At 69.1% G+C, this 114,921-nt stretch carries 101 protein-coding genes and 4 pseudogenes (2 of these 105 cut by a window edge); 53 read left to right on the forward strand and 52 right to left on the reverse strand.

Translation table 11 applies throughout. The features are described from left to right. The 3 genes in view from ACIQMV_RS24830 to ACIQMV_RS24840 are tightly spaced (at most 1 nt apart) and all read right to left on the reverse strand, a layout consistent with a single transcriptional unit that may run on beyond the window. Positions 1–2,162, reverse strand: the 5' portion of a protein-coding gene (locus tag ACIQMV_RS24830) for an aerobic carbon-monoxide dehydrogenase large subunit (RefSeq protein WP_402595630.1). Its footprint begins 211 nt before the window's first position; the window shows 2,162 of its 2,373 coding nt (coding positions 1–2,162); its start codon is at positions 2,160–2,162; its stop codon lies beyond the left edge, outside the window. Further along, complete coding sequence (locus ACIQMV_RS24835) at positions 2,159–2,680, reverse strand: (2Fe-2S)-binding protein (RefSeq protein WP_401771821.1); 522 nt, start codon at positions 2,678–2,680, stop codon at positions 2,159–2,161. Before ACIQMV_RS24835 ends, ACIQMV_RS24830 begins: the two co-directional genes overlap by 4 nt. Before the next feature lies 1 nt (position 2,681). Beyond that, positions 2,682–3,554 carry an FAD binding domain-containing protein gene (locus ACIQMV_RS24840; protein ID WP_402595632.1) on the reverse strand — a complete coding sequence of 291 codons (873 nt, stop codon included), beginning with the start codon at positions 3,552–3,554 and terminating at the stop codon, positions 2,682–2,684. Positions 3,555–3,661: 107 nt separating this feature from the next. On the opposite strand from ACIQMV_RS24840, the gene ACIQMV_RS24845 reads away from it, so the two are divergent. From ACIQMV_RS24845 to ACIQMV_RS24880, 8 genes are all read left to right on the forward strand, one after another. Further along, positions 3,662–4,618 carry a LysR family transcriptional regulator gene (locus ACIQMV_RS24845; protein WP_402595634.1) on the forward strand — a complete coding sequence of 319 codons (957 nt, stop codon included), beginning with the start codon at positions 3,662–3,664 and terminating at the stop codon, positions 4,616–4,618. Between the two features lie 594 nt (positions 4,619–5,212). After that, positions 5,213–5,335, forward strand: coding sequence for a hypothetical protein (locus tag ACIQMV_RS24850; protein WP_402595636.1), 123 nt, complete (start codon positions 5,213–5,215; stop codon positions 5,333–5,335). Positions 5,336–5,446: 111 nt separating this feature from the next. Then, the gene (locus ACIQMV_RS24855; RefSeq protein ID WP_402595638.1) at positions 5,447–7,228 is read left to right on the forward strand and encodes an ABC transporter ATP-binding protein; all 1,782 of its coding nucleotides are present in this window, start codon (positions 5,447–5,449) and stop codon (positions 7,226–7,228) included. A gap of 392 nt (positions 7,229–7,620) precedes the next feature. Continuing rightward, a complete protein-coding gene (locus ACIQMV_RS24860; RefSeq protein ID WP_402595640.1) occupies positions 7,621–8,865 on the forward strand; it encodes an MFS transporter in 1,245 nt (414 codons plus the stop codon). 342 nt (positions 8,866–9,207) lie between these two features. Further along, a complete protein-coding gene (locus ACIQMV_RS24865) occupies positions 9,208–9,471 on the forward strand; it encodes a hypothetical protein (protein WP_402595642.1) in 264 nt (87 codons plus the stop codon). A 244-nt stretch (positions 9,472–9,715) separates the two neighbouring features. Then, on the forward strand, positions 9,716–11,281 hold the full coding sequence (locus tag ACIQMV_RS24870; RefSeq protein ID WP_402595644.1) for a protein kinase: 1,566 nt from the start codon (positions 9,716–9,718) through the stop codon (positions 11,279–11,281). A 333-nt stretch (positions 11,282–11,614) separates the two neighbouring features. Next, complete coding sequence (locus ACIQMV_RS24875; protein ID WP_402595646.1) at positions 11,615–14,260, forward strand: SpoIIE family protein phosphatase; 2,646 nt, start codon at positions 11,615–11,617, stop codon at positions 14,258–14,260. Positions 14,261–14,514: 254 nt separating this feature from the next. Further along, positions 14,515–15,732 carry a PP2C family protein-serine/threonine phosphatase gene (locus tag ACIQMV_RS24880; RefSeq protein ID WP_402595647.1) on the forward strand — a complete coding sequence of 406 codons (1,218 nt, stop codon included), beginning with the start codon at positions 14,515–14,517 and terminating at the stop codon, positions 15,730–15,732. A gap of 147 nt (positions 15,733–15,879) precedes the next feature. Here the strand turns inward: ACIQMV_RS24880 and ACIQMV_RS24885 are convergent. Next, a pseudogene (locus tag ACIQMV_RS24885) lies at positions 15,880–16,131 on the reverse strand (dihydrofolate reductase family protein); the annotation flags it as partial. Between the two features lie 157 nt (positions 16,132–16,288). Beyond that, the gene (locus tag ACIQMV_RS24890; RefSeq protein ID WP_401771846.1) at positions 16,289–16,876 is read right to left on the reverse strand and encodes a TetR/AcrR family transcriptional regulator; all 588 of its coding nucleotides are present in this window, start codon (positions 16,874–16,876) and stop codon (positions 16,289–16,291) included. Positions 16,877–16,975: 99 nt separating this feature from the next. Between ACIQMV_RS24890 and ACIQMV_RS24895 the strand changes: the two genes are divergently transcribed. From ACIQMV_RS24895 to ACIQMV_RS24905, 3 genes are all read left to right on the forward strand, one after another. Beyond that, complete coding sequence (locus tag ACIQMV_RS24895) at positions 16,976–17,959, forward strand: aldo/keto reductase (protein ID WP_402595649.1); 984 nt, start codon at positions 16,976–16,978, stop codon at positions 17,957–17,959. Between the two features lie 256 nt (positions 17,960–18,215). Next, entirely contained in the window at positions 18,216–18,911 is a 696-nt protein-coding gene (locus tag ACIQMV_RS24900; RefSeq protein ID WP_402595651.1) for an epimerase, read from the forward strand. Between the two features lie 289 nt (positions 18,912–19,200). Beyond that, positions 19,201–19,668: a nuclear transport factor 2 family protein gene (locus ACIQMV_RS24905; RefSeq protein WP_402595652.1), complete on the forward strand. Its 468-nt coding sequence runs from the start codon at positions 19,201–19,203 to the stop codon at positions 19,666–19,668. A 421-nt stretch (positions 19,669–20,089) separates the two neighbouring features. Here ACIQMV_RS24905 and ACIQMV_RS24910 read toward each other — a convergent pair whose 3' ends face one another. Continuing rightward, complete coding sequence (locus ACIQMV_RS24910; RefSeq protein ID WP_402595653.1) at positions 20,090–20,350, reverse strand: hypothetical protein; 261 nt, start codon at positions 20,348–20,350, stop codon at positions 20,090–20,092. A 648-nt stretch (positions 20,351–20,998) separates the two neighbouring features. Between ACIQMV_RS24910 and ACIQMV_RS24915 the strand changes: the two genes are divergently transcribed. From ACIQMV_RS24915 to ACIQMV_RS24940, 6 genes are all read left to right on the forward strand, one after another. Beyond that, a complete protein-coding gene (locus ACIQMV_RS24915; RefSeq protein WP_402595654.1) occupies positions 20,999–21,718 on the forward strand; it encodes an ABC transporter substrate-binding protein in 720 nt (239 codons plus the stop codon). A gap of 38 nt (positions 21,719–21,756) precedes the next feature. Then, the gene (locus ACIQMV_RS24920; RefSeq protein WP_402595656.1) at positions 21,757–22,827 is read left to right on the forward strand and encodes an amino acid ABC transporter permease; all 1,071 of its coding nucleotides are present in this window, start codon (positions 21,757–21,759) and stop codon (positions 22,825–22,827) included. A 3-nt stretch (positions 22,828–22,830) separates the two neighbouring features. After that, positions 22,831–23,580, forward strand: a complete 750-nt coding sequence (locus tag ACIQMV_RS24925; RefSeq protein ID WP_141367706.1) for an amino acid ABC transporter ATP-binding protein — start codon at positions 22,831–22,833, stop codon at positions 23,578–23,580. A 23-nt stretch (positions 23,581–23,603) separates the two neighbouring features. Then, positions 23,604–24,395 carry an acetoacetate decarboxylase family protein gene (locus ACIQMV_RS24930; RefSeq protein WP_402595658.1) on the forward strand — a complete coding sequence of 264 codons (792 nt, stop codon included), beginning with the start codon at positions 23,604–23,606 and terminating at the stop codon, positions 24,393–24,395. Between the two features lie 73 nt (positions 24,396–24,468). After that, positions 24,469–25,158 (forward strand): GntR family transcriptional regulator, encoded by a 690-nt coding sequence (locus ACIQMV_RS24935; protein WP_172633303.1) that lies wholly within the window; start codon positions 24,469–24,471, stop codon positions 25,156–25,158. Positions 25,159–25,171: 13 nt separating this feature from the next. Beyond that, positions 25,172–25,963 (forward strand): SDR family NAD(P)-dependent oxidoreductase, encoded by a 792-nt coding sequence (locus ACIQMV_RS24940; RefSeq protein ID WP_401771862.1) that lies wholly within the window; start codon positions 25,172–25,174, stop codon positions 25,961–25,963. A 331-nt stretch (positions 25,964–26,294) separates the two neighbouring features. Here ACIQMV_RS24940 and ACIQMV_RS24945 read toward each other — a convergent pair whose 3' ends face one another. After that, positions 26,295–27,284, reverse strand: coding sequence for an NAD(P)-dependent alcohol dehydrogenase (locus tag ACIQMV_RS24945; RefSeq protein ID WP_402595660.1), 990 nt, complete (start codon positions 27,282–27,284; stop codon positions 26,295–26,297). 657 nt (positions 27,285–27,941) lie between these two features. Between ACIQMV_RS24945 and ACIQMV_RS24950 the strand changes: the two genes are divergently transcribed. From ACIQMV_RS24950 to ACIQMV_RS24965, 4 genes are read left to right on the forward strand one after another with little or no spacing between them, the layout of a single operon-like run. Then, on the forward strand, positions 27,942–28,790 hold the full coding sequence (locus tag ACIQMV_RS24950) for a transporter substrate-binding domain-containing protein (protein WP_402595827.1): 849 nt from the start codon (positions 27,942–27,944) through the stop codon (positions 28,788–28,790). After that, positions 28,742–29,659, forward strand: coding sequence for an amino acid ABC transporter permease (locus ACIQMV_RS24955; RefSeq protein WP_402595662.1), 918 nt, complete (start codon positions 28,742–28,744; stop codon positions 29,657–29,659). The genes ACIQMV_RS24950 and ACIQMV_RS24955 overlap by 49 nt, the downstream gene beginning before the upstream one ends. Next, a complete protein-coding gene (locus ACIQMV_RS24960) occupies positions 29,656–30,450 on the forward strand; it encodes an amino acid ABC transporter ATP-binding protein (RefSeq protein ID WP_402595664.1) in 795 nt (264 codons plus the stop codon). The genes ACIQMV_RS24955 and ACIQMV_RS24960 overlap by 4 nt, the downstream gene beginning before the upstream one ends. 21 nt (positions 30,451–30,471) lie before the next feature. Then, positions 30,472–30,633: a hypothetical protein gene (locus ACIQMV_RS24965; RefSeq protein ID WP_401771871.1), complete on the forward strand. Its 162-nt coding sequence runs from the start codon at positions 30,472–30,474 to the stop codon at positions 30,631–30,633. Here ACIQMV_RS24965 and ACIQMV_RS24970 read toward each other — a convergent pair. Then, the gene (locus ACIQMV_RS24970) at positions 30,617–31,813 is read right to left on the reverse strand and encodes an erythromycin esterase family protein (protein WP_402595666.1); all 1,197 of its coding nucleotides are present in this window, start codon (positions 31,811–31,813) and stop codon (positions 30,617–30,619) included. The genes ACIQMV_RS24965 and ACIQMV_RS24970 overlap by 17 nt on opposite strands. Positions 31,814–31,871: 58 nt before the next feature. On the opposite strand from ACIQMV_RS24970, the gene ACIQMV_RS24975 reads away from it, so the two are divergent. Beyond that, on the forward strand, positions 31,872–32,603 hold the full coding sequence (locus tag ACIQMV_RS24975) for a TioE family transcriptional regulator (protein ID WP_141367697.1): 732 nt from the start codon (positions 31,872–31,874) through the stop codon (positions 32,601–32,603). 185 nt (positions 32,604–32,788) lie between these two features. Here ACIQMV_RS24975 and ACIQMV_RS24980 read toward each other — a convergent pair whose 3' ends face one another. Next, on the reverse strand, positions 32,789–33,769 hold the full coding sequence (locus tag ACIQMV_RS24980) for a zinc-dependent alcohol dehydrogenase family protein (RefSeq protein ID WP_402595669.1): 981 nt from the start codon (positions 33,767–33,769) through the stop codon (positions 32,789–32,791). A gap of 100 nt (positions 33,770–33,869) precedes the next feature. Here ACIQMV_RS24980 and ACIQMV_RS24985 point away from each other — a divergent pair, with 100 nt between their 5' ends. Further along, positions 33,870–34,034 (forward strand): hypothetical protein, encoded by a 165-nt coding sequence (locus tag ACIQMV_RS24985; RefSeq protein WP_402595671.1) that lies wholly within the window; start codon positions 33,870–33,872, stop codon positions 34,032–34,034. Between the two features lie 133 nt (positions 34,035–34,167). Here ACIQMV_RS24985 and ACIQMV_RS24990 read toward each other — a convergent pair whose 3' ends face one another. Both ACIQMV_RS24990 and ACIQMV_RS24995 read right to left on the reverse strand, forming a co-directional pair. Beyond that, positions 34,168–34,935, reverse strand: a complete 768-nt coding sequence (locus tag ACIQMV_RS24990; protein WP_402595673.1) for an alpha/beta fold hydrolase — start codon at positions 34,933–34,935, stop codon at positions 34,168–34,170. Positions 34,936–35,081: 146 nt separating this feature from the next. Next, positions 35,082–35,456, reverse strand: coding sequence for a hypothetical protein (locus ACIQMV_RS24995; protein ID WP_402595675.1), 375 nt, complete (start codon positions 35,454–35,456; stop codon positions 35,082–35,084). A gap of 101 nt (positions 35,457–35,557) precedes the next feature. On the opposite strand from ACIQMV_RS24995, the gene sigJ reads away from it, so the two are divergent. Continuing rightward, positions 35,558–36,475 carry an RNA polymerase sigma factor SigJ gene (gene sigJ / locus ACIQMV_RS25000; RefSeq protein ID WP_402595676.1) on the forward strand — a complete coding sequence of 306 codons (918 nt, stop codon included), beginning with the start codon at positions 35,558–35,560 and terminating at the stop codon, positions 36,473–36,475. Between the two features lie 384 nt (positions 36,476–36,859). On the opposite strand, the gene ACIQMV_RS25005 is transcribed toward sigJ, so the two are convergent. Then, the gene (locus tag ACIQMV_RS25005; RefSeq protein ID WP_402595677.1) at positions 36,860–38,065 is read right to left on the reverse strand and encodes an RNA-guided endonuclease InsQ/TnpB family protein; all 1,206 of its coding nucleotides are present in this window, start codon (positions 38,063–38,065) and stop codon (positions 36,860–36,862) included. 218 nt (positions 38,066–38,283) lie between these two features. Between ACIQMV_RS25005 and ACIQMV_RS25010 the strand changes: the two genes are divergently transcribed. The 7 genes from ACIQMV_RS25010 to ACIQMV_RS25040 all read left to right on the forward strand — a co-directional run bounded on the left by ACIQMV_RS25010 (position 38,284) and on the right by ACIQMV_RS25040 (position 46,002). Beyond that, positions 38,284–38,745: a GNAT family N-acetyltransferase gene (locus ACIQMV_RS25010; protein WP_402595828.1), complete on the forward strand. Its 462-nt coding sequence runs from the start codon at positions 38,284–38,286 to the stop codon at positions 38,743–38,745. Positions 38,746–38,972: 227 nt separating this feature from the next. Next, positions 38,973–40,289 carry an acyltransferase gene (locus ACIQMV_RS25015; protein ID WP_402595678.1) on the forward strand — a complete coding sequence of 439 codons (1,317 nt, stop codon included), beginning with the start codon at positions 38,973–38,975 and terminating at the stop codon, positions 40,287–40,289. 668 nt (positions 40,290–40,957) lie between these two features. Continuing rightward, entirely contained in the window at positions 40,958–41,554 is a 597-nt protein-coding gene (locus ACIQMV_RS25020) for a hypothetical protein (protein ID WP_402595680.1), read from the forward strand. Between the two features lie 554 nt (positions 41,555–42,108). Further along, entirely contained in the window at positions 42,109–42,249 is a 141-nt protein-coding gene (locus tag ACIQMV_RS25025) for a hypothetical protein (protein WP_172633302.1), read from the forward strand. Further along, positions 42,246–43,241 carry a BtrH N-terminal domain-containing protein gene (locus ACIQMV_RS25030; RefSeq protein ID WP_402595681.1) on the forward strand — a complete coding sequence of 332 codons (996 nt, stop codon included), beginning with the start codon at positions 42,246–42,248 and terminating at the stop codon, positions 43,239–43,241. Before ACIQMV_RS25025 ends, ACIQMV_RS25030 begins: the two co-directional genes overlap by 4 nt. 1,265 nt (positions 43,242–44,506) lie before the next feature. Next, positions 44,507–45,073, forward strand: a complete 567-nt coding sequence (locus tag ACIQMV_RS25035) for a hypothetical protein (protein ID WP_402595682.1) — start codon at positions 44,507–44,509, stop codon at positions 45,071–45,073. A gap of 446 nt (positions 45,074–45,519) precedes the next feature. Beyond that, complete coding sequence (locus tag ACIQMV_RS25040; RefSeq protein WP_402595684.1) at positions 45,520–46,002, forward strand: hypothetical protein; 483 nt, start codon at positions 45,520–45,522, stop codon at positions 46,000–46,002. 142 nt (positions 46,003–46,144) lie between these two features. Here the strand turns inward: ACIQMV_RS25040 and ACIQMV_RS25045 are convergent, their stop codons facing one another. From ACIQMV_RS25045 to ACIQMV_RS25065, 5 genes are read right to left on the reverse strand one after another with little or no spacing between them, the layout of a single operon-like run. Next, positions 46,145–46,366, reverse strand: coding sequence for a ParA family protein (locus ACIQMV_RS25045; RefSeq protein ID WP_402595685.1), 222 nt, complete (start codon positions 46,364–46,366; stop codon positions 46,145–46,147). A gap of 20 nt (positions 46,367–46,386) precedes the next feature. Next, positions 46,387–47,784: an NAD(P)/FAD-dependent oxidoreductase gene (locus tag ACIQMV_RS25050; protein ID WP_402595687.1), complete on the reverse strand. Its 1,398-nt coding sequence runs from the start codon at positions 47,782–47,784 to the stop codon at positions 46,387–46,389. After that, positions 47,777–48,964, reverse strand: coding sequence for an MAB_1171c family putative transporter (locus tag ACIQMV_RS25055; protein WP_402595689.1), 1,188 nt, complete (start codon positions 48,962–48,964; stop codon positions 47,777–47,779). Before ACIQMV_RS25055 ends, ACIQMV_RS25050 begins: the two co-directional genes overlap by 8 nt. Next, positions 48,964–49,575 carry a toxin gene (locus ACIQMV_RS25060; protein ID WP_402595691.1) on the reverse strand — a complete coding sequence of 204 codons (612 nt, stop codon included), beginning with the start codon at positions 49,573–49,575 and terminating at the stop codon, positions 48,964–48,966. The genes ACIQMV_RS25055 and ACIQMV_RS25060 overlap by 1 nt, the downstream gene beginning before the upstream one ends. Continuing rightward, positions 49,572–50,177, reverse strand: a complete 606-nt coding sequence (locus ACIQMV_RS25065) for a hypothetical protein (RefSeq protein ID WP_402595692.1) — start codon at positions 50,175–50,177, stop codon at positions 49,572–49,574. The genes ACIQMV_RS25060 and ACIQMV_RS25065 overlap by 4 nt, the downstream gene beginning before the upstream one ends. A gap of 401 nt (positions 50,178–50,578) precedes the next feature. On the opposite strand from ACIQMV_RS25065, the gene ACIQMV_RS25070 reads away from it, so the two are divergent. Both ACIQMV_RS25070 and ACIQMV_RS25075 read left to right on the forward strand, forming a co-directional pair. Beyond that, entirely contained in the window at positions 50,579–51,256 is a 678-nt protein-coding gene (locus tag ACIQMV_RS25070) for a class I SAM-dependent methyltransferase (protein ID WP_402595694.1), read from the forward strand. Positions 51,257–51,361: 105 nt separating this feature from the next. After that, positions 51,362–51,778 (forward strand): annotated as a pseudogene (locus ACIQMV_RS25075) (kinase); the annotation flags it as partial. Here ACIQMV_RS25075 and ACIQMV_RS25080 read toward each other — a convergent pair. From ACIQMV_RS25080 to ACIQMV_RS25110, 7 genes are all read right to left on the reverse strand, one after another. Next, positions 51,768–51,917 (reverse strand): hypothetical protein, encoded by a 150-nt coding sequence (locus ACIQMV_RS25080; RefSeq protein WP_402595695.1) that lies wholly within the window; start codon positions 51,915–51,917, stop codon positions 51,768–51,770. The pseudogene ACIQMV_RS25075 and the gene ACIQMV_RS25080 sit on opposite strands and share 11 nt — an antisense overlap. A 22-nt stretch (positions 51,918–51,939) precedes the next feature. Then, complete coding sequence (locus tag ACIQMV_RS25085) at positions 51,940–53,148, reverse strand: Gfo/Idh/MocA family protein (protein ID WP_402595697.1); 1,209 nt, start codon at positions 53,146–53,148, stop codon at positions 51,940–51,942. Between the two features lie 114 nt (positions 53,149–53,262). Further along, the gene (locus ACIQMV_RS25090; protein WP_402595698.1) at positions 53,263–55,485 is read right to left on the reverse strand and encodes a right-handed parallel beta-helix repeat-containing protein; all 2,223 of its coding nucleotides are present in this window, start codon (positions 55,483–55,485) and stop codon (positions 53,263–53,265) included. A 106-nt stretch (positions 55,486–55,591) separates the two neighbouring features. After that, positions 55,592–57,049, reverse strand: a complete 1,458-nt coding sequence (locus ACIQMV_RS25095) for a M1 family metallopeptidase (RefSeq protein ID WP_402595700.1) — start codon at positions 57,047–57,049, stop codon at positions 55,592–55,594. After that, entirely contained in the window at positions 57,046–58,719 is a 1,674-nt protein-coding gene (locus ACIQMV_RS25100) for a hypothetical protein (RefSeq protein WP_402595702.1), read from the reverse strand. Before ACIQMV_RS25100 ends, ACIQMV_RS25095 begins: the two co-directional genes overlap by 4 nt. A gap of 70 nt (positions 58,720–58,789) precedes the next feature. Beyond that, positions 58,790–59,650 (reverse strand): carbohydrate ABC transporter permease, encoded by an 861-nt coding sequence (locus ACIQMV_RS25105; protein ID WP_141367939.1) that lies wholly within the window; start codon positions 59,648–59,650, stop codon positions 58,790–58,792. A gap of 91 nt (positions 59,651–59,741) precedes the next feature. Further along, positions 59,742–60,701, reverse strand: coding sequence for an ABC transporter permease (locus tag ACIQMV_RS25110; protein WP_402595703.1), 960 nt, complete (start codon positions 60,699–60,701; stop codon positions 59,742–59,744). A gap of 258 nt (positions 60,702–60,959) precedes the next feature. Between ACIQMV_RS25110 and ACIQMV_RS25115 the strand changes: the two genes are divergently transcribed. The 6 genes from ACIQMV_RS25115 (at position 60,960) to ACIQMV_RS25140 (ending at position 70,775) form a co-directional block, all read left to right on the forward strand. Then, on the forward strand, positions 60,960–62,030 hold the full coding sequence (locus ACIQMV_RS25115; protein ID WP_402595705.1) for a hydroxyacid dehydrogenase: 1,071 nt from the start codon (positions 60,960–60,962) through the stop codon (positions 62,028–62,030). A 71-nt stretch (positions 62,031–62,101) separates the two neighbouring features. Continuing rightward, on the forward strand, positions 62,102–63,262 hold the full coding sequence (locus tag ACIQMV_RS25120; RefSeq protein WP_402595707.1) for a LacI family DNA-binding transcriptional regulator: 1,161 nt from the start codon (positions 62,102–62,104) through the stop codon (positions 63,260–63,262). 175 nt (positions 63,263–63,437) lie between these two features. Then, complete coding sequence (locus ACIQMV_RS25125; RefSeq protein WP_402595709.1) at positions 63,438–64,841, forward strand: M60 family metallopeptidase; 1,404 nt, start codon at positions 63,438–63,440, stop codon at positions 64,839–64,841. Positions 64,842–65,066: 225 nt separating this feature from the next. After that, positions 65,067–66,395 (forward strand): M60 family metallopeptidase, encoded by a 1,329-nt coding sequence (locus ACIQMV_RS25130; protein WP_402595711.1) that lies wholly within the window; start codon positions 65,067–65,069, stop codon positions 66,393–66,395. Positions 66,396–66,415: 20 nt separating this feature from the next. Beyond that, positions 66,416–68,812, forward strand: a complete 2,397-nt coding sequence (locus ACIQMV_RS25135) for a polysaccharide lyase 8 family protein (protein ID WP_402595713.1) — start codon at positions 66,416–66,418, stop codon at positions 68,810–68,812. Positions 68,813–68,873: 61 nt separating this feature from the next. Next, positions 68,874–70,775 (forward strand): DUF2264 domain-containing protein, encoded by a 1,902-nt coding sequence (locus tag ACIQMV_RS25140; RefSeq protein ID WP_402595715.1) that lies wholly within the window; start codon positions 68,874–68,876, stop codon positions 70,773–70,775. A gap of 15 nt (positions 70,776–70,790) precedes the next feature. Here the strand turns inward: ACIQMV_RS25140 and ACIQMV_RS25145 are convergent, their stop codons facing one another. Both ACIQMV_RS25145 and ACIQMV_RS25150 read right to left on the reverse strand, forming a co-directional pair. Continuing rightward, the gene (locus ACIQMV_RS25145) at positions 70,791–70,865 is read right to left on the reverse strand and encodes a 50S ribosomal protein bL37 (RefSeq protein ID WP_099504217.1); all 75 of its coding nucleotides are present in this window, start codon (positions 70,863–70,865) and stop codon (positions 70,791–70,793) included. Between the two features lie 205 nt (positions 70,866–71,070). Beyond that, positions 71,071–71,985: a GNAT family N-acetyltransferase gene (locus tag ACIQMV_RS25150; RefSeq protein WP_402595716.1), complete on the reverse strand. Its 915-nt coding sequence runs from the start codon at positions 71,983–71,985 to the stop codon at positions 71,071–71,073. 281 nt (positions 71,986–72,266) lie between these two features. Between ACIQMV_RS25150 and ACIQMV_RS25155 the strand changes: the two genes are divergently transcribed. Then, positions 72,267–72,809 carry a GNAT family N-acetyltransferase gene (locus tag ACIQMV_RS25155; RefSeq protein WP_402595718.1) on the forward strand — a complete coding sequence of 181 codons (543 nt, stop codon included), beginning with the start codon at positions 72,267–72,269 and terminating at the stop codon, positions 72,807–72,809. A 221-nt stretch (positions 72,810–73,030) separates the two neighbouring features. On the opposite strand, the gene ACIQMV_RS25160 is transcribed toward ACIQMV_RS25155, so the two are convergent. Then, positions 73,031–74,554 carry an FAD-binding oxidoreductase gene (locus ACIQMV_RS25160; RefSeq protein WP_402595720.1) on the reverse strand — a complete coding sequence of 508 codons (1,524 nt, stop codon included), beginning with the start codon at positions 74,552–74,554 and terminating at the stop codon, positions 73,031–73,033. A gap of 447 nt (positions 74,555–75,001) precedes the next feature. Here ACIQMV_RS25160 and ACIQMV_RS25165 point away from each other — a divergent pair, with 447 nt between their 5' ends. Next, positions 75,002–75,616 carry a DUF1326 domain-containing protein gene (locus ACIQMV_RS25165; RefSeq protein WP_402595830.1) on the forward strand — a complete coding sequence of 205 codons (615 nt, stop codon included), beginning with the start codon at positions 75,002–75,004 and terminating at the stop codon, positions 75,614–75,616. Beyond that, positions 75,613–76,380, forward strand: a complete 768-nt coding sequence (locus ACIQMV_RS25170) for a DUF2182 domain-containing protein (protein ID WP_402595722.1) — start codon at positions 75,613–75,615, stop codon at positions 76,378–76,380. Before ACIQMV_RS25165 ends, ACIQMV_RS25170 begins: the two co-directional genes overlap by 4 nt. 255 nt (positions 76,381–76,635) lie before the next feature. On the opposite strand, the gene ACIQMV_RS25175 is transcribed toward ACIQMV_RS25170, so the two are convergent. Next, a complete protein-coding gene (locus tag ACIQMV_RS25175; RefSeq protein ID WP_402595724.1) occupies positions 76,636–77,370 on the reverse strand; it encodes a carbonic anhydrase in 735 nt (244 codons plus the stop codon). 937 nt (positions 77,371–78,307) lie between these two features. Here ACIQMV_RS25175 and ACIQMV_RS25180 point away from each other — a divergent pair. Both ACIQMV_RS25180 and ACIQMV_RS25185 read left to right on the forward strand, forming a co-directional pair. Continuing rightward, on the forward strand, positions 78,308–78,661 hold the full coding sequence (locus ACIQMV_RS25180; RefSeq protein WP_402595725.1) for a hypothetical protein: 354 nt from the start codon (positions 78,308–78,310) through the stop codon (positions 78,659–78,661). Then, entirely contained in the window at positions 78,658–79,014 is a 357-nt protein-coding gene (locus tag ACIQMV_RS25185) for a hypothetical protein (protein ID WP_402595727.1), read from the forward strand. The genes ACIQMV_RS25180 and ACIQMV_RS25185 overlap by 4 nt, the downstream gene beginning before the upstream one ends. A 165-nt stretch (positions 79,015–79,179) precedes the next feature. Here ACIQMV_RS25185 and ACIQMV_RS25190 read toward each other — a convergent pair whose 3' ends face one another. Beyond that, positions 79,180–79,452, reverse strand: coding sequence for an ATP-binding protein (locus ACIQMV_RS25190; RefSeq protein WP_402595832.1), 273 nt, complete (start codon positions 79,450–79,452; stop codon positions 79,180–79,182). Beyond that, entirely contained in the window at positions 79,452–80,054 is a 603-nt protein-coding gene (locus tag ACIQMV_RS25195) for a transposase family protein (RefSeq protein ID WP_402595729.1), read from the reverse strand. Before ACIQMV_RS25195 ends, ACIQMV_RS25190 begins: the two co-directional genes overlap by 1 nt. A gap of 600 nt (positions 80,055–80,654) precedes the next feature. Between ACIQMV_RS25195 and ACIQMV_RS25200 the strand changes: the two genes are divergently transcribed. From ACIQMV_RS25200 to ACIQMV_RS25210, 3 genes are all read left to right on the forward strand, one after another. Then, positions 80,655–81,500, forward strand: a complete 846-nt coding sequence (locus ACIQMV_RS25200) for a CatB-related O-acetyltransferase (RefSeq protein ID WP_402595731.1) — start codon at positions 80,655–80,657, stop codon at positions 81,498–81,500. A gap of 87 nt (positions 81,501–81,587) precedes the next feature. Continuing rightward, positions 81,588–82,328, forward strand: a complete 741-nt coding sequence (locus ACIQMV_RS25205) for an SDR family oxidoreductase (protein ID WP_402595733.1) — start codon at positions 81,588–81,590, stop codon at positions 82,326–82,328. A 170-nt stretch (positions 82,329–82,498) separates the two neighbouring features. Next, a complete protein-coding gene (locus ACIQMV_RS25210) occupies positions 82,499–83,032 on the forward strand; it encodes a hypothetical protein (protein WP_402595735.1) in 534 nt (177 codons plus the stop codon). 372 nt (positions 83,033–83,404) lie between these two features. Here ACIQMV_RS25210 and ACIQMV_RS25215 read toward each other — a convergent pair whose 3' ends face one another. From ACIQMV_RS25215 to ACIQMV_RS25225, 3 genes are all read right to left on the reverse strand, one after another. Next, positions 83,405–83,593: a helix-turn-helix domain-containing protein gene (locus ACIQMV_RS25215; protein ID WP_402595737.1), complete on the reverse strand. Its 189-nt coding sequence runs from the start codon at positions 83,591–83,593 to the stop codon at positions 83,405–83,407. A gap of 148 nt (positions 83,594–83,741) precedes the next feature. Beyond that, positions 83,742–84,539 (reverse strand): DUF1963 domain-containing protein, encoded by a 798-nt coding sequence (locus tag ACIQMV_RS25220; RefSeq protein WP_402595739.1) that lies wholly within the window; start codon positions 84,537–84,539, stop codon positions 83,742–83,744. Between the two features lie 237 nt (positions 84,540–84,776). Continuing rightward, entirely contained in the window at positions 84,777–85,319 is a 543-nt protein-coding gene (locus ACIQMV_RS25225; protein WP_402595741.1) for a DUF4262 domain-containing protein, read from the reverse strand. 369 nt (positions 85,320–85,688) lie between these two features. Between ACIQMV_RS25225 and ACIQMV_RS25230 the strand changes: the two genes are divergently transcribed. Next, positions 85,689–86,990: an MFS transporter gene (locus ACIQMV_RS25230; RefSeq protein ID WP_402595834.1), complete on the forward strand. Its 1,302-nt coding sequence runs from the start codon at positions 85,689–85,691 to the stop codon at positions 86,988–86,990. Between the two features lie 256 nt (positions 86,991–87,246). Here ACIQMV_RS25230 and ACIQMV_RS25235 read toward each other — a convergent pair whose 3' ends face one another. Together ACIQMV_RS25235 and ACIQMV_RS25240 are read right to left on the reverse strand one after the other, a co-directional pair. Beyond that, positions 87,247–89,106, reverse strand: a complete 1,860-nt coding sequence (locus tag ACIQMV_RS25235) for a CocE/NonD family hydrolase (RefSeq protein WP_402595743.1) — start codon at positions 89,104–89,106, stop codon at positions 87,247–87,249. Positions 89,107–89,566: 460 nt separating this feature from the next. Beyond that, positions 89,567–90,403, reverse strand: coding sequence for a TIGR02452 family protein (locus ACIQMV_RS25240; RefSeq protein WP_402595745.1), 837 nt, complete (start codon positions 90,401–90,403; stop codon positions 89,567–89,569). A gap of 234 nt (positions 90,404–90,637) precedes the next feature. Between ACIQMV_RS25240 and ACIQMV_RS25245 the strand changes: the two are divergent. Next, a pseudogene (locus ACIQMV_RS25245) lies at positions 90,638–90,763 on the forward strand (IS5/IS1182 family transposase); the annotation flags it as partial. Positions 90,764–90,958: 195 nt separating this feature from the next. On the opposite strand, the pseudogene ACIQMV_RS25250 reads toward ACIQMV_RS25245, so the two are convergent. After that, positions 90,959–91,360 (reverse strand): annotated as a pseudogene (locus ACIQMV_RS25250) (cysteine hydrolase family protein); the annotation flags it as partial. A gap of 335 nt (positions 91,361–91,695) precedes the next feature. Between ACIQMV_RS25250 and ACIQMV_RS25255 the strand changes: the two are divergent. Together ACIQMV_RS25255 and ACIQMV_RS25260 are read left to right on the forward strand one after the other, a co-directional pair. Then, the gene (locus ACIQMV_RS25255) at positions 91,696–92,949 is read left to right on the forward strand and encodes a cytochrome P450 (protein ID WP_402595746.1); all 1,254 of its coding nucleotides are present in this window, start codon (positions 91,696–91,698) and stop codon (positions 92,947–92,949) included. 269 nt (positions 92,950–93,218) lie between these two features. Next, positions 93,219–96,434 carry an alpha-L-rhamnosidase gene (locus ACIQMV_RS25260; RefSeq protein ID WP_402595748.1) on the forward strand — a complete coding sequence of 1,072 codons (3,216 nt, stop codon included), beginning with the start codon at positions 93,219–93,221 and terminating at the stop codon, positions 96,432–96,434. Between the two features lie 249 nt (positions 96,435–96,683). Here ACIQMV_RS25260 and ACIQMV_RS25265 read toward each other — a convergent pair whose 3' ends face one another. The 3 genes from ACIQMV_RS25265 to ACIQMV_RS25275 are packed head-to-tail and all read right to left on the reverse strand — an operon-like array spanning position 96,684 to position 100,276. Beyond that, the gene (locus ACIQMV_RS25265; RefSeq protein ID WP_402595749.1) at positions 96,684–97,469 is read right to left on the reverse strand and encodes a 3-oxoacyl-ACP reductase; all 786 of its coding nucleotides are present in this window, start codon (positions 97,467–97,469) and stop codon (positions 96,684–96,686) included. A gap of 6 nt (positions 97,470–97,475) precedes the next feature. Further along, complete coding sequence (locus ACIQMV_RS25270; RefSeq protein WP_402595750.1) at positions 97,476–98,903, reverse strand: aldehyde dehydrogenase family protein; 1,428 nt, start codon at positions 98,901–98,903, stop codon at positions 97,476–97,478. Between the two features lie 8 nt (positions 98,904–98,911). Further along, on the reverse strand, positions 98,912–100,276 hold the full coding sequence (locus ACIQMV_RS25275) for a glutamine synthetase family protein (RefSeq protein ID WP_402595752.1): 1,365 nt from the start codon (positions 100,274–100,276) through the stop codon (positions 98,912–98,914). A gap of 75 nt (positions 100,277–100,351) precedes the next feature. On the opposite strand from ACIQMV_RS25275, the gene ACIQMV_RS25280 reads away from it, so the two are divergent. Together ACIQMV_RS25280 and ACIQMV_RS25285 are read left to right on the forward strand one after the other, a co-directional pair. Continuing rightward, positions 100,352–101,095: a FadR/GntR family transcriptional regulator gene (locus ACIQMV_RS25280; protein WP_402595754.1), complete on the forward strand. Its 744-nt coding sequence runs from the start codon at positions 100,352–100,354 to the stop codon at positions 101,093–101,095. A gap of 135 nt (positions 101,096–101,230) precedes the next feature. Continuing rightward, positions 101,231–101,932, forward strand: a complete 702-nt coding sequence (locus ACIQMV_RS25285) for a gamma-glutamyl-gamma-aminobutyrate hydrolase family protein (RefSeq protein ID WP_402595755.1) — start codon at positions 101,231–101,233, stop codon at positions 101,930–101,932. A 146-nt stretch (positions 101,933–102,078) separates the two neighbouring features. Here ACIQMV_RS25285 and ACIQMV_RS25290 read toward each other — a convergent pair whose 3' ends face one another. The 13 genes from ACIQMV_RS25290 to ACIQMV_RS25350 all read right to left on the reverse strand — a co-directional run. After that, positions 102,079–102,771, reverse strand: a complete 693-nt coding sequence (locus ACIQMV_RS25290) for a FadR/GntR family transcriptional regulator (protein ID WP_253266519.1) — start codon at positions 102,769–102,771, stop codon at positions 102,079–102,081. Between the two features lie 98 nt (positions 102,772–102,869). Next, the gene (locus tag ACIQMV_RS25295; protein ID WP_141367645.1) at positions 102,870–104,111 is read right to left on the reverse strand and encodes an amidohydrolase family protein; all 1,242 of its coding nucleotides are present in this window, start codon (positions 104,109–104,111) and stop codon (positions 102,870–102,872) included. Beyond that, positions 104,112–104,816, reverse strand: coding sequence for an ABC transporter ATP-binding protein (locus tag ACIQMV_RS25300; protein ID WP_402595758.1), 705 nt, complete (start codon positions 104,814–104,816; stop codon positions 104,112–104,114). Further along, positions 104,800–105,546: an ABC transporter ATP-binding protein gene (locus ACIQMV_RS25305; protein ID WP_402595759.1), complete on the reverse strand. Its 747-nt coding sequence runs from the start codon at positions 105,544–105,546 to the stop codon at positions 104,800–104,802. Before ACIQMV_RS25305 ends, ACIQMV_RS25300 begins: the two co-directional genes overlap by 17 nt. Beyond that, positions 105,543–106,664, reverse strand: coding sequence for a branched-chain amino acid ABC transporter permease (locus ACIQMV_RS25310; RefSeq protein WP_402595761.1), 1,122 nt, complete (start codon positions 106,662–106,664; stop codon positions 105,543–105,545). Before ACIQMV_RS25310 ends, ACIQMV_RS25305 begins: the two co-directional genes overlap by 4 nt. 9 nt (positions 106,665–106,673) lie before the next feature. After that, on the reverse strand, positions 106,674–107,579 hold the full coding sequence (locus ACIQMV_RS25315) for a branched-chain amino acid ABC transporter permease (RefSeq protein ID WP_402595763.1): 906 nt from the start codon (positions 107,577–107,579) through the stop codon (positions 106,674–106,676). Between the two features lie 36 nt (positions 107,580–107,615). Next, positions 107,616–108,803: an ABC transporter substrate-binding protein gene (locus ACIQMV_RS25320; protein ID WP_402595765.1), complete on the reverse strand. Its 1,188-nt coding sequence runs from the start codon at positions 108,801–108,803 to the stop codon at positions 107,616–107,618. After that, entirely contained in the window at positions 108,800–109,843 is a 1,044-nt protein-coding gene (locus tag ACIQMV_RS25325) for a sugar phosphate isomerase/epimerase family protein (protein WP_402595767.1), read from the reverse strand. The genes ACIQMV_RS25320 and ACIQMV_RS25325 overlap by 4 nt, the downstream gene beginning before the upstream one ends. Further along, entirely contained in the window at positions 109,843–110,934 is a 1,092-nt protein-coding gene (locus ACIQMV_RS25330; protein ID WP_402595768.1) for a sugar phosphate isomerase/epimerase family protein, read from the reverse strand. Before ACIQMV_RS25330 ends, ACIQMV_RS25325 begins: the two co-directional genes overlap by 1 nt. A 26-nt stretch (positions 110,935–110,960) precedes the next feature. Then, on the reverse strand, positions 110,961–111,512 hold the full coding sequence (locus ACIQMV_RS25335; protein WP_402595769.1) for a 2-oxo-4-hydroxy-4-carboxy-5-ureidoimidazoline decarboxylase: 552 nt from the start codon (positions 111,510–111,512) through the stop codon (positions 110,961–110,963). A gap of 496 nt (positions 111,513–112,008) precedes the next feature. Next, positions 112,009–112,242, reverse strand: a complete 234-nt coding sequence (locus tag ACIQMV_RS25340; protein ID WP_141367629.1) for a EutN/CcmL family microcompartment protein — start codon at positions 112,240–112,242, stop codon at positions 112,009–112,011. A gap of 397 nt (positions 112,243–112,639) precedes the next feature. Further along, positions 112,640–113,437, reverse strand: a complete 798-nt coding sequence (locus ACIQMV_RS25345; protein WP_402595771.1) for a hypothetical protein — start codon at positions 113,435–113,437, stop codon at positions 112,640–112,642. A 175-nt stretch (positions 113,438–113,612) separates the two neighbouring features. After that, positions 113,613–114,921, reverse strand: the end of a protein-coding gene (locus tag ACIQMV_RS25350; protein WP_402595772.1) for a heavy metal translocating P-type ATPase. The gene runs 1,949 nt beyond the window's last position; only the last 1,309 of its 3,258 coding nucleotides appear in the window; the start codon falls outside the window, past its right edge; its stop codon occupies positions 113,613–113,615.

Genomic DNA, 114,921 nt, shown 5'->3' on the forward strand with positions numbered 1-114,921 from the left:
CCGAGCTCCCACGAGGGGCATTCGACCGAGGTGGGCAGGAGGTAGTCCATGAACGACCCGCCGAGGCAGTTGCCGTCCTCGTCGAAGGCGATCACCTGCATGAGCGCCATGCCGAGGCCGTCGGCGAGTCCGCCGTGCACCTGACCTTCGACGATCATGGGGTTGATCCGGTTGCCGCAGTCGTCCACGGCGATGAACCGGCGGACCTTCACCTGGCCGGTGTCCGCGTCCACGTCGACGACGCATATGTATGCGCCGAACGGGAAGGTCAGGTTCGGCGGGTTGTAGACGCAGGTCGCGTCCAGGTGGCCCTCGACACCCTCCGGAAGTTCCAGGGTGGAGTGTGCGGCGAGCGCGATCTCGGCCATGGTCCGTCCTTGGTCGGGGTCGCCCGTGACGTACCAGCGGCCCTTCTCCCATTCCAGGTCGTCCGGGTTCACTTCGAGCATCGCGGAGGCGACGATCTTCGCGCGTTCGCGTACTTTGCGGGCGACCAACGCGGCCGCGGCTCCGGACACCGGGGTCGAGCGGGATCCGTAGGTGCCGAGCCCGAACGGGGTCTGGTCGGTGTCGCCGTGCACCACCTCGACGTCCTCGGGCGGGATGCCCAGTTCCTCGGCGACGATCTGCGCGAACGTCGTCTCGTGGCCCTGCCCCTGGGTCTGCACGGAGATGCGCAGGACGGCCTTGCCGGTCGGGTGGACCCGCAGCTCGGCGCCGTCGGCCATGCCCAGTCCCAGGATGTCCATGTGCTTGCGCGGGCCCGCGCCGACAGCCTCGGTGAAGAAGCTGACCCCGATGCCCATCAGCTCGCCGCGTCGGCGTTTTTCGGCCTGCTCCCGGCGCAGGTCCTCGTAGTGCGCGATGTCCATGGCCAGCCGCAGGGCGCGCGGGTAGTCGCCGGAGTCGTACTCCCATCCCGTCTGCGTCCGGTAGGGGAACTGCCCGGGCCGCAGCAGGTTGCGCATCCGCAGCTCGGCCGGGTCCGTGCCGAGCCGGTCCGCGAGCACGTCGACCATCCGCTCGACCAGGTACACGGCTTCGGTGACGCGGAACGAGCAGGCGTAGGCGACGCCGCCGGGGGCCTTGTTGGTGTAGACGCCGGTCACGGCGCAGTGCGCGGCGGCCAGGTCGTACGAGCCCGTGAAGACGCCGAAGAAGCCGGCCGGGAACTGCGTCGGCTGTGCGGTGGCGTTGAACGCGCCGTGATCGGCGATGACATGGACGCGCAGGCCCAGGATCTTCCCGTCCTTCGTCGCCGCGATCTCGCCGTGCATGTGGTAGTCACGGGCGAAGGAGGTGCTCATCAGGTTCTCCGAGCGGTCCTCCACCCACTTCACCGGCTTGCCGGTGACGATCGAGCCGACGACCGCGCACACGTAACCGGGGTAGATGCCGACCTTGTTGCCGAAGCCGCCCCCGATGTCCGGGGAGATGATCCGGATCTTGTGCTCAGGGATGCCCGCCACCATCGCGTAGATCGTGCGGTGGGCATGTGGGGCCTGGGTGGTGGACCACACCGTCAGCTTCCCGGTGATGGCGTCCATGTCCGCCACGGTGCCGCAGGTCTCCAGCGGCGCCGGGTGCACCCGCGGGTAGAGCATGTCCTCCTCCACCACGACGCCGGCCGCCGCGAAGACCTCGTCAGTTCGCTTCTTGTCGCCCGCCGACCAGTCGAAGATGTGGTTGTCCGTCTGCTGGTCCTTGTCGTCGCGGATCACCGGCGCGTCCGGGTCGAGCGCCCGGCGGGCGTCGACGACCACGGGGAGCGGTTCGTACTCCACGTCGATCAGCTCGAGGGCGTCCCGGGCGGCGTAGCGGTCCTCGGCGACGACGAAGGCGACCTCCTGGCCCTGGAAGCGCACCTTGTCGGTGGCGAGCACCGCCTGCGTGTCGTACGAGAGCGTGGGCATCCAGGCCAGCCCGAGACCGGCCAGGGTCTCCCCCGTGATCACGGCCTTGACCTTCGGATGCGCTTCGGCGGCGCTGGTGTCGACGGACACGATTCGGGCGTGCGCCAGCGGGCTGCGCAGGATCGCGCCGTGCAGCATCCCGGGCAGCCGTACGTCGTCGACGTAGGTCCCGTGGCCGCGGACGAACCGCGCATCCTCCTTGCGGGGCATCCGCCCGAAACCGACCGGCCGTTCCTCGGTGGTCGTCATGCCCGCACCTCCTCGCGGCCGGGCGCCGCCTCGGTGGCCGTGTCCGCGGTCCGCGCCCCGCCTCCGTGCTCGGCAGCCCAGCGGATGGAACGCACGATGTTCTCGTAACCGGTGCAGCGGCACATCTGTCCGGAGATGGCCTCCCGGATGTCCTCCTCGGACGGGTCCGCGTTGTGGTCGAGCAGCCAGCGGGCGGTCATCATCATCCCCGGCGTGCAGAAGCCGCACTGCAGCCCGTGGCAGGCGATGAATCCCTGTTGCACCGGGTCGAGTTCGGTCCCGTGCGCCAGTCCCTCGACGGTCCGCACCTCATGGCCGTCGGCCATCACCGCGAGCACCGTGCAGGACTTGACCGGCGTCCCGTCCAGCCAGACGGCGCACACTCCGCAGTTGGAGGTGTCACAGCCCCAGTGGGTGCCGGTGAGTCCGAGTTCGTCGCGCAGGAAGTGCACGAGCAGCAGCCTGGGCTCCACGTCCCTCGTGTGCTGCTCGCCGTTCACGGTCACGGTGATCCGCATGTCACGCCTCCTGCCCCCGGGCACGTGCGGCGGCGACACGCAGCGCCCGCGTGGTGAGCTCCCCGGCCAGATGCCGCTTGTAGTCGACCGGGCCGCGCTGGTCCGCCGTCGGCCTGCACTCCTGCGCGGCGATCCGGCCCGCCTGCGCGAAGCTCTCGTCGTCCGGCCGTCCGCCGCGCAGGAAGTCCTCGGCCTGCTCGGACACGAACCGGGGGGCACCCACCGCGGTCAGCCCGATCCCGGCCTCGGTGACGACCCCGTCGGTGATCTCCAGCACCGCTCCCGCGGCGACGACCGCCCAGTCGCCGACCCGGCGCTCGACCTTGCGGTAGGCGCTGGCGTGCGAACGGATGGGCACTCGGATCTCCACCAGCAGCTCCGCTTCGGTCAGCGCGGTCTCGTACGGACCGAGGAAGAACTCCCTGATCCCGATGGTGCGCCGGCCGCCGGGGCCCTGAACGACAAGAGCCGCCCGCAGTGCCGAGAACGCCGCGGACAGGTCCTCCGACGGATCCGCCTGGCACAGCGAGCCGCCCACGGTGCCGCGGTTGCGTACGAGCGGATCGGCGATGACCCGTTCCGCGTCCCGCAGGACGGGGAAGTGCTCGCCGACGACCGGCGAGGCGAGCAGCTCCGCGTGGCGGACCATCGCTCCGACGGCCAGGTCGTGCCCGTCCACCCGGATCAGCGCCAGCTCGCCGAGGCCGTTGATGTCGATCAGGGCTTCGGGCTGAGCCAGCCGCAGCTTCATCATCGGCAGCAGGCTGTGTCCGCCCGCCACCACCCGGGCCTCGGGGCCGTAGCGTGTGAGCAGCTCGATCGCGTGCTCAACGCTGGTTGCCGTCTCGTACTGGAAGGCAGCTGGAACCTGCATCGGGCCCTCCTGAAACGCTGTGCCCTTCAGGCTGCGCTCTTCCGCACCGGCCGGGCAATGGGTCGATAAGCATTCACTTATCCGTCCGAACGCAGGAAAATCGGGTAGTGACCGTCACACAGCTCAGCACCTTCGTGCTGGTCGCCCGGCTCGGTTCGGTCGGCGCCGCGGCGCGAGCCCTGGGCGTGAGCGAGTCCGCCGTATCGCAGGCGCTCACCGCGCTGCGCACCCACTACAGCGATCCGCTCATCCGGCGCACCGGCGGCGGTGGGATGCGTCTGACGCCCGCGGGTGCGCGGCTGCTGCCGGTCGCGTCGCAGATGGTCGCGCTGAACGCGGACGCCGAGGCTGCGGTACGGGCGGCACGGGGTGCGCCCGACGAGCTGCGGGTCGTCGCCACGAGCACGCTGGCCGAGTTCGTGCTCCCCTCGCTCGTGGAGGCTTTCGCCGGCCGCTCAGGGCACAGGACGGAGACCTCCTTCGGGGTGGCCGCCGGCAACGAGATACGTGTGCTGGTCGAGAACCGGCTGGTCGACGTCGCGCTCGGGCCGTATCTCGGCGCCGGCCATGGGGGCGAACTGGTCAGCGAGCCGCTGTTCCGCACCCAGCTGGTCGTGGTGATCGGCGCCAGGTCGCCGCGGCCGCCCGGTCCGCCACCGCGGTGGTCGTGGCTGGTCGATTCCTCCGGGACCGATCCGGACGCGGACTCCGGGCGGCTGCTGCGTCGGCTCGGAGTGGCCGAAGGGCACGTGTGGGTGTTCCCCAACCAGGCCGCGACCTGGGCGGCTGCCGCCGAGGGCGCGGGGGTGGCACCGGCGTTGGCCCATCTGGTGTCGCCCCGCATCCGGCGTGACGAGCTGCGCGTGCTGGAGACCCCGGCCACGCCGTCGGACGCCACCTGGCACGCCACCGCCCTGCGGGCCGAGCGTCGTTCCCCGGCCACCGACGCGTTCCTGCACTTCCTGCACACGCCCGCGGCGACCCGCATCATGCGCGCGCCCGGCGTGGGCGTCCCGCCCTCCCGGTTCCGGCCCCCGGTGTACGTCACGCTCTGGGGCGCGTGACAGAACAGGGACCGGGACAGCAGTGCGCCCCGTCCGCCGGCCGGCCATTTCGCCCACCAGTCCTCCGCGGCTCCGACCGACATAAATCTTCTCGGATCAAAAAATTCCCTCGGTAAGTTCCAGGTGAGGCCCATAATAAATTCTGTGTGAGCAGCGCCCCGGTTCCACGAATCTCCTGAAAATTGATTCAGGTGCATTTCATCGAGGTCTCATACGAATTGCCCTTTCCCGGCCCGGGGGTCCCGTAATGTCTTCCATGTCGAAAGCGAACACCGCTTACGGCAGAGGGAATCCACCCGCAGGCAAGTGAGGAGAAGCCCATGAGCTTCCACAAGATCGTCCCGGTCAGGAAGCACCGCAAGCCCGTCCCGGAGCCCAGGAAGCCGGCCCCGAAGAAGCATGCGCGGAAGTGCCCCATCGGCCGCGAGCACCAGCGCTGAGCCACCTGCGCAGGGCGCCCGGCCCGCCGGGTCGAACCTGACCGGGAAAACCGACCGGCGCCGGTGTCATGAATTCAGTTCACACCTGGTGAGCGGTCGGCGAGAAATTCACTCCCGGACACTGTCCGACCATTCACCGAAGAGGGAGAATCCCATGAGCTTCCACAAGATCGCCCCCATCAAGAGGACCGAGAAGCCGGCCCCGAAGAAGCACGCCCCCAAGAAGGACACCCGGAAGAAGCACGAGTGGTGCCGACCGATCGGCCACCAGCGCTGACGACTCGCCACGAGGCGGGGTCACCGGAACACCTCCGGGGCCCCGCCTCGGCCATGTCACCGGCGACCGAATGACGAGAACCCCAAGAGCCGAAGAGGAGCTGATGCCGACATGCGCGACGTCAAGGACGCGTTCGTCCGGTTCTGGCCGCTGACCCGCGGCGACCGCAGATGGCTGGCGCTGATCATCGTGTGCGTGATCGTGTCCGCGCTGGCCGAGACCGCGTCGATCCTGCTCTTCGCCCAGCTCACCGACCACGCCCTGAAGGCGGGTTCGCTCGCCGCCTTCTGGGGGCCGGCCGCGGCTTGGCTGGGTGCTGCCGCGCTGGGCGCGCTCGTCGGCTACCTGGGCAACTCGCTCGCCGTCCGGACGGCGGAGAGATTCGTCCTGCGCCTGCGGGCGAAAGTCTTCCGCCACGTCCAGGACCTGCCGCCGCACTTCTTCCAGCGACACCGCCAGGGCGACCTGCTGGCACGCCTGACCGGCGACGTCGAGGCCATCGAACAGATGGTCGTGTCGGGGCTCGTCGGCACGGTCTCCGCCGGTTTCTCCGCGGTCTTCTACGCGACGGCGGCGTTCTGGCTGCGCTGGGACCTGGCCCTCGCCACGTTCCTCCTGGCGCCGCTGTTCCTCCTCACGGCGCGCCGCTTCTCCGGCCGCATCAAGGAGGCGTCCCAGGACGAGCGGGCCGCCGACGGCGCGATCACCTCGGTCGTCGAGGAGTCCCTCGGCAATGTCGTCCTCACCCAGGCGTACAACCGCAGGCGGGCGGAGGAGGAGCGACTCGAACACGAGGCGCGCGCGTGGATGCGGGCATCCGTCCGAGGCGCGCGGGCGAGCGAGATGTACGCACAGTTCGTCGAGGTCGTCGAGACGCTGTGCGTACTCGCGGTGATCGGGCTCGGGGCGTGGGAGATTTCCCAGAGCCGCATGACGTTGGGCCAGTTGCTGGCCTTCGCCGCCTTCCTCGGCTACCTCTACCCGCCGCTCCGCAGTCTCGGCCAGCTGGGTCTGACCCTGACCGCCGCCACCGCGGGTGCGGAACGCCTGAACGAGATCCTCGACGCCGAGCCGGCGGTGACCGACCCGGCCCGGCCCTTCGCCCCCTGGCCGGTGCGCGGCCGGGTCACCTCCCACGAGGTGACCTTCCGCTACCCGGGTGCGGAGCACGCGTCCCTGCGGGACATCACGTTCGCCGCGAGCCCCGGCGAACTGGTCCTGGTCACGGGCCCGAGCGGCGCGGGCAAGTCCACGCTCTCCACACTCCTCACCCGCTTCTACGACCCCACGGCGGGCGTGATCCGCCTGGACGGCGTCCCGCTGACGGACCTGCCGCTGGAGTTCCTGCGCGAGAACGTGACCCTGCTGCCCCAGCAGACCCTGGTCCTCAGCGGCACGATCCGCGAGAACATCGAGGCCGGGCGCCCCGGTGCGAGCCGCGAGGAGATCGAACGCGCGGCCGGCGACGCGGCGGCGCACGACTTCATCGCCGCGCTCCCCGACAGCTACGACACGCACATCGCGCCGGGCACGGCAGCCCTGTCCGGCGGGCAGCTCCAGCGCATCGCGATCGCCCGCGCGATGCTGCGCTCCGCCCCGGTCCTGATCCTGGACGAACCCACGGCCGGTCTGGACGGCCTGGCCGCACGCCGGGTCGTCCAGCCACTGCGCCGTCTGATGGCAGGCCGTACGACGATCATGATCACGCACGATCTGAGTCTGGCGGCGGACGCGGACCGCATCCTGGTGGTGGAGTCCGGGCGCCTGGTGGAAGCGGGCACGCACACGGAACTCCTGGCCCGTAATGGGACGTACGCGAGGCTGGCGGCGCTGCTGCCGGCGCCGACCGCGGGCGGCCGGACGGACGGCACGCCGGCCCTGCGCGCTGTGTGACCACGGTGGCCTCACACCGTCCGCGGGCCGCACCCGCGACCGCACGATCTTCAAGAGTCCGCACAGCCCCGATGATCACGCGGTGGCCGCACCTGTTCCCGACCGACCCGGCCACTGCTTGCTGGCGGGCGTCTTGTGGGTGACGTGAATGTCGAGCATTCAGGTGAACATCGATGATCGACGGCGTTCAGCCTGCCCCACGAGCCGCGGGCCCGCGTCGGCGGCTACGACGAAGGTCCGGACGGTGCCGAGGACCATGGCGACACCCCATGGTCACAACCGCTGGTTGTGGCTGGGTCGTCCTGTGGTTGTTTGATCCCCGGGCATGGTGCTCGCTTTGATACTTCCGATCGCGGATCGATTGTGCGGGTGAGTGACGAGGGGCGTCGGGCATGAGGAACGGGCACCGGTTGGGCCGACGGTTCGGGTGGCTCTGGGGAGCGTACGGGACCAGCGCGCTCGGCACGTGGCTCGCCTTCGGCGCGTTCCCGCTGATCGCCATCCGGGTGCTGCACGCCGGACCGGCAGAAGTCGCCGCGCTTTCCTCCGTGGGGGCCGCGGTGGGCGCGGCCGTGGCGGTGCCGCTCGGCCCGTGGGTGGAGTTCCGCCGCAAGCGGCCGGTGCTGATCGCGACGGACCTGGTCCGGTTCGCGGCGCTGCTGACGATCCCCACCGCGTTCGTGTTCGACGTGCTCACCTTCCTTCAGCTCCTGCTGGTCTCGGTCGTCGTCGCGGCGGCCGACATCACCTTCCGCGCCGCCTCCGGCGCGTACCTGAAGACGCTGCTGCCGGCCGAGGACCTGCTCATCGCCAACGCCCGATTCGAGTCCACGTCCTGGACGACCACGATCATCGGACCGCCGCTGGGCGGCGCCGCGATCGGGCTCCTCGGCCCGGTGGCGACGGTGGTGGCCGACGCGGTCAGCTACCTGCTCTCGGCCCTGGGCATCCGCGCGATGGGCGGGCACGAGCCGCGGCCCGATCGCCGGGAGACCGCGCGCATGCGGGCCGGGGACCTGCTCGACGGCTGGCGGTACATCCTCGCCGACGCCACGCTGCGCCCGCTGTTCTTCAACACCGCCTTGTTCAACGCCCTGGTGATGGCCGCCCAGCCGCTGCTGGCCGTCCTGATGCTCGGCCGACTCGGGTTCGCACCGTGGCAGTACGGCCTCGCCTTCGCCGCACCCTCGATCGGTGGACTGCTCGGTTCACGGCTGGCCCGACCACTCGTCACCCGGTACGGACAACGCCAAGTCCTGGTCGTGACCGGGACGCTGCGCGCACTCTGGCCCCTCGGCCTGGCCTTCCTGGGGCCGGGCACCGCAGGGCTGCTGCTGGTGATGGGCATCGAACTCGGGCTCATCTTCTGCTGCGGAGTCTTCAACCCGGTCTCCGCCACCTACCGCCTCGAACGCACCACGACCGACCGGGTCACCCGCACACTGACCGCCTGGACGGTAACGACCAAGGCCACAACCGCGCTCCTGACAGCCGCATGGGGTGTGCTGGGCGGCCTCCTCGGCCCGCGCACAGCCATCGGCCTGGCCGGCGTGCTCCTGCTGGCCACCCCGCTGCTGCTCCCCCGCCGCGCGGCGGCGCCTCTCGCCAAGCCGGAACCGGCACCGAGCCGCACCTGACGGGCCGCCACGGCGCTCTCGCTCACGTCCCGATCACACGCTCGACCTGATCAAGCCCCCGGCCCGAGAAAGGTCGCGCCCTGGCCTCCATGACGCGCACGCGAGGGCTCCCTCGGGCATACGGGCGCACGCTGATCGCCCTGAAGTCGGCTCATGACGCGCTACACCTGACACACATATATGAACATTTGAGCCACATGAGAAATCCATTTGCATTTCGTAATAGGCAGTGTTTTTCGGCATTTCGGGGGTGTCGCGAAGTGGAGGATCGATGCGTTCCCGGCCGAAGCGGTCCGGGAAGTGACGGGGCGTCAGCCCCGACTCGTACAGAGAGGCCTGAACATGATCAACGGGTTGAAGAGGGCTGCGGCCCTGGGTGCAGCGGCGGTGGCCCTGGCCGCGGGCGCGGTTGCCGGCACGGTCGGCACCGCGTCGGCCGCGCCGCAACACCACCGGCCGCCGGCGCCATCGCGCCACTGCGTGGAGGCGCCGGGCCACTGGGCACGGCTGTGGCACCCGGGATACCAGGACCGGCACCACCACGCCAGGCACGCCGGCTACTGGACCCGCGTCTGGCAGCCCGCCCACCGGGACTGCCGCCGCTGACCCCGCAACCACCGCCGACGCCCACCGACAGGAGCGACGGCGATCCGACCGGCCTCCGGCACGTCCTTGAAGGGACGTGCCGGAGGCCGGTCCGTTCGGTCACATCCGCTCTCATCAGTCAGGTGCGTGCGGGAGCAGAGCTCCCACACCGCGAACGACCCGGACGATGCCTACTGCCGGACCTCGGCGTGATACCGGGTACAACCGCCTTCCGTAATCTCGCACAGTCCCTAACCTGATGCGCATGGGTGCAGGGGGAGACCTGGTGGACGGACGCTTCCAGCTGATCGAACAGCTGGGCAGCGGCGGAATGGGGACGGTGTGGCGGGCGAGGGACTCGGTGCTGCAGCGGGAGGTCGCGCTCAAGGCCGTGCGGTCGGACGCGGAGGTGTCGGACGTCTCACGTGAGCGCGTGCTGCGCGAAGCGCGGGCGCTGGCCCGGCTCCATCACCCGAACGTCGTGACCATCCATCACATCGTCGATACGGATCCCCACCCGTGGCTCGTGATGGAGCTGGTGCCCGGGCCCTCCCTCCAGGAACGGCTCTCGGCCGGCCCGCTGACGCCCGTGGAGGCGGCCGGCCTGGCACGTCAGGTGCTGTCCGCGTTGCGGGCCGCCCATGCGGTCGGCATCCACCACCGGGACGTCAAACCCGGCAACGTTCTGCTGCGCGCCGACGGAACGGCCGTGCTCACCGACTTCGGCATCGCGGGGATGCGGGGCTCGACCTCGCTGACGGCGACGGACGAACTCGTCGGATCGCCCGAGTACATCGCTCCTGAGCGCATCCGCGGCCGCGACGACGACCCCGCGTCCGACCTGTGGTCGCTCGGCCTGCTGCTGTATGTGAGCGTCGAGGGCGTCAGCCCACTGCGGCGTGCCACGACACTCGCCACCCTCGCCGCGGTGCTCGAGGAACCCGTGCCGCCGCCGGTGCGCTCCGGCGCCCTTGCCCCCGTGCTCCAGGCTCTGCTGGTACGCGACCCGGCGGCCCGCCCGGACGCCGAGCAGCTGGACGCGATGCTCGCGCGGGTGGAGTCCGGCTCGGCCCCTCACTGGGAGCAGCCGACGCTCACCGCGTCGGTGCCGCCGGCCCCGGCGCTTCCTCCCGGGTATCCGCCCACCCAGGTGGACACCCCGAGATCCGCCCTCGCGCCCGGCCTTCCGCGGAACCGGAAGCCGGCCGTCATCGCGGTGGCCGCGGCGGTGCTGGCGTCCGCGGCGGCCGTGACGACCGCGCTGGTGCTGACACTTCGCGGTCCGGGGAACGACGGGGCGAACAGTGCGGTGGGCACCTCGCCGAGCACGGCGTCCACACGGCCGGCGACCACTGCGGCGAGTTCCCCGCCCGAGCGGACTGCCGGGGCATCGCCGGCCCCGACGAAGGACGCGACATCGGGCGCGACGACGGATCCCACGGGACAGCCAACCGCAGAAGCGACGCATTCGGCCGCCCCGGCCGAACAGCCTCCCCTGCCTGACGGCCGCTGGATCGCCCAGCTCTACTCCGATCCCGTCAGCGCGGGCATCGCCGACCGTGACAAACGGCTCGCCACGATTCGGCGGTCGGTGCCCGAAGCGGAGGTGCTCCGCAGCGACGACTATGCGTCATTGCGCCCGGGCTACTGGGTGATCTACGTTCCGGGCCCCTTCACCGACGGACGCTCCGCACTGGCCTTCTGCGCCGCGCGCGGCAGAACCACGGCCAACGCGTGCATCGGCCGCTACCTGAGCACGAGCGCGGCCGACTTCCCCCTCCAGTGCCGCCCACCCGCCGACCGGCCGACCGGCCGCTGTACCCGTTCCTAGTGGATGCGGGAGGCCGTTATGGCGGTGCCATCGAGGCCCCTCACAGCCTGCGCTCCATCGCTGTCGAGCCCTTTTCTCCTGTGCTCCCGGAGCACAGTTCGCCTCTCGGGCCGGAATCCGGGCTCCGGAGCCACGCGATGCTAGAAAAGAAGGGTGGTGGGACTTTCGAGGCTATTGCCGGTCTCATGGTCATGGTCACTGCGCCGACGGCACACGTGTTCCTCAATCCCCGGCCCTGAGCTCGCCCATCACGAGTGCCCCCGGGAATCTCCCCGCCGCGCCCCGTCCTGGTGGTCGCGTGTACGGGGGCTTGGGCGCAGCGTCGCCGGGCAGGTGTTCCTGCTGCAGGCGGCGGTCGTGGCCGCCCTGGTCATTGCCGTGGTCGCGGCCTTGGTGCTCCAGGCCCAGCGCGACAGCCTGCAGGACGCCCGTGCTCGCACACTGGCGGTCGCCCACACGTTCGCGAGCGCACCGGGGACGGCGCGGGCGCTGACCGGTCGCAATCCCACCGCGATCCTGCAGCCGCGTGCCGAGCAGGTACGTAAGCAGACCGGCGTCGCCTTCGTCGTCGTCTTCGACCGCGACGGAATCCGTATCACCCACCCCGATCCCTCCTTGATCGGGAAGCGCGTCATCGGCCCGTATCAGCAGCAAACGGTCCAGGGCCTCACCGTCACGAGAACCTTCACCACCTCCCGCGGCCCGGCCGTGGACTCGGGCGTGCCCGTCATCCGGGCGGACGGGAAGATCGTCGGTGCGGTGTCCGTCGCGATCACCGTCCAGCGCGTGAACGCGGTCGTGAAGCGGCAGGTGCCGGTGGTACTGGGGGCGGCCGCCGTCGCGCTCGCCCTGGGTACGGGCGGATCGGCGCTGGTGAGCCGACGGCTGCGCCGGCAGACTCACGGCCTCGGCCCGGCGGAGGTGACCCGCATGTACGAGCACCACGACGCCGTGCTGCACGCCGTCCGGGAAGGCGTGCTGATCACCGCCGGAGACGGGCGGCTGATGCTGGCCAACGACGAGGCCCGGCGGCTGCTGGATCTGCCCCCGGACGTGGAGCGGCGCCCCATCGCCGCCCTGGGGCTGGATCCGGGCATGGTCGACCTGCTGACGGCGGACCGTCCGGTCACCGACCAGATGCACTTCGCGGGGGAACGGCTGCTGGCCGTGAACGTGAGGCCCACCGCTCCCTACGGCGGACAGGCGGGCTGTGCGGTGACGCTGCGGGACGCCACCGAGCTGCGGGCGCTCGTGGGCAGGGCCGAGCGGGCCCAGCAGCGGCTGCGACTGCTGTACGAGGCGGGCATGCGGATAGGCACCACCCTGGACGTCAAGCGCACCGCGGAGGAGGTCGCCGAGGTCGCGACTTCCCGCTTCGCCGACTACGCCACCGTCGAGCTGCTGGAGCCCGTGCTGCACGGCGCCGAGCCCGGGGACACGGCGGGTTTGCTCCGCATCGCGTGCCGCGGCGTGAGGCAGGGGCCTCCGTTGCCCGCGGCCGGCGAGCGCGTCGTCCGGGACGCGGCCACCCCGATGGCGATGGCCCTGGCCGGCGGGCACGCGGTGCTGGAGCGGGATCTGACCGTCTCCCCCAGTTGGGTCGCGCGGGTACCGGAGCTTGCCCGTCCGGTGCCCGATCTGGGGCTCCGTTCGCTGATCAGCGTGCCGCTCAAGGCCCGCGGCGTGGTGCTGGGCCTGGTCACCTTCTGGCGTTCGGAGCACAGCGGCCTGTTCGAGGAAGAAGATCTCCCGGTCACCGAGGAGCTGGCCGCTCGCGCCGCGGTGTGCATCGACAACGCCCGCCGCTACACGCGCGAACACACCGTGGCCGTCGCCTTGCAGCGCAGCCTGCTCCCCCGCGTTCTGCCCGAGCAGAACGCGCTGGAGGTCGCCCACCGCTACCTGCCCGCCCAGGCCGGGGTGGGCGGCGACTGGTTCGACGTCATCCCCCTGTCCGGAGCCCGCGTGGCCCTGGTGGTCGGTGACGTCGTCGGCCACGGCCTGCACGCCGCCGCCACCATGGGGCGCCTGCGCACCGCGGTGCACAACTTCTCGGCCCTCGACCTGCCCCCCGACGAGCTGCTCGGCAGTCTCGACGAGCTGGTCACCCGGATCGACCAGGACGGGCCAGAGGGTGAGCAGGACGTCACCGGGGCCACGTGCCTCTACGCCATCTACGACCCGGTGGACCAACAGGTCGCCCTGGCCAGGGCCGGCCATCCGGGACCCGCCCTGGTCCTTCCGGACGGCACGGTCGTCCTCCCCGACATACCGGGCTCCCCGCCCCTGGGCCTGGGCGGCAGCCTGCCCGTTGAAACCGTCGAACTGCGGCTGCCGGAAGGGTCCAGCCTGGTGCTGTTCACCAACGGCCTGATCGAGACACGTGAACGGGACATCGACACCGGCCTCGCCCTGCTGCGGCAGGCCCTCACCGAACCCCCGCACACCCCGGCCCGCGATCCGGAGCACACCTGCCAGGCAGTCTTCGACGCCCTGCGACCGGACCACCCCCGCGACGACATCGCCCTGCTGGTAGCCCGCACCCGCCTGCTCCACCCCACCCAGGTCGCGGCCTGGGACGTGCCACGGGACCCCGCGGCCGTCCGCCGTGTCCGCGACGGTGCCGGCCGCCGGCTCGAGGTGTGGGGCCTGGAGGAGATCGCCTTCACCACCGAGCTGATCATCAGCGAACTGATCACCAACGCGATCCGCTACGGAACCGAGCCCATCCGCCTGCGCCTGCTGCGCGACCGCACCCTGATCTGCGAGGTTGCCGACGGCAGCAGCACCTCTCCCCACCTGCGCAGGGCCACCGCCACCGACGAGGGCGGACGCGGCCTGTTCCTCGTGGCCCAATTCGCCCAGCGCTGGGGAACCCGCTACACCCCCCGCGGCAAGATCATCTGGACCGAACAGGCCCTCCCCGGCGCGCCGGACGGCGCCGGCCGCCTCCAGGCCGACGCGGCACCCGTGCAGTGAGACGGGCACGATGCCCGCCCCAGGGCCTGGTCGCGACCGTCTCCACGCGAGGGCGCAGACGGCGGCCGCGGCAGGTTCTCTCCATCGCTGCCGCGACAAGAAGCCCAGCCGGGTGAGGAGCATCCGCCGCCTGCCCAGCAGATCGGCGACGCGGCCGCCGAGCAGGGTGCAACCGGCCGTCCGGGAGCGGTCACCCGGGTCCGTGGGTGCTGCATGCACCTGCGGAGCCGCCCGGGAGGGTGTAAGTAGAAAATATGCGCCTGCGGCAGCGGCTTTCACACCGCCCTCGCTCACGGCAGGCCGGTGACGCTCTGCTGGCGCTTCCGCTGGGCTTGATCGTGGCGATCGTGCTGGTCGACGTACTGGCCCCACATGGTTTGCCGCTGGGCCCGTCGCTACTGATCGTGGCGCCCGCGCTCGCTGCGTCCTTCGCCTCCACCCTCGTCACCGGGGCGATTGCCGCTCTGACTGTGGTGGGCATGCTCGTCATCGGTCTTCAGAGCGGCCACCTGCTGGGTGGCACGATGTCCTTCGGCTCGCAGTTCATCGCCCTGCTGGTGGTGTCGGTGATCGTGACCGTCTTCCGATATCTGCGCGAGCGGCACGCCCGTGAGCTGGCGCTGGTGCGGATGGTGTCGGAGGCCACCCAGCGGGTGGTGCTGCGGCCGCTGCCGCGGCGGATCGGTCCACTGCGGGTGGGATCGGTGTACATGGCGGCGCAGCAGGAGTCCCTGATCGGCGGCGACCTGTACGCGGCCGCCCGCACTCCCACGGGTACCCGGCTGATCATCGGCGATGTGATGGGCAAGGGCCTGACCGCGATCAGCGACGCCGCTTTGCTGCTGGGAGCCTTCCGGGAAGGCGCACACCGTCAGGCCAGCCTCCCCGACCTCGCGTCCTACCTGGACCACAGCGTGTACTGGAACCTGACCGACTCCACCGAGGCGGGGGCGGCCGGGGAGTCGTTCATCACCGCCGCCATCCTCGACATCCCCGACGCGCTGCCCCAGGTGCACATGGTCACCTGCGGGCATCCGCCCCCCGTACTGCTGCACGGCCGGAACGTCTCCACACTGCACGCCACCTGCCCCGCGCCACCGCTGGGACTGGGCGCGCTGACCGGTCACCGCTACCGCGTCGACACCTTCGCGCTCGAACCCGGAGACACGCTGCTGCTGCACACCGACGGGGTGATCGAGGCACGAGATGCCCAGGGCGTCTTCTACCCGCTGGCCGAGCGCGCCGGCTCCTGGGGCCACCACAGCCCCTCCGCGCTGGTCCATCACCTGCGCACCGACTTGCTCGCCCACGCCGGTGGACACCTGGCCGACGACGCGGCCATGGTCGCCGTCCAGCGCAGCCGTCGGCCCGTGTCCACCGAGGAAGCCGACCGCCCACCTGCTCGGCCCGCCAGAGAAGGCGACCAGGCACCCGACTCGGAGACCATCTCCGATCCCGGCATGACACGTTGAGCGGGTCGGTGCGGATCAGCCGGCGATCCATCCGGCACCGCGTGAACGGAGTCGCACATGGTCAGGAGTGAGTGCTGAAACACACGACGAAGGGTGCCCCACCGGGGCGCAGTTGACTACTCGATGTACAGATGGGCAACGCCGTCGTCAGAGGACGTCGTAGGTCAGGTGCGTCGCGGTCGATGTCGAGGTCACGCTTCGCCGCACCAGTGTGCGCGGCGCTCCGCCGGGGAACAGTGGCGTCCCTGCGCCCAGCAGGACGGGCATGAGGTGCAGCGTCAGCACGTCGACCAGGCCGGCGCCGAGCGCCGAGCCGATCGTGGCGCCGCCGCCCATGAGGACGACGTCGAGGTCTGTGTCGCTGTCCGACGACGCCCCCTCGGCGCGCTCGCGGGCCGCATGCGTGCGGCTGACCGTCGAGGCCCGCGCGGCGCTGCTCGGCCGACGGCTGCTGCGTCACGGACCCGGCGTCCGCCCCGGACAGCCGGGACAGCAACCCGGCGAACCTTCCCGGCTGGAGCACTGGGTGACGTTGCCGGCGAACGACCGGATCGTGTTACGAGCCCTCAGCAGTTCTCTGACTGATCCGGCGGGCGGCCTCGACGACTGCCGAGCGGTGCAGGGCCAGTCGCTCCGGCGACCAGGACCGGCTGACCTGTCCGGGGTCGACGTCCTCGGCGGCCCAGAACCATGCCTGGGCCATGGCGAGGACCATGGTCAGGAGATCGTCCGGCTGTATCTCCGGGGCGAGATCGCCACGCTGCTGCGCGTCGGCCACTTCCGCGGTTTTGCGTCGGAAAGCATGCGGTTCGAGTCCGGCGACGGAGGGGCGTTCCAGTAGCCTCCACAGTCGCAGGCGCATCAGGTCCGGCCGGGCGACGAGGTGGTCGAAGATCGCGCCGGCGTATCCGGGCAGGTCCTCGACGTCGAACGGGACCGACTCGGCGCCCTCTGTCATCGCCCGTTGCAGCACCTCGTCGAACAACTGTTCCTTGTTGCCGAAGTAGACGTAGATCAGCCGCTTGTTCGCACCCGCCGCCTCGGCGATCCGGTCCACTCGGGCGCCGGCGATGCCGTAGGCGGCGAATTCGGTGAAGGCGGCGTCGAGCAGCCGGGCCTTGGTGGCACTGGAGTTCCGTGGCATGTTCGCCACCCTAGCAAGTAACTATCTAGTTATTGACACCCGCGGGCAGTCGCTCTACGGTATGTATCTATCCAGTTAGATACCTGGGGAGGAACTCTTATGGAACACCGCGCACTGGGCCGCCTGGGACTGACCGTCGGCATGCAGGGCCTCGGCTGTATGGGGATGAGCGTGTTCTACGGCGCCATCGACGAGACCGAGGCGCTGGCCACGATCGACCGCGCGCTGGAGCTGGGCGTCACCCTGCTGGACACCGCCGAGAGCTACGGCCCCTTCGCCAACGAGCGGCTCCTCGGCAAGGCGCTGGCCGGGCGCCGGGATGCGGCCGTCCTCGCCACCAAGACCGGCGTGGAGATCACCGATGAAGGCAACGTGCTCGACCTGAACGGCCGGCCCGAGTACGTGCGCCGGGCACTCGATCGTTCGCTGCGGCACCTGGGCATGGACCACGTCGACCTGTACTACCTGCACCGCATCGACCCCAAGGTGCCCATCGAGGAGACCGTCGGCACGCTGGCCGAGCTGGTTGCCGAGGGCAAGGTCCGCCACATCGGCGTGTGCGAGGCGTCCGCCCAGACGATCCGGCGTGCCCACGCCGTGCACCCGCTCACCGCTGTCCAGACCGAGTACTCGCTCTTCGAACGCGACATCGAACACAACGGCGTGCTCGACACCCTGCGCGAACTGGAGATCGGGCTGGTCGCCTACTCCCCGCTGGGGCGTGGCTTCCTCTCCGGCGCCATCACCAGCCCCGACGACTTCGCCGAGAACGACTGGCGCCGGACGGACCCCCGCTTCCAGGGCGAGAACTTCGAGCGCAACCTCGACGTCGTCCGCGAGGTGCGCCGCATCGCCTCCGCCAAGGACGTCACGCCCTCCCAACTGGCCCTCGCCTGGGTCCAGCATCAGGGCGCGGTCGCCATCCCGGGCACCAAGCGCCGCCGCTATCTGGAGGAGAACATCGCCGCGACCGATGTGACCCTCTCCGCCGAGGACCTCTCCGCGATCGAGACGGTGGCCCCGCACGGCGTGGTCATCGGCGACCGCTACGCGCCCGAGTTCATGGGCACGCTCAACGGCTGAGACCCGACCAGCGCCCCGCTGAACTGAACGACGCGCCGTGGCTTCCTGGCGGGCGGGCGGATCGAGACGACCTCGCCTCCGATGCGCTGCCCGCTGGGGAACTGCGTGACCTCCTGCCCGTGCTTGCCCTGAGCAGCACCCCGCTCACGCCCGCCATGGGCGCCGGATTCGACCGTGAGCACCGGCGCGCCACCGTCGTCGACCGCCACCGCGGTATCGCGGACCTGAACCCTCACCCTCTACCTGGAGTCTGCCCGTGAAAGTCGTCATCTTCGGCGCGTCCGGCATGATCGGACAGGGCGTACTGCGCGCCTGTCTCCTCGACCCCGCCGTCACACGTGTGCTGGTGGTGGTCCGCAGCCCGCTGGGCATCAGCCATCCCAAACTGCGGGAAGTCATCCACCAGGACTTCACCGATCTGTCCGCCATCTCCGGACAACTGGCCGGTCACGACGCCTGCTTCTACTGTCTCGGCATCTCCTCCGCCGGCCGCAGCGAGGCCGAGTACACCCGCATCACCTACGACTGCACCCTCGCCGCCGCACGTGCCGTCTCCGCGTCCAACCCCGGACTGACCTTCACCTACGTCTCAGGAGAGGGCACCGACAGCAGCGAACGCGGCCGGACCATGTGGGCCCGCGTCAAGGGCCGCACCGAGAACGCCCTACTGGCCATGCCGATGGACACGTACATGTTCCGCCCCGGCTATATCAGCCCCCTCCACGGGGCAGTCTCCAAGACGCCGGCGTACCGAGTCCTCTACGCCCTCACCTCCTGGCTCTACCCGCTGCTGCGCCGCCTCTCTCCCGGGCACACCACAACCACCGAACACATCGGCCGCGCCATGCTCGCCGTCACCCGGCCCGGAGCAGTCGAGCAGCGGATCCTGTACAGCCCGGAGATCAACCGATTGGGCGGCGAGAGCGCAGCCACAGCGACGAAGACGGGGTGATCGACCGCCACTTCACTGGTGCCGCAAACCCATGATCCGGCGGATCCTGCCCGCCGAACGCGCCGGCCTCCGGACGCCGATCCTCACGTCCACGGAGCCGCTGACGCTGCCCCGCAAGACGGCTGGGACGCCGCGAGTTCCGCGATCAACGGCTCACGGCGCCAGGGGTGTTCACGTGATCCACGGGAAGGGTGTGGCCGCGCGGACACACCCTTCCCGATGCCCAGAACATCGCACCGACGCGACTTTTGTTACCCATTCGTCAAGTATTTACCCGAGGGAGAACGACATGGCTTCCCATTCCGCTCTATCACCCCAGGAGGCCGCCGACCGGCTGGCCATCCGTGAACTGATCGACGCCTATGCCCACTGTGCGGACCGCCGCGACGCGAAGGGGCAGCTGGCGCTCTTCACAGACGACACCCGGTTCCTCGCTTTCATGGACGCCACGGCTGCTGAGCCGACTCAGGAGCTGCACGGCCGCGACTCTCTGGCCCCGGTCTTCGACAATCTGAACACGTACGAAACCACCACTCACTTCAACGGGCAGAGCACGATTTCGCTGGACGGAGACCGGGCAACGGCTGAAAGCTATTGCCTGGCTTATCACTTGTCGGTGGATGGGGACGGGCAGCGTACGCTGATGATCGCCTCCATCCGCTATCTCGACGAACTCGTCAAGCAGGACGACGAGTGGCTGTTCGCCGAACGCAGACTGCTGGTCGACTGGACGGAGACGCGCCCCTCCGTCGCCTGACCCGGCCGAGCTTTCTCACCACAGCTTCGAACTGGCCAGAACAGGCAGGGACCGGCCGTCGAGCTGATCGAGGACACGCTCACGGGCAGGGGTACGCAGCCTGGAGGCGCTTCAGCCCGTCCGGTCAGCGAGGCCACCCGGCGGGCCCTCCAGGCGAAGGCGAACTCGGCCGGCTCGTCGGCCGGCAGCGCCTGGCCCCATGCGTCGTGTCGCCCAGAACGGCTCGCCGCCGGAACTCACCATGGAAGCCGCGAGGCGCTGTAGACGTACGCGGTGTCGGCCGGCCAGCGCGCCTTCATACCCCCGGGTGCCGGGGGCGTGTGGCGCAGCCGACTGGCCGCTCGCGGGCGGACGACGCTGACCGGGGCCGCTGAACATGGGCGCAGCAGGCGGGAATCGCCCCCGTTCAGGGACGAGGATGTCAATGATCGACCGTGAAGATCGCCGCCCGGTCGTTCTGCGCTGCCGTGCGGTGGAAGTTCTTCAGTCCAGGCAGGAATGTCCGGGTGTAGGCGATGTCCTGCGCGTGGCCGGTGCCGTGGTCAGCGTCGAACGTGAGCGTGGCGAAGCAGTCGCGCAGGCACCGCCCGTCACGTGGTTCCGAGGCTGCCGCGACCTCGCTGACCTGCTCCGCAGAGTGACGTAGCAGCCGAATGTAGTTGTCGCCTTCGTGCAGCGGCACCCCGCCGAGGATGACGTGCGCGACCAGGGGAAGTCACCGTCGCGCCAGGAGCCGCAGGCCCGTCCACATCACGCTGCGGTCGGCCCGGTCCACGTCGGCGGCGAGCGGTCCGACGCTCTCACGGACGACGGCCTCGAGCTCGTCGGACCAGGGGTACGGGGATCCTGCCCTGCTCGCCTGCGTATTGACGCACCTCGATACGAGTAGTCACCAAACGCCCCGCGCTGCCCTGGAGTCAAGCACTCCGCCCGGCGCGACGAGAGCAGCACGCGCCGCCACCGCGTGAAAGAGACGAAGCACGTCGGAGCCACCACCGGTGTGATCGAAGTACCCGCTCCAGGCAAAAAGTCTCCCTTCGGGTCTGGTCAGGCTGGCGTGATGTTCGGTAGCGTCACGCCCACATCACTGACATGTCAGTGAAATTCCACTGACGTCGGGGGCTTGGCGTCGGTTGCTCCGATGTCGCCGGAAACGGCCCCACGAGACGAGGTTCTAGTGAAGAAGTCGCTTTGGCGCGGCAGCGCCGTCGCGGTGGCCGCGGGGCTGTTCGCCCTCACCGGCTGCTCGAGCACACAGGGTTCGGGGAGCGCGCAGGGGGGACGTCCCTTCGGGGACTGCGCGGTCACGAAGAATCCGACGGTGCACAGGATGGAGACCCGTGAAAGCGGTGCGCTGACCGTGGCCGCCTCGCTCCCCTACCCGGCCGGCTACCGCGGGAACACGCTCGACTCCGTCAACGGCGGCTACATGTACTGCCTGGACGCGGAGATCGCCAACCGGGCCGGACTCAAGAAGATCAAGCTCGTCAACGCCTCCTTCGAAGCGCTGGTGACTGCCAAGACGTCCAACTTCGATTTCGCCCTCTGGGACATCTACGACACCCCCGAGCGGCGCCGGGCGGTGGATTTCTCCACCCCGTACAACACCTATGAGACGGGCGTCCTGGTCAAGAAGGGCTCCGCTCTCACCCAGTCCTCGATCAAGAACGCGACGGTCGGGGTGCTCGCCGGGTCGGTGCAGCTGAACTACGTGAACAGCACCCTCAAGCCCAAGCAGGTGCGGGTGTTCAACTCCAACGACGACCTCTTCAACGCCGTGCTGGCGGGCCAGGTCGACGCGGCGCTGAACGACACCGCCACCGTCATGCCGAGGGCCGCGAACTCGGGCGGCAAGCTCGAAGTGATCGGCAAGTACCCGGTCGGCGGCAATGTGGCGGCGCTCTTCTCCAAGGGCTCGCCCAATGTGAAGGTCGTGGACCAGATCCTCGCCGACATGAAGAAGGACGGCACCCTCGACGCGATCATGAAGAAGTGGCTCAACCCGATCCTCGGCGGCGACCCCCACGGGCTGCCGGACTGGAGCGCGTGATCATGGCCACCAGAGCACCCGGCGCAAAAGCCGGGGCCATGAGATCGCAGACCGCCGCCGCGGAGCCCACGCCCGCCGCCCCGCTGGCCACCTCCGGTTATCTGGGCGCCGCCGGGGTCCTCGCCCTGCTGGCGACCGTGCTGTGCTACCAGTTCACGGGCACCGCGGTCACCCGCTCCCAGCCGCTGCACCTGTTGCTCGGCGTCGTACTCCCGGTGCTGGTGCTGGGCGGGCCCTTCCTCCTCTCCTACAGCCGCAGCAAGCAGTCGGAGCGGGAGTGGGAGGAGGGACGGTACGCCGAGGCGCGGGTCGCCGCCTCCCGGTCGCGGGACGCGTCGGTCTCCTCGCTGGGACTGACCGGGTTCGTCGCCGTCGCCGCCCTGGTGGGGCTTCTGGTCTTCACCAACGACGGCGCCGTGCAGAAGACCTTCTTCAACGTCTCCTACATGACCAAGAGCCTCGGCGACATCTTCGGGGCGCTGGTCGTCAACATCGAGATCGCGGTCGGCGCCCAGCTGCTCGCCATGCTCTTCGGACTGCTGCTGGCCGTCGGACGGCTGCTTCCCGGAAAGGGGTTCTGGCCGGTCCGCGCGCTGTGCATCGCCTATATCGACGTCTTCCGCGGTATCCCCTCGGTCGTGCTGATCTACCTGGTCTGCTTCGGCCTCCCGCTCACCGATGTGCCGGTGCTCAGCAAGGGCGACCCGATCGTCTACGCGATCGTCGCGCTGGCCATGACGTACAGCGCGTACAACGCCGAGCTGTACCGGGCCGGCATCGAGTCCATCAACAAGGGGCAGACCTCCGCGGCGCTGTCCATGGGGCTCTCCCAGCCCGACGTCTACCGGTTCGTGATCTTGCCGCAGATGGCCAGGAACATCGCCGCGCCGATGCTGAGCCAGTTCATCGGCCTGCAGAAGGACACCGCCCTGGTGATCGTCGTCGGGATCATCGACGCGTTCAGCCAGGCCAAGATCTACTCGGCGAACGACTTCAACCTCTCCGCGGTGACCGCGGTGTGCTTCGTCTTCGTGCTCATCACCATCCCGCAGACCCGCTTCGTCGACTACCTGCTGGCACGCTCCGGCACAAAGCTGAAGAGAGTCTGAGCCATGACAGAACCCTTTGTCCTGCTGGACCGCGTCACCAAGAGATACGGTGACCACACCGTGCTCGACGAGGTGGACCTCGCCGTCGCCCGGCACGACGTGGTCACCCTCATCGGGGCCTCGGGCTCCGGCAAGTCCACCCTGCTGCGCTGCGTCAACGGCCTCGAACCGATCCAGGGCGGACGCATCTCGCTCGCCGGGGACGTCATCTCGGGCGAGGGTGTGGACCTGGTCGGGCTGCGCCGCCGGGTGGGCATCGTCTTCCAGAGCTACAACCTCTTCCCGCACATGACGGTCCTGCGCAACTGCACCCTCACCCCCGTCAGGGCCGGCATCGCCTCCAAGGAGCGTGCGGAGGCCGACGCCCGGGTGATGCTGGAGCGGGTCGGGCTCCGGGAGAAGGCCGACGCCTACCCCGACCAGCTCTCGGGCGGCCAGCAGCAGCGGGTGGCCATCGCCCGCGCCATGCTGATGCGTCCCGAGGTACTGCTGCTGGACGAGATCACCTCCGCGCTCGACCCGGAGCTGGTGATCGAGGTGCTGAACCTGGTCCGCGAACTGGCCGGTGACGGCATCACCATGATGATGACCACCCACGAGATGTCCTTCGCCCGGGAGATCTCCTCCAAGATCTGCTTCCTCCACCAGGGATCGATCCTGGAGGAGGGACGCCCGGAGCAGATCTTCGACCAGCCCGCCACCCCGGAGTTGAAGACGTTCCTCCGCCGGATCCATGAAGCCGGCCGGGACTGACCTTTTTTCTAATGGAGTTGACGATGAAGCAGAACTACGACGTCCGGGACTTCTTCACCTACCTCGGATACCCCAGCGGCGATCAGCCCTACTGGTCGGAGAACCTGCGCAGCCTCTCGGTGTACTGCAAGGGCGACGCCGACAACCTCCGGGAACTGCTGGAGCCGACCCCCTTCGAACTGGCCGACGACCGGTTCGTGGTGCAGATCGCGGACTTCGCCAACGCGACTCCGGGTTCCTTCTACGACTCCGGGGTCGTCATCCCGGTCCGCTACCGGGACCACGTCGGGGTGAACTACTACTTCGAGTACGAGGACCAGCCCTGGAGCGTGGCCTTCGGCCGGGAGGTGTGGGGCTACCCCAAGCATTACGGGGAGATCCAACTCACCGACTCCGCAAGCCGGGTGGCCGGAACCGTACAGCGCGCGGGCGAGCAGATCTTCGGCATCTCGATGGTGCCCCAGGACGGATACTCGAACAAGGCGTGGGCCGACATGGCGCTCTACCCGCACCTCCAGGTGCACGCCCTTCCGGAGGCCAACGGCCCGGGCTTCAGGACCTTCGAGATCGTCTCCCGCGACACCTCCAAGGACTTCGTCCTGCGGAGCAAGTGCTTCGGTCCGGCGGAGCTCGAACTGGGATCCGCGCTCAGCGTCAACGGTGTGCAACTCAAGGTCGTCGAGGTGCTCGGCGGCGAGTACTCCGTCGGCGACTACGCCTGCACCGTGGAGAACGGCATTTCGACAGTGATCGACGACCTGCTGGCGGACGGTCCGGAAGCGCGGCCGCAGCGGGCCTCCACCGTCGCCGAATAGCCTTTCCCCGTCATCCATTTGGTGGCGCCGACGGCCTGTCCCGCGGCGCCGCCCACAGAGAGGGTTGGACACAGTGCGTCCTGCGTACGTCCCTGGCAAGCATGCGGCCAAAGCCGAGGCCGGATCAGCGAACCTGCTCAGTGAGTCGGCCCACGCGGCCCTGCGCTCACGGCTGGTCAGGTGCGAGATCATGCCCGGCGAGCGGCTCAGCGAGGCGGAACTGCGCAGCAGCCTCCAGCTCGGCGCCTCGCCGGTACGGGAGGCGATCCGGCGACTGGAGTTCGAGCAGCTTGTCGTGATCTTCCCGCGCAGCGGAACGTTCGCCACCGAGATCGCGCTGAAGGACTCCCGCTCCGTGATGGAACTGAGGCTGCAACTCGAGGGCCTGGCCGCCACCCTGGCCTGCACCCGCGGTTCCAAGGCCGAGAAGGACGACCTGGTCGCCCTCGCCGAGCGGCAGTTCGGCACCACCGATCTCCAGGAATGCATCGACCTGGACGCGGAGTTCCACCGCAGCGTCTACCGGATGACGCGGAACGACTACCTGATCACCACCGCCGAGATCCATTTCAACCTCGCACTGCGCCAGTGGTACTTCTGCTCCAAGGTGGTGCAGACCCCCGACTGGACCGGCGTCGACCACCGCCCGCTCGCCGCGGCCATCGCCGAGGGCGACGCCGCCACCGCCGACGCGCACATCCGCGAGCACGTACTGCACGACTCCCAGCAGGTCGTCACCATCCTCACCGACTACGGACTCTAGGAAGGACCCGCCCATGCGGGGCAGCGACGCCACCGTGCACTCCCTCTTCTCCCTCACCGGCCAGACCGCCCTGGTCACCGGGGCGGCCGGCGGCCTGGGCCTGGCCCAGGCATTGGCACTCGGCCGGGCCGGAGCCAGGCTGATCACCTCGGACGTCAGCCATGAGGCCGCCAAGACCGCCTGCGACCGCCTGCAAGAACACGCAGTGGACTGCATCCCCCTAGCACTCGACGTCACCTCCAAGGCGAGCATCGACGCCGCCTTCGACACACTGGAGGCCAACGGCTACAGCCCGGACATCCTCGTCAACAACGCGGGCGTCTCACTGCGCAACAGCGCGCTGGAGGCCACCCTGGAGGAGTTCGACACCACCCTCTCGATCAACCTCCGCGGCACCTACTTCACCGCGCAGCGCGCCGCCCGGGCCATGCGCCGCCGTGGCCACGGACGCATCATCAACCTCGCCTCCATCGGCGGTCTGGTGGTGGACGGTGAGCGCTCCTCGGTATACGACGCCTCCAAGGCAGCCGTCGTCCACGTCACCAGGAACATGGCATACGAATGGGGCCCGCACGGCATCCGCGTCAACTCCATCGCCCCCGGCTACATGCGCACCAACATGACCTCCGACCTACTCCCCACTCCCGAAGCAGAAGAGCGGATCGTTCGCGACCACATCCCACTCGGCAGGGTCGGCGAGCCGAGCGACCTCAGCGGCGCAGTCGTCTTCCTGGCCTCCCAGGCGTCCTCCTACGTCACCGGCCACACCCTGACGGTCGACGGCGGCTGGACCGCGGCGCTGTAGCAATCACCCCCACCCGCGACCGCCCCCAAGACCCGCCACCCCCTCGGCCGGTACGGCTGCCACGGGACGGGGCGGGGACAGGGTCGGCTGCACGGGGGGGCGGGCCGGGTGATCCCGCCCTGAGCCACCGGGCCGGCGAGCTGCTCCGGGCCCCTCAGCGGGAGCCCCTCGGTGTCCTGGCAGCGGAAGCCGCGACCGTTGTGGGCACGGGTGAGCGATTCCGTATACGGACCACCGCATTGTCGGCAGCGCGCCTGCTGTCGCTGGGCGAGGACCTCCTGCGCTCGGTCGCAGGGCTGCGGGGAGCCGTGCAGGACCGGCAGCCCGTGCGTCAGCGCACAGTGATCACGGTCTTGCCGCGGGAGTGGCCCTCCTCCACATGGCGCATGGCCTCGGCCGTATCGGCCAGGGAGTAGGTCCGGCCGACCACGGGAGTGACCTGACCGGCCTCGATGAGCGCGGTCACCGCGAGCAGGTCCTCGTGGGCCGGACCGCCCGGGGTCGCCGGGATGATCGGGCGCAGGCTGTGCCGGGTGACCGCGTTGACCGCGGCCAGTTTCAGCATGGAGCCGATCGCCCCGAACACCCGGCCGGGTGAGCCGCCGCCGTTGGCCACCAGGACTCCGGTCGGGGTGAGCGCCCGACGCAGTCGGCCCGGCGGAAGGTTGCCCACGTTGTCCAGGATCACGTCGTAGCGGGCGCGTCCGTCGGTGAAGTCCTCGCGGGCGTAGTCGATGACGTGCGCGGCGCCCAGTGAGCGCACCAGTTCGGTGCTGCCAGCGCTGCACACGCCGGTGACCTCCGCGTCCAGGCCGGCCGCGATCTGAACGGCGAAGGTGCCCACGCCGCCACCCGCCCCGTTGACCAGCACCCGGTGCCCGGCCCGGACCCGGCCCACCGTGCGGATGCCGCGCAGTGCGGTCACCGCCCCCATCGGCACGGCCGCAGCCTGCTCGAATGACAGACGCTCGGGCTTGGGCACCACCAACTCCGCCGTGGCGCACGCGTATTCGGCGAACGCCCCCGCGCAGAAGCCCAGTACCGGAGTGCCGGGCCGGAGCCCTCCTACGCCGGCGCCGACAGCCTCCACCACTCCGGCCGCGTCGATGCCGGCCACCCGGTACTTCGGACGGCTCAGTCCCATGCCTCCCATCAGCCGCGCCGCGTAGGGGTCGCCGCGCATCATGTGCCAGTCGTAGGGGTTGAGCGCGGCGGCGTGCACACGAACCAGCACCTGGCCGGCCCCGGCCGGGGGCCGGTCGACCTCCTGCAGCCGCAGGATGTCCGGCGGCCCGAACCGCTCCTGGAGCACTGCCTTCATCGCCCTGCCCCCCATCTCCTCGGGACCCGTCACGACCGACACATGACCGCCGCGCGGGTGAGGGCACGGTAGGCGTACGCGGTACAGCCGTCAATGGCCGTCGACCGGCGGGACGGGGCGCTCGGCCCACGGGGAGCCGTACCGACAGGGATCACCCTGCGGCCGTAACTCCCCGGCTGCCACGCCGTGTCCGGGTCGCCGCCCACCGCGGCGTCACCCGATCGAGCGCATGGGAGGAGCCGCGGTCCACCGCCCACCAACTGTCCGTGCGCGGCCTGTTGTCGCGGGAGACCGCCCAGCGCGTCGGTCGCCGCCTCCGCGTGCACGGCGACATGAAGTCGGTCTCCGGGTGTTCGGCGAGGGCGGCGCGCACCCGCTCCGCCGTGACCGCCGTGCGGAACAGCACCGCCAGGCCGTGCACCGCAGTTCCGCAGTCCCGCCGCCCCGCCGCCCCGCCGCCAGTCGCCAGTCGCCAGCCGCCAGTCGGCGAAGCACGGACGGAGTCGAGGGTAACCAGCAGGACCCTTTCCTCATCCGGCCGTTGACGTCCCGGAGGGCGATACGCGCCCGGAATCACCTATGTCTCAGGTTCTTTTTGAGAGGGTCAAAGATCTCCTTATAATCTGCATGCGCATGTCCCCCATAGAGAGGTCCCCCGTGAACACGCTCCTCGGACGCCGGGTCCGCATCCTGGCCGCCATCACCGCGACGGCCGGGGCGGTGCTCGTGGCAGGCTGCACGTCGAGCGGCAGCGGCGGCACGGGCAAGTCGGCCGACGGCGGGGTCGACCTCGTCAAGGCGGGCCGGCTCACGACCTGCACGCATCTGCCCTACCCGCCCTTCCAGTCGGAGATCGACGGCAAGGTCCAGGGCTTCGACGTCTCCCTGATCGACCTGGTCGCCAAGGACCTCGGGGTGAAGCAGCACATCCTCGACACGCCCTTCGAGAACTTCAAGACCGGCGCGTTCCTCAACTCCGGCGAGTGCGATCTGGCCGCCGCGGGCATGACCATCACCGCCGAACGCAAGAAGAACGTCGACTTCTCCGACCCGTACTTCGACGCGACCCAGGCCGTCCTGGTCGACAAGAAGAGCGGCATCACGTCCCTGGCCGATGTGAAGGCCAAGGGCAGGAAGCTCGGTGCCCAGGCGCAGACCACCGGGGAGGACTATGTGCGGGGACAGGGCTTCGACCCTGTCTCCTTCGAGTCCTCCGACGCCGTCCTCAACGGCCTGCGCACCGGACAGGTCCAGGCGGTCGTCATCGACTACCCGGTGGTCCAGGGCTGGCTCAAGGACAAGGCCAACGCCGACGCCTTCAAGGTGGTCGGCAACCTCGACACCGGTGAGCAGTACGGCTTCACGGTGAAGAAGGGCAACTCCCAACTCCTCGCCGCGGTCAACAAGGCGATCAAGGACGCGAAGGCCGACGGCACCTACAAGAAGCTGTACGAGCAGTGGATCGGCCCGTACACCCCGTCCGCCGCCTCGCCGTCCGCCTCATGAGCGACACCACCGGCACCGCCGACACCACCGGCACCGCCGGCACCGCCGGCGCCGAGGTCCGACCCCGCAGAAGACGTCTGACCCGGAGCCGACGGCGCACGCTCTCGCGCGGCGTCCAGTACGCCGTCTTCGTCGCCGCCGTGATCGCCTTCGCGGCCGCGGCCGACTGGGGCCGACTGCAAAACCAGTTCGCGCAGGCGGACATCGCACGGCGGATGTTCCCGGACGTCATCACCCTGGCGCTGAAGAACACCGTGCTGTTCACCCTGACCGGCTTCGTCGTCGGCCTGGTCCTCGGCATGGTCATCGCGCTGATGCGGCTGTCGTCCGTGGGCCCCTACCGCTGGGTCGCCGGGGTCTACATCGAGATCTTCCGCGGTCTGCCCGCCCTGCTGATCTTCATCTTCGTCGGTGTGGCCGTGCCACTGGCCTTCCCCGGCACGGAGATCATCGGGGGAACGTACGGCAAGGTGGCCCTCGCGCTCGGACTGGTCTCGGCCGCCTATATGGCGGAGACGATCCGCGCGGGCATCCAGGCCGTGCCCAAGGGACAGATGGAGGCGGCCCGTTCACTGGGCTTCTCGCCGGCCCGGGCGATGATCTCCATCATCGTTCCGCAGGCGTTCCGGATCATCCTCCCGCCGCTCACCAACGAACTGGTCCTGCTCTTCAAGGACTCCTCGCTGGTGCTGTTCCTCGGCGTCACGCTGGAGGAGCGCGAACTGTCCAAGTTCGGCCGGGATCTGGCCAGCCAGACCGCCAACTCCACACCGATCCTGGTCGCGGGCCTGTGCTATCTGCTGGTCACGATCCCGCTCGGATTCGTGGTGCGCCGCATGGAGGCCAAGGCCCAGGGAGCCGTCAAGTGAGCATTGCCCCCGAGATACTCGTCCGCGGCCTGCACAAGTCCTTCGGGGACAACGAGGTGCTGCGCGGCATCGACCTGGAGATCGGCCAGGGTGAGGTGGTCTGTGTCATCGGCCCCTCCGGCTCCGGCAAGTCGACTTTGCTGCGCTGTGTGAACCTCCTGGAGGAACCCACCGAGGGCCAGGTCTTCGTCGGCGGCACCGAGGTGACCGACCCCGATGTGGACATCGACGCCGTACGCCGCCGTATCGGCATGGTGTTCCAGCAGTTCAACCTCTTCCCGCACCTCACGGTGACCGAGAACCTCACACTGCCGCAGCGCCGGGTCCTCGGTCGGGGCAAGGCGCGGGCCGCGGAGATCGCCGCCGAGAACCTGGAGCGCGTGGGCCTGTCAGAAAAGGCGGACGCCTATCCCTCCTCCCTCTCCGGCGGTCAGCAGCAGCGCGTCGCCATCGCCCGCGCGCTCGCCATGGGCCCCGAGGTGATGCTCTTCGACGAGCCCACCTCCGCGCTCGACCCCGAGCTGGTGGGCGACGTCCTCGCCGTGATGCGCATGCTCGCCGACGAGGGCATGACGATGATGGTCGTCACCCATGAGATGAGCTTCGCGCGGGAGGTCGCCGACCGGATCGTCTTCATGGACGGCGGGGTGATCGTCGAGGACGGCACACCGGATCGGGTCATCGGGAACCCCGCTCACGAACGCACCCGGCACTTTCTGTCCCGGCTCCTGGACCCCGCGAAGGCACAGGTCGAGGAGGAGAAAGCGGGCCGGGCGGGTGAGAGCGGGTAGCACCGAATCAAGGTGCGGTACATGAGTGATCGCGCGGTGCCGCACGTGAAGGGACGGATGCTCGTCTCACCGCAGCAGGTCCGCGACGAGCCGCGGGTGGTCGGCGGCCGGATCTCGTACGACCGGCCCGTCGGCGCCCGTGCCATCCGTAGCCGTAGCGCTCTGTCTACGGGACGTCCCTGACGAACACGATCGCGTCGCTGTCCGCCAGTTGGGCCGGGTCGAGTGGGGAGTAGCCGAACCAGGGGGATACGCGGGGCGCGGGCGGGGTGTCGCCGAGGACGGTGGCCAGCCGCGGGGCGTCGATGACGCAGCGGTGCTCCGGGAGCGCGTACAGAAGCCCTTCGACGGTGTCCGCGGACGGGGCGTCCACGCCCTGGTGTCGGATGGTGCCGAGAGCCGTGGCCACGAAGGCGTACTCCTCACCGAGTTGGGCGCTGACCAGCGCACCGGCGCTCCACCACTCCACCGGCCCCTGCCACATCCGCATCGTGCTCTTCTCCCGTTGGAGGTGGGAGTTGTGGGCGTGGACGAGTGCCGGGCCGCGAGCGGCTACGGCAAGGAGGTTGTGGGCCATCATCACATCCCGCAGCGCGCACAGCCGCGTCATGCGGGCCGGTGAGGTGTCGGCCATCCAGTGGTGGTAGCGCAGCAGACCGGTGGCGGTGCGCCCGTAAAGGCGTGCCCGGTCCCAGTCGTCGTGCGAGGTCGCGGCGAGCAGGTGGGGTGTCTGCGCGTCGAACAGCGCCACAAGATCGTCGGCGAGCAGCCGTAGCTGCTTGGCCTCGGCCGACTGCCCCACGGAGTGGGCCGGTTCCATCATCGCGGCGGGATTGGTCCACCGGTCGTCGGCGCCGAGCAGGCGGTCGAGTGTTTCCGCGGCGCAGGGGAGCAGGTCCGCGTCCACCCGAACCGAGAGGTAGGTGTGGAGTGCGGTGAGGGCCTGCCGGGGGCTCGCGGCGCCGGTGATTTCCAGCGGGCCGTCGAAACCGGCGAAGCGGAGCCGTTCGGACGCGGGCCGGCCGTCGTTGTAGGCGCGCATCCAGCGCACCAGCTCGCGGTTGGCCTCAAAGGTGCCCCAGCCGTGGCTGAATCCGCGTTCCATGGCCTCGTCGAGGGTGCCCGTTCCCGTGGTGACGTGGCCGTCAACGACCAGACCCTTCAGGCAGTCGCTCTCGATCGCGATCGTCCGGTACCCCTCCTGCTCGACGAGTTCCTGGAAGAGCTCGTTGCGCAGGGTGAGCAGAGCGTCCTCGCCGTGGGTGGGCTCGCCCAGGGCGAGCAGCCGCGGCCGGGCCGGGAGCAGCCTCATGACGGCCGCCGCCTCGACGGCATGGGCGGTGTCCTTGATGTCGGTAGCCATGCCTTCAACGGTATCGTTGAACTCTCGGTTGAAACTTTTCCTCGATATCGTCGGCTCCATGGGGAGAAACTCTCAAAACGGCGAGCGGCTCAGGCCGGTTGATCTGGCACGCGGGCACGGTCTGTCCACGCAGGCGATCAGGAACTACGAGGAAGCCGGCATCCTCCCGGCCGCCGGTCGCACACCCCACGGCTACCGCACCTATACCTCGCTGCACGCGGGGGCCCTGCGCGCGTTTGTCGCCCTGGTGCCCGGCCACGGCCACCGGACGGCGACGTCGATCATGCGGGCGGTGAACGAGGGCGCGGCCGACGAGGCGTTCCGTCTCATCGACGAGAGCCACGCACAGCTCCTCGACGACCGGCGGACCCTCCGAGCCGTGGAGAACGCCCTCCGCGACCTGGAGCCCACCACGGCGTCCGAGCAGGCCACGGTGTCCGGGCCCGGCGGCACGTTCATCGGACCGCTGGCGGAAAAGCTCGGCATCCGGCCCGCGACGCTGCGCGCTTGGGAACGTGCCGGGCTGGTGCGCCCACGCCGCGACCCGCGGACCGGATACCGCGTCTACGACGAGGCCGACGTACGGGACGCCCGGCTGGCCCACCAACTCCGGCGCGGCGGCTACCTGCTGGAGCAGATCGCCCCGCTGATCGCCCAGGTGCGGGCGGCCGGCGGGCTGGAGCCACTGGAGGCCGCACTGAGCGACTGGCACGGCCGGCTGTCCGCCCGCGGGCGGGCGATGCTGACCGGGGCCGCCGAGCTGGAGGCGTACCTGCGCAAGCACGGATGAGACTACGGCCGTCAGGTGAAGAGAGACTCCCAGGGCAGACGTACTCTGGCGTGCGACGTTGCGGGGACGGTCTTGGCCATGTCGTCCATCCCCGCACTGAGGAGGTCAAGTCCACCCAGGCTCTCGTGCGTTGCACGCCTGGGTGCTTCCGCCAGGAACGGCGCCGACCGGGAATGCCCCGGTTGTCACCTCTGCGGCTCGATAAGGATCTTCCCTGCGGGTCCGGCTGCCGGGTCTTTGAGGTGGCCGGCGAGTTCGCTGAGCCCGATGCGTTTCCCGACGGCCGTGCGCAGGCGTCCGCGGCGCAGGTTCTCGAAGACCGGCGCGAAGAGCCCGGACAGGTGCTGCCCGCCGTCCTTCTGAACGGTGTCGCGCAGACGGAAGAGTTCCACGCGTACGTCCCTGCGGCCGTTGAGGCACTCCACCGAGAGCGGCGTTCCCGACAGCAGGCCGTAGTGGACGAACACGCCACCGCCGGCCGTCAGCGTGAACACCTCTTCGCCCACGCCGCCACCGACGCAGTCGAAGGCCACATCGACGCCGTGGGGGCCGATCGCCGACCGCAGCTGTTCGCGCCACCCGGGCTCGTTCGTCCGGATCACGGCCCGCCACCGGGACGGCTCGGCCACAGTCCGCCCCGGCGTTCCCCGCACGACCCCGACCGGTGTGACACCGCGATCGGTCAGGAGTTCCGCCAGGTGTCGCCCGATGGCCGATGTCGCCGCTGTGACCACCACATTCCGCACGCCCGGCCGACAGAACCGCTCGACCATCATGACGGCGGTCAGGGGGTTGATGTAGGCGAAGCAGGCGACCTCATCGGGAAGATCGTCCGGCACAGGAACACACCAGGAATGGTCGAGTCGCTTGTACTGCTGCCAGGCCCCAGCAGACCCCAGCGGCAGGACACGCCGGCCCACCGCCGCAGCGGGCACCCCCGGACCGGCAGCGTCGATCACACCCACGCCCTCGAACCCCGGGACCATGGGAAACGAAGTCCGCGAACCGTAGGCACCCGAGACAGTGATCTCGTCCGAGGGGTTGACGGTCGACGCGACCACGCGCACCACGACCTCCCCCGTGCCAGGAGCCGCAGGCCCGTCCACGTCACGCAGCGTCAGGACCTCGGCGAGCGGTCCGGGCGAACCGGCAACGGCAGCCAGCACCAACAGCCTCCCTACCGTGTGCACCCGTCAGAACACCTCATCCTACGAACGAACCTCGACGGCACGAACTCAACCGTTCGGGGTGCGCATGCTCGTCCTGGTGTCGAGCATTCCCGGAGAGGGACCCGAGAGCTACCGCGCGGGCGATCCGCCCTACAGCGAGAGCCCTTCCGGGGCCGCCCGCGACGCCCTCGGGGAAGGACGCCAGAGCGTCGAGCGGGCGCTGCCGCGAGCCCGGGGCCCCGAGTGCAGCGGCGCCGGATGACCGCGCACAGCGTGAAGGGCGGGCCGTACCGGACCCGCGACCGCGCCGCGTATTCGTCGTCACACACGGGGAGCCCGTGCGGCCCTGTTCACGTCACGCTCTGCCCCCGCGGACGGCCTGCCTATTGCTGGTGTCAGTCCGCCAGCGCCGCCGCAGTGGCGCGGGCGAAGCCTTCCGGATTGTCCAGCATGATGTTGTGCCCGCAGTCCGGGATCGGGACCACGGCCACCCCGGCTTCGATGAGCGCGCCAGTACCCGGGAGCGGGCCGTCGGCCTCGGGCAGCAGGTAGGTGCGGGGAATCTTCAGGTCCAGCAGGAGCTCGCGCATGGTGGGGACGGTGCCACGGGTGAGGTGGACCGCGCTGCGATGCAGTGCCTCCCGGCCGGCCAGGCGCATCGTGGACCACCAGTGGGAACCGGCCCGGTCACGGATGTCTTCCCAGCCGCCCGCCAGGAACTCCTGCTCGGAATACGCGGCGATGCCGCTGCTGCCCGCGGAGGTGGGGCTGGGCGGGATCGGGTCGAGGTTGGCGTCGACCAGGACCAGGCGGGAGACCAGCTGGGGGTGCCGGGTGGCCAGGACGATGGCCACCGAGCCGCCCATGCTGTGCGCGATCACCTCGGCGCCGGCAACACCGGCGGAGGTCAGGGCCGCGGCGAGGGCATCGGCGTGCGATTCCAGGGTGTAGTCGAAGCCCGTGGGCCGGTCGCTGATGCCGTGCCCGAGCAAGTCGATCAGCAGTGAACGGCGGCCGGCCAGCAGAGCATGGACCGCGACCTCCGTGAAGTAGGCCGGCGCCGTGGCACCCAGGCCATGGACGTAGACGCGTGACGGTTCCTGCCCCGGCAGCTCGACCCAGCGGATCCGGTCCCCCTCGGGCGTCACGGCGGCGTTGCGCACAGTCTGCTCCCTCCACTCCGGACCGACGGAGAGACGAGAGTAGCCACCGGAGCTCGACGCATAACCACCGCCCCCAGCGCAGGATCCTGCGCGAGCACCGGAAGTCTCAGGCATCGGTCGTGACGCCTCACCCGATTTCGTTCACATCACCGTTGGCGCCGGGCCAGCGCCAGCACGCTCAGACCGAACATCAAGACACCCAGGGGGAGATGGACCGACGGGACGTGCGCGATGCCGAGGACGACCTGGACCGAGGCGAGTACGAGGAAACCTGACGCGTGCCAGATCGGCCGGGGCGAGCCGCCGCCCGGCTTCCAGGCCAGCACCGCCGCGAGCACGTACAGCATCGACGCCCCGTACATCACACGGGCTCCGACACTGTGGAGCGTCTCTCCGTAGGACGAGGTCAGCAGCAGTCCGGCGGAGACCGCCTGAAGGAAGATGGTCAGGGTCTGCAGGGCGATCGCGATCTGCAGGAACGAGGGGCTGCGCTGTGCGTTCGCCGTCACCTGAGTGGCCATGTCGCAGTTCTCTTTTCCGCCCTCGGGCAGTAGATCGATAAGGTCTCACCAGGCCGACGACAGGGGCCTGCGAAAGGTAAGGCGAGGGGGCGGCCGAAAGCATGGGGACTGTCGGGACCAGCACAAATGACATAGCCGGTGAACGACGCCAACTGATCAATGTCGCTTACCGGTTGCTCGGTTCGGTGACCGAGGCCGAGGACGCAGTACAGGATGCCTACGCACGCTGGTACGGACTGCCACGAAGCCGGCAGGAGGAGATCCTGTCCCCCGGCGCCTGGCTGACGACGGTGACCAGCCGCATCTGCTTGGACGTGCTCGGCTCGGCGCGTGCCCGCCGTGAACGCTACGTCGGCGCGTGGCTGCCCGAGCCGCTGCCCGACCGCACCGAGTGGGACCACGCGGGCGGCGCCGACCCCACCGGCCCGGCAGACCCCGCCGACCAGATCGTCCTGGACGAGTCGGTGACCATGGCCTTCCTCGTCGTCCTGGAGTCGATGACGCCCGCCGAGCGGGTGGCGTTCGTCCTGCACGACGTCTTCCGGTACCCGTTCGCCGAAATCGCCGACGTTCTCGGCCGGACCCCCGCGGCCTGCAAGCAGTTGGCGGCCTCCGCCAGGCGACGGGTGAGCATCGCACGCGCTCCGGTGACGACGACCGGCCAGGCCGACGTGGTGAGGCACGTCAAAGAGGCATGGGAGACCAAGGACATCGCAGCCCTCGTCGGTCTCCTCAACCCGGCCGCCGTGATGACCGCCGACGGCGGCGGCTTGGCCGGCACCGTCCTGCGCCCGGTCGAGGGCGGGGCGCGCATCGCCCAGTACATGGTCGCCATTGCCGAGAAGGCTCCGGGACTCGAACTCCTGGAGCGGTCGGTCAACGGCGCGCCGGGCCTGGTGGCCCAGCGTGCCGGCGTCGTCTTGACCGTAGCCTCGTTCGACGTCTTCGACGGGCGCGTCACCCGGATCTGGGCAGTCCGCAACCCGGAGAAGCTGCGGCCGTGGGCGCGGGAAGGCTAGGGGACGTCTTGCCGATCACTGGTGGAGCGAAGGTGCCCCCGCCGCGCCCTGGTCTTTTCGTATTCGATCTCGACGGAGCGATGATCGGCGTGATCACGCTCGATCGGCGCGACGCAGAGCGTCCGGGTCACGTCCGGCATGGTACTGGCGACGAGGTCGGCAGCGGCAACTGCATCAGCGTTCCCACGCACGGCTCCTGCCATCGGTGTCTCCGACGGAGGCAGCATTCCAGTCGCCGCTGACATCGGTCATGGGGCGTGGAGGACTCGAGGGCTCGCCTGCGAAGCAGCGTGCGCGTATCGAAAGTGGTTGGTTGTGGCTCTGCGACCTGTGCTTCCATACCGAATTGACTACTCCCCCGCCTGAAGGCGCGGGATTCCTGGCTCAGGCAGCCCCCTGGAGCAGCGCTCCAGACAGTCTTACGCCCTCAGCACCAGCCGGGGTCAGACCAGCCCGGACGAGCATCACGGATGCGGAGTTCTTGTCTCTCGGCGAGACGGCTCCGCACCCGGTGCACGTGTAGGTACGTTCCGAAAGGAGGAGTGCGTGCTTGGCTCTCGCACCGCACCGTGCGCAGTCCCTCGTGGTGTGCGCGGGGTTGACCAGGTACACGGCACGACCGTGCTTGCGGCCCATCTCGACCAGGGCCTTCTTCGTGGCGCCGATCGCCGCGTCAGCCGCCTTGCGAGCCATCGAGGACTTGGCGAGGAACTTCGGACGGAAATCCTCCACCGCGATGGCATCGTGGTCGCGGACCACTGCCTTGGCCCACTTGCGGCCGGTGTGATGCCGCTGCCGGGCGACCTTCTGGTGCAGCTTCGCGGCCTGCCGCCGCGCCCTGTGGTAACCCTTCGAGGCGGCCCGTCCCCTGTGCGGCTTCCGGCGGGACATCATCCGCTGGTAGCGGGCCAGCTTCCCCGCGGCCTTCCTCCCGTGCTGCGGATGCGGAAGATCGTGGGCATCGGACGTGGTGGTCGCGAGCTCCTTCACACCCCAGTCGATGCCGATCACCGCGCCGCTGAGCGGGAGCGGCTGCACCTCGGTCGGGAGGACAAAGCTTGCGTACCAGTGGCCGAGGCTGTCGCGGTACACGCGCACCGACGAAGGGTCGGCCGGAAGCTGCCGCGACCACACCACCGTCAGGCTGATGCCGCCCGCCAGGTGCAGCCGCCCGTCCTTGAGCCGGAAGCCGCGCCGCGTGTAGTTCAGGCTCGGCCGGGAGTCCTTGAGCTTCTTATGTCCGGGCATTCCGGCTCGCCCGCGCATCGGCAGCCCCGCCTTGATGTCCTTCAGCGCCTTGGCGCGGGACCTGCCGAAGTCCCGGATGATCTGCTGCTGCGGAACCGAGGAGCCCTCGCGCAGCCAGGCGTTGCCGGCGCGGGCCTCGGTCAGCATCTTGTCCAGCCGCGCCGGGCCGCACATCTCGCCGTCGGCGAACGCCTTCTTGGACCGGGCGACACACTCGTTCCAGATCCAGCGGCAGCGGCCCCACTCGCCCGTCAGCTGCTTCTCGGCGGTGGCGGACACGCGCAGCCGGTAGCCGTACCGGGCACACCCGGCGTCTGCCGTCACCTGCTGCTGCGTCGTCACAAGCGCCAACCTATCGGCACGGTACGACAGTCGATGCCGGTTCGCCTGTCGGAGAAACGGCTTTCCCTGTCCCGCTCCGCGGGCGACCGAATTCCTCCCCGGCCTGAAGGCCGGGGCATCCTTCGGAGGTTTTGGTGAACATCGAGAGCCCCGGGGCTGGTGTGGAACGGTCAGATCTCCGGATCCGGCCGAGGGCTGACAGCGCTGTCGAGATGTGTGTGCGGGTTCTCGAGGAAGTCCATCAAGGTGATGGTTACCCGGTGAACTGGCCCGACCAGCCTGATGAGTGGCTGTCGCAGGCTTCCCTGCTGGAGGCCTGGGTCGCTGAACTTGGCGGCCGTCTCGTTGGCCACGTCAGCTTGTCCCGCAGCAGTGAAGGCGATCTGGCCCCCGGCTTGTGGAGCGAGCGGAACGGGACGAACAAGGCCCTGACCGCAGTGGTCAGCCGGCTGTTCGTCGCCCCGCAGGCCAGGGGGTACGGCATCGGTGCGCTGCTGGTCGGCCAAGCCGTGGAGGGGGCACGACGTCGTGGCCTCCATCCGGTGCTCGACGTCGTGGCATCCGATACCGCCGCAGCAGCCCTGTACGAGCGACTGGGCTGGGAACTGATGGCCACGGTCGAGCAACGATGGGGCCCGTCTCAACTGGTGACCATTCACTGTTATGCGGCGGCATCGTGAAGTGGCCGGACACAGCCACTCGTTGACGCACTCGACCGCGTGCCGAGCCTCGCTCCCCCGGGGCGACCTTCGACGGACGGCCACCACGGGAGGCCGGGGTTCGAGAGATGGCCACGGTGTGTGCCGAGCCGCCGTTCGGTGGTGGAGTGTGTCGTATCGGGCACGGAATGGTTGCGGCGCGGAGTTCTCGCGGCGTGGAGGTCGGGCTTCGGGCAGCATGACGAAGCATGGGCAGAGACCGTTACGTCGACTTCTTGCGCGCGTGGGCGATCGTCCTGGTGGTGCTCGGCCACTGGCTGATCACCGGCCTGATCAGGGAGAGCGACGGACGGATCACCGCGCCTGAGCTGTTGGCGACAGTTCCTTGGACCCAGTGGCTGACTCTGGGCTTTCAGATCATGCCGCTGTTTTTCCTGGCCGGCGGCCACGCCGCGGGGGGCTCCTGGTCGCGGGCCCGCGCGGCGGGTGGTTCCGCGACTGGCTGGGTGGGGCAGCGTGCCTTGCGGCTGTTGCTTCCGACGGGCGCCTACAGCGGTCTTGTGCTGCTCGCCGTCGGCATCTGTGCGGCGGTCGGTGTGGACCCGGGCACGCTTGCACTCGTGGGCTGGGCGATGGCCATGCAGTTCTGGTTCCTTCCGGTGTACCTGTTGCTCAGCGCCCTGACGCCGCTGCTGCACGCGGCGCACCGGCGATGGGGTCTGCGCGTTGCCGTCGTCATGGGCGCGGTAGCCGCGGCCGTTGACGCGATGGTGGTGACGGTGCACGCTCCGTATGTCGGGCTGGCTGACTACGTGCTCGTGTGGGGTGTGGCCTATCAGTTGGGCTTTTGCTGGAGGGACGGCCTGCTGACTCGTCGTCGGCTGTTGCCGGCCGCGATGGCGGTGGGCGGTGGGGCGGCTTTCGCGGCGCTGATCGCTCTCGGGCCGTTCCCGGTCAGTCTGATCTTTGTGACTGGGCAGGCGCCCAGCAATACCGACCCACCGTCGGTGGCGATGCTGGCATGGGTAGTGGCCCAGACCGGCGTGTGTCTTCTCGTCGCGCCGGCTGTGCGGAGGCTTCTGGACCGCGAGTGGGTGTGGCGTCTGGTGCAGCCGGTCGGTGGTGCGAGCATGACGCTGTATCTGTGGCACATGCTGCCGGTGCTGGTCGTGGCCGCCGCGTTCTACCTGACCGCCCTCGCACCTGAGCCCGTCTTCGGGTCCGCTGGATGGTGGGCGCTGCGGGTGCCGTGGCTGCTGGTGCTCGGGCTCGTTCTCGCCGGCTCGGTGGCGGCGCTGCGACCGCTGGAGCGGAAACTGGCCGCACTGTACGAACGGACGCGTCCGGACGCCGACCGGCGCCGCTCCTGGATACCATGGCTCGGCCTCGCCGCGAGCGTCGCCGCCCTGTCCCGCTTCGCCGTGCGGGGTTTCGCGTACGACGGGCGGTTCCCGTTCCTGCCCTCGCTGGGCCTGGCCCTGGGCATCGGTCTGTTGCTGCTGCCTGGCCGGACAGCACCGGATCATCCCGCGCAGCACGAGGACGCCCTGGAGGAGGCTGCCTGAGCCGGGGCACGGGGACCCCCTGTATCCGGGGTCTCAGCCGGTGGTTGCCCCGAGGTTCGTCGACGACGGCGAGTGGGAGGCGGCCACGGACGCCGTGACGTCCTCCCGAGCCAGGGCCTGCGGGGCACCCTGCCGACCGCGCACCGCCGCCGGATCGGCAGCTGGGTGGCGATGCGACCTGCGCCGATACCGCGGGCTGGACGGATCGCGCGAGCACGCCCCGACCGGGTGAGGGGGCGTCATGGGGGCCCGGGCTTTGGGGCTCTCACCCTCTGGGGACGGTGGCCCGGTCCACACCGGATGACGGCCGGATTGGGCGTAAGGCCCTGACAAGGCGGGGTTGCCGTGATCCGGTACGTGGCCCGCTTGTCCCGAGATCTGATGTCGTCCGCGGCAGCATATCCAGGCGACCCGCTGCCGCATGGGTGAGCAGGCGTCAGAGATCACCTTGAAGGCCTAATGCCTCATCAATCTTCCTGATATTTAAAGAAAACTGACGTCTCATCAGCAATCCGGGAGCCGGGTCTGGGGCTTCTCCGAGTACCCCGTTCGGCTCCCCCACGCCAGCCCTTCCGATGCGCCCGAAATGACAGCTTTGGGGGTGGTCATTAACTTCAATCACACGTCGGCTTTCACAGCCGGCCCCTCAGAGAGAGGAGCAAGACATCATGATCATGACCCGTTCCACCGCCGTCACGGCGGCCATCTCCGCCGCTTCCGCAATCGCCGCGACCGGCATCACCTACGCCGCCGCCACCCCCGCATCGGTTCCCCAGACGGTCCCGGCCGTCGCCCAGCAGGCACCCGCCCCGGACTACGCCCCGATGGGCGGCGAGGGCGGACAGGGCAAGGGCAACGAGGGCGGCGGCCGCGGCGGCGAAGGCGGCGAGCGCGGCGAGCACGGCGAGGGTGGTGAGCGCGGCGAGCACGGCAAGCGTCGCCACCACGAGATCGGCAGGATCTTCATCAACGAGCGGACGTACTCCGCCGCCCCGGACGGCTGCATCACCGTGGTCAGCGGCCTGGGCTCCAAGAGCCTCAACGTCCGCAACGAGAGCAAGCGGACCGTCGAGGTCTTCCGCGGCGCGACCTGCGACAACGGCGCGCCCCTCGCGACCGTCGGCCCCCGCAGCGAAGCCAACGGCGTCAAGGTGCACCACACCAAGGGCGTCCACGTCAAGGACGGAATCGTGGCCAGCATCCGAGTGGTCGGTCACCACAAGGGCGACTTCGACTTCGACGACTTCGGCTTCGACGAGTTCTAAACCCAACCGCATCAAGCGAACCATCTAGAATCCCGGCCCGCCGCAATCGGGCCGGGATTCTGGTCTCCGTCCCCCGGGCACCGGCACGTGGCGCCCACACCCGACCGCTGCTTCACGGTCCACGCGCCTTTCACGCCATACTAAAACCGGCCCGAAGGCACTGCGAGGCTGCCCGCGCCGGCCACCTCCCGCCTCATCGGTGCACCTCCAAGCAGACTCCCGCTGGGACACACCCAGTTGGCGGTGTTCTCCCATAGCTCCACCGCTCTCCCCCGCGGCGCCCGGGTGAGCCCGAACGGGTGACGAAAGGCGAAAGCCGCACACCCTGTACCCCTCCCCCGACCCCCGCATGTCGCTGCCGACCGGGGAGCCGGCCTGGGCCGGTCATGATCGAACGGACCACGCGGCAGTGACCGCCCGGCGGGCTGGGCTTCAGACAGCGGCCCGGCCAGGGCATGCGTCCGCCGCGCGATCCGGACGCTCCAAGCGATGACGACGGCGAAGAGACGTAGGAGGCCTGGGGGGCAATGAATACGGCGTTGGACTCTCCCACCGTGGGAGAGTCCACCATGATGGCGTGCAAGACGAACGACGAACTGCCCGTACTTGAGGCCTATCTCGTCGGGCCGGCAGAGGCACCACAAGAAGAACTGATGGCCCGGCTGATCATCTCCATCCAGGAAAGCATGGCATGACCACGGTGATAGACATGGATGCCCGCGGTACGCAGCACTGTGAGACGACAGCTCTGGGGGTACTGCTGCGACACCAGGGGCTCGATCTGACCGAGCCCATGCTCTTCGGCCTCGGTTCCGGTCTGTCCTTCATCTACTGGGACAGCAAGAACATGGGCTTCCCCTTCCTCGGGGGACGGGTCAGGCCTTTCGACCTCACCAGAAACCTGGCCACCAGACTCGGGCTGGAGCTCCTGGTCCAGGAGACCACCTCCCCTCGCAGGGCTTGGGAGAACGTGGTGGCCCCCATCGACGCCGGCCACCCCGTCGGACTGCAGCTCGACAGCTACCACCTGGACTACTTCACCTCGAAGGTGCACTTCGGCGGCCATGTTGTCGCCATGTACGGCTACGACGACCGCGACGCCTACCTGGTGGACACCGACCAGCAAGGCGGAACGGTATCCACCAGCCTGACCAGCCTCGCCCAGGCCAGGGCCGCACGCGGCCCGATGACCGCCAAGCACCGGTCATTCACCCTCACCGCTCCGGGGAACCTGCCCTCCCCACAGGGCCAGATCATTCCCGCCATCACCGCCTGCGCCGACGCCTTCCTCAACCCGCCCATCGCCAACCTCGGCCACCGAGGCATCGAAAAGGCCGGCGAGCGGGTACGTACATGGCTCCAGCGGACCGACAACCCGCAGCGGGACCTACCGCAGGCCGCCCTCCTGATGGAGAAGGCCGGCACCGGTGGCGCCCTGTTCCGTAACCTCTACCGCGACTTCCTGGCCGAATGCACCGAACAGTTCGACAGCAGCCACCTGCGCACCGGCCACGGGCTGTACGCCGAGGCAGCCACCCTGTGGACGGAAGTCGCAGCACTGATGACAAAAGCCGGCGAATCAGGCAATGCGCAGTTCCTGGCACGGGCAGGCATCATCCTCCGCGAACTTTCACGCATGGAGCACGAGGCCATGCAGGCGCTGAGCTGTCTGGGAGGCGGCCCCTGAGCCGCCAGGCCATCTTCGTCGGCGGCGGCAGCAACGGCTCCAGCCGCTCCTCCTGGTCGTCTGTCAGATCCCCACGAGCCACCTTGAGATCACTCCACGACTCTGATCAACATCTGGAACAGACCCTCCGTTCAGTAATGACGAGTTGGCCGGAGGCGCCCGAGACAGACACCGTCCGTCACCGCATCAGCGACCCGTCCTCGCCGCCTCCGGCAGGCGGATGCTGTGTCCGTGGCCACCGCGCCGGCCCACCGGGGCCGCCAGCCCCCTGAAAGGGGCAGGATCTGGCCGGGCGGGTGCGCCATCTGTAGGTTCAGGCTTTGCACAGCGGCAGCACGGTTCTCATTCTGCGGCTCCTCCACCTACAAGCTCCACGCCCTTGCAGGGAGGCGATGCGGGAGCTTTTGACCTCCTGGCAGATGTGGCATCCCATCAGCCCCGGCCGCCCCGACGTGGCCCTGGCCGACACTCGCGGACATCGCCCCGCACACCGTGGTGTGGCTGAACGAAGCCGCCCTCGCTCCTCGACCCGGACCCGCACCCGCACCCGCGAAGAGGGATGCGGCAGGCCTGCCAAGCCCGCCCCGCGACCCGAACCCTGGTGCTGGTGCCGGCCGCCGTGCGGCCCAAGCACTGGCGGACCCTGACGGCCCGTGGCCCCTGATTGGCATGCTCACGCCCGCCCGACCGCCGCACAGTCATGAGATCGACATGCCGGACGCGTTCACCGACGGGCGCCGACCTTGCCGCGCTCACCGGCACCGCCGACGCCGACGCCCCCCGGGTGAGGGGTCGTCATCGGCCCGGCCTTCGGGTCCTTCGGACCCTCACCCCCTTGACCACAGCATGATGGCCCAGCCCCCACCGGACGGCGGACGGCGGACGGCGGACGGCGGACGGCGGACGGCACGAGCACAAGGCTCTGACGGGGCAGGACCTACTTGATCCGGCCTGTGACCTGTCCTCCCCGAAATCCGGTGAGTCTTTCGGGCCGGTAATTCCAGGCGACCCGCTGCCGCACGGGTGATCAGGCATCAGAGATCACCTTGAAGGCCTAATCCCTCATCAATCTGCCCAGGATTTGCGATGGATTGACGTGCCGTCAGCAGTGGAAGAAACGGGCCTCCGGGTGCTCTGGGTACCCCGTTCGGCTCTCTCCCACCAGCCGTACCGATATGCCCGAAATGACAGCTCTGGCGGCGATCAGTACGTTCATTCACACACCGGCTTCCAAAGCCGGCCTCTCTCAGAAGGAGCAAGACACCATGATCATGACCCGTTCCAAGGTCGTTACCGCGGCCGTCGCCGCCGCGGCAGCACTCGCCGTGACCGGCATCACCTACGCCACGGCCGCCCCCGCTCCCGAGACGGCTCCGGCCGTCGTCCAGCAGGCCCCCGCCCCGGCCTACGCCCCGTTGGGCGGCGAGTCCGGACAGGGCAAGGGCAACGAGGGCGGCGGCCGCGGCGGCGAAGGCGGCGAGCGCGGCGAGGGTGGCGAGCGCGGCGAGCGCGGCGAGGGTGGCAAGCGCCACCACGAGATCGGCAGGATCTTCATCAACGAGCGGTCGTTCTCCGCCCACCCCGACGGCTGCATCACCGTGGTGAGCGGCCTGGGCTCCAAGAGCTTCAACATCCGCAACGACAGCAAGCGGACCGTCGAGTTCTTCCGCGGCGCGACCTGCGACAACGGCGCCCCCGTCGCCACCGTCGGCCCCCACAGCGAAGCCAACGGCGTCAAGGTGCACCACACCGAGGGCATCCACGTCAAGGACGGAGTGGTGGGCAGCTTCCGGGTGGTCAAGCGCCACCACGGTGAAGACTTCGACTACTAAACCCAACCGCACCATGAGCACCATATAGAACCCCGGCCCGCCGTAATCGGGCCGGGGTTCTGGCCTCATACCCCCAGGGCACCCGGTACGCGGCGCCCACCTGCCCTTTGCCCAACGGTCCACGCACCTTGCACGCGCCCCAAAACCCGCCAGAAAGCGCTGCGAGGCCGCCCACTCCGACGTCCTCCCCCACACCGGTTCACCCCCAAGGGGATTCCCGCTGGAACACACTCGAGTCGGCGGCGTTCCCCAGCAGCGGCCGCCGGCCCCCGCCGCGGCAGCCGGGTGAGCCCGAACGAGTGACGAAAGCACGGAACCCGCACATCCAGTACGACTCCCGCCACCTGGCCCATGATCGAAAGCCAAGCACATCACGCCAGGGCAAAGCGGCAAGCAACGCGACCACAGGGCACATTCCGCACCCAAGACACCACGGGGTGACTCCTATGAACAACCGCCTGGTGGAGGACTCGAGCGACGACAGCTACGTCATGGACATCCTCGACATCACATGCACCCCGGCACTGCCACGCCTCGGACACCAAGTCCGCTGGGACATGGAGTGCCACCTCAAAGAGACGGTCGACCTGACCCAGGTCACCTGCCGGGTCATCATGAAGATCGGCCCCATGAAAATACTGGACAAAAGCTACAAGCTGCCCGACCTGCTGACAAGCATGGGCACCAGCCTGTCGGGGGACGCCCAACCACCCGCCGGACCGTGGAAACAGACCTGGAACCTCCACATCCCCCAGACCGTGCCCGTCGCCAGACACCGACTCCACCTACGCGCCCACACAGCGGACGGCAAGAACTTCCTCGCCCTCGACATCCCCGTCGCCTTCAGCCACAGATGGACCACCACCAACGACAACATCGGCTCACCCAGCCACCACGAATTCGACAGAGACCTCAGCCGGGCAGTGTGACCCAAGCCCCCGCACCCCCTGCACACACCACCCACAACAGCACGGCCCGCACCCTCACGAAACCCGTCTGCGTCATCCCGATCGCGGAGGCAAGCAACATGGCCGCCGGTGGCCAAGCGGACTCGCCGCGCTGCACTGCAGGTCAGTTCACCGGCTCGCACGGAGTGAGCCGCGGGAGTCGGCGCCGGCGTACATGCATGGGCTGCCCGTACGCGGCGAGCGTTCCGGCGAGGTTCGTGATCGTCGTCCTCTTGCCGACGCCGCCCTTCTGGTTGCACATCACGATGGTGCGGGTCACCGTGCCCGGCTGAAGGAACGGGAGGGCCCCGTACGTCACTCGTACGGGGCCCAGTGGCTCGCCCAATTGGGCGAAATTGATCTCGGTCAGGGGTTGGCGGCGGACCGCTCGTCGTCGGTGAGGGGCGGCTTGGACAGGAGCGGCCGCTTCGGTCCGAGCAGCATCGGGACGAGCATGTCCGGGGAGAACAGGCGGGTTGCCGGTTTCTCCATGCTCATGACGTCCAGGAGGGCGCCGAGCGCGCGTCGGTTGCGGGCGCCGGTGGCCACTGCCCGGTCGACGAACGCAGCGAGGTAGCGCTCCACGGCGGTGGGCGGGGTGGCGCTGGCGCCGGGGTAGAACGCGTCTTGGCCGACGGCCAGGTCCCAGGCGGCGGCGACGGGCCGGGCCGCGACACGCTGGAGGCGGCGCGCGAGCCCAGAAGCCGTGACCGGGGTGGTGCGCAGGACGTCGCGGACGGAGAGGGCGCCCTGAGCGGCGACGGTGAGGCCGTGGCCATAGACGGGGTTGTATCCGGCGATGGCGTCGCCGAGGACGGTGAACCCGTCGGGCCAGTGAGCGAGTTTCTCGTAGTAGCGGCGGTGGTTGGCGGTGCTGCGTGTGGTGGCGACGTCGCCAAGCGGCTCGGCGGTCTTGAGCAGCTCCCCGATGACAGGGTCGCCCAGGCCGAGCGCGAAGTCGACGAACGCATCCGGGTCGCTGGTGGGCTCGCCGCCGCGAGTGCCGGAGAGCGTGACAACCCAACGGCCGCCCTCCACGGGCAGGATGATTCCGCCCTGGCCGGGAGCCTTCGCCGGGTTCGCCTGGACGTTGACGAGGGGGAAGTCCGTGTCGGCGGTGGTGCCCGGAGCGCGGTAGATGCGGGTGGCGTAGGCGACTCCGGCGTTGACTTCTCGCTCGGTGACGCGGGGCAGGCCGAGGTCTTCGAGCCACTGGGGGGCGCGGGACCCGCGGCCGGAGGCGTCGATGACGAGGTCGGCGGTGAGGACGGACGTGTCGTCGCCCGTACGGACCTGGACGCCGGTGACGCGGTCGGCGTCGCCCACGAGGGCGAGCGCGGTGGTGTCCTGACGGAGGGTGATCCGCTCGTCGGCGAGGACGTGCCGGCGCAGCACGGCGTCGAGAAGGTCGCGGGAGCTGACGAGGTTGCGGTGGTGCGTCGACGTGAAACGGCGGAACCACACCTCGTTGGGGGCTCGGGAGACCATGTCGCCCATGATGTGGACCAGGCGGCCGCCCTCGGCGACGACGCTGTCCACGACGCCGGGCACGAGGTCGTTGAAAGCGCGTACGCCGCCGCTCCACACCAGGTGAGCATGCCGGGCTTGAGGAACGCCGCGGCGGGGCTCGGGGCCTTCGGGCAGGGTGTCCCGCTCGAGGAGGGTGACGTCGGCGTGTTCGGTGAGGGCCGCGGCGGCGAAAAGACCCGCGGCGCTGGCGCCGATGACGATGGCGGTAGGTCTGCCGGTGGCTGTGTCAGGCATGTGCGGTCACGCTCTCTGTGCTGGTCACCCGCTGGCGGATGCTGCCGATGAGGCGGGGGCGGTACAGGGCCCGGGAGACGGCGTCGATGTGGTCGGCGATGTCGGTTGCGGCCTGCGGGGGTTGGCCGCTGCTGGTGGGGGTCTCGTTGCGGTACGCGTCGGTCGCGGCCTGGATGGCGACGGCCCCGGCGATCCCGTGGGCCTCGTCGGCGCGGTGGGCGGCCGCGGCCGCCTCGTACGCCTGCCGGTAGAGGACCTGGTCGAGGTAGGGGGCGAGCAGGCGCAGCGCGTCATGGATGCGCTGCCGGCGCTGCATCAGCCGCAGATCGAGCGGGGCCCAGAAGCGGAGCCGGACGGCGACCGCGGCGGGTTTGACGACGCGGACCACGCGCCACAGGGACCGAAGCCGCCAGTAGTCACGCTGGTCCCGGCTCCACCGTTGCAGGACAGGCCCGGCCTGCGGGGCGATGAACCCGAGGGCGACCAGGATGGCCTCGATCAGCGCGAAGGGGGGCGCGGCCTTGGTGCTGAGAACGTCGAGGTCGACGCCGAACCAGCGGGCGCCCACCGCGATCAGCTTGGTGACGTCGAAGAGCAGCCCGGAGGCGAACCCGAGCTGTAGGAAGATCACGCCGGTCTTCAGCCACCGGTTGGTGACTTCGGGCAGCCATCGCCACAGCATGTAGGTGGCGACCAGGGACGACACCATGTGCGCGAGCAGGTACAGCAGGATGTGCTCGCGCATCCATGGCGTGCCGGCGTAGTAGGTGTCGAGGTCGTAGATACGGGGTTCGGGGGCGTCGGCCAGGAGGAACGTCGCCCAGAGGCCGACGCCGACGGCCGCGTAGATCCAGTAGATGCGGATCATCCGCCGCCGCCGGCCTTCGGAGGGTGCTTCGCGCCACCGGATGATCATGGTCAGGCCGGTCGCGTTGAACGCGGTGAGGAACGAGTACGCCCATGGCGCCGCGATGTTCGGGACGCCGGTCAGCACGTTGAGCCGGTGAATGTTGATCGGGGTGATCACGATGAGCACGGCCGTGGCCCAGGTCAGGAGCAGGGTGGTTGCCCTGACGTCGGGGTCGCGCCAGGCCCGGAAGAAGGTCGGGGCCTTGAAGGCGAGCGCGATGGCGAGCAGAACGGTGGGGAGAAGGTACGGGACGTGGAAGTGAGGGCTCATCAGAGAAGGCGTCCACCCCGGTTCAGCAGCGACAGGTTCAGGCGGCCCTCCACGGTGGTCGCGCTGACCGGGCTCTCCGCGTACCGGCCGGTCACCCACGTGCGGACCTCACGGCCGAAGAGCAGGCCGAAGGTCTCGGCGTCCACTTCGTGGCTGTCGACCGAGTCGGATCGGGCTGCGACGGTCAGGAGGGCATCCCGTGGGACTTCCTCCGTGGTGAGGATCTGCTCGACCGCTCGCTGCACGGCTTCGGGCGCCTCGCTGGTGGTGGCGCGGGCCGCCGCGTTCATGCCGGCGACGTGGTGGCCGCAGTCGCCGTTCTCCTCGTGCCACAGCTCGTGCCCGAGGATGACGAGCTGGGCCTCGGGGTGCATGCTCTGCTCGACCACGATGACGGAGCGCTCACCGAAGTCGATCCTCATGCCGGAGACCGGGACGGGCAGGTCTGCGGGGAACGCACGGAAGGCCAGTTGGATGGGGCGGCCCGTGCGCGCGCTCATGGCCTGGCAGAACGCGTTCATGACGGCCCTCGGTTCGTCCGGCCGCTGGATGGCCTTGGAGGCTTCCCTGCCGAGGGCGGTGAGCAGAGACTTCATGGCGCGGGTACTCATCGGCCGTTGTCCTCCTGTGGGGGCATGACGGACTTGATGACGCCGGCGAGGAGCGTCTCGGGCTGCTCGGCGGTCGGGCTTCCGTGGTGGCGCATGTCTGTGGCGACGACGCCGTACTTCTTCAGCAGGGCCTGGACGGGGTCGTGTTCGGGGTGTTCGTACTTGGCCAGGGTCGGCAGGAGTGCCCGGTTGAGGGCGCCGGGGGCCTCGTCGGTGAAGAACGCTTCTCTCGCGTCCCTGAGGTCGAAGAACTTCACCAGGCCGTGGCGGAGTTCGACGGAGGGAACCTTCTTGCCGTCGATGATCTGTCGGGCCCGGGCCCCGGAGATGCCGCACCGCCGGTGCACGGCGGCGACCAGCTCGGGCTTTCGTCCCCCGGTCCTGGCCAGGTGGGCGTCGGCGAGAGTTCTCCCACGTGCGCAGACCCGTTCATCCACCTCTTCTTGGGGTGGTGTTCCGCCGGCGAGGAGCGTGCGGACGGTGCTTTCCGGCAGAGCCGTCTTCTCTGCCGGCCGGCGCGGGTCGAGGAGTGCCGCACGGCTCAGCTGCTGATCTTCGATGAGCGCGTCTAATCGCTGAAGCGTCTCGGGGAGGGATGACATGGGCTTCACCGATGCTCTCCCGGTTCTCATCAGTTGTGGTGTGGCGTGCAGCCTATGCGGACGATGCCCGTCGTACAAACGATCGTTTCAGCGCGGATAACGATCGTTGGCTGCTGACGCGGGAGCCTTGTAACCGGCTCTTGATCCAGTCGGCCGTGATCGTGACGAGGTCCGCTCCGATCTCGGTCTGCCGAAGCGACTGCTGCCTGCCAGAGCACTACCTTCAACCGGCGTCGCAATCGTCCGGGGGACCTTGCCCAGCACGAGACCGGTATCGCGGTCAACGCCAAGCCGTTGATCACGGCCCGGCTCCGCTGCCCGGTCCAGCCGCGTCTCGCACTGGGCTGCTGTTGTGGCACGCATTGGGCTGCTGTTGTGGCACGCATTGGGCGGGTGCGACGATGCAGGCCGGCGAGCGAAGGGACACCGACGTGAGGCACGAAGACCAACGGCCGTCTGCCGCTGTGCTGTTCGACGCGCTGGGCCCCGCCTACGAGAAGGCGTTCGCCCATGCCCCCGCGCACCTGTCCGCGCTGGAGTGGCTGATCGAGCGGCTGCCGTCCGCTGCGCGGACACTGGACGTGGGCAGCGGCACCGGGCGTCCCACCGCGGCCGCGCTCATCGCGGCAGGGCACTCGGTGCTGGGCGTCGATGTCTCTCCCGTCATGGTCGAACTCGCCGCCCGTCAGGTCCCCGAGGCCGAGTTCCGGTGCGGCGACATCCGTGATCTCCCGATCGAGGCGGACTCGTTCGACGGCGTGTGTGTGTTCTTCTCGCTGCTGCAGATGACCCGCGCCGAACAGTCGGCCCTGATCCGGCGGCTGGCCCTGGTCCTGAGGCCCGGCGGGCATCTGGTGCTGGCCACCGTGCCGGCGGACGTGGAGGACGTCGAGGTGGTCTTCATGGGCCGGCCGGTCCGCGCGACGAGTTTCGCGGAGGAGGACGTCACCGGCATGGTGGAGGCGGCGGGGCTGACGGTGCTGTCCCGGCACAGCATCGTCTTCACCCCGGACCACCCCGGCGCCGGGCCCGAGCCCCACCTCTACCTGTACTGCCGCCGCGACGAGACCGGGCGCTGACGCTCAGGGGTTTCCACCAGAAGGTCACCGCTCTCTGCCTGCTGGATCCGGCCCGCAGCAAGCCACGTGACCGCACTGGCCTGCCGATCTCGGTGGGCATGCACCCTGCGCCGCGTCGTGCTGCGCGAACGGGACCGGCCCGGCGCGGCCAACATCGGCCTGATCGGCATGACAGCTCGCTACGCGCTGGACGCCGGATTCCACACGGTCGTCGAGGGAATCCTGTATGCCGACCGTTGCGGCGCGATGCTTGAGGACCTCGTTCGCGACCACCGGGGCACCTCTCGCTGCTACTACCTGGACGTGCCGCTCCAGGAGACGCTTGTTCGGCATGCAACGAAGCCGGACCCGGCATACCTGGTCCAGGTCACCGACCAGCACCTGCGTGATGGGTACCGCGAGCGGGACCTGCTGCGCAGCGGGACCGTGACCCTCATCGACTCCAGCAGCACCCTCAGCGAGACCGTGGAGCGGATCACGCGCGAGACCGGCCTGGACCGGGTGCCGGCCATCAAGCGCTGAAGAACTTCTCGACCGGGCCGGCTTCGCCCACGGCCCAGGACCCCAGGAAGATCACCGCGAGAAGGGGCACGGCGACCAGTTCGAGGTACACGACGTAGACATCGCCCGGCGGCAGGAGACCGTGATCAAGGGCGCGCACTTGGCGTCGCCGCACCTTTCCTTCAGGCCTGCGCCGGACGGGTCTGCCCGCGCTCGAAGTACGCGATCAGCTCGGGGGCGAGCTCCGGGATCTCGCGGGGCGTTCCACCGGCGCGCAGCGACTCGGTGGCCCGCACGCCGGCCGCGACGGCCATGCGCGCGGCGACCGGCGAGGTGTCCGTGACGCCGCCCTCGCGCGCGAACCGCACGAACTCGTCGATCAGGAGCGGGTCGGCGCCGCCGTGTCCGGCGTTGTCCACGGCGTCCGGGACGGCGTACTCGGCATCGGCCTCGGCCCGGTGGGTGGAGCGGCGGGAGTTCCACACCCTGACCACTCCCCCGGGCCCGTCTCCGAAGTTCTCCAGCCGGCCCGCGTCCCCGATGACGGTGTAGTTGCGCCAGTAGTCCGGCGTGAAGTGGCACTGCTGGTAGGCCGCGAGCACCCCGTTGTCGAAGCGCATGTTCACGAGCGACACGTCCTCGACGTCGATGACGGGGTTGAGAGCCCGTTGCGTGTGCGGCGGCCAGTGACCGTCCTTCGTGTACCAGTCCTCGTGCTTGGGCTCGCCGGGTGCGCGCCGGTGCGGATTGTCGCCGTAGACCATGAGGTCTCCGAGGGCCTGGACCTGCCGGGTGTAGCCGCTCGCGAGCCAGTGCAGCACGTCGATGTCGTGGGCGGCCTTCTGCAGCAACAGACCGGTGGTGTACTGCCGTTCAGCGTGCCAGTCCTTGAAGTACCAGTCGCCGCCGTAGCCGACGAAGTGCCGCACCCACACGGTCTTGACCTCGCCGATCTCGCCGCGCGCGATGATGTCGCGCATCAGCCGGACGACGGGCATGTGGCGCATGTTGTGGCCGACGTAGAGGCGGACGCCGGTCTCGTAGGCGGTGCGCAGGAGCTCGTCGCAGCGCTCGATCGCGATGTCGAGCGGCTTCTCGACGAAGACCGGTTTGCCCGCCTCGAGCGCCTCTCGGGCGATGTCGGCGTGCGTGTGGTCGGGGGTGAGGACGAGGATCGCGTCGACGTCCGGGTCCTCGATCACCTTCTTGTGGTCGTTGGACATCACCGCGCCGGGGAACGCCAGGGCCGCCTCCTCCCGCGCGGCGGCGTCGTGGTCCGCGAGGGCGGTGACCCGGGAGCCGGCTCCCGGCCGGTGCGCGGTGCGCGCGAGGGAGCCGCGCAGTCCGTAACCGATGACGCCGAGGCGCAGGTCGCGGGGGGCGTCGGTCATGGCATAACCGCCTTTCTCTTACGTGATGTTGGTGCGGCCCGCAGAGGCATGGCGAAGCACGGGGCGGCCGCGGACCCGCTGACTGGTCCGCGGCGCGCCCTCCGGTGCTCCGGGCTACGGGTGCACCAGTACGTGGGCGAGGGCCACCCGCCCGGTGCCGGTGACCCGGATGCGGATGTAGCGGGCCTCGGTGTCGGTGTCGAGGAGGGTGGGGCGCAGTGCCTTGCCGGTGACGTGCGCGGTGGTGGCGTCGGAGAAGTCGGCCGAGGCGGCGAGCTGCACGTCGAAGTCCGCGGTCGTCATGGAGGTGTCGTTCCAGACCTCGACCTGTCCGACGTGGTGGGCGGCACCGAGGTCCACCTGCCACCAGGCGCCCGCCTCGGAGAGGGTGCGGGTGTCGGTGGAGGTGTCGCCGTCGATGGCGTTGGCCGCCGTGGCCGTGCCGTCCGTGGAGGACTGGCTCACGGTGCCGGTGCGGGCCAGGTCGGGACGGAGCTGTTCGACGCTGCCGCGGCCGTTCGCGCCGGCGGCTGCGGCGACCTCGACGGCCTCGACCGGGAGCCGGTCCAGCTTCGTGTGGTTGCCGGCCATGGTCGAGCCGGTGCCCGCGAGGGCCGGGGCATCGGTGTCGGTCCAGTTGCCGGTGGCGTGGTTGTCGATGCCGTAGTCGGCCCAGTTGGAGACCCACTTGTAGCCGATGCGCGTGATGACGTTGTGGGTGACGGCGATGTGGCTGGACTGTTCGTCGAGGTAGATGCCGTTGCCGTCGCGTTCGGTGTTCCCGTACGCGCTGCGGTTGATGTAGTTGCCGGAGATCACGGTGCCGGGCTGGGCGCCCTGGGTGTAGATGGCGGCGCCGTCGTGCTGCTCGTGCTCGACCCGCATGACGTCGGTGATCCGGTTGTTCGTGATGCGGTTGTCGCGGAGCACGGACTGCCGGGCCTCGGGCTGGTCCCAGCCCCAGCCGACGGAGATGCCGGAGTACGGCAGGTCGTCGAGGGTGTTGTGGTCGATGACGGTTCCGGCCTCGTAGCCCGCCCAGATGCCGACGGCGTCCGTGTATTCCACACCCGTATGGCGGATGGTGTTGTACGAGACCGTATTGCGGGCTCCTACGAGTTCGGGGGCCGGCATGGGTTCCGTGTCGCCGATGTACGCGGCGCCGGAGGAGAGGTCGGTGAAGCGGCAACGGGTGAGCGTGGAGTCCTGGGTGCCCTGTTCGAAGATCGCGCCCGCGCCGCCGAGGTGGGTGAAGGTGCTGTGGTCGACCACCACGTGGCGGCCGCCGCGGACGGTGAGGGCGGCGGCAGGCTTGGTGTAGTAGCGGCCCGCGTGGTCGACGGGGCCGGTGGCGCCGGTCAGGGTCAGGCCGGCCTGCGTGCCCGCGTAGCCCTCGTCCGTGTTCGGCTGCTGGTAGGCGGCGTAGGCGAAGCCGATTCCGGTGACGCGGACGTCGTGGGCGCCGTCGAGCACGAGCAGCCCTTCCGAGGCCGGGGTGACGGCCTTGGAACGGCGCGGGTTCTCGCCCTCGCGGGGCAGGTACGTGACGGTGCGTGCGGCCGACTCCCAGACGAACTCGCCTGGTTTGTCGAGGAGTTCGCGGGCATTTTCGAAGAAGGCGACCTTGGAGTAGCGGGACGAGTCGACGGTCGTCGTGTCCCAGGCGGGCCCTGTGCGGTCGGTCCCGGAGGCCGAGTTGGTCCAGCAAGGCTGGGCGAAGGTCATGACGTCGCCGGTGACGGCGGCGATCCGGCAATGGTAGTTGCGCCAGCGGACGCTGATGACGGCCTCGGCGTCGGTGGGGCGGGTCCAGTCGGCGATGCCGGTCTTCTCGGCGCCGGTCATGCCGGTCTTGGTGGCGTCGCACACGGCGGCGGCGCAGGGCCCGCCCCGGGCGCGCACGGCCCGTTGTCCGTCGACGAACAGCTGGCGCGGGGTGACGCCCTCGGGCACCTTGGCGGTCCAGGTTCCGTCGCCGTTCACGGTCCAGCCGGTCAGGGCCCGGCCGCCGGAGAGCACGGGCCGTGCGCCTCGGGCCGCGGCCCAGGTGACTCCGGAGTCCTCCGCGCCGAGCTTCAATGGGGTGCTCAACTCGTATGTTCCGTCGATGAGTTCGACGCGCACGTCGCGTCCGGTGACGGCTCGGGCGGCGTCCCGCGCGCCCTCCAGGGAGCAGGGACGCCCGAGGGTGCAGTGGGACCCGGAGCCGTGCGGCGCGGCGTAAAGGACCTTGGGGGCCGAGGCCGCCTCGGCGGCGGGCAGCGGGCTGAGGAGCAGCGCCGCGCCGACGAGGAACGCGGATCCGGCGGTGCGAGTTGTGCGGGTGCGCGGTCTCATGCGATGACCTTCCGCTCGAACGGCCCGCCGCTCGGGGCGGGCCGGGGAATGGGGGTGCGGCTCAAGGGCTGATGTGTGCGGCCGACCGTGGTCCGGCCGCCCCTGATCAAGCCGTGGCAGTCCAGTCCGGGTGGCCCGGCATCGGCGGGTTCTTCGCGCCGAACAGCCAGTCCCGCAGGAACGGGTCCAGTGAGCGGTCGCCCGCCACGCTGACGGCGTGGGCGATGAAGTCCTCGCTGGTGACCGTGCGGTCCTTGAAGCGGCGCGGCCACAGACTCATGATCCGATCGAACGTGCGCTGTCCCGTGTGGAGTTGGAGCGCGTAGAGCACCAGCGCGCCGCCGTCGTAGATGTTGGTGCCGCCGAGGGCCTTGGGCAGCCCGGGCGGCCCGTCGGTCGCGCGGATCGCGTCGAGCTCGGCGTACGTCGCCTTCATCTTGTCGGCCATGACGGACCAGCCGCGCTCCTCGCTGTAGAGCGCGGAGTAGTACACGGCGGGGCCCTCGTTGAGCCATGCCTGCTGCCAGTCGTTCGGCGTGACGCTGTCGCCGAACCACTGGTGGGTCAGCTCGTGCACCATGGTGTTCTCGTACGTCGGGTTTCCGTCGGCCCTGGGCTTGAACCAGTTGGTGCCCATCAGGGTGAGCGTCGTGTTCTCGAGGGCGTCGGTGTACCCGTCGTAGATGTGGAGGCCGTACACGGAGAACGGGTAGCGGCCGAACTTCGCTTCCAGCCAGGCGAGATGGTCGGGAGTTCGCGCGACGATCGGGGCGTACTTGTCCTCCTGGCCCCGCGGGACGATGTGTCGCAGCGGCAGCCCGGTGTGCGAAGTTCCGTACAGATAGGTGCCGTTGACGACGGCGATGCCGAGCAGTTCCGTCGGCATGCGCTCGCGCAGCGCGAAGTGCCAGACGGTCGAGCCGTCGGCTCGCTTGTCCTTGCCGGTCAACTCGCCGTTGGCAGTGGCGACATAGCCTTCGGGCGCGGAGATGTGGAAGGTCCAGGTGGCCTTGTCGGACGGCGTGTCGTTGCACGGCAGGAACGTGTCGGCCCGTGACGACTGCACGGCGGAGGCGAAGCCGCCGTCCGAGCCGAACCTCCAGCCGGTCAGTCCCGCCCGCGGCGCCTTGCCGTTGCCGCGGTAGGCGACGGTGACGTCGAACGGGGCGCCCTTGTGGAGCGGCGCCTCCGGGGTGACGGTCAGCTCCTGGCCGGACTGGCCCAGGGACAGGGCGCAGGACGCGGCGCGGCCGTTGACCGTGATCGAGTCGATGGTGTGGCCGTCGGTGTCCAGGTTGAACGCCGAAAGGTCCTGCGTGGCCCGCGCGTTCAGCTTCACCACAGCCGTGAAGTCGTACGTCACCGGTGTGAAGTCGAAGGTCAGGTCGTAGTGGACGACCTGGTAGCCGCCGTTGCCGAGGGTCGGGAACAGCGGGTCGCCGACCCCGTCGGAGCCGGGGCGCGGGTCGAACCCCGCGGCGCCGGCGGGCGAGCCCAGGACCGGTACGGTGATCGCGGCGGCGACCGCCGCCTTCGTGAGGAACGCGCGTCGGCTGGTGGTCACTTCTTCCCCTTCTGCGAGGCCTGCTCGAACTCGGCGCGGCACTTGTCGCCCCCGGCGTTGCGCCACTGCTTGACGATCGAGTCGTACGCGGACAGCGGCTTGCGCCCGGTGACCAGGTCCTTCAGACCGTCGAGGTGGATGGTGTAGAGGCTGCCGAGCCCCTTGGAGTCCCAGGTCGGCGAGGAGTAGCTGAGGGTCGGGTCCTCGATGAGCTTCGGGATCAGTACGGAGTACGCCTCGTGCACGTAGCGGGCGGCCTCCGGGTGCGTGGCGCTGAAGAACGCGGGTGTCGCGGAGGCGAGCTTGCCCCACGGCACGGTCACGTCCTGGGTGCCCTGTTTGGTGAGGACGGGCGTGCCGTTCTCGTCCCGCTGGTAGTCGACGTTCTCGACGCCGTAGTTGACGAGCGTGTATTCGAGCGACCCGAAGGGCGAGGCGGCGAAGTCGGCGAGCCGCAGCAGTTCCTTGACCCGCTGCTCGCTCGCCCTGCGGATGTAGCAGTTCTGCAACGAGACGTTGTCGGTCCAGGTCACCGCGTCCTTGCCGACCGGGACCATGGGCCGCACGTCGAACGACTTGTCGATGGCCGCCATGGCGTCGACGTAGCCGGTGGCCGTGGTCAGGTACGCCGGCATGCCGTCGAAGACGTAGGCGGCCTTGCCGTTCTTGAAGAGGTCCGTGTACTGGGCCTTCTGGGCTCCGGACATCTGCACGGTGCCCGGGTAGTAGCAGCCCGCCTTGTAGAGCTTGGCGGCGGTCTCGACCGCGTACAGGTACTTGTCGTCCTCCAGCTGGTACGTCCACTTGCCGGACTCGCGGTCGAACTTCCAGAAGTGCTGAGCCCCGGCCGACATGGCGAGCAGGGTGGTGCCGCCGCCGGAGAAGAAGTACTGCTTGTTCCTGGCGTCCGTGAGGTCCTTGGCGAGCTCGACGAGCCGCTCGATGCTGTCGATCTGGTCGAGGCTGGTGACGCCCGCCTGCTGGAACAGGTCGGCCCGGTAGAAGCCGGCGCCGGCGCTGCCCGAGCGGGCGATCGGGACGCCGTAGAGCTTGCCGCCCTTGATGGCGTCACGCCAGGCGTACTGGGGGATGGCCGCGAGGTTGGGGTAGTCCTTGACCTTGTCACCGGAGAGGTGGGGGCCCAACTCGGCGCACTTGGCGGCGAGGAACGAGCCCATGTTGTCGACACCTCCCGTCTCCGGGTACATGAAGATGTCGGGCAACTGGTCACCGGCGACCATCGTCGAGAACTTCGCCGGGTAGTCGTCCGCGGGCACGGCCGTGAAGTCGACCTGGGTGCCGAGCAGCTTCTCGATCTCCCGCCAGGCGGCGTTCTTGCCCCGGCCGGGCGGCAGCGGCGCGAACGTCTCGGTGACCGCGGTGATCCTCTTGGCGCCCTTGAGGGGGGTGCCTTCGGTGGCTCGGGCCAGTACGCGCGGGTACTTCAGGAAGGCGTTCGGGACGCCCGCCGCGGTGCCGGGCAGGTCGGCCTTGATGCCGATGTTGCGCACGGTGGTGGTCGGCAGCAGCTTGGCGTTCTTGGCCTCGGCCTTGGCGGCGGTGCCGCCGTCGCCGCACGCGGCGAGCAGCGGCGCCGCGGCGACGGCGAGACCGGCGCCCGCACCCCAGCGGAGCAGGGTGCGTCGGTTGACGGATGTGGTGCCGGACATGGGGGACTCCTCAATACGAGGGGAAACGGGGAGAGGTGGGGGGTGCGGGTGCGGCAGATCGGAGCGCGCGTCAGCCCTTGACGGCGCCGGTGAGGACGCCCTTGGTGAAGAACCGCTGGAGGAAGGGGTAGACGAGCAGGATCGGCACGACGGCGATGACGAGGACGGCCATCTGCACGGCCTGCTGCGGGGCGACCACCTCGCCGGCTGCCGCGGTGTCGAGGCTCTGGCCCTGGAGGATGAAAGTGCGCAGGACCATGGGCAGCGGCCACTTGTCGTTGTCGCCGAGGTAGAGCAGGGCGTTGAAGTAGGCGTTCCAGTACGCGACGGCGTAGAAGAGGCCGACGACGGCGATGACCGCCTTGGACAGCGGCAGTACGACCCGGATCAGGGTCCGGAAGTCGCCCGCGCCGTCCACCTTCGCAGCGTCGTACAGCTCCTCCGGCAGGTTCATGAAGAAGGCCCGCATCACGACGAGGTTGAAGGCGCTGACCATGGTGGGCAGGACGAGCGCGGCGAAGGTGTTGTAGAGGCCCAGCTCCTTCACCAGGAGGAAGTTGGGGATGACGCCCGCGTTGAAGAGCATCGTGAACAGGGAGGTCATGAGGATGAACCGGCCGCCGACGATGCCGCGCCGCGACAGCCCGTACGCCATGCCGATGGTGGCGAGGAGGCTGCAGGCGGTGCCGATGGCGGTGACGCCGATGCTCACGAACAGGGCGCGGGTGACGCGCCCGCCGGTGAACGCGGTGCGATAGGCGTCGAGGCTGGGGTGGTCGGGCCACAGGACGAGCCCGTTGGACTTGATGATGTCGGTCTGCGAGGCGAAGCTCGTGCCGATCACACCGATCAGCGGGTACGCCACCAGGCCCACGACGATCACGAGGGCGAGCCCCTTGAGCACGAGGCCGAGCAGGGTGGGTTTCTCCATCCACGGGGGCCGGGCGCCGGAGGGGCGCAGTTCTCCCGCCGCGGGCACGGGGCGGGTGGCGCTCCCGCGGCGCGTCTTCACAGCGGACGTCTCAACGGTCAGCACCGCGGTACACCCCTTCATGTCCGAGCCGGTGGGCGAACTTGTTGGCGCCGATGACGAGGACGGTGCCGATCACCGCCTTCACCAGGCCCACGGCGGCCGCCGTGCCCCACTGGTTGTCCTTGATGCCGTGGAAGTAGACGTATGTGTCGAGGACTTCACCGGCGTCGGGGCCGACGGCGTCGCGCTGGAGCAGGATCTGCTCGAAGCCGACGGTGAGGATGTTGCCGAGGTTGAGGATCAGCAGCAGGACGAGCACCGGTGACAGACCGGGCAGGGTGACGTGCCAGAAGCGGCGCCACCTGGCCGCGCCGTCCATGGCCGCCGCCTCGTACAGGCCGCGGTCGATGGAGAGCAGTGCGGCGAGGATGATGATGGTGCCCCAGCCGGCGTCCTTCCACATGACCTGGAGCGCGAGCAGCCAGGGGAAGGCGTTCGGGTCGGTCGTCATGTCGTAGCGGGGCAGACCGAGGGATGCGAGCAGGTCGGGCACGACGCCGGCGCCGCCCAGGATCTGCTGGAAGATCGAGACGATGATGACCCAGCCGATGAAGTGCGGCAGGTAGACCACGCTCTGTACGAAGCGGCGCAGCTTGTCGCTGACGATGCTGTTGAGCAGCAGTGCGAGCGCGATCGGCACGGGGAAGAACAGGACGAGCTGGACGAGCGCGATCTCCAGTGTGTTGCCGGTCGCCGACCAGAAGTCGGGGTCGGCGAAGGCCGTCGTGAAGTTGGTGAAGGCGGTCCAGGCGCTGTGCATGTAGCCCAGGTAGGGCTGGTAGTCCTGGAAGGCCACCATGTAGCCCAACAGCGGCACGTAGTGGAACACCACGAAGTACAGGAGGCCGGGCAGGCACAGCAGCAGCATCACTCTGTCGCGCTTGAGACGCTGCCAAAGGGTCTTGCGGGGAACGCGGTCGACGGCGTTCGGTGGTGCGGAGACAGTCATGGAACGGTCCTGTTCGGCCGGTTGGCGCAGGAACTGAGGTTCTGCGGCGGCAAGTTAGTAAGCGGTTAACCCCATCGTCAATAGATCCGGAGATTTGACCGAGCAAAGAAGGGCTGCGAACCGGCCACTTCAGCTCATCATTTCCGGCTGTACCAGGGCAACTTGACCGCCATACGTTCTCTGTGACCTTGACGGTCGAGCAACGTGCTCCCTAGCGTTCGGTACCGCCATAGAACACGTTTACTGTCCGGAGGCAGGGTGCGTACCACTGACGAGGCGCCGGTCGAGGCCAAGGCCACCGACGCCACACCGCCCCCGCGGCGGCCCCGTACGGTCCTCGCGATGGACTCCTCGGTCGTGGACGACGTCTTCCCGCCCGCGGTGCGGGCGCGCCTGGAGGAGATCGCGGACATCCGTCCTCCGCGTGTCGTACGGGAGTTCACCAGCCCGCAGGCGCAGGCGGCCCTCGCCGAGTGCGAGGTCCTGCTCACCGGCTGGGGCTGCCCACCCGTCGACAGGGCCGCGCTCGACCGGGCGCCCCGGCTGCGCGCGGTGATCCACGCGGCCGGCACCGTGAAGACGTTCCTGAGCCGGGAGGCCTACGAACGCGGCATCGCGGTCTCCTCGGCGGCCGCGGCCAACGCCGTGCCGGTCGCCGAGTTCACACTCGCCGCGATCATCCTGGGTACCAAGCGGGCCTTCCCGCTCGCCCATCTCTTCCGCAGCCGGCGCACCCACCGCACCGAAGCCGATCTGGAGCGCCACCACTGGCTCGGCACCCGCGGCATCACCGTCGGTGTGGTCGGCGCCTCGCGCATCGGCCGTCGCGTCGCGGAACTGCTGCGCACCCTCGACGCCGAGGTGCTCCTGTACGACCCCTACGTCGGCGACGCCGAGGCGGAGCTGCTCGGCGCCACCCGCACCGACCTGGACACCCTGGTGGCGACCAGCGATGTGGTGACCCTGCACGCGCCGGACACCGCGGAGACCCAGCATCTGCTCGATGCCCGCCGACTCGGCCTGATGCGCCCGGGCGCACTCCTGGTGAACACCGCCCGCGGTCCACTCGTGGACACGGAAGCCCTCACGGAACACCTGGTCAGCGGCCGTATCGACGCCGTGCTCGATGTCACGGACCCGGAACCGCTGCCCCCGGGACACCCGCTGTGGGACCTGCCCAACGTCTTCATCACCCCGCACATGGCGGGCGCCCAGGGCAACGAGGTGGGCAGGCTCGGCGCGCTCGCCGTCGACGAGCTGGCCCGGTACGCGCGCGGGGTGCCGCTGGCCCACGCCGTACTCCTGGAGGACCTGGAGCGGATCGCGTGACCAAAGCACCGCCGCACGCCATAGGCTCTGGGGCGGACCGACCACAGGCAGACCAGCACGACCATCAGGGGGTGGGCCGGATGTCCCAGCAGAGTTCCACGGCACCCGGGCCGGATGGGCACGGCGAACGACAGGGCGACCGGAGCGGGCAGCGCCGCGCGACGGTCGTCGACGTCGCGAAGCGCGCCGGGGTGTCCACGGCGACCGTCTCCCGCGTGATGAACCGCAACTATCCGGTCTCCGCCGCCACACGCGAGCGCGTCGAGGCGGCCATGCGTGAACTCGGTTATGTGGTCAACGCCCATGCCCGAGCGCTGGCCGGCGCCTCCGGCCGCACCGTCGGCATCATCGTCAGCGAGCTGATCGATCCGTTCTACGCGTACATCGCGCGCGGCGTCGAACGCGAGGCCACCGACGGCGACCGGCTCTGCCTGGTGTGCTGCACCCAGGGCGATCCGCAGCGCGAGCTCGCCTTCATTGAGTTGATGCACGAGCGGCGAGCGGACGCCGTGGTGCTGGTCGGCGGCAGTGTCGAGGACCGCGCCTACAAGGCCGAACTGGCGCGCCGGGCCCGGGAGCTGGACGCGGGCGGTTCGAAGCTCGTGCTGTGCGGACGGCCCTCGCTCGGCGACGACGTACCGACGGTCGGGGTCGAGTACGACAACGAGGGCGGCGCCTTCGCGCTCACCGACCACCTGATCAGGCAGGGCCATGAGCGGATCCTCTACCTGGGCGGGCCGCCCGGCCTCTCCACGGCGCGGGACCGGCTCGCCGGGCACCGGCGGGCACTTGAGCTGCGCGGCATCGCGCGGGATCCGGAGCTGGAACAGCCCGGTGCCTTCAGCCGTGCCTTCGGGTATCGGCGTATGGCCGAACTGCTGCGTGGCGGACCCCAGTTCACCGCTGTTTTCGCCGCGAACGACATCGTGGCGGCGGGTGCGGCGCAGGCTCTGGAAGAGGCCGGGGTGCGCATCCCGCAGGACGTGTCGCTGGTCGGGTACGACGACATCCCGGTGGCCCAGGAGCTGCGGCCCCGGCTGACGACCGTGCGGATCCCGCTGGAGGAGATGGGCCGGCAGGCGGTGCGGGTCGCGCTCAACGGCGGCGACGAGGACGACTGGCGCGCCCCGACGACCGGCACGCTGCGCCTCGGCACGCACATCGTCGTGCGGGAGTCGGTGGCGGCGCCGATGAACACCCCCTCGGGGAACGGCAAGCCGCGCCGGAGCTGACGCCGGACGAGGTGTGCTTGATTCTGCTCGCAAGAGGCCCGATCCGCATAGTAACGAACAGAAACTCGCCGAACCCTCTTGCGGTCGGGTAGCAACCGCTTACATGCTGGCGCGCAGCCCCACCGCTCGTCCCGCCCATCGCTCCGACGTCGTTCGTCTCCATGGGAGTCCCTGGATGCGCCCTGCCCACAAGCCTCTCCATGTCCCCGCCGAGCCGTCCGGCCCCGGCCGCCGCACCGTGCTCGCCGCACTGGCAGGTGCCGGTGCGGCCGTCGCCCTCGGCACCGGAACCGCGACCGCCTCCGCCGCGTCGCCCGGCGCCGCGAGCGGCGACACGCTGTTCGTCAAGGCGTTCCCGGACGCCGAGACGGAGCGGCTGCGGCTCGACCGGTCGCTGCGGGCCAGCGACTTCATCCCCACCGGGCGCTACGCTGCGCCGGGCACGCCCGTCACCGTCCGGGTGCGGTCGGCCCACGGGGTGCTCCCGGTTCTGCACATCGGCACCTTCGACGACTACCGGACGAACACCGACCTGAAGGCGCCGCGGACGTTCCGGCTCCGGCCGGGCCTGAACAAGGTCGCGGACCTCTACGGCGGCCCCATGTACCTGAGTTTCGCCGGCCACGGTCAGCGTGCCGCCGTCACCTTCGCCTCCGGCGCCGAGCGGATGGCGGTGTTCGAGCTCGGCCGGACGAGCGAGGCCGAGTTCCAGCGGCGGCTCGACACCCTCACCGGCGTCCCCTGGGTCGAACTCGTCACGGACCGGGCCATCCTGACGCTGACCCGCGAGGGTGCGCTGCTGTACCGCGGCGAGGACCACGCCGCCCTGATGGCGCTGTTCGACAGCGTCATCGACTCGCACGACCGGATCAGCGGCCTCGACAGCGGCCGGCCCCTCGACCGGCCCAAGGCGGGCCGCTACCACTTCATCGAGGTCAGCACCGTCCCCAAGGGCGTCACCGCGTACGCGTGGCACGGTTTCAACGGCTTCCCCCGCGCCTACATGGACCGGCTGTGCACGGTCGACGGCCTCACCACCCGCGGCTGGGGTCTGTACCACGAACTGGGCCACCTCAACCAGCAGGCCGCCTACCAGGCCGGCAGCCTCACCGAAGTCACGGTGAACATCTACTCGCTGGCGGCACAGCGCACTCTGGGCCGCCCCTCGAACCTCCTCACGGTCGACGCGAGGACGGGCCTCAACTGGTTCCAGTCAGCCCGGGCCAAGCTCGGCACCCCCGGTCTCTCCTACGTCGACGACTTCGGCGCCTACGAACAGCTCGTCCCCCTGAGGCAGCTGGAACTCGCCTTCGGTGACGACTTCTGGCCCCGCCTGCACCGGCTGGTCCGCGCGGAACACCAGCACGACGCCCCGGTGGAGGACTACGACCACCCGCCGGAGGTCGAAGCGCGCCAGTACCGCGCTCTCGGCACCTACGCCTCGCGCACGGCGGGCCGCGATCTGACGGAGTTCTTCGTCGACAGGTGGGCGATGCCGATCGACGCGCGGGGCGTCGCGGAGATCGCCGCCCTGAACCTCCCGAAGCCGAACACGGACCCGAGCACGCTCATGGACTGACGGCGCGAGCCGCACCGTCGGGCCTCCGGCCCTCGTGCTGCCCCGGGCGGTGGCGGCCGCCCACGGCACGTTGACGGCCGGCCGAGGCCCGCGCCCCGCCGGCACCGGCCGCACCGGCGGCTCGCGCCGCCGCACGCACACGACAGCACTCGTCCTCGGCCGACCCCGCTCGCTCGGCCGCAGCCCCCCCTCACCGTACGGACCGCCAAAAGGAGACGACGCCTCATGCGCACCCCCGCATCCCCGTCCCGCCGTACCGTCCTCGCCACCGCCGCGGCCACGGGCGCCGCGCTCGCCGTCGGCGGCCTCGGCGCCGGCACCGCTCGGGCCGCCGGCGACCTCACCGTGCCGCTCGTCGCCCGCCCCTCCGCCGAGGCGGAACGGCTCCGCCTCGGCCAGGCCCTGCGCGGCTCCGAGTTCCAGACGACCGGCCGCTACGTCCCGCCGGCCACCCCCCTCCGCTTCGACGTGCTGCCCTACGACGGCGTGGTGCCAACCCTCTGGATCGGGCAGTGGGACTACTACGGCACCGTCACCGAACCGCGCAGCCATCAGTTGAAACCGGGCGCGAACACCGTGACCGATCCGTACGGCGGACCCGTCTACTTCACCCTGGAGGGCCTCGGGCAGCGCGCCGCGGTCCGGTTCAAGAGCGGCTCCGTACCCATGCCGGTCTTCACGCTCGGGCGCACCACCGAGGCCGACTACCAGGGCCAGTTGGACACGTACACCGATGTCCCGGTCGTCGAGCTGCACGGGCCGCGCTCCATCGTGACGCTCACCCGGGACGGCGCGCTGCTGTACCAGGACGAGGACCACTCCGCGCTGCTGCGCCTGCTGGAGCAGATCATCGAGGCCGAGTCCGACATCAGCGGCCTGGACGGCTCGAAGCCGGTGCACCGGCCCAAGGCCGGCGGCTACCACTTCACCGAGGTGTCGGTGGTGCCGTCCGGCGTCGGCGCGTACGCGACGCACGGCTACAACGGATTCCCGCGCGCCTATCTCGACCGGGCCACCACGGTGGAGGGCCTGCGCACCCGCGGCTGGGGGCTGTACCACGAACTCGGCCATCTCCACCAGCAGATGGCGTACAAGCCGTCGGGGCTGACCGAGGTCACGGTGAACATCTACTCGCTGGCCGTGCAGCGCGCCCTCGGCCAGCCCTCCAACCTGCTGACCGTCGACCCGAAGACGGGCCTCAACTACTTCCAGTCCGCCCGGGCCAAGTTCGGCACAGCGGGGCTGACGTACGAGAAGTCCTTCAGCGCGTACGAGCAGCTCGTGCCGCTGCGGCAGCTGGAGCTGGCCTTCGGCGCCGACTTCTGGCCCAGGATGCACAAGCTGGTGCGCGAGGAGAACCCTCAGTCGGACTACACCGAGACGGCCAAGCGGTACCGGGCACTGGCCACGTACGCGAGCCGTGTCGCGGAGCGCGACCTCACCGATTTCTTCGTCACCACCTGGGCCTTCCCCATCGACGCCGAGGGACGGGCCGAACTGGCCGCGCTCCATCTGCCGAAGCCGACGGCCGACCCGGCCACGCTGACCGACTGACCTGGAGGACGAGACCCACCATGGACCTGAGCAGACGCCGGACCCTCGCGCTCGCCGGAGCGGGCGCGGTCGCCACCCTCATCGCCCGCCCGGGAGGCGCGAGCGCCGCCACCGGCGACGCCGACGATCCGTACGAGCCCCTGCTCGCCCGCGCCGCACAGCAGTTGACCGGCGGCGCCTTCGACCCCAAGGACCCGGACTTCGCCGCCGCGCTCACCGCCCTGGACACACAGGCCTCCACGTGGTGGCGGCAGATCGACACCTCCGCGGGCCGCAAGGCGCTGTGGGCCGATCTGTCCCCGGCCTCCGATCCCGGCATGTTCGGCCAGAGCTATCCGCGACTGCGCACGCTCGCAACCGCGTGGGCCACCCCCGGCACCTCGCTCACCGGGCAGGCGACCGTGCGCGACGGGATCCTCGACGCGCTGCGCTTCCTGCACACCGTCGGCTACAACGCCTCCCGTTCCGAGACCGGCAACTGGTGGTTCTGGGAGATCGGCGCGCCGCGCGCGCTGATGGACATCTGCGTGCTGCTGCGCGCCGATCTCCCCGCGGAGGACCGCGATGCCTATGTGAAGACGGTGGCCAGGTTCGTCCCCGACGCGGATCGCCGCACCAACTCCCCGACTCTCGCCGAGACCGGCGCCAACCGCTCCGACAAGGCCGTCATCCTCGCTCTGCGAGGACTGCTCGCACGCGACCCCGCCGCGCTCGTCCTGGCCCGCGACGGCCTGTCCGACGTCCGCGACAACGGGAAGAACAGCCTGTTCCAGTACGTCACTTCGGGTGATGGGTTCTACCGGGACGGCTCGTTCGTGCAGCACTCCGACGTCGCGTACACGGGCACGTACGGCAGCGTCCTGCTGGGCGGCGCCGCCCAGCTGATCGCGCTGCTCGCCGGCTCCGACTGGGCCGTCACCGACCCCTCGGTCGAGGTGCTGTACGAGGCTGTCGAGCGGAGCTTCGAGCCCTTCCTGTTCGACGGTCTGATGATGGACGCGGTGCGTGGCCGTGCCATCTCCCGCGAGTTGGCCCGCGACCACGACGACGGCGCGTCCGCGGTCTCGCACATCCTCCAACTCGCCGACGGCGCACCACAGGCGTACGCGGACGGCTGGCTCGCGGCGGCCAAGGGCTGGATCCTGCGCAACACGAGGACGCCGTACAAGGAACTCGTCGGAATCCCTGCCCTGGCCCGCGCGAAGGCCCTCCTCGACGAACCGGCGGTGCGGCCCGCGGACCGCCTCACCGGGCACTACGTCCTCGCAGACATGGACCGCGTCGTACATCGGCGGCCGTCCTGGGCATGCGCGCTGTCGCTGTCGTCGAAGCGCATCGCCGCCTACGAGATGGGCAACGGTGAGAACCTGCACGGCTGGTACACCGGCGACGGCATGACCTACCTGTACGGCGGCGACGACCCGGACGCCTTCGGTGACTCCTTCTGGCCGACCGTCGACCCGTACCGGCTGCCGGGCACGACGGTGGACACCCGCGCGCGGGCCGATCTCGGGACCGGCAGCGGGACCGGCACCGTCCGCCCGAAGAACGCGGTCGCGGGCGGCGCCGTGCTCGACGCCCGGTTCGGTGCCGCCGCGATGGAGCTGATCGCGGACGGGTCGACGCTGCGGGCCAGGAAGGCGTGGTTCTTCCTGGACAACGCGGTCCTCGCGCTCGGCGCCGGGATCACGGCGAGCGACGGCAGGACGATCGAGACGGTGGTGGAGAACCGGAACCTGCACGCCGAAGGGGCGCCGCTGCTCACCGTCGACGGGCGTCGGCAGCCCACGGAGCAGGGGTGGTCGGCCGAACTGGACGACGCACGCTGGGCCCACCTGGAGGGCACGGGCGGTTATGTCTTCCCCTCCGGCGGACCGCTGCGCGCCCTGCGCGAGGAGCGGACCGGCACGTGGGGCGCCCTCAACACCGGCGCGGACACGGCCGGCAGCACCACCCCGGTCAGCCGCCGCTACGCCACCCTCTGGTTCGACCACGGCCCCTCCCCCACGTCCGCCTCCTACGCCTACGTCCTGCTGCCGGGCGCGACCGCTGCCGCGACCCTGGCCTGGTCCCGCTCCCTCCCGGCGCGCGTACTCGCCAACAACGCCACCGTCCAGGCGGTCGCCTCACCCCGTCTCGGCCTGCTCGCGGCACACTTCTGGGCGGCGGGCTCGGTCGACGGGCTGAGCGCGGACGGCCCCGGCACCGTCCTGGTGTGCCGCCACGGCGAGGCCATATCGGTGGCGGTGGCGGATCCGGGCCGTACGACGGCGACCCTGACCGTCCGGCTCCCCTTCCCCGTGAGCAGGGTGGTGAGCGCCGACGACACGGTGTCCGTCACACCGGGCCGACAGCCCGTGCTCACCGTGCGCGTGGGCGGCTCACGGGGGCACACGCACACCGCCCGGCTGCGCTGAGCCCGTAGCCACCGACCCACCCGTACCGCCCGCCGCCCGACGAAGGAGCCAGCGAACCGCCATGCCCGCCCCGCACTTCCCCCTGCCGCCCACCGACCGCGTCCGCTCCCCCCTGACCGGCTGGACCCGGGCACACTGGGAGGCCCTGGCCGACCGGCAGCTGTCGGCCCTGCTGCCCTACGCCACACCGGGTCTCGCGCAGTACCGGCTGCCGGGGCGGGCCAGCTGGTCCGGGGTCGTCTCGGACGGGCTCGAAGGGTTCGCTCGGACATTTCTGCTGGCCTCCTTCCGGATCGCGGGCGCGGGCGGCAGCGACGGAACGGATTCCGCAGCCGTTTCCCACCTGATCGAAAGGTACACACAGGGTCTGACAACGGGCACGGACCGTGACAGCACCGAGGCCTGGCCCGAACTCACCGACTGCTCCCAGCAGATGGTCGAGGCCGCCTCCATCGCGCTCGGCCTGCACGAGACCCGCCCCTGGATCTGGGACCGGCTCGACACCCGGGTCCAGGAGCGGGTCGTCGACTGGTTCTCCGGGTTCGTCGGCGCGACGACCTGGGACAACAACTGGCGCCTGTTCCAAGTGGTGTCGGAGCAGTTCCTCGCCTCGGTCGGCGCTCCGTACAACCAGGGCGACATCGATGCGGGCCTCGACCGGATCGAGGACTGGTACGTCGGCGACGGCTGGTACACGGACGGCGACGGCCGCAACTTCGACTACTACATCGGCTGGGCCATGCACCTGTACCCGCTGCTGTGGGCCCGCATGGCGGGGCCGGACGGGGACGGCGGGCGCGGCGCCGTCTACCGGGAGCGGCTGGCCCGGTTCCTCACCACGTACCCGCAGTTCTTCGGCGCGGACGGCGCGCCGGTGCACCAGGGCCGGTCGCTGACGTACCGCATCGCGGCGACGGCTCCGGTGTGGCTGGGCGCGCTCGCCGACTGCACCCCTCTCGCGCCGGGCCTGACCCGGCGCCTCGCCTCCGGCGCGGCCCGGCACTTCGCCGAGCGCGGGGTGCCGGACGAGCGGGGGCTGCTGCCGCTGGGCTGGTACGACACGTTCCTGCCCGCGACACAGCCGTACTCGGGGCCCGCGTCGCCTTACTGGGCGAGCAAGGGGTTCCTCGGTCTGCTGCTTCCCGCCGACCATCCGGTGTGGACGGACCGGGAACTCCCGCTGCCCGTCGAGCAGTCCACGCAGTACACGGCGCTGCCCGCGCCCGGCTGGCTACTGCACGGCACCCCGCACGACGGTGTCGTCCGCCTGGTCAACCACGGCAGCGACCACAACCCGCCGGACGGCCCGGCGAGCGACGACCCGCACTACGCCAAGTTCGCCTACTCCACGGCCACCGCCCCGGAGTCCGCACCGCACGCCTGGGCCCGCGCGGTCGACAACCACATCGCGCTGCTCACCGCCGACGGCACCCCGTCGCGCCGCCGCCGCATCCACCCCCTCATCTGCCAGGGGCGCCGCGCGTCGTCCCGTCACGACGTACAACTCCCGGGCATGGAGGACGCGTTCCCGATCGAGTCGACGAGCGTACTGCACGGGCCGTGGGAGCTGCGCGTGCACCGGGTGCGGGCCCCTGAGGGCGTGACGGTCCGCGAGGGCGGGTACGCGGTCGCCGACGTGGTGCGCCCGCACTTGAAGCAGGGGCCCGGCTGGGCGCTGACCCGTACGGAGTCGGGGCTGACCAGCGCCGTGGCCGCGCTGTACGGATGGGACGAGGCGGGCGTCGCGCGCGAGGTCGAGGCGAACGCCTACGGCCCGCACTCGGCGACCCCGTACCTGCGAGCCGTGCGCCATCCGGGCGGGGAGAGTGTCCACGTCACCTTGGTGGTGCTCACCCGCGACGTGGTCCACCCCTGGGCCCTGCGCGAGTCGATCACGTGCACGCGCGAGGACGACGGGCGGGTGACGGTCACGTTCCCGGACAGCGAGGCGGTAACGGTTTGACAGGGGCAGGTCGGCTCAGGCGTTGGGACGCTTGCCGTGATTGGCCTTCTTCTTCTTACGGCCGCGTCGCTTGTTCCCTCGTTTGGCCATGGTGCACCTCTCCCTAATCCAGGACATTCCATGCCTCGCTCAGTCTAGATTCGGCCCGGAGTGTCCGCATCAGCGGTACCGCGGGCGCAGCGCTCATTGCCCGCTCGGTGAACTTCCCCATCGCCCACGCACCGGCCATCCGCGCCCAGGAAGAACTGAGCGGCGTTCCGGCAGTACCGAGCCCACAGCAATCTGCGGAGCGGTCCTATGCGCCGAGGTCCTTGCGGAAAACTGTGGAGCTGTGCCGAACTGTCATGCCGACCCGTAGATAGAGGTCGAGTGCGCCGGTGTCCGAGTGGGTCCACAAGGTGCAGGAGCAACGGCCCGCGCGGTGGAAGGCGCGGAAGGTATGGCGCAGCAGGAGTCGGGCTATGCCGCGGCCGCGGTGGTCACGGCGTACGGCGACCTGTTCGAGGTAGCCCTCGTTCGTGCCCGGCACGTCCAGCGCCAGGGCGGCGCCCACCAGATGATCACCGGCGAAGGCCAGGGCCGACCGCTGAGGGGCGAACGTGGGCCGCTCCACGGTGTGGGCGGCCCACTCCTCGTACGACTGCCGCCGCTCCTGCCACTCGTCGAACGCGTCCTGGACGAGGACGTGCGTGGCGGGCCCGTCGCCGGTGTGGAAGGGCCGCACGGTGATGCCCGCCGGGGGCTCGGGCACCGCGGGCTCGGCCGGCATGGCGAACTCCAGCAGCCAGGCCGTCACCAGCGGCTCGTACCCGTGCGCGCACAGTAGCGTCACGGCGCCCGTGTCCGCGTCCGGCACGGTCTGCACGACGCGGGCGGCGCCGGCCTGCCGTGCCCGCGCCAGCGTCCAGCCGAGGAGTGCGGCGCCCAGGCCCCGGCCTCGGTGCTCCGGATGCACGTCCACCTCGGAGCGCCGGTCCACCCAGGCGCGGGCGGCGAGTCGTCCAGCCGGGTCGAGGACGAGGACGGTGTCCGCATCCGGCACCAGGCCCGGCCGCGCGAGATCGGCGGCTACGGCCCCGGCGTCGCTCTGCCCCCGCCCGTACACCTCCCGTTCGCAGGCCGTGACCAGCGCGTGAATCGCCGGGACGTCGTCGGTGGTCGAGGGCCGCGAACGATAGCCGGGCGGCAGGGACGGGACCAGGAAGGGCACCGGCGGAGGGTAGCCGTGCGCCGGATCTTCCCACAAGAGGGCGAACGCTGCCCGAGATGGCACCAGGTCGCTTCGCGCGGGCGTGGAGTCGTGTTCAGGCGGGTGATCAGCCCACGGTTGGCGGCGCGAGCCGCGTCGAGTTCTTGCCGGCGTTCTTCGAGCTGGTGCGTGAGGTCCACGGCATCCGTCGAACGCAGCTGGTCCCTGGAAAATACCGGTGAGTCTCTGCCTGTGCCCAGTTATCCTGCCTTGTCCTGAACAGGCCAGGGAGGTCCCCCACCATGAGCAGCGCCACGTCGTCGTTTCCCGAGCGGATCGAGATCTCGAGGGAGGGTCTCGTCCTCCGCGACTGGACGGAGGCGGACCTGCCCGCGATGCCGGAGCTGTTCGACCACCCCGACATCGCGTACTGGACACCGATCGTGTCCCCCTTCGACGAAGCGGCCGCCCACGCACGCCTGGACCGGGCCCGGCAGCTGCGGGCGGAGGGCACGACCATCCTGCTCGCCATCACCGTCGACGGCGGCGCACCGCTCGGCGAGGTGATGCTGCGGCGTGCGCCCGAGGGCACGGAACTCGGCTACGCCGTCGGCCCGGCGCACCGTGGCCAGGGGCTGGCGGCGCGTGCGGTGCGGGTGATGGCCGCATACGCCTTCGAGCAGTTGAGCGCGGGGCAGGTGATCCTGGAACTGGAGGCCGAGAACGCCGCGAGCGTCGCCGTGGCCACCAAGGCGGGCTTCGGACTGCTCGACGTGCCGCTGATCAGAGGTGAGGAGAAAGGACGGCCCTACGCCCTGCAGACGTGGGGTCTGAACCGCCCTTGATCCTCAGCCTCCACCACGAGCACCCGATCGCACGCCCACCCCATGCCCATGACCGCCGGCGACCGGTCCAACCAACCTCAATGCGATCTGTTCCGACGTGAGGGCGGCGCCCGGCGCACCCGCCGCATGTCACCGTCACTGGTCCAGACGCCTTGGTATGGAACACGTATCTCTCCCAGGAGGTGGACCCGACGGCTGATTACGGAACAGGCCGTGCTCGATCAGCGGGACGCGGGCGGGATGCTCTGGTCGTACTGGAAGACGTTGTGCGGGTCGTACTTCGCCTTGATCTTTCGCAGTCGACCGAAGTTGGATCCCCAGTAGGCGGTCTCCCAATCCTGCATGCCGACGTTCGGCACGTTGACGTAGGCGCCGTCCACGTAGGGGCGCAGTGCCTGGCTGAATTCGGCGATCCAAGTCTGGGCCTGGGGGGTGAGCGGGTCACCGATGCCCGGCTGGTTGGAACGGGTTCCCCAGCCGACGCCGGGCTCGGAGTAGAAGAGCGCGTCGCGGTGCGGGAACGCCGTGCCGCCGCGGGGGCTCCTCCTGACCGCCCCGCCGAACGCCTGGGTGAAGAAGTTGCTCTCGTCCGTGGGCGCGTCCTTCATGAACGAGGAGATCACGTCGATCGCCTTGCTCGGGAAAGGCTTCCTGGTGAACTGCGAGTAGAACTTCCAGTTCGCGGGTTCGACCTCGATCGGGGTCTGGAATCCCGAATACACCTCGCCCCAGTTTCCCACCTGCACCGACACCTTGGGGCTGTCGATCGACAGGACGGGGGCCAGCAGCTTCTTCGCTTCCGCAGGTGTTCCTTCCGCGAGAACCGCGAACAGCAGGATCTGGTTCCGGTGAACTTCGAGCTGGGTGCCGAGGCGGTTGTCGGCGTACGGCGCAGTGCGCTGCCAGGCGTCGAAGACCCTGCGCACGTCGCTGATTCCGTCCCATGTGGCCTGCACATACGTGACGCTCTTCAGCGGGGCCACTTTGTAGGTGAGTGAGGTGACGATCCCGAAGTTGCCGTTGCCCGCTCCGCGCAGCGCCCAGAGCAGGTCCGAGTTGTGGTTCAGATCGGCCTTGATCACCTTGGCGCACTCGTCGCCTTCCGCGACGACGACCTCGGCTCCGACCAGGCTGTCGCAGGCCATGCCGAGCCAGCGGGTGAGGAAGCCGAAGCCGCCGCCGAGCGTGGCGCCGGCGAGGCCCACGCTGCCTTCGGTCCCAGTCGTCACCGCGAAGTTCCGCTTCGCGAGCGTGGTCACCGCTTCCAGCTGGTTGAGTCCGGAGCCGACCCTCGCGACACGGGCGGCGTCATCGATGTGGACCGACTTCAGCTCGCTGATGTCGATCACGAGGCCGCTGTCGACGTTCGACCGGCCCTCAAGGCTGTGGCGGCCGCTCCGGATCCTCAGCGCGACGTCGTTCTGCCGTGCCCAAGTCAGGGCGTTGACTACGTCCTGAGTGTTCTGAGCGAAGACGATCACCAGCGGATGGTGAGAGAAGAGCTGGTCCCAGCCGAGGCGCGCGTCCGTGTACCCGGGGTCGTTGGGGCGGACGATGCGGCCGGTCAGCTTCGCCGGCGGGCACTTCCCCCCGTGCGTATCGCCCATGGAAGCCTCGGTCATGGAAGCCTCGGCCACGGCACTCGCACCGGGGGCTTCGGTGGCCGCGACGCCGGGTACGACGATCGCGCCGGCACCGCCGACGGCCGTCGCCTTGAGCAGCCTGCGACGGGAAAAGTCGTTCATGGTCCGTGTCCTCTCGACCATCAGCGGGTGCGAATCGGTCTTTTATGGACTATTTATGCGAAGCGGACGTTAGCAAGGGTGACCACGGTGGCTGTCTCGACACGCTCGCAACCACGACCGAAGGCACCTGGCGCCGTAGATCCGGCACGGCCTGTCCACCCCTCGGTCTCCGGAAGCCGTGGAGGCAGGCGTGACGGTCGTGGTGTGCTGGTGCGAGTGCGGGACTAGCCTGGGAAGTATTCGGGCGGCCGTTCGAGCCAAGGAGCTTTCCTGGTGTCGATCTTTGTGGCCAAGCGGGCGCGCGGCACGCGTCCAGGGCCCCGTGTTCCTCATGAGGTCGAGGCGCCACTCAAGGTCGGCGCCTCACCAGCTCTTTCACTCTGTCGGCCGAGCCCCACTTCGCATCGCCGACAGGCGCGTGACCCAGCCGCCGGCAGGAGTACAGAGATGGCTTGGAATCTGAACGGTACATACCTTGAGAGCTGCAACTGCGACACCGTGTGCCCGTGCACCACCTCAGGTATGACCGCGCCCGCCGACAACGAGCGCTGCCAGGTGACTCTCGCGTTCCACGTCGCACGGGGTGAGATCGACGGCGTGGATGTGTCGGACCACAGCGTCGTTGTCTTCGCCGACGCGCCCCGTGTGATGGCCGACGGCGGCTGGCAGGTCGCGCTGTACGTCGACGCTTCGGCCGACGACAGCCAGGCGGACGCGCTGGGCAAGGTCTTCTCCGGGCAGGTGGGCGGACCAATGGCGGCGCTCGTCCCCCTCATCGGCGAGGTCCTCGGCGTCGAACGCGTTTCCATCGACTTCCACGACGACGGTCGCCGCCACACGGTGCAGGTGGCGGACGCCATCGACATCGAGATCGAGGACCAGGTGGCCCCACAGTTCGGCGAGGACGGTCCTGTGATGGGGCTGACCGGCATGTTCCACCCGGCGAACAGCACGTTGACGATCGCCCGATCGACGCGGGCCATCGGCACTGGCGTACACGGCCGTTCATGGGACTTCACCGGCCGCAACGCACACTCGGCGCCCTTCTCATGGTCGGCGTGATCAGGCCAACGATCACAGTCCCGCACAGCGCGCGCTACTCCGGGCTGGTGCTGCTCACGGCGGCCGCGGCCTGGACATGGGCGGTACTGCGCTGGGGGGACATGGGCTTGCGGACCATGGCCGGGAATCTGCCCGCCTTCATGGGCATGTGGACGATCATGATGACCGCGATGATGCTGCCGGCCACGGCACCCGTCGCCTCGTTGTACGCGCGGACGGTCCCCACGCACCGGGCGCCGCGCATGGTCGCGTTCACCGCCGGCTACGTGCTGGTCTGGGCCGCCGCAGGACTGCCGGCATACGCCTTAGCCGTCGTAGCGACGCACGTCGCAACCACACATCCCACGACAGGGACGGCGGCAGCCGCCGCCGTTTTCACCGTCAACGGTGTCTATCAGCTCACCGCCCTCAAGGATTTCTGCCTCACCAAGTGCCGCTCACCGATCGGCCTGTTGCTGCGCTACGCGTCGTACCGCGGCCCCTCCCGCCATCTACGTGCCGGAGCGCACCACGGCGCGTTCTGCCTGGGATGCTGCTGGTCCTTGATGCTGCTGCTCATGGCGTTCGGTGTGATGAATCTTTGGGCCATGGCGGGTCTGGCCGCCCTCGTCACCGCAGAGAAACGCTTGCCGCGGGGTCGTCTTGTCGCCCGCGTCGTCGGCCTCGCCTCGCTCGCGCTCGCGATCACCGTCTTCTGGGTGCCCCTGCTGGCCCCCAACCTCACGGGAGGCGGCATGACCGAGATGGGCCTCCGTCACCTGTGACGTGCGCCGTACAGCCGCACGCGCCGTACAGCCGCAAGAGGTACCAGACCCGTGCCGGATCGTGCGGGGAACCAGAAGGACCACCGGGGAGCGAAGTCCACAGCCATCGGCACGGGCACCGCCACCGTTTCTACGCAGGTCACCAAGATCCCCGGCGTGACTCAGGGCAAGAAGAAGCAGGCCTGCGCGATCAACCGTCTCGACCAGGCTGATCATCAACGGCCTGGCACATACACGTGTGGCTCAGTCGACCGGTCAGGACGGCGCACCCGCCAGGACTTCTACCTTTCCGGTGTCGAGGGAGTAGTACGCGCCGACCACGGCAAGACTGCCCTTTCTCACGAGTGGGGCCAGGTCCTGGTTGGAGCGCAGGTCGGCTGCGGTCAGCTTGGCCTGCGCGCGGGCCATGGTCTCGACCGGATCGGCACCGCCTTCCTTGACTGCCTGGTCGTACGCCGGACGCAGAGCCTTGGCGATCGCATCGAGATTGCCCGGCAGCGGCTTGCCGCCATGGAGAGACTTGTACGCCGCCTCGATGGCTCCGCACCGCTGATGCCCGAGGACCACGATGAGCGGAGTGCCACTCGTCATGGGCCCGTACTCCACAGAACCCGTGACCACCGGCTCGACCGCCTCTCCTCCGGTGCGCATCACGTACAGGTCACCCAGCCCGGTGTCGAAGAGAAGTTCAGGCGGCACCCGGGAGTCGATACAGGCGAGGATCGCCCCGAACGGCTTCTGCCCCTGGGCCACGAACTGGCGCCGGTTCGGATCCCGGTCGGGGTGTTGAAGGTCTCCGCTCACCCACCGCTTGTTGCCGTCCATCAGCCTCGCGAATGCTGCGGCGGGTGTTGTCGGGCCCACTTCCGGCGAAGCACCGGTCGCCAGTGGGGTGGCACTCGTCGACGAGCACCCCGCAAGCGCGGCCGTGGAGACTGCGAGTCCACCAGCGAGCAGAGCCCTGCGATTCGGGTGTTCCGCTGCGACCATCGGTCGTTCCCCTCACTCCGCCGAGACGCGTGAATAAGCCATGACCAGGCGATTGTTCAGCGCGGTGAGGAAGCCGGACCGCAGGCACACGCAGGCGAGGACCGCTTTCCCGCAGACGGCCCACAGAGCCGACAGCCGTCGTTGCCGACCGTCCCTTCAGGAGCGGTGAGGTTCGCTCGCCGTCGGGAGGTGACCGCGGCTGATCGCTACGCGGAGTACGTCTCGCAGAGCCCCTTTCAGCTTGTCCGCCAGGAGGCACACGCCCTCGGGGGCTGAGGCCTCATCGCCGAGTGACCGGGGACGGCCCGTGGAGACGGGGGACATCGTGGTGCCCGCCGCGCACTGCGAGATCGTCCATGAGATCGAACTCCTACAGCGGGTGTCCCTTACCCTCATGGCTCGGCAGGCATAGATGGGGCGGCCCCCTCCACAACGGCTCGGCACTGGGGAAACAGCCACCGACCGACGTGAGTCGCGTCAGTCGTAGCCGCGTTCTGCCGCGGCTGTTGGCTCGCCAAGTAGGCTGCCGCGCATGACCACTTCTCCCGATCACATCAGCAACAGAGAGGGGCACGCGCCCTGCACGCGGCGGCCATGTACAAGTAGGCCGGCGCAGCACAGTTGAGTTGTTCAATGAGTGTCTGACTGCGTGACAACGCCGACGGAGAACGGGGGACGAGAGCGGACGTCTGCTGGCCTCGTTCACTTCGAGCAGCAGCGTTTGTCAGGCGGTTGGGTAGCAGTTGGTGATCTTGACACCCTTGAATGTTCATGAGAAGTGACGTCAGGGTGCCCACATTGCCGGGTGTCGGAAAGCAGTCGGGCAGGTCGTCTGCCGTGCCCGGCAGGTGAGGGGCCGCGACCGGGCCGTCATCATGATCAGTCGGAGGCCTGGCGTGGTGGGGTCTGTCGAAGGTAAGAGAGGAACGCGAGGGGGATGGGGACCGTGACAGAGGTGTTCGACAGGGGCATGGACGTGCTCACCGTGGCCTTGGGGCTGTGCTGCGTGGGGTTGGGATGGTGGGCCCTGCTCCGGCCGCGTCGGCCACCAGAGCCGATAAAGGGCCCGGTGTGGGTGGTCCGCATCTGGGGGCTCGGCTATGTACTGCTGGGGATCTCCCTCACCATCGAGTCGGTGACCCTGATGGCCGGCGGGGAGCCGGGCCGGCCGGCGGACCTGACCCGCTGGGTTGCCGGACCGCTCGTGGTCGGCTCGCTCCTGGCGGCGTTCCTGTCCCGGCGGTGGGAGCGCCGTCGGGCCCGGGCTACGAACGAGGGGCGGCAGGCGTGAAGTGCGCCGTCCCCTGGAGTGAGGCAGCGCTCGTGGCCGTTGCCTGCTGGGCGGTCAGCGGTCTGGGATACGGCGTGCTCGCCGCCCTCGACGAGCCGCACCTGCCCGTTGCGCCCCTCATCGGCATGGGGCTCGTCCAGTGGTTCTGGGCGCGCCACCGCTTTTGGCCGGCCTCGGTCGCGGCGGGCCTCGCGGGGGCTGCCGTGCTGTTCGCTCTCGTCGACGTCCTGCGCCCGGGTCTGGGCCGGTACGTTGCGGACGCGCTGGCCACGGGGGCCGCGGCGACGGTCGCCCTGGCCGTCTTCACCCTGGTCGGCCGCGGAGCGGGACGCCATCGTGACGCAGCACACTGACCCGCTCGTGGGCCACCGCCTCTGGAGGCCTGTCCGGTGCCGGAGTTGTTGCTCTGACGTCCAACGTTGACATCAACAACCAGGGACAGCGGTGACAATCAGCAGCCAGATGCGGTACCCGTGCGCGCGGTGGACCGCGGCCACGCCGGGGTGGGATCGAACTCCTCAAGCGGGTGTCGCAGGTTCGAATCCTGCCGGGGGCACCATGCCTGACCAGGTGCGATGCACCAGGAAGGCATCTCGGAAGTGATCTCCGAGGGGCTTTTTGGCCTTGCATGGGAACGAATGGGAGTGCGCCATCAGGCAGGCGCGGACAGCGAGCCCCGTGGCGAGGTGTGTCTTGCCGGTGCCCGGCGGGCCGAGGAAAACAGCGTTCTCCTTCGCCGCTATGGCGCCCTGGGCGCTGATCTGCTCGGCGTGATCGGTCTGCGTGAGCATCACGTCGGCGGTGATGACGTGTCCCGCAGGTCGAGCCATTCCAGCAGCGGGGCGAAGGCGGGGATCTCGTTGCTCTTCGCGGCAATCTGCCGCTGTGAGATCACCGTCTGGTTCTCATGCAGGACGGCGGCGAGCAGGTGGATGGCGCTCTTGCCGCCGTCGCGGCTGCCGCGCACGGCTTTGCCGTCGACGGCCAGTCCCACCAGTTCGGGCGAACCGGTTTCGACGGGGTCACGGGAGTGCCGGGCAAGCCAGGCGCCCACGGCATCATCAAGGGCGTCGCCGTCGACGCGGGAGAGAAGGCGGCCCAGGGTGGTGGCACGCGGAAGACGGTCCAGCCCGATCCGTTTGCGCACCTCAGGGGTGGAGTCGATGGCGAACCGTGCGATGCCGGCCAGTGTGGTGGCCCCGCCGAGGACCGCGAGCAAGCACAGGGCAAGCAAATAACCCAGCCGGTAGCGGCGGCCTCTTACGCGCCGCGGATCGGAAAGCCGGTCCAGGACCGTCGACAACGAGGTCAGGTCGGACAGTTCGGCGGGTGAGCAGGACAAGTCGACGTCCTCGCGGTGGCGTTGCAGGACACCGATCAGGGAGGATGACACGCAAGCGCGACCCCTTTTCGTGATCAAAGGCTTCGACAACCTTGATCATCGGGGGTCGCGTTCGTCGCCTCCAGCCCGGACACCTCGGACCGCCTCAGTACGCACGCGCCTGATCAGTCCATCTCGCCAAGCGGGAGCCATCAGTCCTGGTGACGCACCCACCAGCCATCGTCACGTGCCCGCGATCAGCACGTCTATAAAGATCAACCCGACTGTGCAATCGCTCTGTCAGCGGGGGAACTTCATTTTCGGGCTGCAGAGTTGGCGGTGGTGACCTCGGGTTTCACGGGGTGAGCCGTTTGGCGATCTTCAGGAGTTCGGCCGTGGTGCTCACGATGAATGTGTAGGTGCCGTTCGTCCATGTCGCGGTGTTATTGGAGTGACGAACATCGCCGCCGCCACCGACCACTACCGATCACCGACCGACCACGCACTCCAACCACTCGATCTTGAAACTTGAGAACACATCAGCTCTGTCCAGGCACGTGCCTCTCATCAGCGGAAACGTCTACGCGCAGGACTTTGCGGCAGCCCCGGGACATCAACACCCCCGTAGAACTTGATTGCTCCCTTAGGGTGAAAAGAGGAGGAGATGGAGAGGTGCGCAAGAGATCCGGGTACTCATGTCTACCAGCAGCTAATATTCAAGGAATCCACCTCAGGCAGGGAAACCCTCCTGTGTATTATTGCCCTTATGTGAATTACCGCTTCGTCGGAAATCAGGGATCCTATCCACTTCTAGCCGAGAGCAGCATCGCTATGCCTGATGGTTATCACTGGTCGAGGCCGCAGTACCTCCATGAGGCCGTAACCAACCCCAACATCCACGTGACAGGAACCCGCAGTTACTACAGCCACGCCTGGTCCGGCGACTTCGAGGGGTCCGTGGTGCGTTACCTCCACGGAGATGCCTACAGTCGAGCGAACCGGAACTGGACGCCACCCTGGCCCATCGACCAACTATATATCGGCGACTACGTGTGCATTGGAGCCGAAGCCGTAATCCTCATGGGCGGCAACCATCTTCATCGCGCAGACTGGTTCAGTCTCTATCCTTTCCGTGACGTTCGCGCCGACGCTTACCAGGGAAAGGGAGACACTGTGATCAAGGACGGTGCCTGGATTGGCATGCGTGCCATGATCATGCCTGGCGTAACTCTAGGCGAAGGCGCCGTAGTCGCCGCTCAAAGTGTAGTCACCCGCGATGTGCCGCCCTACACCCTTGTGGCCGGCAGTCCTGCACGGGAAGTCCGGAAGCGCTTCGCTCCGGAGGTCATCGACCGGCTCCTCGCACTGGACATCTACAAGTGGAGCGACGAGAAATTCGACTCTCTGCGTCCGGTTATCTGCGGATCAAGCATCGACGCCCTTGAGGAGATGTCCCAGGCGTGGGATGTCTCAAGCTCAACAGTTCATAGAAATGTAGCCGCTGCCCCTGTGGCATAACCCAACCAGTAAATGCATGCAGCCGGAATCGGAATCGCCGAGTGCGGGTCTCTTCAAGGCCCCGTATTGCGTTAAGGAGGAACGGGAATGTTCCAGAGTCCTTACTCCCGTGTCGCCCTCGTCACTGGCGGGTCCGGCGGGATCGGCCGCGCCATCGTCAGACGGCTGGCGGAAGACAAGTTCTGTCTAGGCGTTCACTATGCAGAAAACAAGGAAACGGCCTACAGCCTGGTGGAGGAGATCACGTCGAGTGGCGGTCGGGCGATCGCAGTCGGCGGAGACGTCGCTGATGAGGACGCGATGGCCGCAGCCTTCGATGAAGTCGAAGTTGAATTCGGGGGAATCGACGTCCTCGTGCACACCGCCGGTGTCATGCGGCCTGGACCAATCGCGACCCTGGACCTGACTGAGCTCGACCAGATCCACCGCACCAACATCCGCGGCACGTTCGTCGTCGACCGGCAGGCGGCCCGGAAACTACGCGCCGGCGGAGCAATCATCAACTTCTCCACCTCCATGACCCGCACACAATACCCCGCCTACGGTGCATACGTCTCGAGCAAGGCGGCTGTCGAGGCAATGACCCTGGTGCTCGCCCGCGAGCTGCGCGGCAAGGACATCACGGTCAATGCTGTCGCCCCCGGCCCCACCGCCACCTCGATGCTTTTCGGTGACAAGAACGAGACAACCATCGGCAACCTCGCCAAGGCCGCACCGCTCGAGCGTCTGGGACGCCCCGAGGACATGGCCGAGATCGTGGCCTTTCTCGCAGGGCCGGGACGCTGGGTAAACGGCCAAGTAGTGTTCGGCAACGGCGGTCTTGCCTGAACTGAATCCTTCCCGATCACACAGCAATCACAAGATCGCTGGTCAGGCGTCTCTGATCAAACCTCAGAGGATCTGCACCCTTTTCGGATTACAGGAAAGCAGCATCCCACGTTCAGTTGATCGGGAAACTCGAATGCAAGCCCCTCAAAGAAGGGTTAGGGAATCAGAAAGTGAACAAAACGAGAACCATTAGCGTGGTCGCCAGTGCGGCATTCGCTTTGATGGGCGTGCCGGCCACCGCCTCGCCAGGAACAGCTGCTACCAGGGATGTCGGTACAGAGAAGCTATACCTGACGGTCAGTGGAACCACGCAGTACGGGTATCCGTTTACATCAAAGAAGGCGGGGGACGAATTCGGCGGCAGCGGGAAAGTTAGTGAGAGGAACACCAGAGTAGGCGACGGAAAATTCTCGTACTACTGCAAAATCACTGCTGTCGGTACCGCTCCCAACACGCTCACCAGCATCTGTCACGCCGCGCTGGACCTGCCAAAAAAGGGTCAGATCATGCTGGAGGCACTGGTCATCCAAAAGGCTGGCACTTCGGGTTTCCGGATGGCGGTCACGGGTGGAACAAACGACTACGAATTTGTAAGGGGTCATGCTGACTTCACTGAAAAACCAGCACCCGCGAGAATCGTCGTCTCCCTGGTCCATCCAATGAAGACGCCGGTGGTAGCGCCCGGCGTGGCAGCACCTCGCTGACCGGCACTGTCAGAGGCCGTTCTCTATCCGAACCTCGTGTGCGGCTTCTGCTGGTCGGACATGAGATCGCAGCTGTCGAGGAAGTCTCAGGCCGTTACTGGCCGAGATGTCGTAGGGGTGGCAGATGCCGTCGATGCGGGCGGTTTTGGAAGCGCGGCAGAAGCTGGTGGCCGAGTTGCACGACCGGCTGCGCGGAGCCGTCCGTGGCGCCGAGGGCCGTGAGGAGGAGGCGAGTGCGGCGGTCGTGGACTCGCAGTCGGTGAAGGCGGACGCGACCGTCGCCCACGCCTCGCGGGGTTTCGACGCCGGGAGTCCTCGACCGGGTCGGCCGCGTGGCGGGCGAGCCAGACACCGATGGCGTCGTCGAGGGCGTCACCGTCGATGCGGGACAGCAGACGGCCCAGGGTGGTGGCGCGCGGGAGGCCGCACGCTGACCCGCAGTGCGGCAGCGATCTCCCTGTTCTTCTGCCCGTCTTCGGAGCGTTCCACGGCCTGCAGCCGGACCCGCTCCCTCGCGGCCCTCCCGGCGTCGGTCAACCCGCCACCCTGCGCGTATCTCACGGTCCAGGGCTACCGGAGCGGACCAGCCGCCGTCATGCTGCACAGACCGCAGAGCCGCCCCCGTGCCGGACCGTGCGAAGAACCAGGGGAACACGAGGCATTGGGACGACGGTGATGCGGCTCCGGCAACGATCTTCCGCTGTGCGGATCAACAGCAGAGGACCTGTGCCACTGCCTTGCTGAAGTCGCCGGTCGCGAGTGCCTCGATCGGGATCGTGAAGTACAACGTTCCGGCGTCCCCCCACCCCCATCCAAGTTCGGTGTCCTCGGCAAGCTGGAGCAGATGGACTGCGGGGCCGTCGGCGCCGCGGGACGACACCTTGATGGTGTACGAGGTGTCCGGCCAGCCAAAGGCGCAGTGACTGCCGGCGGTGTTCCCGTCGAGATCTCCCATCTCGCCGAGAATGAGCGATGCCGCTCCCCAGTGCTGGTCCCTGTCGAACTCCACCTCCTCGTCCTCGACGTCCCAGCAGTCCGGGAGCATGGTCACCTCAGCCGCGTGGACGGGCATCGCCGGGTAGCTTCTCGCTGGTTCGGGCGCCGTCGTCTCGACTGCCCGTGCCGGGTCGGCGGGAATGACGCGGCATACCTCAGATTCGAACATGTCCAGTTCGCAGTACTCTTCGTACGGCAGGTCTGGATCGAGGTAGAAGAAGTTGAGCAGGCCAGGCCGTATGGGCAGTTCATTGCCGAGCCATGCAGCGAGGGCATCGGTGTCCAGTACGGCGTGCAGGGACAGCGGCACCCCACCCTGTTCGGGCCAGCGGGTCGCCGGTTCGAGGAGAGCAGGCCCACCGAGTCGGCATTGACCAGTGGCCTGGGTACTTCCCGTTGAGCGGACCAGCCGAAAGCCGCGGCGGGCCATGGCAGCAAACTGCCGGCCAGCCTTCTCACCGAGCCGTTCTGTGCATACGCGGCTCAAGCCGACAGGGTCGTCAAACTGCATGCCAGGATCTTCTCAACCTCCGTTCGGGCTCGGCCACCTTGAGTCCGAGACACGCCACTTGCCCGCCGACGGAGCCTGACACCAACGACTGGCATCAACGGCGCCGGACACGGGTGTACACGAGCACTCCCGTCTGGCCGCGGTAATGCCAGGCCTCCCCGCCAGGGGCAGCCTCGGATCGAACTCCTGAAGCGGGGCTCATCACCAGGCCATGTCGCCCAGGACCGAGGGTCGGCCTCAGTCGAGATCGGCCCACGGTCCGCTGGTTTCCTCCTTTGAGATCCACAGAAGAGGCTGGCTCGCGCGGCAGTAGTCTTCCACCTGGTCGTCCCAGGGGAAGCGGCCTTCCTTGTCCGGCCAGAACAGTTGCATGACCGGAAGCGGAGGAGCCTGGTAGTAGTCGATCCCGGCACCGAAGAAGTCCTGGTACCAGCTCGGGTGGACCGGCCGGACGGTCACCGCGTAGCCGTTCAGGACGTCGTCACGCACCTGGTCGGCTTCCAGTGGGTGACCGTTACGGATCTCTCCGCCGGCAACGTTGAGGATGGGCATCATCGTCTCGACCCGCAGGCCGAAGATGCAGACCTCAGGGCTGCGCAGGGTGTGCCACAAGCCGATCGAGTAGGCCCAGTCCGCCGGCGCATCGCCCCCGGCGCCGACACCCATCACGTGCCAGCCGAACTCGGAAACGCTTGCGGCTATGCGGCCATCACGTTCCTCCCAGGCCGGGCCGTCCGGAGGAGGGGCGCACAGGAGGCAGAAGCAGGAGGAGTCGTCCACCCGAGCAGGTTACGACCCCTGCGATCACGGCTGACGCCGGGCCCGTCCCCCACCACCGTGCCTTGCCCACTCCGTCTCTGAACCGTAGCTGACCTGCACGAACACGCCCCACCGGACCAGACGGGGCGTCACTTCTGCCCAGGGCTCTCACTGCCAAACACAACGTGATACAGATCACATCACCCTGCCTTTTTTGCGCACCCCCGCGCTTGATACAAATTGCCTCGCGTTCCTGTCCGTCGACGGTCGCCCATCCCCCCTTCTTTCTCCACCCTCCCCCTGTCGCTTTCGCATGCCCTGGGAACGCCCGTGTCCTCCCCCGCGCCCGCGCTCTCGCGCGGTTCCTCCTGGCCCCTCGTCGCCCTTTTCATGGCGGGATACCTCGCGCCCTATTTGCTGCCCACCGTCGTCGGCCGCCTCGGTGACCGGCTGGGCCTCGGGCCCGCGCAGGCAGGGCTCGTCGGCAGTGCGCTGCTGCTGAGTTCGGCCACGGCGGGCTTCACGCTCGCGGCGCGCGTCGAGCGGTTCGGGCCACGGCGTCTGGCCCGCTCCGGGCTGCTGCTCGCGGCGTTCGGCTACGGCTGTGCGGCCCTGTCGGACAGTGTGCCGGTGGTGGTCGCCGGGGCAATTGCGGGCGGCTTCGGCTCGGGCACGGCGACGACGGTCGCCGCGTCGGGCATCGCGGCCCAGCGCGACCCACACCGCACCTCGACCTTCGGGCTGCTGAGCGTCTCCGGGCTCGCCGGCACCGTGTATCTGACGATCCCCCACCTCGGGTCCGGACACGGACTGCCGTTCGCTGCGATCGCGCTGACCGCGCTGCTGGTGTGGCCCGCGACGGGCCGACTCGCCGGTGCCGTGGCGCCCGGTCACACGGCGGCGCCGCGTGGCCCGCTCCCCTACCGCCGCGCGGGACTCGTCCTCGCCGGCTCGATGCTGTTCTGGTCCATGGCGCAGAACTCGCTGTGGGGTGTGAGCGGCCGCATCGGCCTGGATCAGGCAGGGCTGAGTGAGGTCACCGTCGGCGCGGTCTTCGCCACGGCCCTGGGCGCCGGGCTGCTCGGCGTCATCGGCGCGAGCGCGCTCGGCGCGCGGCTCGGGCGGGCACTGCCGATCGGAGCGGGCACCGCACTGATCGCCTGCTGCATCGCGGTCAGTGCCTCGGCGGACGACCTGCCGTCGTTCGCGACCGGCGAGATCGCCTGGAACACCGTCTACCCGATCGTCCTCTCCTACCTCATCGGACTGGCGGCCTCACTCGACCCGCGCGGCCGCTGGGCGGTGCTGGCCGGATCCGCGTCCTCCCTGGGCACCGCGTGCGGCCCGCTCGTCGGAAGCCTGCTGTCCGCGAGCGCCGGCTACCCGGCGATGGGCCTGGTGCTGGGCGCCGGGCTGCTCCTGCTTGCGCTGCCCTTGACGGCGGTCGCCCTGCACGCCGGCGGCCGGCCGCTCGTCTCCGGTGCGGTCCGGCGCCGGGGCGGCGCCCCGGCCGCGGTGGTCGCGGCCACGACAGGCACCGCGTCCGGCACGGTGCCCCAGGTGGGTGCCCCGGAACAGCCGGTCGTCGAGATCGAGGTGCCGGTCGCCGGACCGGCGCCGGACCGGCAGGCGTTCGGCACCGCGGGCCCTCGCGGACTCGCCCCCGTGGAGGCGGGCCCGGGCACCCGCTGAGGAGCGGGAGCGCTACTCCGCCCCGGCCGTCTCGAAGACGTGGCCTCGACCTCGGCGAGACGACGCGCACGACGCGCCTCGTCGTCGTCAAGGAAGGGCGCCTCGAAGGAGTCGCGGGCCAGGGCGCGCAGCCGAGCCGCTGTCATGCGAGAGAGCGGGCTCCCTCCGAAGCGTTCGCCCCAGGACTGGGCCGCCGGCCGACCGAGTCGACACGCTGCCCGGCACCCGCACAGTCGGGTGCCGGGCAGCCGCTGGGTCATCCGTTCTTCGAGGTGCCCAATGGGAAGGTGGGGGTGCCGACGTTGTTCAGCGTGGTGGTGTTCGCCCTCACATACGTGTCCAGGTACGGCGAGCGGTCACCCTGGGTCGGCGAGTCGAACCGCGGGTCCTGCACCTGAAGGGCGAGCCGCGCGTCGGAGACCGTGATCGTCTCACCCGAGGGAACGCTCCGCCAGCCGTTTGAGGTGATGGTTCCGATCTGGACCCCCAGCCGGTGTCCTTGCTCGAAGGTCCAGTCCGTCGCCTTCAGGGCGAAAAAGGTTGATCCGCTGCTTTCCAGCAGTGCGACGTTCTCGTTGAACATCGTCGCCGTGCCGTCCGGCGCGACGTCCCACAGCCGGGCCCAGACGTTGCCCTGACCCCTGGTCTTCAGCGTGATCTGCGGGCTGCCCGTGATCCGCACCTGCTCAGCGGCGGGCGTGGACCAGGTCCAGTAACTGTTGGCGGGTGCGTCGGCGCTGAGCGCACTCGTCTGCTCAGTCGTCAGCGAGCCGGCCTGAGTCGCGTCCTCGATGTCCGCACCCTGAGACTCCGGCGCCGTCATCGACAGGGCGGCCTTCTGCGCCTTGCCGCCGTCGTCGACGTACCGCCCGGGCGCCAGCCGCACCTTGTACGAGTCGTTGGTCACCGGCCAGGTCGGCTGGGCGCGCCAGTGGCCGAGGCTGTCCTCGAGGGAGAACGCCGGGTCGGTCACCGACGGTTCGATGCCGCGCAGGTACTGGTCGTAGAACCGCATCACCTCGTCGAACCAGCCCGCCCGTCCCATCTTGAGCTGGCCCTTGGCATTGGTCTCGTTACCGCGAACGTGTTCCCATTGGCCGAGCCAACCGCGTTGCGGACCCTGGTGGTTGGCCAGGTACTTCTGCATCTCCTCGGGCTTGGTGTTGTCCTCGATGAAGCCCGACGTGACGAACAGCGGCGTCTGGGATCCGGCGGCGCGGGAGGCGAAATCGCGGGCCCGCCAGAACGGCGACTTCGGGTCGGGGTTCTGGGTGTTGGTGAGGTTGTCAGTCTCGCACTCGGGGTGGTTCTTCTCGTACCCCGCGTTCGCCTTGTAGTGGTCGCTGTCGTCGGCCAGCGGCGCCATCGTCGCGATCGAGTAGTAACTCCGCGGGGTGCTGGTCACGTTGGACCGCGGCACCCCGTTGCTGTACAGGTAGTTGTACCTGTTCCACGTCGGTTCTTGGGAGACGATCGCCCGCAGCGGCTTGAGCTTGAGGGTATTGGCCGCCAACCCGGTGTTGGCGTCGTACGACTTGCCGTACATGCCGACCTTGCCGGTCGACCACGGCCGGCTCGCTGCCCACTCGACGGCCGCCTTGATGTCGGCCTGCTCCCCCGGGCCGAGAAAGTCCAGACACCCGGTGCTGCCACCGAAGCCGCGCAGGTCCACCATCACGAAGGTGTATCCACGCTCCATGAGCCGCGCGCCGTCGATGAAATCCTGAAAGCGCGCCGATGGCCCGACCCGGTCCCACCCCGCGGGAGCACTCTCCCCCGCGTGGGAGAAGTACGGGCCCACCGACAGGATCACCGGCGTCTTCGCGTCCGCCGGCAGGCCCGCCGGCCGCAGCACGTCGGCGTGCAGTTCGACCCCGCTGCCGTCCGAGGAAGGGAAGTAGTGCTGCGTCCAGAGAGAGCCCTCCGGGACGCGGTCGTTCTCCTCATGCGTGACGGGGTCGGTCGCGGTCGCCACCTCCGACCGGTCCTGCCCCGCGGTGGAGGACCCGGATGTGGTGTCGGGTGCCGCGGTGGCGGGTCCGGCGAGTGTGCCGGTCATTGCGAGGGTGGTGATGGCTGCTGAGGCGGCCCAGGCGGCCGCACGACGTCTTCTCACTTGCTGCTCCCGGAGTCGTCGGTACGGGGCGGTGCAGGTGGTGCTGTCGAGCAGCGGCCCCGGACCCGCCGTCGACGGGTCGACAAGGGGCGGCCGCGCGCAGACGGACGGAATCCGGATTCCGGGTGCGCGCCGGAGCCGACGGCGAGGGAGCCTATGATCATCATTGACACGCGTCAACAGGGCGGTGTGAGCGACGTGTTGCTGGTGTGGCCGCAGATGCCCCGACCGGGGCAGCTCACGGCGGCTCACGGGAGCGCGTAATGCGCTGGAGTCCGGGCGTGCCAGAGGGCAGGGTCGTGAGGGCAGGGTCGTCGCATGTGGTCGGTGTCCCAATGGCGTTCGGCCGTCGGGCGTGCCCTCCCCCGCAGCACGGCCGGCGCCTGCCCGGCACGGCACTCGTAGCAGCGGACGCGGGACCGGCCTGTGCGGCCGCGGGCACAGCGCCCGCGGCGGCCGGCTATCCGCCGAACCGGGCGGCGAAGGCGGCCCGGTTCGGCGACTGCGGCGTGCGGTCCCACACCGCGAAGACGACCTTCGCGAACACGTCCCGGTACGCGCCCGTGTCGGCCGCCAGGTGCGCGTGGAAGGCGTCGGCGACCTGTTCCGGGTCGTTGCGGAACACGCCGCATCCCCACGCACCCAGCACCAACTCGCTCACCCCGTGGTGGGCGGCGACCGCGAGTACCAGCCCGGCGCGCTCGCTCAGCGCCCGGGCGATCCCCTCGCCCGCGCCCGGGTCGCGCCGCAGTACCTGCCCGGCGTTGGGTGCCGGGCAGGTCAAGAACGACACGGGGTAGGGCTCGGTCAGCAACTCACCGCGATCGCCCCGGTGCACCGGGACCGCGGGCGACCAGATCACGCGGTGGCTGTAGAGCAGGTCCGTGGACGCGCGGTGTGCCTCGTAGTAGTCGGGAGCCTCAAGCAGGCACGGATACAGCAGAGAGGTGCGGCACAGATCCTCCTCCTGCGCACGTGCGCCGCCGAGGTAACCGCCGCCGGGGTTGCGGGCGGAGGCGAAGTTGAGGACCGCGATGTGTCCGGACCCGGCCAGATGCAGTCGGCGTGCCGCCTGCAGGCTGCTCTCCGCTGTGACCGTGAAGGCGGTACGGTGCGTCAGCGGAAACCGCTCGGCGGCGAGCTGCCGCAAGGCGGCGGGGGTGTAGCTGACGGTCCCCGAACGGGCCGCGGCGAGCGTCTCACGCACCTCGACCCTGCGACCGTCCTCCAGCCGGTAGGAACCTTCTTCGGCGATGCGGGCGTTGCGCGCCGCGATCTCACGGAGTCTGCTGCTCACAGCCACGGACGGTAGTGGACACACGAGGCGTCCGTCGACCGCGTTTCCACACGCGGCCGCCTGGGACGCGAACCCACTCCTGCTGGCCTCGACGGCCTGCACCGGATGTCCAGCGTGCCCGTATGTCCAGCGTGTCCGTCGCGCATGCCGTCCGGAGGGGCGAAGGGCTGCGGGTCGTCGTCTCGCGCCGTGCCCGGATCGCGCGGAGACGTGCCGCGCACGCGCACTCGGCACCGCTTGCGAGACCGGACCGAAGCCGGGGTCTGGTCGCGCACGCGCGAGACCCTACTCGCCGAACTACGCGGGGCGGGCCTGCTGGAGGTGGACGACTGCGCGTATGACGGCTTCCACGTCCGGGCGGCCGTCGCCTGCCGCAGCGAAGTCCACTTCGGACATGGGCAGTACACGAATACTCCGCCCGGGAAAGTCGATGTGCCGGTAGATCTCGTTGTGGTGCGCGATCGACTGCTTCGGCGAGACGTACTCGCCCGCACCGGTCCGGTCGGACGTGGTGTGCCCGTCGGCGACCAGTACCAGGTCGTACCCGTGACTCAGCGCCTGCCGCGCCGTGGTGTCCACGCAGATCTCGGTCGCGAACCCGGTGACGACGACCTCGGTCACACCCAACGCTTTCAGCGTCTTGTCGAGATCGGTGTCCAGGAAGCCGTCCGCACTGGTCTTGTGGACGACCGCCTCGTCGGCGGCGGGCGCGAGTTCGGACACGATGCGCCAGCCCTCGCTCCCGGCCTCCATCTCGGGGCCTTGGTGCTGGACCGTCACGATCGGTACGCCCGCGGCTCTGGCGCGTTCGCGGAGCCCGGCGATGGCGGCGACGGTCTCGGCGGCCCGGTACGCGATGGCCACCAGGACGTTCTGCATGTCGATGACGAGGAGCGCGGAGGCGTGGGGCATGGGCCCACGGTAGCGCTCCCTTCTATGGGTGTGATCCCGGCACATGGCCCGGCGTCGGCCAGCCGATCCACGGCACCGGTGCGGTTGGCCGGCGGTGACGGTGAACCAGTCGCGCACCACTGCCGTCGTACAAGTCAGCGGTTAAGGGTCAGGACAGTGACCCCATTCCGGCCCGGGCCACTAGCGGGGCGAGACCCATTCCGGCGGGCCCGCCGCCCACCACACAGCACGTGGTCCACCCCATCAGGCCCTTTCAGCGCGCATCACGGAGTCGCCATACTGGGACATATGCACTGAAGGTCTGCTGAATCCGCCGCGCAGTCCGCGGCGAACCCAGACGTTCCGTGAAGCAGCACTTCGACGTACTTCGGGAGACGACGATGAGCGAGCAGCCGCTCCTGCTTCCCTATGCCGATCCGGCCTTCGCGGCAAACCCGTTCCCGTTCTACCGACAGCTGTGCGAGGAGGGCCCGGTGCGGCGCGCGGTCATCGTCGGCGGCCTGGAGGCCTGGCTGGTCACGCGCTACGAGGACGGCCTCGCCGCGCTGCGCGACCCACGCCTGAGCAGCGACGTCCGCGACGCTTCGGACCCCCGGCTTCTGCGACAGCTGCCCGCGACGGAGCGTGAGTCCATGCTGAGCACCATGCTCCGGGCGGACCCGCCCGACCACGCCCGCCTGCGTCGCCTGGTCTCGAAGGCGTTCACCGCGCGCCGGGTGGCCGAGCTGCGGCCCCGTGTCCAGACCATCACCGACGGGCTGCTCGACGCGATCGTGCGGGCCGGCTGCGCGGATCTCGTCGCCGACCTCGCGCTGCCGCTACCGGTCGCCGTGATCAGCGAGCTGCTCGGGGTGCCCACGATGGACCGGTACGACTTCCAGCGGTGGACCGACGACATGATCCTCCGGGGTCCCGAGCTGCCCGACCCGGCCGTGGTCGACGGCGCCTGGCAGCACATGCGCGCGTACCTGATCAAGCTTCTGGAAGCCAAGCGAGCCAACGCCGGAGACGACCTGCTCAGCGCTTTGATCATCGCTCGGGACGAGGAGAAGCGGCTGGACGAGGACGAGCTGATCGCCATGGCGTTCCTGCTGCTGGTGGCCGGATACATCACCACGGTCAATCTGATCAGCGGCGGCATCGCCGCGCTGCTCGCCCATCCCGACCAGCTTCAGCTGCTGCGGCACGATCCGGCGCTGCTGCCGGACGCGATCGAGGAGTTCCTGCGCTATGACGGACCGGTAAATCCCGGCATCGCCCGCTTCGCGCGGGAGGACGTCGAGATCGCGGGCGTGAGGATCCCGCGCGGCGCCACCGTGCTGGTGGCCTCCGCCATCGCCGACCGGGATCCGGCGCGGTTCCCGGAACCCGATCGTCTGGACATCACCCGTCGGGACAACGCCCACCTCGCGTTCGGGCACGGAATCCACTACTGCCTGGGCGCCCCGCTGGCCCGGTTGGAGGGTCAGGTCGCCATCGGGAGTGCCCTGCGCCGCCTCCCCGGTCTCGCCTTGGCCGTACCGCCGGGCGAGCTGCGGTGGAGTTCAGGCGGTCTGCGCGGCCCCGAACGCCTGCCCGTCACGTTCACGCCCGGTTTCACGCCCGACGGCACGGGCCCGGCCGCTCCGGCGTAATCCGGACCAGGGTTGCCTGCCCGGCCGAGCAAAAGTTCGAGGTCTGGCGTGAGCTGATCGCCGGCCGCGCCCTGCGCGTGAACTCGTGATTGAAACCGTTCAATCACCTCGCGTCCACGTCACGTGCCGGCCTCGTTCGGTGTGGCAGCGGAACTTAGGACGCTTGCGAAAGTACCTGCACACCGATTGACCTTCACCTCGCCCGCCCTTACGTTACCCACGCTCAACGCCATTGAATCGATTCATCCATTCCTGGACGAGGAGTCGTAGTGATCAGTAGGAGGAGTGTTCTGGCGGGAGCGGCCGCCACAGTCGCGGCGGCGACCTTGGACTCGGTACCGGCGGCGGCCGTGCCAGTGTCCGAACCTGCCCAGGCGCATGCGCACGCAGGGCACGACGGCCTGCGCGTCACGGCGCCGACCGTGGAGTACGTCCAGCACCCCCTCGGTCTCGATGCGCAACGCCCCCGGCTGAGCTGGCCGTTGACCGCCGACAAGCCCGGTATGCGTCAGAGCGCCTATCAGATCCGGGTCGCCACCAGCGCAACGGGCCTGCCCCGTCCGGACGTCTGGGACAGCGGGAAGGTCGCGTCCGGCGAGTCCGTCCTCGTACCGTACGGGGGTCCTGGGCTCGAACCCCGGACACGCTACTTCTGGTCCGTACGCGTATGGGACGCCGAGGGCCGGGCCTCCGGCTGGAGCGAGCCCTCGTGGTGGGAGACCGGCCTCATGGATGCCGGGGAGTGGACGGCCGACTGGATTTCGGCTCCGGCGAGCCTCACGGACGTGCCGTCCCTGGAGGGCAGTTCCTGGATCTGGTTCCCCGAGGGTGATCCGGCGAGCAGTGTTCCGGCGGTCACCCGTTGGTTCCGCGGCACCGCGGAGCTGCCCGACGGGATCACCGCGGCGACGCTCGTCATCAGCGCGGACAACGTGTACGCCGTCTCCGTGAACGGAGTCGAGGTGGCCCGTACCGACCTGGAGACCGACAACGACGGCTGGCGCCGCCCGGCCGTGATCGACGTACTGGATCGGGTGCGCACCGGCGACAACGTTATCGCCGTCTCCGCCACCAACGCGTCCCCGGGCCCGGCGGGAGTCATCGCCGTTCTCACGGTCCATACCGTTTCCGGCGAGCAGAGGACGGTCACCGACGCGTCCTGGAAGGCCACGGACCAGGAGCCTCCAGCCGACTGGCGCGGGCTCGGATTCGACGACGGCGACTGGCCGGCGGCAAGGGTGGCGGCCCCGTGGGGCGGTGGGCCCTGGGGAAGGGTCGTCCCGGTGACGTACGCCGTCACCCAGGTACGCCACGAGTTCCGGCTCCGGAGCCGGAAGGTGTCCCGCGCGCGGCTGTACGCCACGGCGCTCGGCCTCTACGAGGCTCACCTCAACGGCAGCCGTGTGGGCCGTGACCATCTCGCCCCCGGCTGGACCGACTACCGCACCCGCCTCCACTACCAGACGTACGACGTCACCACGCTCCTGCGGCCCGGCGCCAACGCCATCGGGGTGTATCTCGCACCCGGATGGTACGCGGGCGACGTCGGCATGTTCGGTCCTCACCAGTACGGCGAACACCCTTCGCTGCTGTCGCAGTTGGAGGTGGAGTACGCGGACGGGACGAGTGAGCGCATCACATCGGGCCCCGACTGGCGGGCCGCCTCCGGGGCGATCGTCGCCGCCGACCTCCATGGTGGCGAGACGTACGACGCGCGCAAGGAGACCCCCGGTTGGACCTCGCCCGGCTTCGACGACGGGAGCTGGTTCAGTGTGCGCGACGCCGGCGACATCGGCCCCGGCCTGATCGCCGCGCAGGAGGCCGGTCCGGTACGCGTGGCCGAGGAACTGACACCGAAGAAGGTGACCGAACCCAAGCCCGGTGTCTTCGTGTTCGACCTGGGCCAGAACATGGTCGGCTCGGTACGCCTGCGGGTGTCGGGCGCCGCGGGAAGCACCGTCCGGCTCAGGCACGCCGAGGTACTCAACCCCGATGGCACCGTCTACACGGCGAACCTGCGGAGTGCGTCGGCGACCGACACGTACACCCTCAAGGGCCACGGGGAGGAGAGCTACGAGCCCCGCTTCACCGTCCACGGTTTTCGCTATGTCGAGGTGACCGGATTCCCCGGCACTCCCTCGCCGAGGGCCGTCACCGGGCGTGTCATGCATACGTCAGCACCGTTCACACTCGACTTCGAGACCGACGTACCGATGCTCAACCAACTGCACCACAACATCACATGGGGGCTGCGCGGCAACTTCCTCTCCGTGCCGACGGACACGCCCGCGCGGGACGAGCGCCTGGGATGGACGGGAGACATCAACGTCTTCGCGCCCACCGCCGCCTACACGATGGAGTCGGCCCGCTTCCTCTCCAAGTGGCTCGTCGACCTCCGGGACGCCCAGACCGCGGAGGGCGCGTTCACGAACGTGGCACCGGATGTCGGCGGACTCGGCGGCGGCACCGCCGGCTGGGGCGACGCGGGCGTCACCGTCCCCTGGTCCCTCTACCAGGCATACGGCGACCGCCAGGTCCTGGCCGACGCCTGGCCGTCCGTCCAGGCCTGGCTGAGGTACCTGGAGAAGCACAGCGACCGGCTCCTGCGCCCGGCTGAGGGATACGGCGACTGGCTGAACGTCGACGACGAGACCTCCAAGGACGTCATCGCCACGGCGTACTTCGCGCACAGCGCCGACCTCGCGGCTCGGATGGCCACGGAGCTCGGCAAGGACCCTGCCTCGTACCTCGATCTCTTCGGACGAGTACGCGAGGCGTTCCGGAACGCCTACGTCACCTCCGGCGGCAGGGTCAAGGGCGACACACAGACGGCTTATGTCCTCGCACTGTCGATGGACCTGATGCCGGACGGGTTGCGGAAGGCCGCGGCCGACCGGCTCGTCGCCCTGATCGAGGCCAGGGACTGGCACCTCTCGACAGGTTTCCTCGGCACGCCCCGGCTGCTGCCCGTCCTGACCGACACGGGGCACACCGACGTCGCGTATCGCCTGTTGCAGCAGCGCTCGTTCCCCAGTTGGGGTTACCAGATCGACAGGGGCTCCACGACGATGTGGGAACGCTGGGACTCCATACGGCCCGACGGCGGTTTTCAGGACCCGGGCATGAATTCCTTCAACCACTACGCCTACGGCTCGGTGGGAGAGTGGATGTACGCGAACATCGCCGGCATCTCGGCGGGCCGGCCCGGCTACCGCGAGATCGTCATCCGCCCCCGTCCGGGCGAAGCCGTCACCTCCTCCCGCGCCACGTTCACCTCGGTCTACGGGCCCGTCTCCACACGATGGCGGCAGCAGGCCGGCCGCTTCACCCTGACCTGCACGGTGCCGCCCAACACGACCGCCGAAGTGTGGATCCCCGCGTCCGCTCCGGAGGCGGTCACTCACACGCACGGTACGTTCCTGCGCCAGAAGGACGGCTGCACGGTCTATCAGGTCGGCTCCGGCACGCACCACTTCACCGTCTGACCGTCTCACAGACCCACAGGCGAACACGCGTGCCCGCCTCGCGATGTCGGCAGGTCGTCCGATGAGACAGTCAGTGCTGCCTCATCGGACGACACCCGCCGACCTCGCCTGCTGCGCAGGACGGTGCCGTCGTCACCCCGGGCACGCCGCACTCCCGTGAAGGTGAGCCGCTCCAGCGGGATCCGCATGCTGGACGGCTCCGAACTTTCCGGCCTGGACTCTCTACGAGATGACGTTCAGTGAAGGGGACTACAGCGGCGTGACGTAGGCGCCCGAGATCCCGCCGTCCACGAGGAAGTCGGTGGCGTTGACGAAGGACGAGTCGTCGCTCGCGAGGAACGCGACCGCGGCCGCGATCTCGTCGGCCTCCGCGAACCGCCCGACCGGGATGTGCACGAGGCGTCGCGCCGCCCGCTCCGGGTCCTTCGCGAACAGCTCCTGGAGAAGCGGGGTGTTGACGGGCCCCGGGCAGAGCGCGTTCACGCGGATCCCCTCGCGGGCGAACTGCACGCCCAGCTCGCGCGACATGGCGAGCACGCCGCCCTTGGACGCGGTGTAGGAGATCTGCGAGGTGGCGGCGCCCATGACGGCCACGAACGACGCGGTGTTGATGATGGAACCGCGGCCCTGACGCTGCATATAGGGGATGGCGGCCTTGCAGCACAGGTACACCGAGGTCAGGTTGACCTCTTGGACCCGCCTCCAGGCGTCCAGGCCGGTCTCCAGGATCGAGTCGTCGTCCGGCGGTGAGATGCCCGCGTTGTTGAAGGCGATGTCGACGGAGCCGTAGGTGTCGAACGCTGTCTTGAACAGCGCCTCGACCTGCTCGGCGTCGGTCACGTCCACCTTCACGAAGGTGCCCCCGACCTCGTCGGCGGCTGCCTTGCCCGCGGTGTCGTCGATGTCGCCGCAGACGACGTTCGCGCCCTCGGAGGCGAGGCGGCGCGCGGTGGCGAGGCCGATGCCGCTGCCCGCACCGGTGATGACGGCGGTACGGCCGACGAGGCGGCGGCAGACGTTGCTGGTGTCGGTCATGAGTGCTCAGCCCTCCGTGCTGTTCGTGCTGGTGGAAACGCTGCTGATGAAGACGTTCTTGGTCTCGGTGAAAGCGGCGAGTGCATCCGGGCCGAGTTCGCGGCCCAGCCCCGACTGCTTGTAGCCGCCGAACGGGGTCCAGTAGCGAACGCTGGAGTGGGAGTTGACGGAGAGGTTCCCGGCCGCGACGGCGCCGGACACGCGCAGCGCACGGCCCACGTCCCGTGTCCAGATCGATCCGGACAGGCCGTACTCGGTCGCGTTGGCGAGCCGTACCGCGTCGGCCTCGTCCTCGAAGGGCAGGACGACGGCGACCGGGCCGAAGACCTCTTCGGCGGCGATGGGCGCTGCCGGGTCGACGTCGGTGACGAGGGTCGGCGGGAACCAGAAGCCGGGCCCTTCGGGCGCGCTGCCTCGGATCGCCTTCAGGTCGTCGCTGACATACGACCGTACGCGCTCCAGCTGGACCTTCGAGATCAGCGGGCCCATCTGGGTGCGCTCGTCGCTCGGGTCGCCGACAACGACGGACTCGATGGCGGGCGTGAGCAGGTCCAGGAAGCGGTCGTAGACCGAGCGCTGGACGAGGATGCGGGTGCGGGCACAGCAGTCCTGCCCCGCGTTGTCGAGGAACGACATGGGCGCGGCGGCGGCCGCGGCCTCGATATCGGCGTCGGCGAAGACGATGTTGGGACTCTTGCCGCCGAGTTCGAGGGTCACACGCTTCACGCGAGCGGCGCACTTGGCCATGATCGCCTTGCCCACGCGGGTGGATCCGGTGAACACGATCTTGGCGACGCCGGGGTGCTCGACGAGTGCGTTGCCCGCCACGTCGCCCGCGCCGGGCAGCACCTGGAAGAGGTGTTCCGGAAGGCCTGCCTCCAGGGCGAGTTCGGCGAGCCGGCGGGCGGTCAGCGGGGTCGTCTCCGCGGGTTTGAGGAGGACGGCGTTGCCGGCCGCGAGTGCGGGTGCGGTCCCCCACGCGGCGATCGGCATCGGGAAGTTCCACGGCGCGATGACACCGACGACCCCGAGGGGTTCGAGGATCGTGATGTCGAGTCCGCCGGGGACGGGGATCTGGCGCCCGGACAGGCGTTCCACTCCCCCGGCGGCGAAGTCGAGCAGATCGCGGGCGTTGCCCGCCTCCCAGCGCGCGTTGCCGATGACATGCCCGGCCTCGCGCACCTCCAACTGCGCGAGTTCTTCGAGGTGTTCATCGACGGTGGCGGCGAAGCGGCGCAGCAGCCTGGCCCGGTCGGCTGGCGCGAGGGCGGCCCAGCGGGTCTGGGCCACAGCCGCGCGGGCGACGGCCGCGTCGACGTCCTCGGGAGTGGCGGCCGGGACGGTCGCGATGACTTCTTCCGTCGCCGGGTTCAGTACCTGGTGCTCGTGCACGTACGTGTCCCTGTCCTCGTGGTCCTCGTGCTCGTACGACAAGAAGGGCCTCACATGCGTTCGAAGGAGCGGCGGAGTTCCCAGTCGGTGACCGCGGCGTCGAAGGCGTCGAGTTCGACGCGGGCCATGTTGCGGTAGTGCGCGACCACTTCGTCACCGAAGGCGGCCTTGGCGATCGGGCTGTTCTCCCAGAGTTCGGCGGCCTCGCGCAGGGTGCTGGGGACGTGTTCGTAGCGGGCGGTGTAGGCGTTGCCCGGACATTTGTCGGGCAGCTCCAGCCGCTGCTCGATACCGTGGAGACCTGCGGCGATCAGGCCGGCGACCGCGAGATGCGGGTTGACGTCTCCGCCGGGCAGCCGGTTCTCGAAGCGCAGCGACCGGCCATGGCCGACGACGCGCAGCGCGCAGGTGCGGTTGTCGTATCCCCAGGCGACGGCGGTCGGCGCGAAGGAGCCGGGCTGGAAGCGCTTGTAGGAGTTGATGTTGGGGGCGTAGAGGAGGGAGAAGTCCCGCAGCGCGGCCAGTTGCCCGGCGAGGAAGTGCCGCATCACGGGGGACATTCCGCCGGGTCCGTCCCCGGCCATGAGGCTGTTGCCGTCCGCGTCGGCGAGAGACAGGTGGATGTGGCAGGAGTTCCCCTCGCGCTCGTTGTACTTCGCCATGAAGGTGAGGGCGTAGCCCTCCTGTGCGGCGATCTCCTTGGCCCCGGTCTTGTAGACGGCGTGCTGGTCGCAGGTGACCAGGGCATCGTCGTAGCGGAACACGATCTCGTGCTGGCCGGGATTGCACTCGCCCTTCGCGGATTCGACGGTCAGGCCCGCCGCGCTCATCTCGTTGCAGATGCGGCGCAGCAGCGGCTCGATGCGGCCGGTGCCGAGGACCGAGTAGTCGACGTTGTACTGATTGACCGGGGTGAGGCCCTGGTAACCGGCGTCCCAGGCCTGTTCGTACGAGTCCTTGAAGACGATGAACTCGAGCTCCGTGCCGACGTTGGCCGTGTAGCCGAGGTCGGCGAGCCGTTCGAGCTGGCGGCGCAGGATCTGGCGGGGCGCGGCCACGACCGGTGATCCGTCCTCCCAGGCGAGGTCGGCCATCAGCATCGCGGTGGCTCGGTTCCAGGGCACCCGGCGCAGGGTGGCGAGGTCGGGGAGCATCGCGAAGTCGCCGTAGCCGCGGTCCCAGGAGGACATCTCGTAGCCCTCGACGGTGTTCATCTCCGCGTCGACGGCGAGGAGGTAGTTGCAGCACTCCGTGCCGTGCCGGAGCACTTCGTCGAGGAAGAAGCGTGCGGCGAACCGCTTGCCCTGGAGCCGCCCTTGCATATCGGGGAAGGCGAGGACAACAGTATCAATCTCGCCGCTCGCGACGAGGGCGCGAAGCTCCTCGACGCTGAGCGGGGGTGTGCGGTCTGCCACGGGAAAGCCTCCTTCGGTCAGCCGAGACCTATAAGGTATTGCCGAGAACCATTGCTTGGGAAGGGGTGCGGTCAGATGTCGCAGACGGACGCGGGCGAGGGTGCCTTCACGGACGACCCGCTGACTCCGGTGCTGCGGCCGGTGCGGGCGGGGAACGGTTTCGAGGAAGCTCTTGAGCAGATACTCCAGGTCGTACGGCTGGGCCTGGTGCCCGGCGGCGAGCGGCTGCCGTCGGAACGGGAGCTGGCGGACCGGCTCGGCATCAGCCGGGTGACGCTGCGCGAGGTGCTGAAGGTCCTCCAGGACCAGGGTCTGGTGGAGTCGCGGCGCGGCCGCTACGGCGGAACGTTCGTCCTGCCGAAGGCGGCCGCCCCCGGCGAGGACGAGCTGCGCCGCCGCATCGAGGAGGTCGACGTCGAGGACGTCCTGCGGTTCCGGGAGGTGCTGGAAGTGGGCGCGGCCGGGCTGTGCGCGGCGCACGGGCTCACCGACGAGCAGGCGGAGCGGCTGCGGGACGCGCTCGCCCGCACGCACGACGCGCCGCTCACCGAGTACCGCCGGCTCGACACGCTGCTGCACCTCACACTCGCCGAGCTGTCCGGATCGCCGACGCTCACCGCGCAGTACGCGGCCGTACGCGCGATCGTGAACGACCTGCTGGACTGCATACCGCTGCTGGTGCGGAACCTGGAGCACTCGCAGCGCCAGCACATCGCCCTGGTCGAGGCCGTGCTGGACGGGGACGTCGACGGCGCCCGGGAGATGATGCGCGAGCACTGCGCGGGCACGGCCGCGTTGCTGCGCGGCTTCCTGACGTGAGCGGACGGTTCACGGCGACGTCACGCACGGGGCTTGATTTCCCGCCACCGTCGGCACAAAGGTATGAATCCGTTCCATGGAGCGCTTTGTGGCGCTCGCGGCGGCGCAAGCCGCGTGGGAACGCGACTGAGGACCATGAAGGAGCACACAGTGGGCAAGCCGCTCATCGGCGTCAGCACCTATCTGGAGTCCCGGGCGTCCTGGGGGGTCTGGGAGCTGCCCGCGGCTCTGCTGCCCGCCGTCTACCCGCGGCTGGTGCAGGCCGCGGGCGGGCTGGCGGCCATGCTGCCGCCGGACGATCCGTCCCACGCAGCGTCGGTGGTCGCCCGCCTCGACGGGCTGGTCGTCGCGGGCGGCCCGGACGTCGAGCCGGAGCACTACGGCGCCGAGCGCGAGCCGCGCACCGGGCCGCCCGCGCGGGAGCGTGACGCCTGGGAACTCGCCCTGATCCGGGCGGCGTTGGACTCGGGCACGCCTCTGCTCGGCATCTGCCGCGGCATGCAGCTGCTGAACGTCGCGCTCGGCGGCACCCTCGTCCAGCACATCGACGGCCACACCGAGGACGTCGGCGTCTTCGGCTCCCACCCGGTGACCCCGGTGGCGGGCACGCGGTACGCGGCCGTGGTGCCGGAGAAGACGTGCGTCCCGACGTACCACCACCAGGCGGTGGACCGCCTGGGCGAGGGCCTGCGTACCTCGGCCCGTGCGACGGACGGCACGGTGGAGGCGGTGGAACTGCCCGGCGACCGTTTCGTGCTGGGCGTGCAGTGGCACCCGGAGATGGGCGAGGACGTACGGGTGATGGCCGCGCTGGTGCGCGCGGCGTCGGAGGGCTGAGTCCGGGCGCCGGGCCCCCACGCGTCAACGCGAGCAGGTCGCGCGCCGAAGCCCATGGGCCGGTGTGCCCCGCTGACGGCCGCGGCCTTCATCGCCCTGGTCGACGACAGCTCGATGAACTCTCCGGTGGAACAGTGGTGCCGGGTTCAGCTGTCCTGATTCCCTCTCCCGTGCTCGCTCCCGGTCTCGACCTCCCAAATGCTGGCATCGACGAGGCCGAACGCGGTGTCAACGGCCTTGTCGACCTCTCGATCGCGGATCGCTCTGAACAGTTCCTTGTGCAGCGCCTCGCCGCCCGCGGCTTCCTCAGTCTCAAGGCATGAGCCTCGACGCATGGCTTCGGCCAACGTGCCGACCAGGCTGCCGTACAGGTCCGAAAGGACCGGGTTGTGTGTTGCCACGGCCACTTTCAGATGAAAGGCGACATCAGCGGCGACGAACGCCTCGACATCGCGCGTGGCGAAGGCTTCCACGCGCGCCTCGAGGTCGGCCGTCATACCGCGCAGATCGCGCTCGGTACGGTTGAGCGCCGCGAGCCGCGCGGCAGCGACATCGAGCGCGTACCGAACCTGCAGAACATGCTCCTGCCTGGCCTTCTCCAACCGCCGGCGCAGCGCCACGTCGGTCACGTCCGTGGCAACGACGAAGGTCCCGTCTCCTTGGCGGGTGGCCAGGAGGCCGGCATGCACCAGTGACTGCACACCTGCGCGAACGGACACACGGCTCACGCCCAGCAGGTTGACCAGCTCCGACTCCGGCGGGATCCGGTCGCCGACCTTCCAGCGACCCGCCTTGATCTCCGCATGGAGTTCGTTGACCACAATGTCGACGAGTGACATCCGCGAAGCCCTCTGCATGGTCAACCTTTCCTCTGCGTGAGACGTCCGTTGAATTCACGTGTGCGCCAGGCTAGCCAACTGTTGCTTGCCACTTGGACTCAGCTTCGGACCATCCTGGCGGTGGTCTCCCGGTGGGCGACCACTCGGCCCCTCTTGAGGGTGGTGCGCGTACCGGGGGCACCTCGCATGACGTCGCTGAGGTTGTCCGCACTGAACATCACGAGATCCGCGTCATTGCCCGGAGCGATGCCGTAGCCGCCGAGGCCGAGGTAGGCCGCCGCTCGGTCGGTCACCATGGCGAAGCCGTCGAGCACTTCTTGGTCGGTGCGCAGACCAGCGGCCAGGCACGTGATCCGGCTCGTCTCCACGGGGTCGAGGTTCCCGAAGCGGAACCACATGTCGTGCAGGTTGTCGGTTCCGGCGGCCACATTCACGCCGGCGGCCAGCAGTTCCTTGGGACGCGAGCTTCCTCGACCGCGCGGTGTGACGTCTCCCCCGACGAGCTGAAGGTTGCCGATCGGGCAAATACAGATCTGAATGCCCGCCCGGGCGACCTGCTCGATGACACGGTGGGCGAGGTCGTCCGGGTACGCCGCGAGCGCACAGCAGTGCACGGCGTTCACTCGGCCCTGCCAGCCATGGGCGAGGGTTCGCTCCGCGATCAGTTCCAGCGCGCGCCTGCTGGGGTCCTCGTCCATGTCGGCGTGCAGGTCGAGGTCGACGTCGAACTCCGCCGCGAGCTCGAACAACTGGTCCAGGTGTGCACGGTGGAGGGCCGGGTCGCCCTCGTTGTCGGGACCGCCTCCCAGGACGTCCGCTCCCATGGTGAGCGCCTCGCGCAGCAGGTCAAGGGCACCAGGGTCGCGGACGACTCCTTCTTGGGGGAAGGCGACGATCTGGAGGTCGACCACGTCGTGGAGTTCCGCCTTGACCTTGAGGATGCCCTGGAGGCCCGCCAGTCCGATGGCGGAGTCGACGTCCACCTGTGCTCGAATCGCTCCGACCCCGCTCGTGACGGCGGCCTCGATGCCCCGCCTGGCCCGATCGGTGACGTCGTCGACCGTGAAGGCTGCCTTGATACGTGCGCCGACGGCCAGGGAGTCAACTGGGGAACCCTGTCCCATGGGTCCCACCCGGGGGAACGTCAGGGCCTTGTCCGGATGGAAGTGCGCGTCGACGAAGGACGGCGTCACCAAACCGCCCTGAGCGTCGAGTGCATCGGTGGCACTGCCCCCTTCCCCGGCCGGCGTGATGCGACGGATGCGGCCTGCCTCGATTTCGATGTCGTGCTGACCCGGCTCGTTGACGAAACGGGCGTTCTTCACCACGACGGAGTTCATTCAGCCTCCCAGGTAAAGCGAGATCAGGTCGGTCCGGCTCAGGATCGCGTCACGGCTGCCCTGGTCGGCGATCCTGCCGAGCCTGAGCACGTAGGTGAAGTCGGCGAGTTCGATGGCTCGCGTCGCGTTCTGTTCCACGAGCAGCACGGTCACGCCTCGGTCACGAAGCCCGTCGATGACGTCGAAGACCAGGTCGACCACTTGGGGAGCGAGACCGAGCGACGGCTCGTCGAGGAGCAGTACGCGGGGGTTGGACAGCAGGGCCCGCGCGATGGCGAGTTGCTGCTGCTCGCCTCCGGAGAGCTTCCCCGCCGAGGACTTGAGGTATTTCCGGAGCACCGGGAACTGCTCCAGCACCTCCTCGGTGGCTTCCCTGGCGCTGCCACGGTCGCCGCGTCCCAATGTGCCCAGATGGAGGTTCTCCTCGACCGTGAGGCTCGCGAAGATCTCGCGGCCCTCGGGAACCAGTGCGATCCCTCTGCGTACGACGGTCTCGGGCGGCAGCCGCGACAGCTGTACTCCGTCGAGTTCAACGCTGCCGCTCTCCGCCTTCACCAGACCGGAAATCGCCGCCAATGTCGATGACTTGCCGGCGCCATTGACTCCGACGAGGGCGATGACCTTGCCCTCGGGAACCTCGAGCGACACGCGGTCGACGGCGGTGACCGCGCCGTATCGGACCGTCAGGTCATTCACCCTGAGCATGTGGCACCTCCACGGGACGTCCGAAGTACGCACGCTGCACCTCGGGGTTGAGCTTGATCTCTTCGGGCGTGCCCACAGCAAGGGTCCTGCCGAAGTCGAGCACGTGGATTCGCTGACTGACGGACATGACGACATGCATGTCGTGCTCGATCAGAAGGAGCCCGACTCCGAATTGCGCGGGCATCATCCTGAGGAGCTCGACGAGGTCCGCACTCTCACTGTCGTTGAGGCCGGCGGCCGGTTCGTCGAGGAGGACGAACCGCGGTCGTGTCGCAAGGGCCCGGGCGATGCCGAGCCGCCGTGCCGCGCCGTACGGCAGGGCGCGGGCCTCCGTGCGCGCCCAGTTCGTCAGGTGAGCGGACTCGAGGAGAGAGGTGGCCAGGCGCAGTCCGTCGGCCGTCCTCCGTCCGGTCCCGAGGGCCCCGAGCAGGATGTTGTCCAGAACGGACAGTTCGGGAAAGAGCCGCACGTTCTGGAAGGTCCGGACCAGGCCTTCCCTGGCGCGGCGTGCGGGCCGACGGCGTGTGAGGTCGGTGCTGTTGAGCCAGACCCGCCCCGTGGAGGGGTTCTGGTAGCCGGAGAGCACGTTGACCAATGTGGTCTTCCCGGCCCCGTTGGGCCCGATCAGACCCAGGATTTCGCCCTGGGCGAGCTCGAGGTCGACGTCCTGGAGCGCCTTGACTCCGGCGAAGTGCACGCTGACCGCTTCCGTGCGAACCGTGGCGTTCATGCCTTTGCCTCCGCGTCGCTGTTGCTCCTGGTCTCGTCGGCATGCCGGCTCGCTGCGTCGTCGCGGCGCCGGACAAGGCCTCGGACCGGACGCCACAGGGAACTCGTACCCATGTGCAGGATCTCCCGTCCTTCGGTCAGGCCTCGGGGCCTCAACAGGAGCACCAGGAGAAGGACCACGGCGGTGCCGAGTTGCTGCAGCCCCTCGAACCGCGGGATCGCCACCCCTCCGACTTCGACGCCTCGTTCGACCATGCGAAGCAACTCGCGCAGCGCGGAGACGAAGATCGCTCCGAGGACTGCGCCCGACAGGGATGTCACGCCACCGACGACGAGCATGGCCAGCATGATCAGCGTGATCGAGAGGTAGAACGCGTCCGGGTTGAACGACCCCAGGTACATGGCCATCAGCGAGCCGGAGATCCCGGTGAGGAAGGCGCTCAGGGTGAAGGCACCCAGCCTTTCCCAGAGCACGTCGATGCCGATCGACCTGGCGGCGACCTCGTCCTCTCTGGAAGCCCTCAACCGCAGGCACAACCGGGTCTGGGCGAAAGCCCAGGCCACCAGGATGGAGAACAGGACCCAGGGCAGGACGGTGAGCGAGTTGGTTGTCTGTGGGACGCCGAAGACACCGCTGACGCCACCGGTGACCTTGCGAGTGTTCGACGCGATGACGTACACGATCGAGAGCAGGGCGAAGGTGGACAGACCCGCTGCGAGGCCGTTGAGTCGCATCAGCACCAGACCCACGGTGAACGCGACGACGGCCGCCGCGAGTCCTCCCAGCAGGACGGCCAGAAACGGTGTCGTCTGAGGGCCCGGCAGGTCGGGAAGCATCGCCTGTTTGGTGGCCGCCGGAACCCTGACGGCCGCCGTCACATACCCACCGATGGCGAGGAACGCGGCGTGCCCGAACGAGGCCACGCCGGAATTCCCGATGAAGACGTGCAGACCGACAACGGCGATCAGGCTCACCATACCGAGCGCGACTGCTCGATTGAGTGAGTCGTTGCCAAGGGCGACCGAGCCGTAGACGGCGATGGTCACGATGGCGCACAGTGCCACCAGTGTCGTGAGTGGGACAAGTGGCTGCCGCTTGATACTGGTCGGATTGGGCATCTGCGCTCCTTAGACTCGCTGCTCCGTCGCGACTGCCCGCAACAGTCCGTTCGGCCGTGCGACCAGCACGAGAAGCAGGGCACCGAACACGAATGCGTCACGGTAGGAACGGGGGCCCACCGGCAGGAGGGCCTGGAAGGCGACCGTCAGGCCGGCCAGGAGGTACGAACCGAGCACGGCCCCGCTCAACCGCCCGAGACCACCGATGATGTTCGCGACGAAGGCCGCGAACACGGGTGTCACGCCCATGACCGGCGAAGTCAGACCGGTGCGGGTGACCATCATGACCGCGCCGAACGCGGCCAGCAGACCACTGATCGCGAACGCAGTGGCGATGACCCGGTTGGCGGGAACACCCAGGCAGCGGGCCATCCGAAAGTTCTCGGCCGACGCGCGCATCTGGATCCCCAGCGACGACCGGGTCAGGAACAGCGTCAGAGCCGCGAGGCTGAGGAAGGTGACCATGATCGTGGCGGCGTCGAGCTTGCCGATGGAGACCCCGAAGACATTGAACGAGGAACCGAGAGCGGGGAGTAGCAGAGTGCCCTGGGGCAGCGCCCCGAACATGACGATGAACAGGTTCTGCAAGAAGAAGCTCACCGCGAACGACGTGATCAGCAACGTGTCGTCCTTGGCACCTCGGACGGGCCGGAACGCCAGCCGCTCCATCAGGACGGCCGCGATCAACGCAGCCACACAGGCCGCGGCCAGCCGGAGAGGCAGAGGCCAGCCGTCGAGCAGCAGCAGGGTGAAGCCGGCGATCATGATGAGTTCGCCGTGCGCGAAATTGATGAGCCGGGCGATGCCGAAGACAACGGCGATACCCAACGAGTACAGGGCGTAGAGGCTGCCGAGGCTCAATGTGTCCACAACGTACTGGAGTATCTGGGTCACAACTTCTCCGTCCTTCCGCATGGGCCGAGTTGGCGCCCGGCCCACGCGAATGCGTTTCTAGTTGCCCGCGGTTTTGACTGTGGTCACGAACTTCGGACGCCCGTTCACGACCTGCAGGATGCGGTACTCCCGCGTTCGGTCCATGTGGAAGTCCTTGTCGAAGGTGAGGGGAATGCCCACGTCCTCGTGCTTGAACGAGTTGAGCGCCGCGGCCACCTTGTCGCCGTCGGTGGAACCGGCCTTCCGCATGGCCGCCGCGATGGCCTTCACCGCGATGTAGCCCGTGACACCGAACTGGTTCTGCGGTTGGCTGCCCTGCGCCTTCGCCAGATCCTTGACGAGCTTGTTGACACCAGGAGCCGGGTCATCGCCCCAGACCGAGGCCCAGTCCACCGTGTAGACACCGGACAGGTTCGGCATGGAGTTCTTGAACCAGAAGTCTCCGTCCATTCCGTTGCTCGAGATCAACGGCGAGTCGATGCCCGCATCGCGGAGCTGCTTGACCATCAACGCGCCACCAGGAGGAAAGGAGCAGTTGGCGATGATGCCCGGCTGCCGGGCGGCCGACTTCATCCGGGTGATCTGGGCGCCGAGCGAGGTGTCCTTGTTGTTGAACGTGTCGCTCCCGAGGATCCTGCCGCCGAGCTCTTTGAACCGTGTCCTGAAGCCGTCGCAGAGCTCCTGGCTGAAGTCCGAGATGGTGTCGACCATGAGGTAGGCGTCCTTGATCCCCTTGTCGTGGGCGAACTGTGCCATGGCCGCGCCGTCCGAGGTCGCCGTAGTGCCGACGTTGTAGACGAGTGGACCGAACTTCGCCCACTGGGTGCTGCCACCCCCGACCGACATCGCGATCTTGCCGGCACCTTGGATGACCTGCGCGGCTCCTCCGCCGTAGTTGAGGTCCACGGGAACAAGGGAAGCGACCGCTCCATCGTCGAGGATCGCCTGTCCGGCACGCGCGCTCTCGTTGATGTCCGACTTGTTGTCCTCGGTGACCAGCTTGAGCCGGCGGCCGTTGACTCCCCCAGCCGCATTGATCTCCTTGACGGCCAGTTTGGCGCCGTCGAGGGCCGGCTTCTCGTACGGGGCGAACACACCGCTCATGCCGCCGATGAAACCGATGGTGATCGGCCCGGTCCCGTCGTGATTGCTCGAGGCGGTATCCGTGCTCATGGTGCAGGCCGACAGCGCGAGGCAGAGAGTGACCATCACCCCCGCCGCACGCTTGCGCGTTCCACGAATCATCCTTGTACTCCCTCATAGGTGCCACCGCCGCCAAGGGGGCGGCCGGTCTCTCGCCCGTCCGCTGTCGTGCGGTCGGTCCTGCTGCTTTCTGCGAGCACAAGGCGGAGGTGATCCGCGCTGAGCCGAAGGTGTTCCAAGAACTCCCGCTCCCCTCGCGCTTGTGGCTCCTGGGAGAGCTGCAACCACGTCCCGCCCCTGTCCTGACGGGCACCGCGCACCGCCTCGGCCACGAGCGCGAGCACTCCGGCCGGCTCGAGATCGGGATGCGCGCCGACCCAGATGGGGTCGAAGACTTCGATGTCGAACTGGCCCCTGTGCTGTTCGACAGTGAGGTTCGGCGGTTCCGCCAGCGCGCCGAGTACGTCGATGACCTCGGCCCAGTCGGTGATGCCACCGCCGCATGGCGCCAGATGCCGTCTCAGACCGGTTTTCGTCAGGCTGAGGGTCACGTCCTCGAGCTGCGTCTGGCGCACGTACGGCCCGAGCTGTTCGAGCACATGCAGCGGGTGCTCGCCCCGTACGACGGCGTTGGCCAGGTCGAAGGTCACGCCCACCACATCCGGGCCCACGGCCTGCACCACCCGAAGCACATCGGTGGACGTGAGGTCCTCGTGCGTCTCCAGGTTGAGGTGCGCATGTGCGTTCCGTGCTTTCGCGGCGAGCCCCGTGAGGAGCGTGACCACGCCGTCCAGCTGAGCCGCGAACGAGTGCCCGGGGTCGAAGCGATCCAGCTTCGTGTAGGCCGTGATCTCGGTGCTGCCCAGGACCAGACAGGCATCGAGCAGTGACTCGGCCTCGACCGCCGGGATCACACGGTCCGGTGTCGCGATGGCACCGATGCCGACTTCGAGGTACAGGCCGAGATCGGCCGCCAAGTCACGTATTTCCGCCAGTTCATGACGATCCAGCCGGCTGCTCACCAGGAGGGGAGTCGCGAACGCGACGCCGTCCAGGCCTTCCTCGGCCGCGCGATGCAGGGTGGCACGAGCTGAGCGGTCCCGGCTGCCCGGGAAGTACTCGCAGGAGAGTCCGACCCTCATCAGCAGTCGCCTCTCCCAGCCACCTTCGCCAGCGTTTCGCGGATGAACGCCGCACTCTCGGTGATGAACGCGAGCTGGTCTTCCGACTCGCACGGCGCGGCGTACACCTGCTCTCGGGTGGGCGCCAGCCCGTCGCGGATCCTGCTCTCGTGAACGACCGTCATCTGAACGATCGCCGCGAGCTCGTCGGTCGTCAGGTCGGGGTGCGCCGCGCGCCAGGTCGGGTCATAGACGTGCAGCGGCATCTCGAAGCGCAGCTGGGGATTCTCGATGGAGAGGTTGACGTGTGGCGCTTCGAGCCGGAGAACGCCGAACACGCCTTCCCAGTCGATGACGCCTTGGCCCACGGGGACGAGTTGATGGCCGATCCCGAAGTCGGTGAAGTACAGTCCGGCGTCCTTGACATGGGTCATCCGCACGTACGGCGCGACGCGCTGGGCGGCCTTCACGGGGTCCTCTGCCCGGACCAGCACGTTTCCGATGTCGAAGGTGATGCCGACGGTGTCCGGGCCCACCTCCTCGACGATGCGCACGAGCTCGAAACTGGTGATCTCCTCGTGGGTCTCGAGGTTGAGATGCGAGCCTGTCGCGTTCAGCACGGGGGCCAGGCTCCTGAGCACCTTGACGGTCGCGGTGAGCTGGTCGGGCCACGGGGCATCGGTGCGGAACCGGTCGAACACGAAGTAGCCGGGCAACCCGAACTTGTAGTTGGCGGTTCCGGTCCAGAGTTCGTGAATGCCGATCTCTGCCGCAGCCTGGATCATGCGTTCCATGCCGCGCAGGTAATCCCCGTCCCCGAGGATCCGGATCTCCGGCGTCTCGGGAGTTGCGTACGGGTTGACCTTCCCCACCCCGGCTTCCAGGTAGAGGCCGAGTTCGTCGGCGAGTACGCGCACCTCGCGCAGCTCGCCCGGATCGAGTGTCTCGCTCATTTCGAGTATCGAGCGGAAAAAGACCCCATCGAGGCCGAGTTCGGCGGCGTGACGCAGCCGGCCGAGCGCACCGGGTTCGGCTCCCTCAGGCAGTTTCCGTCCGTCGACTCCGACCTTGGGACTCGTGCGAAGGATGGTTGATGCGTTCACGGTTGACATCGGGTCCATTCCTCTCTTCGATCAGGTCAGTAGGAGGTGCCCGGCTCGGCCAGCTCATGCAGCAGCTTCGGCAGCCGGATCGCCATGAGCTTCTTGAGCTCGCTCTTGATCTGCTCTGTCTCGGCTGTCGCGTCGTTTCCCAGGCGTGCCCGGATGGCTTCGACGATGTCCCACCCGGTGAGGCCGGTGGCGCTGATGAGGAACACGTGGCCGAAGCGCTCCTCGTATGCCTCATTGGCCGCCGCCAGGCGTGCGAGCAGTTCCGTTTCGGTTCCCACGCCTGCTGACTCCGAGCGTGACCAGCGAGCCTCGGCGTCGGTGCCGGCGATCGGGGCGCCGATTCGGGTCAGGCCGGTGTGTGCGGCGACCACCTCCTCCGGGCTGAGTCCGTCGACTGCGCTCGTGGCCCGGCCGAGCAGACTCTCAACGGTGTCGTAGGGCCGCGCGGCTTCGACGTTCTCGGCCCACGTGAGCACCGGCAGGTGGCAGGAGTCGAAGAGTTTCTGGACGAATTCCTCACGTGGCATCGAGTTCACGATGGCCAGGCCGCTGTCGGTGATGCCGGCGGCGCTGTTCATGACTGGCTCCTTGCTTCACGAAGGGTGTCGGAAGGGGATGAGGGCGAGCACGCCGTCGAGGGCCTCATCGATGCCCGCGGCATCGGGGCCGAGTTCGGTTCACAGGGGTGCAGGAACGAGCCGAGGCGGTTCGGCTGGGCCAGGCCTCGACGATCCGGTTCCTGGAGAAGGGGGCCGGCCAGGACCTGACGGGCACGATTGGGCTGGTTTTAAAGCCGGTTCCAGCCAGCCGGAAGTAGTTGTGCAGCTACCGCGCAGCCGGGTGGGCGTAGTTGAGCGGAATTGATGAGTACGTCATGGGGCCGAGCGCCGGCGGTGGCCCATGTCGGGGCCGGAGTCTCGACGGCGTTCGTGATGATCAAGCGCTCCTTGAGTTCACCTCAGCCGTCGATGTTCTACAAAGCGTCGACGGCGGCGTCGCGCGCGGTCAGAAGGTCGGCCTCAGCGCCGGCTGATGCGGATCCCTCTTTCGCACCAGCCCAGTCACAGGTGAGACCTACGTAGTCGGCGGCCGAACTTCGGCAGCACGGGCGGCACTTCCTGTGGCGATGGGCACCAGCTCTCCGGCTCGGGAGCCACCGGAGATGAGGGGTTTGCCTAACGGCTGGCCCCTGACGTCAGAGTCGTACACGAGCATGTAATTTGAGCCATGCAGGCCCGGCACTTTGAGGGTGGAGATCGCACAGCCGATCACCTTGGCGATCACCGTGACAGCCCGGCGATTCATCATGTGACATGATTAGCAGACGTCTAACATCTGTGGGAAGACCTTTGGCGCGAGCGGGTGCATCAAGTTGGCCTCGCGCTTTCATGAAGCGGGCTGCCCGACGGGCGGTCGGACAGCAAAAAGCGCCTCTGGCCAGCAACAATGAGGATTTCCAGGTCCAGGCCAACTCCGTGGCGCTCGCCTCCTGGCGGCAGCCGCAGGCCGTCCACGACCCGGGCAAAGTCCTCCTGGATCTCACGCCGGTGGTCACAATCGGCGGGAACTGCCTCGCCGACATGGCACTGCTGCGGCCGACGGGAGCACCGTCACCATTTGGCGGGTCTGCTGTGGCAGACGAGTGTTTCGGCCCTGTTCCCCGAAGATGCCGCCAACCGGACCGCGGCTGCCGTGGCGGCGAAGTTCAGCCGCGTTCGCGGTAGTTCATGAACCAGTGGGTGTCGAAATAGCGAGCCATCGTGAACGGGTGCTGCGGGTCGATGAGGATGCGGCAGACGAACTCCGCGGTCCGGCAGTCGAAGTGGACGTCCTCGCCGTCGAAGGACCGGACCACGACGGGCCAGCGGTCGGGGTCGTCACCGTCGGTCCTCCAGCAGTACAGGTCCTCGTGCTCAGTACCCGCCCAGATGAGCAACCCGTCCTCCCTGAGAGACGTCCACGGCTCCTGGTTCAGGTTCAGATATCCGTCGAAGGCGCCCTCGCCGAACGTCTCGGCCATGTGTTTGTAGTCGCTCGGCAGCGCGGTGCCCAGGCGTGACTCCACCTCCGCCCAGTCCACGTCCGGCCGCCGGGCGGGCTGGGTCCACCCGGTGATCCGTATGAGCCGCTCCATCCAGTCGGCGTCCTCCTCCGGAGCGACCGCCAAGGGCTCGGGCACCTCTCTGCGAGCCACCACCAGCACCGGCCGCTCGATCCCCTCGGCGTCCCGCGCCGTACCCGTGCCGACCCACTGGTCCCCGTACGCCCACGCCCGTATCGTGACGGCCCGGTCCTCGAAGGGCACGAGGAGGGCCGCGCCCCTGGACTCGTCGACCGTCGGATCGGTGAAGCCGTCGAGGACGAGGGTACGCGGGGCGCCGTACCTGCTGTCGAGCAGGTCGGTCAGGTGCCGCGAATCCAGGTCGCTGGGCAGGTACATGTATCCGTCCCCCGAGCCGAGTTGGGCCAGCAGGTCGTTGACGGTCGCTTGCGTGAGCTCCATGGCGGACAGTGAAACGCACCGCACCGACCATGGACGTGCTCACAGAGGGACCTGTCGTCAACTGGAGGTGCGTTGGACCCGACACCTCCCGGAGTCGTTGCCCGGGCCGCGGGCCCAGCCGGCACCGGACTGGTCGCCGACGTGGCAACGGTGGTGGTCATGGGCCCTCCGTGGGTCAGCCGGCCCGGACGGTGAACGGCACGGTGATCACGTCTCCGTGAGCGAGCCGAAACTGTGCCCACAACTGATAGGTCCCGGCGGTGGGGAACTCCGCGTGCACGGCGAGTTCGGGGCCGAACGTCCGGGCGGGCAGGGCGAAGACGGGGAGTCCGTCGGCACCGGTGGCCTCGGCGTGCTCGTGGGCGAAGGTCTGCCCATCGGCGCGCATGACCACGATGTGGCCGGCGGCAGCCAGATAGGGCCGCAGGTCGTCAACCGGGTGACCCGTGGCCGCGTCGCTGAATGTGTAGTGCAGATCGCTGCGCCCGCCGACCTTGGCGTCGCCGTCGAGCCGCACACGGACGCCGTCCACGACGGTGCTGCGCGGACCTTCGGTGACGGTCACCGGCGCGGGCGCGGGGCCGGCGACGGTGACCACCTGCCGGGAGTGCACGTCGGCCATCTGGCCCTGCCGGCGGAACTCGGTGTTGACGATGTACCGACCGGCGGTGGGGAAGGTGATGTCCACCGCGAGCTGTCCGGGCCGACCGGTCGGCAGCGGATGCACGTGGGCGAACGTGCCCAGGTCGGCGCGGGTGGCGATCAGGTGCATCCACGCCTCGTGGCTGCGGGTCAGATCCTCCACCGGCTTCCCCGTCCGGCTGTCGACGATGGTGGCCACCAGCCGGGCCGGCACGCCGGGCCGGACGCTCACGGGCAGATCGAGGTGGACATCGAGCCCTGCCTCGGCGGCGTCGGTCGCCGGGACGTCGGCGGTCATCATCACGCTCATCGCGGGGCGCATCGGCATGCCGGTGCCCTGCACCCAGGCCAGCTGGCCGTTCATACCGCGCTCGGCGAAGTCCATCCGGCTGACCGCGGTCAGCCCGGCGCCAAGGGCCAGGGCGACGGCCGCGATGCCGGTCAGGTACGCGTACTGGCCGGCCCGGGCGCGCAGCGGTGGGTGCAGGATCTCCCGAGCCGTAGCCGGGCGGCGGAAGCGGCGCAGCCGCAGCGCGTTGCCGACCACGCTGACCGAGCTCATCGCCATCGCCGCACTGGCCAGAACCGGGTCGAGCAGCAGGCCGTTCCACCAGTACAGCGCTCCAGCGGCGACCGGGACGAGGAGCAGGTTGTAGGCGAACGCCCAACCCAGACCCTGCTTCATCGTCGTCACGGTGCGCCGTGACAGCGCGATCGCCGAGACGATCCCGCGCAGGTCGCCACCGACCAGGGTGATGTCTGAGGCGGCGATCGCCACGTCGGCGCCGGTACCGACCGCCAGGCCGATCGCGGCTTCACTGAGGGCGCCGGCGTCATTGATG

Source organism: Streptomyces sp. NPDC091412 (genome assembly GCF_044756885.1).
Taxonomy (GTDB): Bacteria; Actinomycetota; Actinomycetes; order Streptomycetales; family Streptomycetaceae; genus Streptomyces.

Excerpts from the sequence above, each read along its gene's own strand:
- ACIQMV_RS24835 (WP_401771821.1), bottom strand. The coding sequence starts at position 2,680 with ATGCGGATCACCGTGACCGTGAACGGCGAGCAGCACACGAGGGACGTG.
- ACIQMV_RS24840 (WP_402595632.1), bottom strand. The coding sequence starts at position 3,554 with ATGCAGGTTCCAGCTGCCTTCCAGTACGAGACGGCAACCAGCGTTGAG.
- ACIQMV_RS24850 (WP_402595636.1), top strand. The coding sequence starts at position 5,213 with ATGAGCTTCCACAAGATCGCCCCCATCAAGAGGACCGAGAAGCCGGCC.
- ACIQMV_RS24855 (WP_402595638.1), top strand. The coding sequence starts at position 5,447 with ATGCGCGACGTCAAGGACGCGTTCGTCCGGTTCTGGCCGCTGACCCGC.
- ACIQMV_RS24860 (WP_402595640.1), top strand. The coding sequence starts at position 7,621 with ATGAGGAACGGGCACCGGTTGGGCCGACGGTTCGGGTGGCTCTGGGGA.
- ACIQMV_RS24865 (WP_402595642.1), top strand. The coding sequence starts at position 9,208 with ATGATCAACGGGTTGAAGAGGGCTGCGGCCCTGGGTGCAGCGGCGGTG.
- ACIQMV_RS24870 (WP_402595644.1), top strand. The coding sequence starts at position 9,716 with ATGGGTGCAGGGGGAGACCTGGTGGACGGACGCTTCCAGCTGATCGAA.
- ACIQMV_RS24880 (WP_402595647.1), top strand. The coding sequence starts at position 14,515 with ATGCGCCTGCGGCAGCGGCTTTCACACCGCCCTCGCTCACGGCAGGCC.
- ACIQMV_RS24890 (WP_401771846.1), bottom strand. The coding sequence starts at position 16,876 with ATGCCACGGAACTCCAGTGCCACCAAGGCCCGGCTGCTCGACGCCGCC.
- ACIQMV_RS24895 (WP_402595649.1), top strand. The coding sequence starts at position 16,976 with ATGGAACACCGCGCACTGGGCCGCCTGGGACTGACCGTCGGCATGCAG.
- ACIQMV_RS24905 (WP_402595652.1), top strand. The coding sequence starts at position 19,201 with ATGGCTTCCCATTCCGCTCTATCACCCCAGGAGGCCGCCGACCGGCTG.
- ACIQMV_RS24915 (WP_402595654.1), top strand. The coding sequence starts at position 20,999 with ATGGAGACCCGTGAAAGCGGTGCGCTGACCGTGGCCGCCTCGCTCCCC.
- ACIQMV_RS24920 (WP_402595656.1), top strand. The coding sequence starts at position 21,757 with ATGAGATCGCAGACCGCCGCCGCGGAGCCCACGCCCGCCGCCCCGCTG.
- ACIQMV_RS24925 (WP_141367706.1), top strand. The coding sequence starts at position 22,831 with ATGACAGAACCCTTTGTCCTGCTGGACCGCGTCACCAAGAGATACGGT.
- ACIQMV_RS24930 (WP_402595658.1), top strand. The coding sequence starts at position 23,604 with ATGAAGCAGAACTACGACGTCCGGGACTTCTTCACCTACCTCGGATAC.
- ACIQMV_RS24940 (WP_401771862.1), top strand. The coding sequence starts at position 25,172 with ATGCGGGGCAGCGACGCCACCGTGCACTCCCTCTTCTCCCTCACCGGC.
- ACIQMV_RS24945 (WP_402595660.1), bottom strand. The coding sequence starts at position 27,284 with ATGAAGGCAGTGCTCCAGGAGCGGTTCGGGCCGCCGGACATCCTGCGG.
- ACIQMV_RS24965 (WP_401771871.1), top strand. The coding sequence starts at position 30,472 with ATGAGTGATCGCGCGGTGCCGCACGTGAAGGGACGGATGCTCGTCTCA.
- ACIQMV_RS24970 (WP_402595666.1), bottom strand. The coding sequence starts at position 31,813 with ATGGCTACCGACATCAAGGACACCGCCCATGCCGTCGAGGCGGCGGCC.
- ACIQMV_RS24975 (WP_141367697.1), top strand. The coding sequence starts at position 31,872 with ATGGGGAGAAACTCTCAAAACGGCGAGCGGCTCAGGCCGGTTGATCTG.
- ACIQMV_RS24995 (WP_402595675.1), bottom strand. The coding sequence starts at position 35,456 with ATGGCCACTCAGGTGACGGCGAACGCACAGCGCAGCCCCTCGTTCCTG.
- sigJ (WP_402595676.1), top strand. The coding sequence starts at position 35,558 with ATGGGGACTGTCGGGACCAGCACAAATGACATAGCCGGTGAACGACGC.
- ACIQMV_RS25015 (WP_402595678.1), top strand. The coding sequence starts at position 38,973 with ATGGGCAGAGACCGTTACGTCGACTTCTTGCGCGCGTGGGCGATCGTC.
- ACIQMV_RS25020 (WP_402595680.1), top strand. The coding sequence starts at position 40,958 with ATGATCATGACCCGTTCCACCGCCGTCACGGCGGCCATCTCCGCCGCT.
- ACIQMV_RS25030 (WP_402595681.1), top strand. The coding sequence starts at position 42,246 with ATGACCACGGTGATAGACATGGATGCCCGCGGTACGCAGCACTGTGAG.
- ACIQMV_RS25035 (WP_402595682.1), top strand. The coding sequence starts at position 44,507 with ATGATCATGACCCGTTCCAAGGTCGTTACCGCGGCCGTCGCCGCCGCG.
- ACIQMV_RS25040 (WP_402595684.1), top strand. The coding sequence starts at position 45,520 with ATGAACAACCGCCTGGTGGAGGACTCGAGCGACGACAGCTACGTCATG.
- ACIQMV_RS25050 (WP_402595687.1), bottom strand. The coding sequence starts at position 47,784 with ATGCCTGACACAGCCACCGGCAGACCTACCGCCATCGTCATCGGCGCC.
- ACIQMV_RS25055 (WP_402595689.1), bottom strand. The coding sequence starts at position 48,964 with ATGAGCCCTCACTTCCACGTCCCGTACCTTCTCCCCACCGTTCTGCTC.
- ACIQMV_RS25060 (WP_402595691.1), bottom strand. The coding sequence starts at position 49,575 with ATGAGTACCCGCGCCATGAAGTCTCTGCTCACCGCCCTCGGCAGGGAA.
- ACIQMV_RS25065 (WP_402595692.1), bottom strand. The coding sequence starts at position 50,177 with ATGTCATCCCTCCCCGAGACGCTTCAGCGATTAGACGCGCTCATCGAA.
- ACIQMV_RS25070 (WP_402595694.1), top strand. The coding sequence starts at position 50,579 with ATGCAGGCCGGCGAGCGAAGGGACACCGACGTGAGGCACGAAGACCAA.
- ACIQMV_RS25085 (WP_402595697.1), bottom strand. The coding sequence starts at position 53,148 with ATGACCGACGCCCCCCGCGACCTGCGCCTCGGCGTCATCGGTTACGGA.
- ACIQMV_RS25090 (WP_402595698.1), bottom strand. The coding sequence starts at position 55,485 with ATGAGACCGCGCACCCGCACAACTCGCACCGCCGGATCCGCGTTCCTC.
- ACIQMV_RS25100 (WP_402595702.1), bottom strand. The coding sequence starts at position 58,719 with ATGTCCGGCACCACATCCGTCAACCGACGCACCCTGCTCCGCTGGGGT.
- ACIQMV_RS25105 (WP_141367939.1), bottom strand. The coding sequence starts at position 59,650 with ATGGAGAAACCCACCCTGCTCGGCCTCGTGCTCAAGGGGCTCGCCCTC.
- ACIQMV_RS25110 (WP_402595703.1), bottom strand. The coding sequence starts at position 60,701 with ATGACTGTCTCCGCACCACCGAACGCCGTCGACCGCGTTCCCCGCAAG.
- ACIQMV_RS25125 (WP_402595709.1), top strand. The coding sequence starts at position 63,438 with ATGCGCCCTGCCCACAAGCCTCTCCATGTCCCCGCCGAGCCGTCCGGC.
- ACIQMV_RS25130 (WP_402595711.1), top strand. The coding sequence starts at position 65,067 with ATGCGCACCCCCGCATCCCCGTCCCGCCGTACCGTCCTCGCCACCGCC.
- ACIQMV_RS25135 (WP_402595713.1), top strand. The coding sequence starts at position 66,416 with ATGGACCTGAGCAGACGCCGGACCCTCGCGCTCGCCGGAGCGGGCGCG.
- ACIQMV_RS25140 (WP_402595715.1), top strand. The coding sequence starts at position 68,874 with ATGCCCGCCCCGCACTTCCCCCTGCCGCCCACCGACCGCGTCCGCTCC.
- ACIQMV_RS25155 (WP_402595718.1), top strand. The coding sequence starts at position 72,267 with ATGAGCAGCGCCACGTCGTCGTTTCCCGAGCGGATCGAGATCTCGAGG.
- ACIQMV_RS25160 (WP_402595720.1), bottom strand. The coding sequence starts at position 74,554 with ATGAACGACTTTTCCCGTCGCAGGCTGCTCAAGGCGACGGCCGTCGGC.
- ACIQMV_RS25165 (WP_402595830.1), top strand. The coding sequence starts at position 75,002 with ATGGCTTGGAATCTGAACGGTACATACCTTGAGAGCTGCAACTGCGAC.
- ACIQMV_RS25175 (WP_402595724.1), bottom strand. The coding sequence starts at position 77,370 with ATGGTCGCAGCGGAACACCCGAATCGCAGGGCTCTGCTCGCTGGTGGA.
- ACIQMV_RS25180 (WP_402595725.1), top strand. The coding sequence starts at position 78,308 with ATGGGGACCGTGACAGAGGTGTTCGACAGGGGCATGGACGTGCTCACC.
- ACIQMV_RS25190 (WP_402595832.1), bottom strand. The coding sequence starts at position 79,452 with ATGCTCACGCAGACCGATCACGCCGAGCAGATCAGCGCCCAGGGCGCC.
- ACIQMV_RS25205 (WP_402595733.1), top strand. The coding sequence starts at position 81,588 with ATGTTCCAGAGTCCTTACTCCCGTGTCGCCCTCGTCACTGGCGGGTCC.
- ACIQMV_RS25220 (WP_402595739.1), bottom strand. The coding sequence starts at position 84,539 with ATGCAGTTTGACGACCCTGTCGGCTTGAGCCGCGTATGCACAGAACGG.
- ACIQMV_RS25230 (WP_402595834.1), top strand. The coding sequence starts at position 85,689 with ATGGCGGGATACCTCGCGCCCTATTTGCTGCCCACCGTCGTCGGCCGC.
- ACIQMV_RS25255 (WP_402595746.1), top strand. The coding sequence starts at position 91,696 with ATGAGCGAGCAGCCGCTCCTGCTTCCCTATGCCGATCCGGCCTTCGCG.
- ACIQMV_RS25265 (WP_402595749.1), bottom strand. The coding sequence starts at position 97,469 with ATGACCGACACCAGCAACGTCTGCCGCCGCCTCGTCGGCCGTACCGCC.
- ACIQMV_RS25280 (WP_402595754.1), top strand. The coding sequence starts at position 100,352 with ATGTCGCAGACGGACGCGGGCGAGGGTGCCTTCACGGACGACCCGCTG.
- ACIQMV_RS25285 (WP_402595755.1), top strand. The coding sequence starts at position 101,231 with ATGAAGGAGCACACAGTGGGCAAGCCGCTCATCGGCGTCAGCACCTAT.
- ACIQMV_RS25290 (WP_253266519.1), bottom strand. The coding sequence starts at position 102,771 with ATGTCACTCGTCGACATTGTGGTCAACGAACTCCATGCGGAGATCAAG.
- ACIQMV_RS25295 (WP_141367645.1), bottom strand. The coding sequence starts at position 104,111 with ATGAACTCCGTCGTGGTGAAGAACGCCCGTTTCGTCAACGAGCCGGGT.
- ACIQMV_RS25300 (WP_402595758.1), bottom strand. The coding sequence starts at position 104,816 with ATGCTCAGGGTGAATGACCTGACGGTCCGATACGGCGCGGTCACCGCC.
- ACIQMV_RS25305 (WP_402595759.1), bottom strand. The coding sequence starts at position 105,546 with ATGAACGCCACGGTTCGCACGGAAGCGGTCAGCGTGCACTTCGCCGGA.
- ACIQMV_RS25310 (WP_402595761.1), bottom strand. The coding sequence starts at position 106,664 with ATGCCCAATCCGACCAGTATCAAGCGGCAGCCACTTGTCCCACTCACG.
- ACIQMV_RS25315 (WP_402595763.1), bottom strand. The coding sequence starts at position 107,579 with ATGCGGAAGGACGGAGAAGTTGTGACCCAGATACTCCAGTACGTTGTG.
- ACIQMV_RS25320 (WP_402595765.1), bottom strand. The coding sequence starts at position 108,803 with ATGATTCGTGGAACGCGCAAGCGTGCGGCGGGGGTGATGGTCACTCTC.
- ACIQMV_RS25325 (WP_402595767.1), bottom strand. The coding sequence starts at position 109,843 with ATGAGGGTCGGACTCTCCTGCGAGTACTTCCCGGGCAGCCGGGACCGC.
- ACIQMV_RS25330 (WP_402595768.1), bottom strand. The coding sequence starts at position 110,934 with ATGTCAACCGTGAACGCATCAACCATCCTTCGCACGAGTCCCAAGGTC.
- ACIQMV_RS25335 (WP_402595769.1), bottom strand. The coding sequence starts at position 111,512 with ATGAACAGCGCCGCCGGCATCACCGACAGCGGCCTGGCCATCGTGAAC.
- ACIQMV_RS25340 (WP_141367629.1), bottom strand. The coding sequence starts at position 112,242 with ATGATGAATCGCCGGGCTGTCACGGTGATCGCCAAGGTGATCGGCTGT.
- ACIQMV_RS25345 (WP_402595771.1), bottom strand. The coding sequence starts at position 113,437 with ATGGAGCTCACGCAAGCGACCGTCAACGACCTGCTGGCCCAACTCGGC.